The sequence below is a fragment of the Bacteroides sp. MSK.20.12 genome, from assembly GCF_019052435.1.
Taxonomy (GTDB): Bacteria; Bacteroidota; Bacteroidia; order Bacteroidales; family Bacteroidaceae; genus Bacteroides; species Bacteroides xylanisolvens.
In genome coordinates this window covers 1-115,343 of sequence record NZ_JAHQVH010000005.1, presented here as the reverse complement: position 1 = coordinate 115,343, position 115,343 = coordinate 1, and the positions used below count along the sequence as shown (strand labels likewise).

The following is a 115,343-nucleotide window of genomic DNA, read 5'->3' as shown; positions in this document are numbered from 1 at the left end:
AGGACTTCATGAGCATGTAATTGTTCCATAATCTTTTTTCTGCAAAGATAGGGCAGAGATTGCTTGGAAACTGTAACATATGTGACAAAACTGCATAATATTCATTGAAAATTGAAAATAACCATTTCACTATGCGTTCCTATTCTGAAGGGTGGTCCCCAAAGAGACAATCCGGAAGATACATACACGTGACTGTTTCCCCATTGGCGATAACCGTGGCTTTGCTCGAAGATATAATCGGTCACCCAATTAATAGGCCATATTTGTCCGTGGTGTGTATGCCCACTGAATTGCAGGTCGATGCCGGCAGCTTCCGTTTTTTCCAAATCAAAAGGTTGATGATCCAATAAAATGATAGGTTTGCTTTTATCGATATTCACCATTAACTCTTGCAGGGAATGACGCTTGCGGTTATGACGGTCATCACGTCCTATCAGTTGTATGCCGTTGGGAAGTGTAACTACTGAATCGCGCAATAATTGTATTTGAGTGCTTTTAATATATCGGATACTTTCATCGATACCGCTAATGTATTCGTGATTGCCGAGAACCATATAGATACCCATAGGAGCTTTCAAGTTAGCTAATTCTTCCGCCATATTCTCTGTATAAAGAGGTACGACGCTATTATCAATCAAGTCACCACTAATCAGTATCAGGTCGGGATGCTGCGCATTTATCATTTCCACATATTTTTTTAATGCGGCTTTCCCTGTGCCATTTCCCAAGTGAACATCGTTGATTGCGACGATTTTAATTGCTTGGGGAGTATCTTCATATCGTTTATTGGTTAAAATGCTGACTACATTGGTTTCCGGGTGATGATAGTTATATACCCCACATCCCAGCAATCCCAACGTGAACACTAAAGACAGATAGAACCTATATTTGTAGACAACTTTGAATAATTTCAAGATATCAAACAAAAGCAAGAATAATGCCATGTATAGAGTAAATATCAACCAACTTGTTCCAATGGTGTACATTGAATGGGAGATAAAGACAGGCATCTCAAGGTTACGAGTTAGCATCGTGCCGAAAAAGGATAAAGCACATATCCAGAATAAAACGGTCAGGAATATTTTTACTCCGAGAGATTTAACTTTCAGAGCTTGCTTTGCTCTGATAAATATGTAGGCATTACCTGCCAGATAAAGAGTGATAATGATGAGTAAATATGTAAGCATAGCGTTTACTTAAAAATCAGAGAATTTATTGGGGCAAAGATAGGTTTTATTGTTGAGTAAAAAGAGTTAATAGTGCTGATATGACTCTAAAATAGCCAAATAAAGGAAAGAGAATGTGTCTGTATCGGATTGATTGAATCTTAATTACGAAAAATTATAGGAAAATCTGTTTTTATTCTTATCTTTGTCCTCTGAAATGAAAAAACTAGCCTACATAACAGCACTTATCCTTTCTCTCCTGATTATCTATTCAGGAGGCGGAGTCTCTATTGTGCGTTATTGCTGTGCCCGTTGTGAGACAGTGCAGAGTTGCTGTGATTCAGGCTGTCCGAAGTGTAAAAAGTCTCATACTTGCGATTCAAAGAAAAACTGCAAAGAAAAAGGTTGTACGGTTACGATTTATAAGCTCGACCTGATGAAACACTCTACGGAACTGACCGTATCAGTTTTGGCAGTCGATCTTTTATGTGAGCATTTCTGCTATCTGCTGACTCCGACCTATGCGGATAAACCGGTAGAATTTGATAGTCTGACCTCTCCGCCACCTCTCTGCTCGAGGCAGAAGCTGGCGTTATATTCCACCTACATTATTTAGCCACTATTTCTTTCTTATTTAATCCTTTGCTTTCAATAGAACATGAAAGTAAAGCAGCACTGAATGCAACTAAGTTGCATGAGAAATGAATTAATTTTGTATCTCGAAAGTAACTTTAGAAAGAATGAAATATATGATAATAGGACTGTTCCTGTTATTTGCCGGCAATATATATGCGCAAGTACGGGGAACAGTGAAAGATAGTACCGGGGAGGCTATTCCGGGTGCCAATGTGTTCTGGATGAATACAGGACAAGGAGTGACAACCAAAGAGGATGGTAGTTTTTCTATCACTAAACCTTCCAAAAGCCACATGCTGATTGTCAGTTTTATCGGTTTTCAGAACGACACGATTCATGTGAGCAGTAAAAATCAACAACTGGATATTGTGCTTCGTGATGGAGTGGAACTGAATGAAGTAAATATTGTCACTCGTAAACTGGGAACGATGAAATTGCGCAGTAGCGTGATGAACGAAGACATGATAAGCAGTGCCGAATTGAGTAGAGCCGCTTGTTGTAATCTGGGTGAAAGTTTTGTGACGAACCCTTCAGTAGATGTGAGTTATTCCGATGCGGCAACAGGAGCCAAACAAATTAAATTGTTGGGGCTGTCCGGCACTTATGTGCAGATGTTGACGGAAAACATTCCGAATTATCGGGGAGCCGCCGCTCCTTATGGATTGGGATATGTCCCCGGTCCGTGGATGCAGAGCATACAGGTCTCCAAAGGAACATCTTCGGTGAAGAATGGTTATGAAGCCATCACAGGACAGATAAACGTAGAATTTAAGAAACCACAGTTGCCGGAAGCCGATTGGGTTTCTGCCAATCTTTTTGCAAGCACTACCAACAGGTATGAAGCCAATGCGGACGCTACATTGAAACTTTCCAAACGGTGGAGCACTTCCCTGCTGGCACATTACGAAAATGAGACCAAGGCGCATGATGGCAACGATGACGGATTTGTGGATATTCCGCAGGTAGAACAATATAATGTGTGGAATCGGTGGGCATATATGGGCGACCATTATGTTTTCCAGGCAGGTATCAAAGCCCTTTCTGAAACACGTACCAGCGGACAGGCCAATCACGGAGGGACAATGCACTCCGGTGATCTGTATAAAGTAGGGATTGATACGGAACGCTATGAATTCTTCACCAAGAACGCCTATATCTTTAATAAGGAGAAGAATACGAACCTGGCTTTGATTCTTTCCACCACTTTACACAATCAGGATGCTACGTATGGACGCAAACTGTATAATGTGGATCAAACCAACGTCTATGCTTCGCTGATGTTTGAAACGGAATTTAATCCGCAAAATAGTTTCTCCGCTGGATTGAGCTTCAATTATGACGCTTATGACCAACATTACCGTTTGGAAAATACAACGGACAATCCTCTCAAAGCCTTTGAAAAGGAAGCTGTTCCCGGTGCTTACGTGCAATATACGTTGAACCTGAATGATAAATGGATGGTAATGGCCGGTCTGCGTGGTGATTACAGTAACGAACATGGTTTCTTCGTGACTCCGCGTGCGCATCTTAAGTACAATCCGAATGATTATGTGAATTTCCGTCTTTCTGCCGGAAAAGGGTATCGTACCAATCATGTGTTGGCGGAAAACAACTACCTGCTTTCCAGCAGTCGTAAGGTGGAAATAGCAAAGAACCTGGATATGGAAGAAGCGTGGAATTACGGTGCCAGCGTCTCTACTTATATCCCTATATTCGGCAAAACGCTGAATGTGAATGCAGAATACTATTATACGGATTTCCTGAAACAAGTGATCGTAGATATGGATAGCAACCCCCATGAAGTAGCTTTCTACAATTTGGATGGACGCTCTTATTCGCATGTGTTCCAAGTGGAAGCAAGTTATCCTTTCTTCAAAGGATTCACCCTGACAGGTGCTTACCGGCTCACAGATGCAAAAACGACCTACAAAGGTGAACGAATGGAGAAACCGCTGACTAGCAAATATAAAGGACTACTCACGGCTTCTTACCAAACTCCGCTGGGAATATGGCAGTTTGACGCCACACTGCAACTGAATGGCGGCGGCAGGATGCCTACTCCTTATGAACTGGGAGACGGACAGTTGTCCTGGGAACGTCGTTATGGCAGTTTTGAACAGTTGAGTTTACAGGTGACCCGTTACTTCCGCCGCTGGTCTATCTACGTAGGAGGCGAGAACCTGACAAACTTCAAACAAAAGAATCCGATTATCGATGCGGCAAATCCCTGGGGGAACAACTTTGATTCTACCATGATTTGGGGACCGGTGCACGGAGCAAAAGGATATATCGGAATACGTTTTAACTTAGCTAGAAATAGTGAGTAAAAGCAGGAAATAGCGAATGAAAGAAACGATCGCATAATAAAGAATATTAATTTTAAACTGATAAGAAAAATGAGAACAAAAAGATGGATGGCCACTTGCGTGGTGGCTCTTTTGAGTGTAACAGCTGTATTGGCAAAAGATATTCGTGTTGTTGTATTTAAAGTGTCGCAGATGCACTGTGAGAAATGCGAAAAGAAAGTAAAGGACAATATGCGTTTTGAGAAAGGGTTGAAGGATATTTCGACCGAAGTAAAAACGAAAATGGTAACCATTACGTATGACGCTGAAAAAACGAATGTAAAGAAGTTGCAGGCAGGGTTTAATAAGTTCAGTTATGAAGCCGAATTTGTAAAAGAAACAAAGAAAGACAATCAGAAGGCTGATAAGAAGTAATTGAACAAATACCTGTATTAGCTTGTTTCTATAAACAAACAAGGGTTCTTCCCCAACTTCTTTTTCGAGAGGAGGGGAAGGCCGTAAACAATAATTATATGGGTAACACAACAAAAAAGGCATTTCCTGTGCTTAATATGCATTGTGCAGGATGTGCCAATAATGTAGAAAGAACAGTAAAAAAATTGCCGGGAGTCATTGAGGCTTCCGTTAATTTTGCTACCAATACATTGACCGTTTCTTATGAGAAAGAGCAGCTGACTCCCGGAGAGATTCGTGCGGCTGTGCTTGCGGCAGGTTATGATCTGATTGTGGAAGAAGCCCACAAAGAAGAACGCCGGGAAGAGGAACAGCATAAGCGTTACACTCGTTTGAAATGGAAGGTAATTGGAGCGTGGATTTTGGTAGTACCATTGTTGGTATATTCCATGATACTGATGCATGTGCCATACTCTAATGAGATTCAAATGGTACTTGCTATCCCTGTTATGGTCTTTTTCGGAGGTGGTTTCTTCACCGGAGCCTGGAAACAGGCTAAATTAGGACGGAGCAATATGGATACTTTGGTTGCTCTTAGTACTTCCATTGCTTTTCTGTTCAGTCTGTTCAACACTTTCTTCCCCGAATTCTGGTATGACCGCGGATTGGAACCGCATGTCTATTATGAGGCTTCTGCGGTGATTATCGCTTTCGTCCTTACCGGAAAGTTGATGGAGGAACGTGCCAAAGGAAATACCTCGACAGCTATCCGTAAGTTGATGGGAATGCAGCCTAAAGCGGCTCGTGTTCTGCGCAATGGAGTGGAGGAGGAGATCCTGATTGAAAAACTTCAGGTAGGTGATTTGGTGGTTGTACGCCCGGGAGAGCAAATACCTGTGGACGGTCAGCTTTCCGAAGGCGACTCGTATGTCGATGAAAGTATGATTAGCGGTGAACCGGTTCCGGTAGAAAAGAAGAAAGGTGATAAAGTATTGGCGGGAACGATCAACCAGCGTGGCTCATTTATCATTCGTGCCGCACAGGTAGGCAGTGAAACCGTGCTTGCCCGTATTATCGCTATGGTGCAGGAAGCACAGGGCAGCAAAGCTCCCGTGCAACGCATTGTCGATCGTATTACGGGGATTTTTGTACCTGTCGTATTGGGCATTGCCATTCTGACATTTGTATTGTGGGTCACCATTGGTGGTAGTGAATATATTTCTTATGGTATTTTGTCGGCTGTTTCTGTTCTTGTCATTGCTTGTCCATGTGCTTTGGGGCTTGCTACACCTACTGCGTTGATGGTGGGTATAGGTAAAGCTGCCAGCCAGCATATTCTGATTAAAGATGCAGTGGCTTTGGAACAAATGCGCAAAGTAGATGTCGTTGTTCTGGATAAAACGGGAACACTGACTGAAGGACATCCTACAGCTACCGGATGGTTATGGGCGCAGTCGCAGGAACCACATTTCAAAGATGTACTTTTAGCTGCGGAAATGAAATCGGAGCATCCGCTTGCCGGCGCTATTGTCTCTGCGCTTCAGGACGAAGAAAAAATAAAACCTGCCGCGTTGGATAGCTTTGAAAGCATTACGGGAAAAGGAATCAAAGCCTCGTATGAGGGACATACTTACTGGGTAGGCAGTCATAAACTCCTGAAAGATTTCAGTGCGACAGTAAGCGATGTGATGGCTGAAATGCTGGTTCACTATGAATCGGACGGTAACGGCATCATTTACTTTGGACGTGAAAACGAGTTGTTGGCTATCATTGCTGTTTCCGACCCGATAAAGGCTACTTCTGCCGAAGCAGTGAAGGAACTGAAACGTCAAGGGATTGACATCTGTATGCTGACGGGGGACGGACAACGGACTGCACTAGCCGTTTCTTCCCGTTTAGGAATCGAACGTTTTGTTGCCGACGCTCTACCGGACGATAAGGCCGAATTTGTACGTGAGCTTCAAATGCAGGGAAAGAAGGTTGCGATGGTGGGCGATGGTATCAATGATTCGCAGGCACTGGCATTGGCTGACGTCAGCATTGCTATGGGAAAAGGAACTGATATTGCTATGGACGTGGCTATGGTGACTTTGATGACATCGGACTTGTTGCTGCTTCCTAAAGCCTTCCAGTTGTCAAAGCAGACAGTCAAACTGATTCATCAGAACCTTTTCTGGGCGTTTATTTACAACCTGATCGGTATTCCTATTGCTGCCGGTATCTTGTTCCCGCTGAATGGTTTGTTATTGAATCCGATGCTGGCAAGTGCCGCAATGGCGTTCTCCAGCGTGAGTGTAGTGCTCAATTCGTTGAGCTTGGGAAGAAAATAAGAAACGAACCATAAAAAGACAGGAACCTGTAAGCAGTAAATGCTGAATGGTAAGCTGTAATATTTATGAACAGTGAACAACAAATAATAGACGGTGAATACTTTGCGGATAATGCGCAATTTATTCACCGTTCATTGTTTTACAACTCACCATTTATGTTTTCATCGTTCTTCGTGAAAATTATCTGTTTCTAAATTCCAATGGCGTCATTCCTACATATCGTCTGAAATACTTGCCAAAGAAAGAGGCACTGGGGAAGTTTAGAGAATATGCTATTTCTTGGATAGTCATATTGGTTCCTTTCAGTTTGGCTTTAGCATCCATAATGACAATATATGCAATAGTGTCCAATACACTTTTACCTGTCACTTGTCTTACTGTCGTACTTAAATGTTGAAGAGATATTCCTAGTTTATCTGCGTAGAATTGTGCACGACGTTCGTTTTTATAATTCTCGGTGATAACATGAATCAGTTCCCGGCAGATTTCTTTTTTTCGATTCGAACTACCGTTTTCACCCGGAAATTTATGATATATCAATCGTATGCTTGTCAGGATGGTCTGAAGAGACAATTCAACCAATTCAGAATCCATTTCGAAGTTCTCATTGCAACTGGCCCGTGATAATAGAGCAAAATAGTCTTTCAGATAACTGGCTACCTCTTCATTAAGAGGAACCACCGGCTGTTCTATCAGTTTGGGATATGCGTTACCAATATTCTTCATCAGGTTGATTCGTCCGGCGCAATGTGCGGAAAAGCCGGCAAAGCAAAGGCATACCTTTTCTGTTCTCTCCCGAAACTGAATGATTGTTCCCGGTAACAGAGTTATCAGGTCATTAGGACGAATCTCATAATCAAGCAGATTGATGGAGGCTTTCATCGAACCTTCGGTACAGATGGCAACAATACATGCTTGCAACCGGCAAGATTGCTTGTAAATATTGAGAATGTCTTCTGTTACATTCGTCCATGCTAATACTTCGGTAGGCAAGTCTACCTGTGGAAAGTCCATTTTCATAGTTGTGTTTGTTATATTGGGCCAACAAATGTACGCATTTTCTTTTTATTTCTTACCTTTGTTTTTATGAAAACATTTTTTATTGATTGGAATTTGATACCATACGCCGAAGCATGGCAACGGCAGACAGAATGGTTTGATAACATTGTCCGGGCAAAAGTTCAGGGCGAGAGTTATGAAAACCGTATTGTGATGTGCGAACATCCCCATGTTTATACATTAGGACGTAGCGGGAAAGAAAATAATATGTTGTTGAGTGATGAACAACTGAAAGCAATTGATGCCACCCTTTATCATATTGATCGGGGAGGGGACATTACTTATCATGGTCCGGGACAATTGGTATGTTATCCGATATTAAACCTGGAAGAATTTCAGTTAGGATTGAAAGAGTACGTGCATTTGCTGGAAGAAGCGGTGATTCGGGTATGTGCTTTTTATGGCATTGAGGCCGGACGTTTGGAGAAAGCGACAGGAGTCTGGTTGGAAGGTGATACGCCTCGTGCGCGTAAGATTTGTGCTATCGGAGTGAGAAGCAGTCATTATGTCACGATGCATGGACTGGCTCTGAATGTGAATACCGATTTACGTTATTTCAGTTATATCCACCCTTGCGGATTTATAGATAAAGGCGTCACTTCTCTTCGTCAGGAATTAAAGCACGATGTGCCGATGGACGAAGTGAAGCAACGCCTCGAAGAGGAGCTTAGAAAACTATTCCAACTCCCAGTTGCCAGGTGCGGCGCATAAAGCAATCTTTATCAGCCAAGGCGTATGAGAAGTCTGCACGTATCGGCCAGAAGTTTATTCCGCAGCCTAGGGTGCCGTAGTTGCCCGCTCCTTTGTCTTTGTCTCCGAAATGATATCCCGCACGGACAACACCATATTTCAGGAAATTATATTCAGCTCCTATGCCAGCCTGGAGATGACGGATTTCAGAGGGGAGCAGATAGTTGAAGTCGAGAGCCACTTGCAAACGGTTTTCTATGCTGAATGGCAGGTCGATTGTACCTCCCAATCCTAATCTGGCGGGTAACTTTTGTCCGTCCAGCTTTTTACCTAAGTTGGCAGCTTGGAAACCAATGCTCCAGGAAGCCATTTCGTCCAATAGAGCCATATTGCGATAGTAGGTCGCGCCGAAGTCCAGACAAACGCTATTCTTGCTGTCTGCGTTTTCCGCGGCTTTGGCTTGCAGGTATCTGAACGTTAATGAAAGAGACAGATTTTTGGCTACATTTCTGAAATAAGCAGCTTCTAAATCCCAGATATGAGGACGGTAATCGAATACCTTAGGATCTTTGAAATGCCGGAAACCTACAGCAAATCCATGTATGCCTTCCCTTCCGATCCGGTAGAAAAGAGAGGCGCTATGTAGCGCATAATCTTGGTTGATCTTAGCGTATGAATAACTCGCACCCATCACTTCTTGTGAGAAAGCGATGGTAGAAGCATTATGAAAAATAGCTGTACTACCGTTATCGGTGGTAGCTAATCCTGTACCTGCCATACCTGCCGATTGGGCGTCCGGAGTAAGTTCCAGAAAATAGGCGCTTGCCATTTCTTGTGCTCCCAGCAAAGTGGGGAATAAGCACGAGGCGAGAAGGAAATGTTTTACTCGTTTCATAATCAGTTATTTTTAGAGTGAGACATCCGGACAACACGTATGCCTGTCCACGATTTATTGTTGTTTAGCATGTGATTGAGAGGTTCGTCGCTGACAACTACTTTTCCCAATGTAGAAGAAGCGTGCAGCAGGTGCAGTTTTCCCTCTTTATATTCTGCTATTCCCACATGAGCAATGTCCAGTCCGGGCATCTTCGTTGTAATAGCAATAATGTCTCCATTCATGATCCAGGGCAATCCGGCTTCCGGCAGTTCGCTTTTCGGCAACCAATGTACGACTTTTCCGGAGATTGCTTTTTCATATTCGGCCATTTGTCGTACATTTTCCGGCGAATCAGCCAATTTTTTATATTGCTTGGGATGGGTAGACATATACGAAAGAGAGATTTTCTGGGTATGCGCACTGTTTTTGGCAGTAATGTCGGTGAGGAATCCGTGGCGGATTCCGTTCTCTATCCATTCGGAAGTATAATGCAACCGGGAAGGATAACCGTTGATGATGCCGTCCCGATAACGTATTTTTTGCAGATTGTCGGCAAAGGAAGAGCCGAGTGCCTGTGCCAACGTGTATTCTACGAAAGTGAGGCAATCTACGGCATCAGTCCGGATCACTAATGATTCTTCTCCGTCTTGATCTAATGTGTTAGCCACGTATTTAGTTCCCAGGTAAGATTTCCCGATTCGTAACATGGGTTCGGGGTTTTCCGGGAATACAACGCCGTCGCGCAACCATTTCTCCAATTCCTGTGTCCATTGTTGCTTATATTTAAAATGATCCTGAAATCCCCAGCCATGTCCTCCGGTAGGATAAACATGGAGAGTTGCCGGAACCTTGTTTTTCTGTAAAGCAAGGTAATAGTTTACTCCGTGGTAAGGTGCTACGGAAGGGTCGTCGGAGGTAAGAGCGATAAATGCTTGTGGAGTATCGGGCGTTACTTGCAATTCGGCGGAAAACTTCTGTATTTGTTCCATTGTTGGATTTTTGCCTAGCAATGCAGTTCTTGTATTTCCACGGGTGACTTGCATCATCGTAACCACCGGATAAAGTAATATCTGAAAGTCCGGACGTGTTTCCGAATTGTAGTGAGTGGCGAGTGTAGCAGTTAAATGTCCTCCCGCAGAGGCTCCCATTAATCCTACCTTGTAAGGGTCGACATTCCATTCTTTGGCATGTTGGCGTACCATGCGAATGGCTTGTTCGGCGTCTGATACGGGGACTTCCCAATGTCCGTTCGGCATCCGGTATTTTAATACTATATAGGTAATACCTTGTCCGCAGAACCAGGGAGCCATATCATACCCCTCTCCATCCATACCCAGTCCACGATACCCGCCTCCGGGACACATGATAATAGCCATTCCATTCGGCTTTTCCGGGTGGTAGACCGTCAGGGTGGGATGCGTGACATTCGTGACAAAATGAGGACGCGTTTCCTGCTCCTCTCCGGTTAGTCCACTGGAGTTGGGAGCACCGTCGGGCCACAAAGGTAGCTCGACGGGCTGCTGCGCAAATGATATGGCAGTTACAAGTGATACTATAATGGATAATAGTCTCCTCATAATGATTTATTTAACTTTCATTGAAGCCTTTATAAAGTAAAGAATCAGTAAGGCATACGCTCCTAATGCCAACACTTCTGACCAAGTATTGTTCAACCATGCCTCATTAACCAGATTGATTCCACCAAAGCGCATCGCGGCACTGATTACTCCCATCAATGCACCTCCGGCAATGAAACCGGATGCCAGTAAAGTTCCTTTTTCACCTCTTTCCGTATTCAGAGATGCATCTTTGCTACGTGTTGTAACAAACCAATTCACTGCTCCACCCACTACCAGCGGCACATTCAGTTCCAATGGAATAAACATACCCAATGCGAAAGCTAATGCAGGAATTTTACAAAGAGTCAGAATAATAGCTAAGACAGCACCAATGCCATATAGCAACCAGGGTGCACCTACACCGCTCATCAGCGGTTCGATAACGGCCGCCATCGCATTTGCTTGCGGAGCAGCCAATGCGCCACTTGTAAATCCGTATGTCTTATTCAGGATAATCATTACACCGCCTACTGTTGCAGCCGATACGATTGTTCCCAAGAACTTCCATGTTTCCTGTTTGGCAGGCGTACTTCCGAGCCAGTAACCAATTTTCAAGTCGGTGATAAAACCTCCTGCCATCGACAGTGCGGTGCATACTACACCACCCATAACCAATGCGGCAACCATGCCCGAAGGACCTTTCAGTCCGACAGCTACCATCACTACGGAAGCCAATATCAGTGTCATCAATGTCATTCCCGAAACCGGATTAGTACCAACAATCGCAATGGCATTAGCTGCTACTGTGGTGAACAGGAAAGAGATGCCGGCAACCAGAACAATGGCTACCAATGTATGCAACAGATTCCCTTGCATGACATCAAGATAGAAGAATAATACGATTAAGATCAGTGTGATGATGGAACCGATGGCGATAATCTTCATAGAAAGATCCCGTTGGGTACGGATAATGCTTTTCTCTACATTTCCTTTACCACCCATCTCTTTGGCTGCCAGCCCGACAGCACTCTTGATGATGCTCCAGGAACGGATAATACCGATCACGCCTGCCATGGCGATACCACCGATACCGATGCTCTTGGCATAATATTTGAATATTTCTTCCGGGCTCATCATACCTACGGTAGAGGTGATTTCCGGATTCCATGCATTCAGTACACTGTCACCCCAGATAGCAGACATTCCCGGAATGATAATCCACCACACAGCCAGTGAACCGGCACAAATGATGGAAGCATATTTCAGTCCGACGATATATCCCAAACCAAGCACAGCGGCACCGGTGTTTACCTTGAATACTAATTTTGCCTTTTCTGCCAGCATTTCTCCGGCACTGCAAACACGGGTAGTAAAATTCTCGTTCCACCATCCGAATGTCGCTACGATGAAGTCATATAATCCACCGATCATACCTGCCATCAATAACGGTTTGGCCTGGCTGCCGCCTTTTTCGCCGGAGATCAACACCTGTGTAGTGGCTGTTGCTTCCGGGAAAGGATATTTTCCATGCATGTCACTGACGAAGTATTTACGGAAAGGAATCAGGAATAGAATACCCAATACGCCACCCAATAAAGAGCTGATGAATACCTGCATGAAGGTAACCGTCATCTCGGGATATTTAGCTTGGAGAATATAAAGAGCGGGGAGGGTGAAGATCGCTCCGGCAACGATTACTCCGGAACAAGCTCCGATAGACTGGATAATCACATTTTCGCCCAACGCATTTTTTCTTTTGGCAGCTCCGGAAACTCCTACGGCAATGATCGCAATTGGAATAGCTGCTTCAAATACCTGTCCGACCTTCAACCCCAGATAGGCAGCGGCGGCCGAAAAAAGGATTGCCATGGCAATACCCCATGCTACTGACCAGATATTAACTTCCGGATAATTTTTAGAGGGACCCATCAACGGGTTGTACACTTCCCCGGGTTTCAACTCTCTGAACGCATTCTCGGGTAACCCGGTGAATTTGTCTTCTTCTTGTTTCATAGTTTTTATAATTTGCTAATGTGTTAATTTACATTTCCGTCCTCAAAGTAAACAAAAAAAAAGGAGAACCGAAAGATTCTCCTTTATGTAATAGTCTATTTTTTCCTACTTTGCATCTTTTGCTGTCATATCGCCTTCGATATACAATCTTACCATCTCTGTTTTGGCGTTGGTACGCAAGGTGATTGATTTTTTGAAATGTCCCGGATATTTGCCTGTTCCGTTATAAGTCACCTTGATTGTTCCCTTTTTGCCCGGCATGATGGGTTCCTTTGTATATTCGGGTACTGTACATCCGCAAGAGGCTACAGCCTGATGGATCACCAGCGGGGCATCGCCGATATTAGTAAAGGTAAATGTGCAACTGACAACCGGGCTGTTTTCAGAAAACTTACCGAAATCGTGAGTTGTTTTGTCAAACTTGATATCTGCATTTGTTTGTGCAAATGCAAAGCTTACGCCCATTACTAACAGCGTCATTAAAAAAAGTATCTTTTTCATTTTTCCTTCTCTTTTTGATTACAAACGACAAAGATAATGCTTTTCCCCTAAAATATACTTTATGGAGTGCGAAATAGTATTAAACGATTCTCTTTTGCTATTTTGAGAGCTGGAATCCGAGCATCATTCCATCGTAATTTTCGGCCAGTGAACTAACTGTTTTCAGTGCGGTACTGCTACTTTTGCTACCGATGAAAGCCATTAATTTCAACAGTTTGTCCGAGTTGAACAGTAACTCCAGTGAGCTGGAACTGCAATTTACTTTAGCGTGCAGATTCAGAAGTTTCAAATACTTCAAATCAACTTGTTTGGTTGAAGCATTGTAGGAGTAAGTGCCTTTCAATGTTTTCTTGCCCACCGTGCTGGTGAAAGTACTGTCGGCATTGAAAGTGAAACTCATCTGGCCGTCTTTAATACCTATTTTGCTTAATTGTTCGTTCAGCTTATTTTCAGCCATAGTAGCTGCGGCAGCTCCGCCTGCTTTCATTAGTAAGTTATCCGATTCGAACTCTACCGCCGAACCTTTGTAGCTCCATGTTCCGGTCATGTCGATAGATTCGGTGGTTCCGGTGATGGCATTTACTACTTTTGAAATGTTGTCCTTATTTAATAAGTCGGACCATGATTGCGCCTGGCTGTTAGTTGCCGTTAGCATAAATACTGCCAAAAAGGCAATAGATAAAAAACTCTTTTTCATTTTCATTCTTCTTTCATTTAACATTGAGATCCTTGTTTATGTTTTCTATGTAATTGAGTATATCAACACGTCCTGTGCGGTCTTCCGAGGAAGATACGAAGTGAGGAGGGAGCTCTTCCCATTGTTTGCCCAACTCACGTAAATAGGCATTGATATTCATTTTTAAACGTCCACCTTTTAGCTTGTCGGCTTTGGTAAAGATGATAGAGAAGGGGATACCGTTCTCGCCCAGCCATTCCATAAACTCGAGGTCTATTTTTTGAGGTTCCAGCCGGCTGTCTATCAGGACAAAGAGGTTGGTCATTTGTTCCCGTTCCAAGATATAATCTTCGATTATGGTGCGTATCTGGTCTTTCCCTTTTTGTCCGCGTCGGGCATAGCCATATCCCGGAAGGTCGACGAGATACCAATTCTTATTGATAAGGAAGTGGTTGATTAACATCGTTTTTCCCGGAGTAGAAGAGGTCATGGCCAGACCTTTACGGCTGGTCAACATATTGATAAGACTCGATTTTCCCACATTCGAACGGCCTATAAAGGCATATTCCGGGAAAATACCGGCCGGGCATTTCTTCACGTCCGTATTGCTAATCACAAATTCAGCACTTGTTATTTCCATTTTCTTGTCATTTATTTCTTTGTAACATCGTTTTTCCCTTTTTTAGACATGCAGATTAACCCCGCAAAGGTAAGCGTTCCATTTAACATTAGCAATTCATAACCGAATTTATATCCGGTTTCTTTTCCAATCCACCAGTCGGCAAGATAGCAGAGCAGGGGTGAAAAGATGGCTATGAGAGGAACCCACCGGTCGTTCGTTTGCCTGCGTGTAAAAAGTCCGAAAGCAAACATTCCGAGCAGGGGGCCGTATGTGTAGGAGGCGATGATATATATGGCGTCAATAACGCTCTTATTATTAAGTATTTCTACCAGGCAGATGAAGAATGCCAATAAGACTGATAACGATAAATGCACTTTGCCTCTTTTGCGACGTGCCGTTTCTTCTGTGTCTTTTTCCGTATTCAGCAGGTCTACGCATACACTGGTTGTCATGGCTGTCAGGGCGGAATCCGAGTTGCTGAAAGCTGCTGCGATAATGCCGATTGTAAAAAGTACCAATACGGATTGTCCCAGATAACCTTGGGCTGCAAACATGGGCAGTATATCATCATTCATGGCTGGCAGTTCGAGTTGCATCTGTCCCGCTAGCGCTATCAATAGAATTCCCAAGCATAGAAAAAGGAAATTTAGCGGAATGAATGAGAAACCGTAGCAGTACATGTTTTTTTGTGCTTCCCGGAGGTTCCGGCAAGAAAGATTCTTTTGCATCATATCCTGATCCAGTCCGGTCATTACGATGACGATGAAGATACCACTGAAAAACTGTTTGAAGAAGTTCTGTCGGGATATCCAGTCGTCAAATACAAAAATACGGCTGTGTTCGCTGTTTTGGATTGTTTGCACAATGCCGCTGAAATTAAGGTCTAATCTTTGGATTGTAAAATAGATGATAAAAATCAGAGCGGCAATCAGGCAAAATGTTTGTAAGGTATCTGTCCACACGATGGTCTTTATTCCGCTTTTATGGGTATATATCCATACCAATGCAACCGAACCGACAGCAATCAGCCAAAAGGGGACGTGCATTTCCTGAAATACATACGTATGGAGAATGAGGCATACCAGATAAAGTTTGGCTGCGGTTCCCAACATGCGTGACAGCAGAAAGAAAAAGGAACCGGTGCGATAGGCGTGCACTCCGATGCGGGTGCCGAGGTATCCGTAGATACTTGTCAGATTCAATTTATAATATAAAGGAAGTAAGATATGGGCTACAGCCATGTATCCGAAGAAAAATCCGAGTACCGTTTGCATATACGTCATATCCATTCCGCGCACCATTCCCGGTACAGAGACGAAAGTGACTCCGGAGATAGAGGCGCCAATCATTCCAAAAGAGACTATGTACCAAGGTGATTGGTTCTCTCCCTTGAAGAATGCTGCATTTGATCCTCCCTTACGTCCGGTGATACGGGCTATTAGTAATAATACCGCGAAGTAGCAAAGAATAGTGACTAGTATCATCATAACAGATGCAAAGGTAGCAATTTTTGTAGGTATTAAAAACAATAATCTGTATCTTTGCAAGGTTTTATCGATAGAACAGCAAATATTATCTATGAACCAACAATATCCTTCTATACTGCTTGAAAAGGCAGTCGGCGAATTTTCCAAACTTCCGGGTATCGGGCGTAAGACGGCTATGAGGCTTGTTCTGCATCTGCTCCGTCAGGATACGGCTACGGTGGAAGCTTTCGGAAATTCTATCATAACATTGAAACGTGAAGTGAAATACTGCAAAGTGTGTCATAATATATCCGATACTGAAACTTGCCAGATTTGTGCTAATCCGCAACGGGATGCTTCCACTGTCTGTGTGGTGGAAAATATCCGTGATGTAATGGCGGTAGAGGCAACCCAGCAGTATCGCGGGCTTTATCACGTTTTGGGAGGAGTCATTTCTCCAATGGACGGAGTCGGACCGAGTGACCTTCAAATTGAAAGCCTGGTGCAGCGGGTGGCTGAAGGTGGAATCAAAGAAGTTATTTTGGCGTTGAGCACTACGATGGAGGGCGATACTACCAACTTCTACATCTATCGCAAGCTGGATAAACTAGGGGTTAAACTAAGTGTGATAGCCCGTGGCATATCGGTTGGTGATGAACTTGAATATGCCGATGAAGTGACTTTAGGACGCAGCATTGTGAACCGGACGCTTTTTACCGGAACTGTATAATCATTATTAATCATTTAAGAACGAACATGGAAGAACAGATAAAACGAGCTGTCAGAAATTTGAATATCAGTTATGTTTTCTTTTGGGTGCTCCCGGCATTTTTGCTTGGGGCAGGAGAGTTTGAACTCTTTCCCGTAGGAGGTTTGGTAGATAACGCACCGGCTATCTACTATTTTGAGACGGTCGGCATTTTGCTTACTGCTTTGTGTGTGCCTCTTTCTCTCAAATTATATAGCTTGGTGCTTAAGAAAAAGATAGATCACATGACTATCACACTTGCCTTGAAGCGATATGTGCAATGGAACATTGTTCGCTTGGGAGTGCTTGAAGTAGCTATTGTGGTGAACCTTTTGTGTTACTACCTGACGTTGAGCAGCACGGGTAACCTCTGTATGCTGATTGGCCTCACGGCGTCACTTTTCTGCCTGCCCAGTGAGAAGAGATTGCGTAACGAACTTCACATTGCAAAAGAAGAAAAGCTATGAGACAGTCCTTCTTGATGAACGATCGTATCTATCTTCGTGCGGTAGAACCGGAAGATATGGATATAATGTATGAGATGGAAAATGATCCTTCGATGTGGGACATCAGTAACTTTACAGTTCCATACTCCCGTTACGTATTGCGCCAATATATTGAAGGTTCGCAGTGTGATGTGTTTGCGGATAAGCAATTACGTTTGATGATGGTACGCAAATCCGACCAGTGTATCCTTGGTACGATTGATATTACGGATTTCGTTCCCCTTCATTCGCGGGGAGAAGTAGGAATTGCCGTGCATAAGGATTATCGGCAGCAAGGGTATGCCACCGACGCATTGAAGCTGCTTTGTGAATATGCTTTTGATTTTCTGTCTTTAAGTCAGCTTTATGCACATGTCACGACAGATAATGACGTTTGTGTAAAGCTGTTCACGTCTTGTGGCTTCGTTCAATGCGGATTATTGAAAAACTGGCTGCAAGTGGAGGGCTGCTACAAAGATGCATTGCTCCTCCAATGTTTGAATCCTAAGAAATAAATATTAGTTGAGAGTAGGCACTTGTGGGAAGCGTGACCACGTTTCGTACTTGCTGCCTAGCTTCTCTAAAGCAGTCCGCCACATATCCTTGATATTGTTTTTCATCAGATATGATTTTTCTTCTTCAGACACCAGCCATGTGTTTTCTCTGATTTCGTTATTTAACTGTTCGCTGTCCCATCCGGAATACCCCAGGAAGAAACGGATACATTCGCTGATTTTATTCCCTTGTAATATATATTTCTTTATTTCATCAAAATCTCCATTCAGATAAAGTCCTTTGCTGATAGAGATAGAGTCGGGGATGTCTGATAGTGTATGGAGGTAAAATAAAGTATCAGTGGCAATCGGTCCACCCTTGTATAGAGGAATCTCGTCCAGATATTTAAATTCCATGATGATATCGTTCAGGAATAATGGCAGTTGTTTGTTGATAACCAATCCCATACTTCCTTCGTCCGTATGATCGACCAGTAAAATTACGGACCTGCCAAACGTTGCGTCACGCAGAAAAGGTTCAGATATTAAAATCCTTCCTCTTGATGGTAACACATTATTCGATTGAATCTTAAATATGTCAGAGTCGATATTCATGCCACTAATGTAAGAAAAAAAACGGAATAACAATCGTTATTTCCGTTTTTTTTCATTTAAAGAATGGCTTTTATGAATATCTTATGTCAGATAATCAGGCTATCGGATGATTTTCTGCAAATAGTTTCATTCTTTCGTCCAGTTGCGCATACTGATGGTCTTTAATAAAAGAGGTACACGCGCGTAATCCTTCCTGATGGCTTCCTGTTGTAACCAATGAGATCGCGCTTACTCCGTAGTACATCAGTTCTTTGGCAAGTTCGCCGCTGGTCATTCCCGGATATCCGATGGTGAAATAGAATCCGTCCGCAATCGGGTCGCCCAAGTCGTTGTCATATACCAGGTGGAAACCGTGACGGAGGAAGATTTCTTTCAATTTTTGTGCTCTCTTACCATAGATCTTCACTTCGTTGAGGAAGTTATATTGTCCTTCGTTGGCAGCTTTCAGCATGGCAGCCATGGCGAATTGTGCGGAATGACTCGTTCCTGATGAAAGTGCATAAAGTACGCGATGGATGAAAACTGTTCCAAAGGTACCGCCGCCATATCGTTTGGTCAGTCCCGGATAGCTTCGGTGGTATAATTTATCAGAGATACAGCTTACGCCAATACGCTGTCCGGCGTAGCTGAATGCTTTCGAACCGGAAATCAACAATACATAATTATCTGTATAATGGGCTACTGATGGCTGGAAAGGAGGTTGGTATGGTTTGCTCAAATCCTGCCGGAAGTCCATGGCGAAATAAGCCAAGTCTTCCAAAACAATCACATCATACTGCGTTGCCAATTCACCGATAATCTGCAATTCTTCCTCTTTCAGGCAAATCCAGCTGGGGTTATTGGGATTCGAATAAATGATAGCTGATATATTTCCTTTTTTCAGATAGCTTTCCAGTTTCTCTTTCAGTTTGTCTCCGCGGTAGTCATATACATCAAACGTTTCGAACTTTTGTCCCATTACTACCAACTGCTGCTTCTGTACCGGAAATCCGGGATCGATGAATAAAATCGTATCTTTCTTTTCGTCGCATTGGCTGCAAGTGAGGAATGAAGCGAATGTTCCTTGCATAGAGCCGGTGACAGGTACACATCCCTCCGGATTTAAATCCACGTTGATAAATGCTTTGATAAAGTTGGACGCCTCTTTTTTCAGTTCCGGCAATCCGTTGATATCGGGGTATAGGCTGGCAATGCCATTTTGTAACGCTTCAATCTCTGCTTTCACACCTACTGCGGAAGGAGGGAGCCCCGGAACGCCCATTTCCATTTTAATAAATTCAACTCCCGATGCAGCTTCTGCTTTCGAAGCAATAGCTTTCACTTCCCGAATGGTAGCTTTTGAAAAATCGACAATTTGAAACTCATTTATAGTTTCATCAATCAGATGTCGTTCAATTGGTGTATTTTTCATTCTATTTTCTATTTTATTAGTAGCTGCAAATGTACACGATAATTCTTAATAAATCCACTTTTTCAGAAAAAAGATACTGAAGCTATTGCAGGTTTCAAAAAAATATCTACCTTTGCATCCGCAATCGAGAGAGATGCTTTAGTGAATATTTTGGTGCGTTAGTTCAGTTGGTTAGAATACATGCCTGTCACGCATGGGGTCACGGGTTCGAGTCCCGTACGCACCGCACTTTCCAAACAAAAAATCCTCTGGTTTCTAGTAAATCAGAGGATTTTTTATTTGGAAGATAGCGATTAATCGCTATCTGTTTTTTCCATCATATCCCCATTTTATATAGATAGCTCCCCAGGCAAATCCTGCTCCGAATGCAGTGAGAATTAGGTTATCTCCTTTTTTGAGTTTATCTTCAAAATCCCAAAGGCAGAGTGGGAGAGTGCCTGCACTGGTATTGCCGTATCGTTCAATATTAACCATGACCTTTTCGGCGGGAACTTCCAAACGTTGTGTTACAGCAGTGATAATGCGTTGATTAGCTTGATGGGGAATCACCCAGTTGATATTGTCTTTGCTTAGATGGTTTCTTGCAATAATAGATTCACAAGCATCCGCCATGTTAGATACCGCGTATTTGAATACAGTGCGTCCTTCCTGGTAGATGTAGTGCATTTGATTATCCAATGAATAATAAGAAGGGGTGCATACGGAACCACCGGCTTTAATATGTAAAAAAGGTAATCCTTTACCATCTGTCCTTAACACAGCATCCATAATACCCAAATCTTCAGTAGTAGGTTCAAGCATGACGGCTGCTCCGCCATCGCCGAAAATAGGACAAGTTGCCCGATCGGTATAGTTTATTATTGACGACATCTTTTCAGCACCTACAACCACCACTTTCTTGTAATTTCCGGAACGGATAAAGTTAGCTCCTGTTTCCAATGCATATAAAAAACCACTGCAAACGGCCTGTATGTCGAAAGCAAAAGCTCTTTTCAGTTCCAGTCTCTCACATAAAATAGAAGCAGTGGAAGGAAGGCGGTAATCAGGAGTTGTTGTAGCTACAATTACCAGATCAATATCATCCGGATTTGTATGGGTGCGTTTTATCAGTTGTTTGACAGCTTTACGAGCTATGTAAGAAGTTCCTAGTCCTTCATCTTTCAGAATACGCCTTTCCTTAATACCAATACGCCCCATAATCCATTCATCGGTGGTATCTACCATTTTTGAAATCTCATCATTGGTCAAGATATAATCGGGTACATATCCTCCGACTCCTGTAATTACTGCGTTTATATTTTCCATTTGTTTTATCTAGTTTGGTAAATTGAATAAGGAGGTTGATCCAATAATAAAAATGCGGGCGCAAATATATGGAAAAGAGACTGAAATCCAATATTAGTTTGTGAAACTGTAGCCTTTTTAATTAATAAAAAGGAATATTTGACCAAATTTTGTCTGACTTTTTAATAGACGATTTTTGTTTAAGGTGACAGACTGTCGTAAATACTTGATTGATAGAGCATCATGAGTACTATTCCAATATTGGTAACCAAGAAGTTTGCGAGCAACTTGTTTTGGCATAAAGATGGCATGTCGGTTATTCAATTTGTACCTGTCAGTAATGCATGATAATAGTCAGTTATTCATTGAAAAAGTATTGCATATGTGAAAATATTTTGTTAATTTTGTAGATATAAATCAAAGCTTATTTATCATGAAAGAATTCACAATACGTGCGTATGGCCGTATGGAACTTGCCTCACTTTATTCTCCCGAACTAACCGACATCGCTGCTTATCGAAAAATGAAGAAATGGATCCTGTTATGTCCGGGACTTCTACAACGCCTGTATGACCTGGGTTATCAGCCCAACTGCCGTTCTTTCACACCTTTGGAGGTAAGAGTGATTATAGACGCATTGGGAGAACCATAAGACACGGGATAAGATTGTTGAAACTTTAAAAAAAGAAGAGATCGTAAAGCATTGCTTTTCATAACCTAAAGCATCGCTTTACGACCTCTAAAGCTAAGCTTTAGCTCTTGTAAAACACTGTCTTATTATACCGTTCAGGTAGTTGTATTCTTTTTCATCCAATCTATTCCGGGTACGTAATCCTCCAGTTTCGTCATACTCGGATCATGTCTGAAATAAAGCTCACCAGTCATTCCGTTGCGGTGTTTCACAATACCCATCACACCCAATCCATCTGTAGAGTAGGTGCTTTTGCGGTCTGTCGCACGTCCGGAGAGAGCAGGGCGGGAAAGCATCAGTACTAAATCAGCATCTTGTTCGATAGCCCCACTTTCGCGAAGGTCACTCAAACTGGGACGGTTGTCGGGATGCCCCTCTACATTACGATTTAATTGACTGAGTAGTATCACAGGGATATGCAATTCTTTTGCCATCATCTTGGCTTTGCGGCTAGCTTGGGCTACTTCCTGCTCTCGGTTGCGGTTGTGTTGGTCTGTTTTCATGTCACACAGTTGCAGGTAGTCGATGATGACACCGTCACATTTTCCTTTACTTTGTAGCAGTTTAGCAGAAGAACGAACGTAATCCATACTCACCGACGGATTATCATCGATATGAATAGGTAGATGAGACAACTCTGTTGATGCCTCGTGTATTTGCCGTAATTCGCTGGGAGTTAATTGTCCGCTGAGGAGATGATCGGGGTTAACTCCCGTAGTGGCAGCCAGTAGCCAGCGGTCTCCCAAACGTTCACCTTGCATTTCAAGACTATATACAGCAATGTGATATCCCGCCGAAGCAGCGGTGCGTGCCAAATGTAGGGCGAATGCCGTTTTCCCTACTGCAGGACGGGCAGCTATAACAATCATGTCACCTGCTTGCCAGCCGCATGTCAGGCGGTCAAGATCAGTAAATCCGGTTGGCAACCCTGTGACACCATTCTTGTTGGAGGCTGTACGGACTTCTATTAGTTTAATGGTATCCTCCATAAGTTGCAGCATAGAACGAAGATGCTCGGTAGTACCACATTCCTTTTCCAAACGATCGAGGAGGGAATGGGCGTCTGCCAAGGTATCGTCTATATCAGTCGTTTCGTCGGCAGCCAGTGCCAGCAGTTTGTGAGATCCTAAAATCGTTTCACGACGGATATATTTCTGTTTGAGAATCCGGGCATGATATTCTAGGTGAGCACTCGACACTACGCGTGAACTGATACGCACCAGTGTATAAAGCCCTCCTATAAATTCGAGCTTGCCATGCCGGGCAAGTTCTTCTTTTATGGTCATGATATCAATTACTTGCCCGGCATGGTACATACCCTGCAAGACAGCATAAATCTCACGGTTCGTTTCAGTGTAAAATACTTCCGGCCGTAATATGTCGGCAACCAGTGTAATAGCTTTGCTTTCCAGCAGGCAGGCGCCGAGCACGACTTCTTCGAGTTCGGCGTCCTGTGGGTTTGTTATCTCACTCATTTTCTTTTCTAATAGTCATATTCATTCATAAATGCCTTATTTGACAAATAGGAGGCAGCCTGCATACAGTACTTGATATCCGCCAGATTATCATAATATTCATCGATGTGACTAAGACTGAGACAACGTTCGTTGACAGATAACTTGTTCCATTCCCGACGAGCACGGCCGACATTGGTTTTAGGCTTCCGGGTAATATCATGATATTTTTCCCAAAACGCATCGAAGGTGATACCGTCAGCTTCGGCACGGACACTTTCCCGACGTTTCTGTCCGACCAACAGATCGTAGTCGGGTATGCGGATGTGAGTGATATATGGATTAGACAATCTTTCGATAATACCTTCATCGTACATTTTATTGAAGAAATACCGCGTGCGACTGCGTTTCCAACCGAATAATTCTGCCCAATGAACCATGGACATTACAGATTCACCCCGCCGGCATTGAAATGTGTACTGGTGGATGCGACATTCCACAGTACTATAATTGACATGCGTTAATACCAAAATAAACGCGTCGAAATATCCTGTTGCACCTTTAGTCACTTTTATTTGCTCCTCGAATAAGACTTTAGGGAAGAGGAGATATCCCTTTTTAAGCATTTCTGCTGTAGATTTAATCATACTTTATATTGTTTTAATTTGGTGCGAAGGTAGTCCGGTTGGTTGAGATGTACAATTTTACGGTTATGAACGGCTAAATATTTTAATATTGGCTCATGTGTCCAATACCCCTGATTATTACCTATATTTTTGGACCTCTCTGTCTGCCTTCTTCTACTCTTGCTCAAACGCCCTGTTAAAAGGGGAGGTCGGTATGCCTATATTAGCACTTCGACCACCCCTTCATCCATTAATATATAAATGAAAAAAAGAATGTATTAAAATACATTATATCTTTTTCCCCATTTTCGGGACAGCAAGATATGAATTCTTTTTTATCATTTCGTATACTAATGCAGGCGTTCCCCAGAACCTTACAATAATCGCAATTTGCTGAGGAGTGAGCGTTGTGGTATGCGGGGTGAATCCCGCTTCCGTGAGTTGGTTCAGTAATACTGCATGTTCTTTGATGATCCGCCGGAACGCTTTCACCGCTGAACAATTATACTGATAGTTCGGAAAATAAGCTACTGCCACTTCGGACAGTGCATGGCAGCCATGAAGCAGCCAGTCAAAAGATTGATTATCCATTGTTTAAAATATTTAAATATTCCGCAAAAGTACGATTCGTTTCATTGGAAGGAAAAACCGATTTTATGATGCTGGTAATTTAAATGTGTTATAAGTATGAATATTTTTAAATAAAAATCTAATTATTTAAACAATCTTCTCTATATTTGCATGTGAGATTAGATTTTATATGGCATTTTCCCGGTTAATAATCAGTAAGGTCAAACCGTTTATATATAACTAAATTTTATAATGTCAAAAGGAATAGAGAACATAAAAGAACGTTTACAACGAAAGCGTGAACAGTACATTCGTCAGGAAGAGAAAATAGAACAAATGAAATGTACAATGCAAAACACTAGCGAGGAAATAGAGCAGCTGGAATATGTTCTTAGTGAAATGGAACACATATCGGATACGCATCGTGAGCCACGAGTGATTCCCAATGACAAAGTGGGAGACGTGTTTGCATATCTCTGTCGGGTGTTTGAGTTTTTACAGCACCGCTTAAAGCTGCATTTTAAATATAAACTGGCATGTGAAGTCATCTTTGCCCGTTATCAATTTCAAAGCCGGTCGCATACTCCCGGGCGGGAATATCTAAGCTTTGCCACCATACTGACTTACTTTAAACGTGAGAGAGGAATGACGGACGGGTGATTTCAAAAATATCGAAATATAGAGATAATAACATGAAAAACAAATGTTTTAGGAACAGAAATGACGAATTTGATATTTTTTCCTTATTTTTGTGTGTCCATTTTTGAATGATATGATACAGATAATACGATTAAAAGGAAAAGACAAACATTTATATCGGCTTGTGGCGCCGATGGTGATGGATCCCGAAGTGATACGCGCAAACAATAATTACCCTTTCAAGACGGGCGAAGAGTATGTGTGGTTTATTGCGATTGAAGATAAAGAAGTGGTGGGCTTCGTGCCGGTGGAACAGAAAAGCCGGAAGAAAGCTGTAATCAATAATTATTATGTAAAGGCAGAAGACGCCGGACGGGAGGAAATCCTGTCGCATTTGTTGCCTGCCGTTATTGCGGAATTCGGGCCTGAGAGTTGGTTGCTCAATTCGGTCACACTGGTACAAGATAAAGAAACATTTGAAAAGTTTGAATTTGTATCGATGGACAAGAAATGGACACGGTATGTAAAAATGTATAGATAACTTATGGCGAAAAAGAAAATAGCAGGCACAAAGAATGTATATGAATTAGCACAAGAACGACTAAAAGTTATATTTAATGAATTTGATAATATATATGTGTCATTCTCCGGAGGTAAAGACAGCGGGGTACTGCTGAATATGTGTATCGATTATATCCGGAAGAATAACCTGAAGGTACGTTTGGGAGTTTTTCACATGGATTATGAAATCCAGTATAAAATGACCATCGACTATGTGGACCGGATGTTGGAAGCTAACAAGGATATTCTGGATGTGTACCGGGTATGTATTCCTTTCCGTGTGGCTACCTGTACCTCGATGTATCAATCCTTTTGGCGTCCCTGGGAAGATAATAAAAAGAATATATGGGTTCGTTCCATGCCTAAAAAGGCAATGACCAAAGATGATTTTCCTTTTTATAATACAACCATGTGGGATTATGAATTCCAGATGCGTTTTGCGCAATGGATACACAACAAAAATGACGCAGTGCGCACTTGTTGTCTGATCGGAATCCGTACACAGGAGAGTTTCAACCGGTGGAGATGTATCTATATGAGCCGTAAATTCCAGATGTATCATAAATACAAATGGACTTCAAAAGTAGGGAATGATATTTATAATGCCTATCCTATATTCGACTGGAAGACAACGGATGTATGGACGGCCAATGGAAAATTCCAGTGGGATTATAATACTTTATATGACCTTTACTATCGTGCCGGAGTCAATTTGGAGCGTCAGCGTGTAGCAAGTCCTTTTATTAACGAAGCGCAAGAGAGTCTGCAACTTTATCGGGTGCTAGATCCCAATACCTGGGGCAAAATGGTCGGAAGGGTGAACGGTGTGAACTTTACCGGTATGTATGGCGGTACTCATGCGATGGGATGGCAGTCGGTGAAACTTCCTGAAGGATATACATGGCGAGAGTTTATGTATTTCTTGTTGTCCACTTTGCCGGAACGGGCGAGGAAAAACTATCTTCGTAAACTTTCAGTGAGCGTGAATTTCTGGCGGACAAAAGGTGGATGTCTAAGTGATGCTACCATCCAAAAGTTGATTGATGCGAAAGTACCGATTATCGTTATGGACAACAGTAACTACAAAACGTTGAAAAAACCGGTACGTATGGAATATCAGGATGATATCGACATTCCGGAATTCAAAGAAATACCCACGTATAAGCGAATGTGTGTTTGTATTCTTAAAAATGACCATGCCTGCAAATATATGGGATTCTCACCTACGAAGGAGGAGATGAGTAAGAGGAGTCAAATTATGGAACAATATAGAATCATAGTATCATGAGTGTAGATAAAAGCCCTGTTTACGAGGTAAAAGCGGTACCCGTAGAAAAAGTATATGCGAACGATTATAATCCGAATGTCGTTGCACCGCCTGAAATGAAGTTGCTGGAACTTTCTATTTGGGAAGATGGCTTTACAATGCCATGTGTATGTTACTACAATAAAGATGAAGACCATTATATACTGGTGGACGGCTACCATCGCTATACGGTATTGAAAACTTCCCAACGAATCTATAAGCGTGAAAACGGCTTATTGCCGATTGTGGTGATAGACAAAGACCTGTCTAACCGTATGAGTTCGACCATCCGGCACAACCGTGCGCGTGGAATGCATAACATTGAATTGATGTGCAACATTGTTGCGGAACTTGACAAGGCAGGTATGTCCGATCAATGGATAATGAAAAATATTGGTATGGACCGTGATGAATTGTTGCGTCTGAAACAAATTTCAGGACTTGCCGATCTGTTTGCTAATCGCGAATTCAGTATTCCTGATGAGGTGGCACCTACGGAAACAGAGCGTAAAACCTTATAATTTGATAACTATATATACATATAGAAATTGAACTTTTTGTCATTTAGGCACAAATTATACAAGTTATTGGGCTATTTTGTTGTATAAAATAGCTATGTCTTTTGTCTAATTTGTGCCTAAGTTGTGTCTAAATGACACAGAAAACTATAACTTCCCTCCATTGTCCAAGTTTTTATGAGAGAAACTTGGGATTTTTTTAATATTCGCATATCGAAAGAAATGAGGATATTAAATATTTTTGTTGTGAATTTCGTAACCCTCTTGTTCGCTACCTGCATAATTAGCCTCTTTATTCTAAGTTGATTCTCTGTAACAGAAATGAATACAATTTTGTATCTCCTTTAATATTCCGAAATTTGCAATATGAGATTTGGACAAAAATATTGTCCTGAGAGAAAAGCAAAAAGAGAAATAAGAGAGATATACAAGAAGTAGAAGAAAGTATATTAGAGAATTAATGAGAGAAATAACAAAACTTACAATCAGTATTTTATATTTGATTTTTTTATTATCTGTGATGTGTGTGCAGGGGTCGAATGTGACCGGCACTCTCTTTCAATTAACATCGAAGGTGACAACTTGTGCGGATATATATGCCAGGTTGTTGACTAAGCCGTTGAGCAATCCTTTGCTTGGCTCTCTGTCTTATAGTGACACTCAAGAAACTATCCCCATGAATTTATAACATTAAAAACAGGAAATTTGGAAAAAGAAGTTCATATTAGACAAAGGGAAGCTGTTCCTGCTACGGGAAGTACACTTCAGCTCATGCCTACTGGAAATTTAAATTCGGAGGTGTATGAAATCGATTATTTCTGCCTTACGGGCGAAGTGGATGAAAGTGCTAAAAATTGGATTCGTCTGTATTCTTCCGTAATGCCGGAGGGACATACAGGAGAAGAACGCATTATCGTTGAAGACGGTAAGATCTATATTAAGGTATTGCCCAATGTAGAGGCGGATTCCAGAAACGGAATCGTACATCTCACAACAATGGTGTCTTCCGTTAAAACGGGCATCAGTAATGTGCAACGCATAAAAATAGATATTACTCAATTGGGGCAATAAACAACAGTAAATGTGATATAAATGAAGAAAGTTGCTATACTCATATTATTCATGCTCGGATGTGCCATTTCCGAGGGTCATGCCCAGAAGGTTGCGCTGAAAAGCAATCTGCTGTATGACGCTACTACTACCATGAATCTGGGACTGGAGATCGGACTGGCGCGTAAATGGACGCTGGATATTCCGGTCAATTATAATCCGTGGAAACTTTCCGACGGCAAACGCCTCCGTCATTTGGGGGTACAGCCCGAAATCCGTTACTGGTTTTGTGAGAGTTTTCACCGTATGTTTGTCGGAATGCATGGACATTATGCCGATTTCAATGTAGGGGGATGGCCCGACTGGTCTTTTATCAGTGACAATATGCAGCATACGCGTTATCAGGGATATCTTTATGGTGGTGGCTTTTCCGTAGGATATTCGTGGATTCTGAAAAAACGCTGGAGTATAGAAACATCTGTCGGAGTGGGATATGCGCACATTGTATATGACAAGTATCCTTGCGCTACTTGTGGTACGAGACTAAAGGAAAGCAGCAAAAACTATTTCGGGCCTACTAAAGCAAGTGTGTCACTTATTTATGTAATTAAATAATGAGGAGTATGATAATAAGAAAAATAGGTTTCCTTGTGTGTATGTTGGTGGTTTGCAGCCTGAATATAAACACAGCTATGGCTCAATCCCGCTCTTACGAAGGTGTCATTACTGTGAATCCGGTGCGGTTGGAACAGAAAGGTGATTTTATTCATGTCGATATAGATTTTGTTTTGAATAATGTGAAAGTGAAATCTGCCCGGGGAATGGATTTTATTCCGCGGCTGGTGACTCCCGGACGTACTCAGAATCTTCCGAAAGTTTCTATTAAAGGTCGTGACGAGTATCTGGCGTATGAGCGTGAGCTTGCGTTGATGAGCGCCAAAGAGAAAAGAAACTACGAGAAGCCATATATAGTGGAAAAAGCTGGAAAACTAAGAAATGATACGATTCGGTATCAATATCTGGTTCCGTTCGAATCATGGATGAAGGATGCGCGCTTGGACGTGCAGCGTGATGAATGTGGTTGCGGCGAAACGGCATTGATGAACATAGAGGAGTTTGGCAAAGTGACGTTGGAACGTGTATGGACGCCTTACGTAGCGGTTCCTCAGTTTGCTTATCTGCAACCGAAAGCGGAAGAAATCAAACAACGGGATATTCAAGCAGAATGTTTTCTGGATTTCGAGGTGAATAAAGTCAATATTCGTCCCGAATACATGAATAATCCTCAGGAACTAGCTAAAATCCGCAAGATGATCGATGAGCTGAAGTCCGATCCGAATGTGAAAGTGAACCGTCTGGATATTATCGGTTATGCTTCTCCGGAAGGAACATTGGCAGCGAACAAACGTCTGTCTGAAGGGCGTGCCATGGCGCTTCGGGATTATCTGGCACACAGATACGATTTTCCGAGAAACCAATACTACATTGTCTTTGGAGGTGAAAACTGGGACGGACTGGAGAAGGCGCTTGAAACAATCGAATTGGAATATAAAGACGAAGTGCTGGATATTATCAGGAATATACCTATTGAAAAAGGAAGAGAAACAAAACTGATGCAACTTCACGGAGGAACACCTTACCGATACTTGTTGAAGTATATTTTTCCAAGTTTGCGTGTGGCTATCTGCAAAGTGAATTACGAAGTGAGGAATTTTAGTGTGGAGGAAGCGAAAGAGATTATCAAGACGCGTCCGCAGAATTTGAGCTTGAATGAAATGTTTCTGGTGGCTAATACCTATCCGACAGGCTCGCAAGAGTTTATTGATGTGTTCGAAACGGCTGTACGGATGTATCCGCAGAGTGAGATTGCAAATATAAATGCTGCTACTGCCGCTTTATCACGCAATGACTTGGTTTCGGCCGAACGTTATCTGGGTATGGTGAATTCGAATAAGAATTTGCCGGAATATAATAATGCTATGGGAATATTAATGTTAATGAAGGGAGATTATGAATTATCGAAGAAGTATTTGAAGGTCGCAGAGCAGTTAGGTCTGGATGCAGCTAGGGGCAATCTGGAAGAATTAGTCAGGAAGAAGGCTAATGCTGCCGAGATGAGAAAAAATGGTAAGTAAAACTTACTAATTAAGTGGGAAATTATATATGTATTAATTCTAATAATTTTTTGTATTATGCTAAAGATTAAATCAATTTTAGTTTCGTTGCTGGCCGTTGTGGCATTAGCAAGTTGTTCAAATGAGAATCTGGAGGAAAATCCGGAGGTTGAAGGGGGAGCAGGTTATGATGTAGCTTACGTATCAATTAGTCTGACTAATCCAAAAGTGCCTGGTTCACGTGCTTCTGGTGAACAGCCGGCTTTGCCTGCAGAAAGCGCGATTAATGAGCTTTATGTGATTACGTTCGATGCGGGTAAGGTGGTGACTAAGGATGAAAAGGCAACTAAGTATGCCACGGTATTGGGATCAGGTTCTTTCGGAACAAATAGTGGAGTTACGACTCCGAATACTCCGGTTAAAGTGGATCCGAATACTAAGTATTTGCTTGTTATAGCCAATCCGGGTTACCAATTAAAGGATCGCTTGGATAACCTTTCAGAGGGTGCAACCTATGCTACCATCAATGCAATGGTTACAGTTCCTGAAAACAATACTAAGCCCAACAATGCTTATCTGGTAGAGGAGGTTGTACACTCCAATGGTTGTGCAATGATTAATGTCGGATTCTACGATGATTCCGATTCGGATCCATCCAATCATGCATGGAAAGATGAATGTCTGCTCGATGTATCGGACAAGATTGTTTTGGTCAGTGACTATAAATCGGAAGCGCAAGCTCAGAATGCAGCGAAAAGTAATCCGGCTACTCTTGAGATAGAACGCCTTGCTGCAAAGTTGGAAGTTATGATTGGCAGTCCATTAGCAGTTGGACCTTTTGAAGATGGAACAAATGCAAGTCTTGGACAATTTGATTTTGGAAACTGGACTATAGACTACTATAACTCTCTGTTCTATCCTTTTGCAAAGAAGACTACCACAGCGTCATCTCATACTACCGGATTCTACAAAAGTAACTTCTATACAGTTGACCCGAACTTTACGACTGCAGGTGGAACTGAATATCTTACAGGCATTGTTAAGAATACACTTGATGCTAACCGCGAACCTAAGGTAGAGTGGGTTGCTGAAAGTGCAGATGCGGGTGATAATTATAAATACTGTATCGAGAATACGATGGCTGAAGGATATCAGAAGTTCGGTGCGGCTACGCGTCTGGTACTTAAGGGACAGTATGCACCTTGGAAGTCCGGTGAATTTACTTTGGGAGATGACTGGTATCGTCTTCCTAACGGAACTAACTCTGTAAACTTCAAAAGTTTTGCTGACTTGCTGGCTGCTTATACACCTGCTAAAGCTAAACAAACAAACTCAGACCCTATGACCGCCCAGGAGAAACTCTTGGTTACAGCATGCGAACTGTTCTATACTCAGATACAATCTGAACTTACCACCAATGATCCGGGTAGTTTTGCTCTTCTTACACAGACTATTCTTGATGACAACAACATTAAGAATGGTGGTGAACTGTGTAAAAAAGAAGGTTGCATCTATTGGTATCCAAAGAGTCTCAACTATTACTACTATGAGATTCGTCATGACAATGCAGCCAACTCTTATATGGAGTATGGAAAATACGGTGTAGTACGTAATAACTATTATACGCTTACGCTGACAAAGGTAAATGGTAACGGTACACCGTGGTATCCTGGTGGTGGACCCGAAGATCCGGATGAAGAAGAAGATATCGATAAGAAAGGTGCTTATCTCCACTTTGAGATTAAAGTTGCTCCGTGGATATACTGGACTACAAATTTCGAAATCTAAAGAAACTCTTTACTTTCAAAGAAAACAGGGCAGTGCGGACTGCCTGCCCTGTACTTTTTTTAATAGATATTCTGTGCGGAACAGACCGCCGAAAAAAGTAAAAACAAGCCGGTGACAGGCTTCCCAAAAACAGCACTGAAATATACCGGCGCATCCGAGATGCAATGAAATGCAAAGCGCGCCCCTAAAAGAGGAAATAACCGGAGGTCACAAAATAGAGATCTCTGACAATATAAAATGGCAAACCGATAGGGTTGCCTCCTAAAAGAAAAAGATATGTTCGGAAAAACTAAATCGCTGTTCCTTATCGTTGCTTCGATGCTATGTATGGCTTCGTGCGACAGTATACGCGAAGACCTTCCACGGTGCGAGCTTTGGTTGGAATTTGTATTCGACTACAATATGGAATATGCGGATGCATTTAATCCGCAGGTTAAATCGGTGGATGTACTTGTGTTCGACAGCGATGATAAATTGCTTTTCACCAAAAGTGCCGAGGTTGCTGCGCTGGTGGGTGGAAACCGGATGTCGTTGACCGACGAGCTCGATTTCGGAAGTTATAAAGTACTGACCGTCGGAAGTCTGTCTGACAGATTCCGTCTTTCGGACAATGCAGGTAATAAACTGGCACCGGGAACTAGCACCCTCCAACAGGTCATTGTATCCCTGAAGCGAGAGACGGATGTTGTTAATTTCGAGTTTCAGCATCTTTACTTCGGAGAGGTTGTAGAAGTGGACCACCTGCCATCCAGTACCGACCATAAAATTTATCCGGTGAACCTGATACGTGACACCAATCGGTTTAATCTCGCGTTAATGGGATATGAGGAAAATAAAGTGGATGGCACACAATATACATTTGAAATTCAGGCGCCGGAAAATGCAGTTTATTCCTGGGAAAACGAACCCGCAGGACAAGGGCCGGTTACTTATGTGCCTTACTATACAGGTCCGGGTGAAATATCCGACGTGGTTATGTCCGCACGCCTGAACACGATGCGTTTGCTCAACAGGAGTGGATGGGATTATAAATTTATTATAAGGGATGCGAATACCGAAGCTGAAGTCTGGAGCTATAATCTGATGACACTCTTGAGTATTGCACGGCCGGTTTCCCGTTACGACGGAACGGAGCTTCCCTTTCAGGAATATCTTGACAGGCAGAGTGAATGGAACCTGATATTTACAGTTGTTGAAAAAAACGGAGGAGGATTCCTTCAAATTGGTATTGTCGTGGGGAACTGGATTCATTGGCTCCACGGGATGGAAGTTTAAGAATGAGAAAAAAGCTATTACATATCATTTGTCTGGCATCCACCATCCTTTTGTTCTCATGTAGTAGAGAAGCTGATGTGGCTTATGAGTTGCCTGCCCATACTACCCGGGCGCAACTTAGCATCGACTTGGTGAACAATGGGGATGTGGAACAACAGGAGAAGATAAACTCCATGCGGTTTATCGTATTCGGCAGCACGCCCGGTGGCGTGAGGCTGGATGTGAATGAACACATCCTGTTGAGTACTCCGGAGACAGCTACTGATATAGATGCGCAACTTCTCGAAGTGACGTCCAGTAATGATATCCTGGTCGTAGTTATTGCCAACGAACCGCAGAGCCTCACAAGCAAACTTGACGGTATAGCCAATCTTTTGACGTTGCAGGAGATGATTTACGATATCTCCAGCATACTGAATAGTGACGGGCAGATTATTTCGGCAACCGGAATGCCTATGACAGGAGTGATCCGGGATATATCCATAGCACCTGATGAAACCAAAACAGTACAAATGGTGATCGAACGTGCCGTAGCCCGGGTAGATGTCTTTATCGAAGCTATAGACGGTGGGGCGGTGACCGGATATATTGCCGGAAGCACTAGTGTCACCTTGCACAATTTCTCCTACGATAGCTATTTCGTGATGGGAAACGTGGACAACGGCACGCGTGATAACACCGACTCTTCAAAAAACTACGGAAAAGTGAAGGAAGACGTGTCGGAAAGCAATTTGTTAACGCATAAGTGGACAGCTGCGACTACAGAAACTTGGGCATATTCATCTGCTCCCGGAGCTGAAAACCGGAAGTTGCTTTGCTCGTTCTACACAGCCGAACGTCTATTCAAGTCGGATTATTCCGACCGACTGTCTATCAGTATGGCTAATGTCCCGAAAGGCCCTTCGGACGTCACCGGAATAACCGAGAAAGTAATTGAAAGCGTAACAAAGGTTGACGGTACAGGCAGTCCGACAGCGCAACCTTTTACAGAGATCCGTCGGAACAATGTGTATCAGGTAACGGCACGCGTCGGAAAAATAGGTATTCAGATACTGACGATAAGCGTGGAAGATTGGGGTGAAAGACAAGACATTGACTTGGATCTGGGCTTGTAATATCTTTCGTTGATTGTTTTTAATTTCGGAAAAGAAGTAAGATGATAAAGACTATTAATAATATTAGGATGATTATGGCAATGGCTGTCCTTTCGGCTGTCCTCTTTTCGTGTGTCAGAGAAGAGATGACGTGTGATAAGGAATTAATTGTTGTGCAACGTATCGGAGAAGGCGGCTATGTCTACACTCGTGGTGCGGCAATCTCTTCGAATACCGATCTGAAAGAAGAGACTTTCGGTCTTTACGGCTCACTGACTCCCAATGCTTCCGTTCCCCAACCATACTTCAATGCAAGTGCCACGGTTAACGCCGACCTAACAGCCACCATCTCGCCGTTGCAATATTGGCCCGGATTGCTGAATGCGAGCATGAAATTCTTCTCTTGGTATCCGTACAACGATGCGAATGCGCCTACTGCGAGTTTCACTGATCCCGAAAAAATGGTGCTGAATTATACAGCGAATGAATCCGCTGCTAATCATGTCGATGTACTAGCGGCTATATCAGGTCCTGTATGGATTGAGGGTGTGAATATACACTTCTACCACACATTGACTAAGGTTACCTTTACATTCAAAAAAGTAGCTCCTGTGCCGGATGAGGTGACTATCGAGAAAATAGAATTCCAGAATGTGGGAAAAAGCGGTAAACTTGCCATGACTGAAATTCCGACTACCACGACGAAAAACGGCAAACCGAAGTTTGTCTGGAGCGATGTTGCCACCGGGAAGGTCGTTTCTACTCTCACCGATAACAAAACGGTGACCGAAGATGCCACCTTGATGGGGGATACATTCCTCATGTTGCCGACCGACGCTTTCTCCGCAACCGCCAAAATCGTTGTTACCACCAACTTTGGCGACCGGGAATTCCTCTTCAGTGATATTATTGCCAAGAACCCGCATTCTTGGGAGTCAGGCGAGTACATCAACTATAATCTTACGATATCCAACGAAACCTATCAGCTTTCAGCCACGCCGCTTGAATGGACGGAAAGCCCGGTGAATGTGATTTTCGACAAACAATATTATCTCAAATTATCGCAGACCAAGGTACAGACGGCTGGTGATGGTGTCACTGTCAATATAGAAGCGAAAACGAATTATGATGCCAATCCGAATACGGGCTATCTGCCGGGTGCGTCATTAAACAAAAGTACTATGGATACGTGGGCAACGGTTAATATGACTCAGACATCCCTTTCGGGAGGTGTGTATACCTATAATATCCAAGTTGTGATGCCCGGATTTAACTCCGGAACCGGAATTAAGCGGGAAACAGGCTTTTATATCAATGCCGGTAATCTGCGACATCATGTACTGTTGAGCCAGTGGAAAGAAGACGGAGAGTGGTTGACCTCGAACGTAGAATTGGACGGCAGTGATGGTGGAACCGGAAATATGCAACGTCGCAAGCTTGTCTTTACTTCGGGCAATCCGGGAACGTGGGAGTGGAAGATAACCCAGATACAGGATCCGGATAAAATTCTGCTTAACAGTGAGACAATGCTCGAAACAAGTGGCGTGAGTGGTGATGTGGTTTACTTCTACTTTAGAGCCGATGCTGTGTCCGGTGATACGGCTACACTCACACTAACCAATACGAATGGTGATAATCTGCCAATAGCGGTGACATTGACTGCGCCATAATGGCGAATATGTAATATTAAAGTTTAAGGAAAGGAAATAGAAATATGCAATATGGGATTTCAATCATAAGAAGGTGCTATCTTTTGTCTGTTTTGTTGATGACGGTATGGCTTACCGGATGCGTACAGGAAGAATTAGGATCGACACCTTCTCCGGCAGGAAACGGTATCCGGTTTACATTAACGGTTCCCGATGTAAACCTCCCGTCCGTATCTTCGCGTACGATGACCGGAGCGGGAACTGCAAAGAAAGAAGACGAAATAAAAACGGTGGATATTCTTGTTTTTGATATGTCAAAAACACCGGCGGTATACCTGGAATGCGTCAGCGCTACAGGAGTTACTCAGGACTTGGCTGACAATTCCACTGTGAGTTTCTCTGCTGTGCTTTCTCCCACTACCGCATCTACTTGCATCGTGGTTGTGGCAAATAAGGAACTTGATAATATTGTGCCGGGCTTCATAAAGGGAACGACCACCAAGGTTGAGGCAATGGAAAAGATGCTCCACGCCCAGACCGGCAAATGGCTGGCAGACGGTTCGACGACTGATGGGTATACGCGGATTCCGATGTACGGGGAGAAGGTAATAAGCAAAATCACTCCTTCGATGGATCCGATAACTGGCATAAATATGAAACGTATGCTGGCGCGCATCGATATCCGTAATAACAGTGCCACTTCGAATTTCACGGTCGAAGAGGTTTACCTGGCTAATTACAATACCACCGGATACATTGCTCCGGCATGGAACACGAACGGGCAGGTTACTGACCCGGCTCCGGATACTCCGGTTCTCCCTGTGAACAGTGGTAAAATGACGGAAGAAGGGGATGCAATTCTTTACTCCGTAAATGGCAACACACCCTACGAAGGGGAGATTTATACATTTGAATCTATAGCAGCAGAGGATGTCGGTGGTGTGGGACAAGATGGAGAAGCGAGCCGTAAGAATGCTACTTGCCTGATTGTGAAAGGAAGAATCGGTACGGGCGAATCGACATTTTACCGGGTGGATTTTACCAAAACCGGAAATACAGGAGAGCAGGTGGAATATTTGTCCTTGAAGCGAAACCATAAATACATCATTACCATTACTAAGGCGTTGGGAATCGGTTATAAAAGTTTTAGCGAGGCGTTGGCATCTTATACAGTCATGTCCAACCTGAAATTCCGATTGATACACTATGACCGTGATAAGGTCAAAGATGTAGTCTACAATGGGCAATATATGCTCGGAGTGGGTGAATCGGAGGTCGCTGTAACTCAATACCAGAATAATAGTTATGCCATAGACGTTTTTACTGACAATCCCGGCGGTTGGAAGGCCACCGTTACTGCAGGGAGCGACTGGCTCAAATTTGAAGGTGGAGCCGATGCGGCGTCGGGCGTTGCGAACGATGATACCCAACTCAAATTGAAGATTCCTTATTTTAATAATGATAATATAGGTGTTGAGCGTAAGGCTACTGTTACGTTGACGGCAGGGCGCTTGACTCACAATATTGAAGTGACGCAGTATACGATAGATCCGGGAATTATCAAATTTGTCGATGCATACGGAAATGTGTTGGAGAGAGGTCTTTTTTTCCCGATTAGAAATCCCGATGGTGACGAACTCCCTCTCGAACCGCAGACGGTGTATGTCATGTTTTCCGTGGATAAGATAGAAGGTAAACTTTTTGACGCTAACGATATCGGTATGATCCAATATAATGCCGGCGGTTTAATTCCGCAATTAGACAGGACGAATACGGTACCATTCAGTGAAAGGGTGCAGGCGTTTACCATACAGCCTAATCCGCGAAGAGCAGGTGATGGTACTGTTGAAGATGGTGAAGGTTGGTGGTGGCGTTGGGATTTCATCTTATTCGGCCTGTACGATAAGGAGGGATACCTCACTCATGTACAATTCCCCATCAATCAAGGGGAGTTGGAATTCTCATTCCGATATATTCCCACTACAGTCAATAGCCGTACTTATAAAGTCAATCTGGGTGCGGAGCAATACTTGCAATTGTTTGTCAATAACAATTGGGAAATTATGGATATTGAGGAATTGAATATAACGAACGATGATGGTACCGGACTGATTCGGACCGATTCGGATAATGATGTAATTATAGGCAGAAAGAATGCGGACGACAAGATGTATCTTGAGTCTATCATAGGCTATAATGACGGAAAGGGTAATGATGTGGTTGGCCACGGATACGATTTTAGGCTGAAGCTTCACCCTGGCAAGTGGAAAGAGGGAAAAAGTGGAACGATAAGAATCACGTTCAGAAATGTAATGCATACTGTGTCGGATGAAGAATTCCCGTTTTATCGTACGATTGACCTTCAGATGGTATCCGAAACCAAATCTTACACAACTGCAGGGGAACCTCTTTTCTATCTTTATCCACTTCGGTTTGATAACAGGCTATATTATAAGGAAATAGGCGAGACGAAGCAAAGTGTGGGACGGTTGGAAAATGTAGCCGATGCGGAGGATATCTGTAGGAATATAGGCGATGGTTGGCGTCTGCCTACTGCCAGTGAACTGTTGCTGTCATTCGCTTATGAAAATGCTTTGGGTGGCAATGCAGAGAATTATAATAATCATGATAGCCAGAATATATATGGGTGGTATCAAAACTGGACCGGTAATTACTGGACTTCATCATACTATGAGGCTAAAGGCTCTGCTACCCGTTTTTGGATGGAGATGTCGGCAGGTTTTTTGGATTCCGAATCTATTAGCAAGAATAATTATTTCCGTTGCGTGAGGAATAATACAAATAGTGGAAAGAAGTACCCTTATCTAACGGTAGAATCCTCGGGGGTCACTATTGTCTCTCGTGATGCCAGTGGAGGAACGGATCCTTCGGTATTATTTGCTTCAGGTGAAACTCCGGGTACAAGTGACGCGATGAATAAGATTGCTCCTAAGTTTCAGATTGAAAATACCAGTAGTAATGGTAAAACTTGGTCGGAAGCAAAAGCGGCATGCGAAAACAAAGGGAGTGGCTGGCGTCTGCCTACCCAGCGTGAGATGTATCTGGTGCTCAGTATGGGAGGGGCCGTTACCAGCATTGAAAACCAAGGTTTCGGTGGTTCGACTACTTGGACAGGGAGCGGATTCGAGAAGATTAGCGCTGTACATTGGACATTGACTTCACGCGATGGCGGCTATTGGGTGGTCGGACATAATAATGGAGAATTCGGCGCATGGACTACTGGAGAATCCACAGATTGGGCTTGGTATCGTTGTGTGCGCACAATAGAATAAAAGCTAAAAGAAAAGAGCTGTATCAGAATGAAGATAAACAACATTCTGATACAGCTCGTCTTTTCCCCCTTTCCTTTATATCCTAAAATCTACAATTGTTTACAACGTATTGATAACTTCCAACTGCTTTTGCAAGAAAGCAATACGCTGTGCTTCTCCACTTTCCGAAACCAGAATAGAGTGGCGCTTCAACGATTGAATCCAATTGCGTTGCATCTGGCAGATATATGAGCTTTGCGAATCCATCGAGTTGATAGAATATACCCGCAGCAGACTGACTTGGTAATCATGTTTCTCGATATAACTGTAAGTGGCTTCGAAACTGATATTGGACAGATAGAAAGATACTTTCTTGTTTTCGCTGAACTCTCCTTTTATGGACAGATGTTCTACCACGCCAAGTAACTGAAGAAGCTCTTCCTTTAAATGCATGACATCGTCCTTGCTTATCAGATTCAGACTGGCAAAGTACTTGATCTCTTTCACAAAAGAATAAAAGATATTTGTGTCCCAGATGAAAAACGTTTTTGGACACTGCCTTATACTTTCACTCAGCTTCTTATGTACATTGACGATCCGTTCATCTACAGACATCTCTTCCAAAGAATGTGGCGTCTTTATATCTCCATTCTGATACATCCATCGGCAAAGACGGAATTTAGACAAATTCTCATAGGAAGAATAAAGTGTAAAGGGCAGGGAATTGGATGCAGTATACACCTCCGTCGTATTATCTGTTTTCACATAGTCGAAAATTTGCAGATAACGGTTGATTATTTCGTAATAACTTTCCAGCGCACTGGAAGCATGAAGCAAGTTCAGGTCGAAAGTAACTTTATTAGAGACATGGCTACCGACAATCTGGTCGATAGAAATACCGAGTTTTTGAGAAAGCAGTGCTACTTCGTCTATTGTAAAAGACACCTCACCCCTCAATCTGCGATAGACAGCTTCCTTTCCCATGCATAAAATGTCAGCCAAAGTATTGGCCAGATTCATATCTTGAGGAATTCGCTCCCTCATTGTAGATATTAATTCGTTTAGAATACCATTTTTCATTGTTTGTTCCTTTAATTTTAATGTTAATAATCTCTGTGATACATTCTATGCAAAATTACGTCTTGTGTTTGAAAGATTTGTGTGGTAAAACAGAGATGAGCGTACAGGTCTTTTTCTGATTGGGAATCAAGTGGGTAGGATGGGAACAGGGAATGAAAAAAAGTAGATAAGATTCTTATCTACTTTCATTTATTGGAACTTAATTTTTTTTGAAGTTCTAATCTGCGAAAATAAAATTAAAGAGCGTCAATAATTTCTCGCTGTTGCTTGAAGAATTGAATACGCTGCATTTCGCCGCTTTCGGATATCAAAGTGGAGAACTTTTTCAGAGATTGAATCCATTCTTTCAAGGTACAGAAAATTTCGTTGTCCATCGTGGTAATGGAGTTGATAGAATAAATACGTATGAGGCTCAGTTGCAGGTTATTGGTGTCTACATAACTATATGTTGCCTCGAAGTTGATATTCGACACATAGATGCGTACACGATTGCCGTCGGCTGTTTTACCGTTGATAGCCAGTTCTTCCAGTTCATCCGCCAATAAGAATAATTCTTTTTTGATTTCTTCTTTTGTTTCGTCGGAAATGAGATGGATGCTGGCGAAGTATTGAATATCGTTGATGAGATGCTGGAAAATCATATTATCCCATATATAGTCTATGGAGTGGATATGACGTGTCATTGCTACATAGTCTTTTTGGATATTGACCAGTTTCGGTGGAATATCCAACTCTTCGAAACTCTTGCAATCAATATATTTATTCTGGTACATCCATTTGAATAAACGGAATTTTGCCAGAAGCTCATGTTTCAGATAGAGAGTCTGTGGAATAATGTTGGCGGAAGTTCCCATTACAGAATTCGGGTCATCCGGCATCGTATTAATCAGCGAGACATATTTTTCAAGGATATTGTAGTAACTCTCGAACGGGTCGTCATAATCTACAATGTTTATATTGAACATGGCGTTCGATTTGAAACTTAGTCCTATAATTTTGTCTAACGATATACCCAGTTTTCTTGAAATAAGAGCCGACTCTTGCAAGGTGAAAGGTACTTCACCGCGCAATCTTCTATATACTGCCTCTTTTCCTATGTATAGCGTGTCCATTAACATATCTGCCAGTTGCCCTTTGAGCGGAAGCTTTTCCTTCATCGCTTCTATGAGGTTTGCATTTGGATTATTTGTCATCATAATAGTTCTAATAAATAATACTTTTTTATTATAAACATTTGTCAGTGGCAAGTTGTTTCGGAAATTGAAACTATTTAAATCTTCTTTTTTTTAAAATATCCTCTCCGAAAATTGTTTATTTTAAGCAAATCGGTTACATTTGTGACCATAAACAAAACGAAGAGACAGCGTCTCTTTAGTAAACAATAGAAATATTTAGAATGAAAAGAATATTGGTAAGTGGCGGAGCCGGTTTTATAGGCTCTCATCTCTGTACACGGCTTATAAACGAAGGTCATGACGTGATATGCCTGGATAATTTTTTTACGGGTTCGAAAGATAATATCATTCACTTGATGGATAATCATCATTTTGAGGTGGTGAGGCATGATGTCACTTATCCTTATTCGGCTGAAGTAGATGAAATCTATAATTTGGCCTGTCCGGCATCTCCCATTCATTATCAACATGACCCGATTCAAACTGCCAAAACATCTGTGATGGGAGCTATTAATATGCTGGGATTGGCAATGAGACTGGATGCCAAGATTCTGCAAGCTTCTACGAGCGAGGTATATGGAGATCCAATCGTTCATCCGCAACCGGAAAGCTATTGGGGAAATGTGAATCCGGTGGGATACCGGTCTTGCTATGATGAGGGAAAGCGTTGTGCAGAAACGTTATTTATGGATTATCACCGTCAGAACAATGTGCGTGTGAAGATTATCCGTATTTTTAATACGTATGGTCCGCGAATGTTGCCGAATGACGGACGGGTTGTTTCTAATTTTATTCTTCAAGCGTTGAATAATGAAGATATAACGATATATGGTGATGGGAAGCAGACGCGCAGCTTCCAGTATATTGATGATTTGATTGAAGGAATGATAAGAATGATGAATACGGAGGACGAGTTTACAGGTCCTATAAACCTGGGGAATCCGAATGAATTTCCGGTATTGGAATTGGCGGAAAGGATCATTAGTATGACCGGTTCATCTTCGAAGATTGTATTTAAGTCTTTACCGGATGATGATCCGAAGCAACGCCAACCGGATATTACATTGGCTAAAGAGAAATTGGGCTGGCAGCCTACTGTTGAACTTGAAGAGGGGTTGAAGCGTATGATTGAATATTTTAAAAATGTCTGAAGCATAAAAAAAGAAAATTATGAATATGGAAATTAATCCTTCTGAATATAAAGTCCTTATTGTGGACGATGTGATTTCAAACGTCCTTTTATTAAAGGTACTTTTGACTAACGAGAAATTCAAAATTGTGACTGCCGGTAATGGAACGCAGGCGTTGGAACAAGTGAAGAAGGAAAATCCGGATCTTGTATTACTGGATGTAATGATGCCGGATATCAGTGGCTTTGAGGTAGCTCAACAAATGAAAGCGGACCCCGAAATGGCTGAAATTCCCATTATCTTCCTGACTGCTCTAAATAGTACGGCGGATATCGTAAAAGGATTTCAGGTGGGTGGTAATGACTTTATTTCAAAGCCATTCAATAAAGAAGAATTGATTATTCGTGTGACGCACCAGATTTCGTTGGTTGCAGCGAAAAGAATCATTGTTGCACAAACGGAAGAGTTGCGTAAGACGATCATGGGACGCGACAAACTCTATTCTGTGATTGCACATGACTTGCGTTCACCAATGGGATCTATCAAGATGGTATTGAACATGCTGATTCTGAATTTGCCGAGTGATACAATCGGTGATGAGATGTATGAATTGCTAACGATGGCTAATCAGACAACAGAAGATGTATTCTCATTGCTTGATAATCTGCTGAAATGGACGAAGAGCCAGATTGGTAAGCTGAAAGTGGTTTATCAGGATATTAATATGGTGGAAGTCGTAGAGGGCGTAAGTGAAATCTTTACGATGGTGGCCAGCCTGAAAAATATTAAGATAGTACAAGATGTGCCTGTAGAGAATGTGGCTGTTCGTGCTGATATTGACATGATTAAGACAGTGATTCGTAATTTGATCAGCAATGCGATTAAGTTTAGCAATGAAGGTTCGGAAGTAGTGGTGTCACTGACAGAGGAAGATGGTATGGCAATCGTAAGTGTGAAAGATAGTGGTTGCGGTATTGATGACGAAAATCAGAAGAAGTTGTTGCACACTGATACTCATTTCAGTACCTTCGGTACAAACAATGAGGAAGGTTCGGGACTCGGATTATTATTGTGTCAGGACTTTGTTGTCAAGAATGGTGGTAAACTGTGGTTTACTTCAAAGAAGGGAGACGGATCTACATTTAGTTTCTCAATTCCATTGCTCGAAAAATAATTGATTCAATGCGTTTTTGTCTCTGTTAAAGGATGCGTTGAAACTTCTTTATATTTTATTCAGGCACGGATTACACGGAATTATACGGTTTAAGATAATTGGGAAAACCGTGATCCGTCTAATTCGTGCCTGAATTTTTAATTTAATCTATCGCTTGCAGATAGCTTTAAAATCGCAATACGAACACTTTTTAGTGTCCTCTGTCTGCATGAAAGGCTCTTTTTCATTAAAGATCTCTTCTAATAATGCCTGTAAGCGTTCACGGAATTCATCTTCAAAAAAGGCGAAGTTGTTTACCGGTATTTTCGGTTTGCGGGGTTCTCCCATTTCAATAACAGGCGAATAGCTTTCCGATGCTGCCCGATGAATGTAGAGCAGGGCAGGAGCTACCATTAATGATTGCTTCCGGCTCATGATAGCGGCATACAGGAAAGTCTGGAAGATATAGTTCGGGCGTGTTTCTGATGGCGTAAACAGTTGCTCGATGTTGGCTGGAATCTTAGGGCTTCCTCCTGTTTTGTAGTCAACAATCCGCAGGGTACTTTCTTTAGCATCCATACGGTCGATTGTCCCACCCAGGCGGAGAGTGAACGGTCCTTGTCCCGTTTGTATGGTTATCTCTTCTGAAACCTTCTTTTCCATGGCGACCATTTCAAAAGGAGTATATTGAAGGTCGTTGCGGAGCAATTGTTTCAGATAGGAAACAATTACTTTGGAGTTGATAAGCTGTATGCCGTTATATTCGGGCTTTTCTTCGGGAGCGACCTTGAATAATTCTTCCTTGAAGGCTTGATCGACATAGCTTTGCAACTTTACTTCATTACGTAATAAGCGTTCAATATCTTCTTTCTGTATCATTTTTCCATTGGCAGTCAGATCGGTGTATGCCAATTGGGCAGAGAGATGGAAAATGGTTCCAAACAAAGCTGAATCAATTTCTGCACTGACTTCATCCGGTGTTTTTAATCCCGCTACGTAACGGTAATAGAATCTCAACCGGCAATCAAGATAAGCATTGAGGGCGGAAGGGGAGAGAATTACCGATGAAGGATTAGTGCTATCGTAAGTACGATAAATTCGTCTTAGTACTTCAGGTGTTTTTTCTATCTGTATCTCTTGGATGCTTTGCGGAGATTGTCCGGCTTCCAGATACTCACGAGTGATATCATGCGGACCTTCCACGAGTAATTGTAGCATGAAGCGGGACTCTTCTCCACGGTTGAGACCGTCCGAGGAAGTATTGTAGAGCAGAGTGATATTTTCTGCCCGCTGTATCAGGCGATAGAAGTAGTAGGCATACACTGCATTCTTATGTTCGATAGTGGTCATGCCAAAAGCTTTCCGGAGGTTATAGGGAATAAAAGAAGATTCTCCTCCGGATTTGGGGAGTTGTCCTTCGTTGAGAGATAATATGATGAGATTCCGGAAGTCCAGATTACGTGTTTCCAGTACTCCCATAACTTGCATTCCGATAGCGGGTTCTCCGTGGAAAGGAATATTGGAAGCTGTCAATACTTTGGTAATCAGTCGTTTCAGGGTGTCGGTGCGTATACTTAGTTCTCCGCTTTCAATCAAACTGTAGAGACGGTTGATTTTGGTATGGCTTTGGAAGAGGGATTCTCTATAAAGTTGATTAAAAATATCATTGTATTCCCCTTCTTTGCGATAAATGGTTGAAATATCTTTGATTAATTCAATCAGATAATCGCATAGCTCTTTAATGCCATTACGGGGAGTGAAGAGGGTAGCCAGGAAATCATCTTGCTTCAGTTCCGATGGAAGTGGATAGAAGCGGTTTGTTTTGGTTAGTTCGCGTTCCAGTGGACCGGCATGGGATGAGATTTGCCGGGTATAGGGATGTTTCAATATGGCTGATACCGCCTCGTAAGTGAATCGGCCGGTATCGGAGCGATAACCGTTGGTTTGTAGCTCCATAGCGGCATTGATAAAGCTATAAACAGGAGTTTGAGCCAGTGGGAATCCCATGGTGATATTGACATTCTTCACTTCCTGCGGAATGGAATGAAGTACGGGAAGCAGCAGGGCTTCATTACAAAGTACTACGGCATTTTCTTTTTCCTTTTCTTCAGCGATTTGTGAATGATTGTCCGTAATCATTTTGATCCATTCGGGGAGGAAGCGGGCTTGTGCATTCTCGGTGGAAGCGGAAATATAACGTATTTTTTTCGGTTCTTTGAAGATGTCGAAAAAGCTTTCCGGGAGTTCGTTCGGAAATTCCCCCAGATTACGTTTCAGAAATTCTCCGGCTTCATGTTTTCTGATTTGTTGGGTGTAGAAAATATCGTAGTCCCAATAAAAGAGTGCTTTGCCTGCATCTTTCAGCTTTCTGAAAAATTCGTTTTCTACTTTGTTCAGTACATTGAAACCGACAAATATGTATTTGTCGTATTTGAGTTGATCGGTATCGAGTTGCTCAATCACATTCCGGTAGAGCATGCCTTCGTATGCGATGCCTAGCTCTGTCAGGTTTTCCCGGTAATGATGGTAGATAGTGCCTAGTTTGTCCCAAAGGGAAATAAATTTCTCTTTGAGTTCGGTTCGTCTTTCAATGGAGAAATTCTGAAAAAACTGTTGAATGGCTTCTTCCTGTTCTTTGTCGAGGAATTCATAGTCGTCCATCAGGTTCTTCAGATCTTGCAGATTACTGAATAGTTTGTCGGCATCAACCATATTCTTATCCACATCATCAAAATCACTAATCAACAACTCTCCCCAGAAGTAGAAATCATCCAATGTTTCCTGACTCTGTGTTTCCTCTTTGAATACTTTATAAAGCTCACAAACCAATCGAATAGGGTCACCGCTTTTTTGTACTGATAGTTTCTGAAACAGGTCGCTGATACTCATGGCGGCTGGTGACCAGATCGGTTGATCGGATTCTCCTGCCAAATATTCATTGAAAAACAAGTTAGCACGTTTATTGGGGAAAATGAGTGCTGTACGTGACAGGTCATTTCCTATTTTGGCATATAAATCGTGAGCGACTAGTTGGAGAAATGATTGCATATTGATTAAGTTTTTTCTAATTCATATATTTATTGTGCCCGGAACATAACTGGAACGGTGAAATAAACGGCTACTTTAGTACCATCTTCCAGTTCTCCCGGCTTCCATTTGGGCATTTGGTTGATGATGCGCAATGCTTCTTTATCCAAGTAAGGATCTACGCTGCGTACAACTTTGGGGTTGACTACATTTCCTTCCTTATCAACAACAAACCGGATAATAACACGTCCCTGTGGTCCCATCTCTCCTTGAGCGACTGTCGGATACTTTATTTTTTTTCCAAGGAATTGTATTAATGCTTGTTGACCTCCCGGGAATTCCGGCATAACCGGAGCTACTTCCAGTGTATCACTAGCCGACAGTGAAGTATTTGATATATGGGGGGCAACAAATCCAACTACTACAGGTGGTTCTTCACAAATATCTCCTTCTAGCACATCATCGGGTGTTGGCGCTGGTGGCGGGGGAGGTGGTGCATCTTTTATGGAGGCAATGATGGTGTCTTCTGCCGGAGTGGGGACAGGCTCTCCCATAATGAGATTTTCATAGGAAGTTGTATCACTAGACACTTCTTTATTCATTCCTTTATTAGCCGAATTAGTGCATGAAGTCATTGGAGTCATGGCTATCAGCCCTGCAGATATGCCTAATACTGTGATTGCTTTTCCCGCTATCTGTTTTCGTTCAAGCTGCTGCTCCAAATAACGAACTTCCGCTTCGCATTTGGGACAAGTGCCCAAACAGTCTCCCTGATACTGACATTCAGAGGTGATGAATTCAATATCATTCGCTTCAGCTATCTGCCGACGAATCTCTTTTAAAATTTTGCAAGTTTGTTTTCCTCGTACCATGTCATTAATCATTAGGGGTTTTATAAGTGAACCGGTCGAACTGGGTAATTCCCATTTCTTTCAGAAGTTCTATGCTTTGGTCAATATCCTTCTCCGTATTATAGGAGGGGATGAGTGGTGTCCGAATAACGATTTGCTTGGTTTTGTCTTGCCCGATTAAATACCGTAAATTACCTAAGACGTTTTCATTATTCTTTCCGGTATATCGCTGATAGATGTCATTATTCATATCTTTGATGTCGATTATGTAATTATCTATAATAGAAATCAGTTCTTCTACATTCTGTTGCGGAACATTGAGAGAGGTTTCGACAGTGATTCTCCATTCCGGGCCACAGAGTTGGCGGAATTGCCTGATAAATTCGCTTTGTAATAAAGGTTCTCCACCTCCAAATGTGACTCCGCCGCAACTCGCCAAAAAGTAAAGTTCATCTTTGCGTACTTCCTCGTAGAGCTGGTTACAATTATAGCTCTCCCAAACACCGTTAGGCTGCAAAGATGTCGGGTTGAGACAGTATTTGCAACGCAATGGGCAGCCGTGAAATGCAACTAGTGTTGTAACTCCTTCACCGTCAATTGTTAGTCGATGGCGGGCGATGCCGATGAGGGGAACTGCTTTCATACTTTTTCTATTTTTTCTTCATCCACATACCACAAGTAACCGGTGATATTCTTATATCCCATCTTGGTAAGTAGCTGCATGTAGCCTTTTACCTGTTTATTATATTTAGGGTTTTCCTTACCAAATTTGAAATCAACTACAACAACCTGGTTGTCTTTCATCATTACGCGGTCCGGGCGACGGGTTTGCAGCACTCCTTTTTCTTTATAGATAATGGCACACTCATTAAATAATGTCCACTTCCCGGAATACCAATCTTGAATTTCAGGAGAAGAAAAAGCTTTCGTTGCAACTTCGCGGGCTACTTTTTCTTTCTCATCATTTCTGATCACTCCTTCAAAAATAAGTCGTTCGATGGCCGGATCTATATCTTCTGCTGTTTCGATAACAGAAAACAGGGTGTGTAACATACGCCCGCGGTTGATAAAGCGGTCGTCCGAGTCTTCTTCCTCAATTCCCTGGATGAAGTCCGCTGAACGGTTGGACTGACGAAACTCAATATCATGGCGCATGGATTCCATCCGGATAGGGAGCTTTTCCGGTTTCTGGGTTAGCTTGTTGGTCGATGTCTTTGTTCTTTCTTTTTCTGACGGACATAGTTGTCCTTGTTCGTAACAGTCTTCTTCCCAATCAATACCTTCTTCCTTAGCTACGATTGGGAGAGTGTTTGCCAACAGTTCGGACATGGTACCTTTTTGATTTTTTCTGCTCCAGATAATAAGGTTTTTTCCTGCACGGGTAAAAGCAACGTATAACAGATTGAGGTTATCTACCCAAAGTTGGAGACGCTCTTGCAGGTAGTCGTTTCCATAAATAGATTCTGCCATTTGGGTGGAGTAGTTGATAGGGAGAATATCCAACGCGTCGAATGGTGCTGCTTGCGGGGTACACCATACAAGTTGGTTATTGGTCTCATTCTCCAGTTTCCAGTCGCAGAAAGGGAGGAGCACGGTATGGAATTCCAATCCTTTGGATTTGTGTATGGAGAAAATCCGGATTCCTTCTACTTCTCCGCTTGGAATTGTTTTACTGCATAACGTTTCATTCCAATACCGGATGAATCCGTCGAGTTCGGAAGAGTTACTTTGTAGATAGTCAGTGACAGCATCGAAGAATGCGAATAAGTAGGCATCCTGGTCTTTGATAAGATTCATCTCGAATATACTGAAAAGCTCTTCCAATAGCTCATAGAGAGGCATTAGCCTTAATTCTTTTATCTTTTCAAGAAAAGCGGCGGGAAGATAATTCTCGGCAGGGAGGAGTAGGAGGGTATTCCAATCCAATCCTTTTTGTAAAACTTCGTTTTGATAGGCTATGGCCAGCTGGGCACGTGCTATTTTATTGTTTTCGTCGGAAAGAAATCGCAAGGCGTCCAGCATCATACAAATGGCAAGAGAGGCGTCAAGGCGAAAGGCTTCGTCTGATACCACTTTGTAGTGTAGCTCCTTATCAAAGTAATCGGCAATACGGGGAATACTTTTATTTTTTCGTACTAAGATGGCGATGTCATTAAGCTGTACTCCGGAGGCGAGGAGGTTTTCCACTTCTGCTCCCAGGCTAATAAGTGTCTGCTCGGTATAGTCATGTTCTTCGTCGGGTTCGAGAAAAGAGACTTTAACGTATCCTTTTTCTGTACTTCGGGGAGATTCCTGCACAACGTCGGCATAGGCTTTCTGCAAATCCTCACAATCTTTGCCTAATTGCTGTTTATACACTCCGTTTAGATAGTTGGCAGCAGCTGTGAAGATTCGATTGTTAAACCGGATGACATTCGTTTCACTTCTCCGATTGGTGGCTAACGTCTTGACGCGGATCGGGAAATGCTCGATGTGGTCATTCAGGCTGTTGAGAATTCCCCAATCACCATTCCGCCAACGATAAATGGACTGTTTGACGTCTCCTACAATCAAACTGTCTGCTCCTTGAGACAGCCCTTCGAGCAAAAGCAGTTTGAAGTTGCCCCATTGCATTCGGCTGGTATCCTGAAACTCGTCTATCATGACATTATGGATATTTGTCCCTATCTTTTCGAATACAAAAGAGGAGTCACCGTCTTTCACCAGTTGGTGAAGCAGGGCGTTCGTGTCTGACAACAGAAAACGGTTGTTGTCGTGGTTCAACTGACGTACTTCTTCGTCGATATTGGCGAGAAGTTGCACTTTATTGAGATGTTGCAAGGATAACCGGCAACTATTCAGTAACAAATTATTCTTGGAACGCAACTTTTCAGCATCTTCCAGAATTTGTATAAGGCTGGAATTAGCTAGGTTGATGATGTCCGCATAACGGGGAGAAGTCTTGGTTGCCCAGTGCTTGGCATCTTCCAAGCATTTCTCTACTGTGGCATTACGGATATCATTGCTTAAAACGCCATTATTCAGTTTACGGAAATAACTTCCGATTCCGCGTGAACCGTTTTTCAGATCATCAGCAGTTAATGCGTGACCATCTAGTTCTCCTTCGAATTGGTCGTAGAATCCTTTCATTTGCTCCAGTATTTCCGTTTCCAGAGCTTTCAGTTGTTTGCGGTATTCTTTGATGGTGTTCGGATTACGCAGTCGTTGCCGAAGTCCTTCTCCTTTTTCAATATAGCCTTCATCGAAAATATTGCGTCCAAAACTTTTAACTTCGTCTGATACATTCCAACGTTTATCATCGGCAATTCGCTCATTGATATAGTCTAATAACCATGCGAGGACAGGGGAAGTGGGACCTAGTTTCTCGATCATGCTATTTACGGCGTCACTAAGAACTTCGGTGTTGTTTAACTCGATATTCAGGTTCGGACTAAGTTCCAGCTCCCGTGCGAGGTTACGCATGACAGATTGGAAAAATGAGTCGATAGTCTCTACCCTGAACCGGCTGTAATCATGCAGCATATAGCTAAGGGCAATGCCTGCCGCTTCCCGTATCTCCTGCTCTGTTTTTCCTGTCTCTTCTTTGATACGGTTGAGATAGGCTTCCGAATCTTTATCACCTATCTGTATGCCGTAAAGCTGACTAAGAATACGTTCCTTCATTTCTGCTGTTGCCTTATTGGTAAAGGTTACAGCGAGAATTTGCCGGTAGGCACGGGGATTGAAAATTAATAGTTTGATGTATTCCACGGCCAGGGTAAATGTTTTACCCGAACCTGCAGAGGCTTTATAGACTAAAAGTTCACTCATGTTTTTGTTTAAGGGATATATTCGATTTTAGCAACGATTACTCGTATCTCTTCCGGTTCTTTCCCGGCTTTTACTAATGCCTGATGGAAGTTTTTAGGGAAGAACATGAAGAATGTGTCCGGAGTGGAATCTACATATTTTATTTTTTTGGCTTTGTAGAAAGTAACATCCGGTTTATATTCGGTGATAGGCTCCGCATATTCGGCTGAAGTAATTCCGAAACGTTCGGTACCTTTTACTACATATTGCAGATCGATGCCGTGGCGGTGTGCTTCAATTTTACGTTTACTGACATCTTGTGTTGTTGCATCCTGTACATTGATGTAGCAGTGTTCACCATCTACTTCGTATCGTCCGGCAGGCATATTTACGAGGTCGTGGGTAGCTAGCCATTGGAAAGTCTTGTCCCACACTTTCTTGTTCTTGTGATATTGTGAGGCAAACTCCTGATAATCGGTTGTCTTATGAGGCATTGCTTTCAGCCCGTTCGCCCATTCTTGCTTCTGTGGCCATTGGCGGGCTTGTTTAAGAGTCCAGTTGTCAGCAGATTCTTGTGAATATACATTTTCTGTGAAGAAGAAAAGAAAAAGTCCGATAAACAGGCTTGAACTACTAAATACGAAGTTTGATTTCATGATTGTTCGAAAAAATTAGGTCCGAAAATAAGTATGAATAAAGGTAGATAGTCTTTTAAAGCTACTCGTAATAGCTTTAAAGCTTGTCCAATTCTGTAATTAATTGTTTGTGGAGATACATTCAGTTTCTCGGCAATTTCTTTATGCGTCAGATGTTGATTACGGTTCATCTCGTAGGCTTCGAGATATTCTTTCGGAAGTCTTTTTAATGCTTCTTCATATAGACGGAAAAGCTCATCACTCAAATAGAAGTCCGGGTTATTGAGCTCACTATCATATTTATCTACGATTTCCTGATGTACTTTTCGTTTAATCTCAAAATGGGAAAGACGGTTGAGGGCTTTGTTCTTGACAATCGTAAAAAGAAGAGTTTTGAGTGTCAGATCTTCCATCAGAGTACAACGGTTTTCCCACAGCCACATCATTGTTTCCTGCACAATCTCCTCTATTTCTTCCTGCTCACTTACGTATTGAGAACAAAAAGCACATAGCCTACGGAAATAATGTCTGTAGACGACGTCAAAAACTTTTTCTTCTCCTGCTTTTAGGGCAGTAATAACGGACTTATTATTATTAATATCCAAATATATCGGAGATTGTGACATTCTCTTTTAATTTATGTAAGACAAAAATAATGAAAGAAGTAGATAAATGAAATAAAAATGCGAGAAAAAATATTTTTTTCTTTTTTCGTTTAGTATATTTGTACTCACAACTGTATTACTACAAAGGTTTTATAGTTTTTTTATTGTAAAAAGGTTAAATGAGCATGGATGAAACTATCTTGTTGAATTATCTGCAGGGTGAATGTAATGATGAAGAAGCTGCCCGGGTGGAAACTTGGTGCGAGGAAGAACCGGGGAATCGGAAAACTTTAGAGCAACTTTATTATACTCTTTTTGTAGGTGAACGTATAGCGGTGATGAATGCTATAGATACAGAGGCGTCATTAGATAAATTTAAGTCGGCTATCAGAGAAAAGGAGAAAAAGACTAAACGGAAAAATATCTCAATCCGTTGGGGGCGTTATGCTACTGTGGCTGCTGCTTTTCTTACCGGGCTTGTTTTTGCCGGTGGAATTGCCTGGGGATTACTTTCCAATAAACTTTCAGATTATGAGGTGATAACTGCTGCCGGACAGAGAGCACAGACTGTACTGCCGGATGGTAGTAGGGTATGGCTGAATGCATCTTCTAAATTAGTTTATCATAATTCTTTCTGGAGTTCGGATCGCCAAATCGATTTATCAGGTGAAGCTTATTTCGAGGTTTCCCATGATAAACATGCTCCATTTATCGTGAACAGTAAACAAATCAAGACTTGTGTGCTTGGTACGAAATTTAATGTGCGTGCGCGTGAAGAAGAGAATAGGGTAGTGACTACCTTGCTTCAAGGTTTGGTGCGGGTGGATTCTCCACGAACGGAAGAGAATGGCTATTTGCTGAAACCGGGACAGACATTGAATGTGAATACGGATACTTATCAGGCAGAGTTGATTGAATATAACCAACCTACGGATGTGCTCCTGTGGATGAAAGGTAAGTTGGAATTCAAGCAACATTCTTTATTGGAAATAACCAATATTATGGAGAAGTTGTATGATATTAAATTTATCTATAAGGATGATGCTTTGAAATCAGAACGGTTTACCGGTGAATTCTCTACTGATAGCACTGCTGATGAAATACTGAATGTTTTGATGCATACAAATCATTTTTCTTATAAGAAAGACGGACGGATTATTCGGGTGATGAAGAAATAAGATATAAATAAGTCTTTTTACAGGGGGATTCTTAACTCATTAAGAATCCCCCTTTCCTTTATGGCTTTCTTAGATCATTAGAGAAACAAGTGTTTGATCGAAAATTTTGTTTTGGTGCAGTTTTGAACAAACTTCACCGTGGTGAGCCCATCTAAATAGAATTAGTTAAAAACCGCATTCAGCTTTCAGTCTACTTAAAAAGTTCCTTTTCATCGGTGCTTTTGGCTGAACGCGAACCTGAAAACAAAAAGGAGATGTAAATAGTCTCTTTTTTAGAGTCTCTATTTACCTTCAATAGAGCCGCTGTTTGAGTGAAACATAGCCTTCGTTTTATGCGAATAGAGACTCTGATTTACTAACCCGGCATGTCAACGACTTTAATCCGACATATCAATGTCGCTCCTAAGAGGCTGAAAGCATTCTCCCTATCCAGAATCCCTTCCTGCGGGGGATACAAAAATCCGGTTTCAGCCGTTATCGCTCTTTATCAAGGCGTTTACGAACAAAACTGAAACGGCTGAAACCGGATAATAGCGTAAAGATTCAGTAGGAGAAATTTAATTCAAAACCATAAGTCATAAGAAAGATGTACAAAGATGAACTAACAAGTAGAGATCTGGAGTATTCTTTTGGGAGATAGATTGATAGTCTGGAAGTATGTTTGTGAAGTATGTTTCTAAAATAGAGGGTAATCCATTGGATTACCCTCTATTTTATCATTTCTATGTTACCTATTCATTATGTTTATTCACTTTTGGGTTCGTAAACATTAAATTCTGTAACATCCATACGACCGTTTGTAGAGATAGTGATAATCTGATATTTTAGATATCGCGTAGTAATAGGAGAGATGAACGTGATGTTTTGTGTACTATTACCGGGTATTGCTAATGAACTCAATGATTTCCATGTCGTACCATTTTCAGACTGTAATATTTCCACTTCTCTAGGAGCATATGCATTTCCCCAATGATTCGTTTTGATGCCTGTTAAAACCTTAGTTTCTCCTAAATCAACGGTGAACCAGAAGCCTTTATTATTCAGAGCAACGTCAGTTCCAGTCTTGCCATCAATTAAATTATTAGGTGCGCCGTCTACTCCTTCTTCCACATTAACAATCCAACCTGCACGATTACTGATAAGTTGGCTATTGCTAGGAGTACCACTTTTTAGATTACAGTAGGCAGCTTTATTAATGATGACAGGTAAGATACTTAAATTACTGCTAATGACAGTGTTCTTATCATTGGTAGTTACATTACTGATTGATACACTGAAAGAGAAACTTGTTTTTTCCATGATACTGGCGAATATCGTTGGATCGACCGTTGCAGTGATTTCTTCAGAAGTCATCTGTCCTTCTTTGAGAGTAACCTGTGAGGAACTTAAAACGATCTGGCTTGCATCAAGCCCTTCTGTTTCACTTTTTACACTTAATGCGATAACCATATCTGTAGAGACTGCTTTCTGTGTTTTTACAGTAAAAGCCATCTTAATTTCATCTCCTCCGATTCCATTCGCATCATGAGTCAGATTAAACTTTTTGACGTTACCTGACAAGTAGTCATTTCTCTGTAGAGACACATACGTAGCATTCCACTCGTTAAAAGCTTCTTCATCATCACTACAGGACGAAATGAAAGGAACAAACAAGCCGAGTAGGGCTGCTATTGATAGTGATTGAAATATATTTTTCATATGTACATACGATTAAATTATTACTATTTCCATTCGGTAGATTTGTCTGTAGATAAAATACCGTCAATCCAGGTAGGAGTAGCAGAAGTTGTCAAAGTATGACCTTTACCGGTTGCATCTTCGAACACATTACCTTGTCCTTCATTGAATCGCCAATAAGCTTCCAAACCTACAGATTTAGGGCTAACTTGCGTCATGTTATTCTGAATTTGAGAAGCGGAACGAACTACGGACCAAATACGTGCTTCACTCATCAAAATTTTACAGTTTCCCCATCTACTATAAGAATCATCACCTAAGCAGAACCAATTTACATCAGAGAAAGTTGTAGCTCCTGTTGGTATACTCAACACACCCGAATCAACTCCGTTTATGTAAAGTCGATAGTTGGAACCATCACAGACCAATGCTAAATGTTGCCATTCGTTTGGCTTGAAAGAATTACTTGGATTCAAATAAAGCCGGTTACGTCCTACAATCTGTACTAATGAATGTGCCTTATAATTTTCATTGTCACTTTGAGGATCCTCAAAACGTAAAAGGATGAAGTTTGCATCATCTCCTCCGTTCTTAAAGACTGCACGGTCACGGTCAGCTGTGTTGGCTACCTGAAAACGAACCTCTATCGTATATTGTGAATACGTTTCGGGAGATTCTGTGAATTTATTAGCTTTTAAACTAGGAGCGCCAACAAACATTGGAGCTGAAAATTCGATAATACTTTCTGCCAAAATAACAAAGGTTCCGGTATTTTCCATCGGTGAAATACTTCCATCCTGCAATACAAGTTTTACAGGCAGTGCATATGATTCTCCTGACTTCATCATTTCCTGGCTAAAGGCTTTCAAAGCAATAGAAAGGGCATCAGTAGCATATTGTCCGGCTTTCACTGTAATGGTTTCCGGTAATGTATAATATCCTTCGGGCAACATTATATATCCGGTTCCATTTATATGGTTATAAGCATCCAATACTGATTGATCTGTGACCAGCTTATAGTGATTATCAGTAGAAGAAAGATTACTTAGATGCACATTTAAGGTAGTAAAGCTTTCTCCAGAAGCTTGTACTGTTACTTTCTGACTTGTACTGGAAAGTGCTTCTTCAATATAAGCATGTGTATCTAAAGTATCGTATTTTGCATCTCCACAACTTACTATACTTCCTAAGCCTGTAATGACTGCGGAGAAGCATAAAATTTTTATATAATTCATACGTTTCATAGTTTACATTAATTTTTAAGTAATGAATGTGATGACGGGTTCATAATTTGAATAGCACGGCGTATATTCTTATATTCCGGTGAGGTACCAAATTCAGCTTCCATGTGATAAGTTCCTACCCCGCCTTTACGGAAACCATTTCTAGGCTGCCAACGTGCCATGCCTTCTAAAGATTTCATGCTATTTCCATAACGGTCGGTATAAGGATAACCACCATCCATGGCAGCATCGGTTGCCTCAAAATTTTCGGTCATTATGGTTCTTTTTGTAATTAGCTCTTCGGACATTACTCCACCGAAAGTTTCTACCAATCCCGGTCCCCAAACCTTACCGTCAATCAGTCGTTTGTCTAGATTTGAATCACTACCAGGTTTATAGGCCTGAATAATGAAATAATCAAAGTAAGTTCCAATTTCAGGCTTGGTAGTAATTCTTTGAGGTTCACCATCAATAACCAGTAGTCTTCCTGTTCCAGACTTTGGACCCAGATACTTGCCTAGTTCATCAATAAAGAAAAACAAATGTTCATCTTTATCAACTATATTTCCTGTGTATGGTCCAGCCACAGGCTCATAATCTATATCAAATCCGTCGTAGCCATATAGATTTAAAGTATCTATAATAGCTTTTGCGTATTTGCGTATTGAAACTTCTACTGCCTGTATGTTACTTTCGTCTGAAGGATATTCCCAAAATGCGTTAATCGCTTCTTGCTCACTATTATATCCCATTTCTTCCCAATTATCCAGTATGTTTTGAGGAGTTAATTTGTCTCCTACAGAACCGATAATTGAACAGTATACAATTTTTGTACCTTTCATGTTTTGGCAAAAAGCCATATCCTTACGTTGAGCTTCTGAAAGATTTGTTCCATTATCCCAGATAGAAACGATATCTACGCTATCCGGGATACCAGCCAGAGAACTTTTCATAAAAGCGCCTTCACCACTCCAGCCACCAAACCAACCAAATGCTACCTGATGATCTGTCTGCTTATAGGCACGCAAGGCCGCATAATATTCATCCGATACGATCGATTCGGGAAAAGTTTTTGTTTCCGATTCCGTCCAGTCACTGCAACCGATCAATGAGGTCGTTGCCAGTGATATGAGTACAATGTATAATAAATAAATTTTCTTCATAAAAGTTCTTTTTATGCATTATATAAATTAGTTCTTCTTAGCCCACTTTAAGTCAGTAGCTTCGTTATCAGCACTGCCTAGTTCTGCTACTCCCAGATCATAATTGGCTTTATTGTTTTGTGCCTCTGTATAAGGGAAGCTTAAACGACGCATACCGCGTTGGCTGCTCACACCACAATCTGATAGATTGTCGATACAAGGATAAAGTTCCGGATAACCTGTACGGCGATATTCAGCCCATGCTTCCAATCCTAATGGATAATTGGCGATCCATTTTTGAGTAATGACACGTTGGAAATTCTTTCCATTTACGTTGTCAGCCTCACTGTCATCCCACATCACACTCACTGTATTGGTAATTGTAGCAGTAGCATTTTGCACAGCATCACTTTCATGTGATACGACAGGAGCTTCGTCAATCTTCATGTATTCAGTGGCTGAAACCTGATATTGTTCCATTGACAAATTAATACCATCTTCATAATAGGCTTTTGCTGTTTTAGAACCGACATTCCAACCACGCAATTTTCCTTCTGCACGTAAAAACGCTGTCTCTGCAGCACAGAAAACCATTAATTTAGAAGTTGCCGTATATGCAGGAATAGAGAATCCTGCTGCATCTGCCTTTTTAAAATCGGCATCTCCAGTACGCATACCTACATATTTATCTGTTTTCCCGGCAAGGGTAGACTTATTAAAGAACTTCGGCATACGTGGATCGCCATATGCATTCATATAATCTACAATATTTGCATTCACACGCAGATCACCCCAACTTACAGCTGCCAGTTGATATGGATTACTCTGTGTGCCACAAGAAAGCATAGCATTATCCGAATTACTTTCAATCAATCCTGCTTTATGTGTTACTGCTGCTTCAGCTGCCTCTTGAGCAATGCCAGGCCATGTTCCGCTGATTCGCATAGCAACACGTAAACGCATTGAATTGGCTAGCTTAGCCCAACCTGAATAATTTCCATCGAAAACCGGGTCATTGGCACCTAATGGTGCGTTACCATTAGTCTCTACATAATAATTATAAAGAACGTCAGCAGCATTAGCTAAATCACTTAATATATTTGCATAAACTTGTTCCTGAGTATCATAAGAAACATAAAAATTACCTTTCTTTACTTGACTATAAGGCATCGGTCCATAACAGTCTGCTACACGAAGCATCGTTATTGCACGTATCATACACGCAAAAGCATAATAATGTCCCGTAGAATTAGTTGCTTCCTGTATTTGGAAAAAGTTTCCATATATTTTTTCAAACGGAGTGTTCCAGGGGGTAGCATTCCAGGCATCACTCTGATTGAATGTGCTGAAGTTTGTACCACTCCATGTGTTAGAACAGCATAGATAGCCGCCCAGCTGTCCCACCATCTGATCTTGCATTTGAGAGTCATTCTGTTGAATATTCACAATTGTTTCAATCATAGACTTCATCAAAGTCGCAGGGTCTGCATCATGAATTTGATATTGATTCGTATTATACTCCTCAAATTTATCGGTACAACTTCCTGCCAGTAACAACAGAGCGGCACCGACTGTGATATTTCTTAAATATTTTCTCATAACATTAGCTTTTTCTTTTAGAATTGAACTTTCACATTAAAACCGAAGTTACGCAAGCTAGGTTGCATAAAGTAGTCTACATTCATATAATAGTTACTGGAGGTAGAGGCAGACAATTCCGGGTCGAATGGGGCTTTACAATAAATCATCCATAAATTACGTCCTACAATACCAAAAGTAACATTCGCCACATTTTTAAACCATCTTTTAGGAAGTGTATAGTTTAGACTTAATTCCTGCAAACGTACATTGGTTGCACTATATAGATAATAACGACCGTAGCCACCTTCACCCGTACCAATAGTCTGGTAATACTTTTGGGCGTTAACTTTGCCGTTATTAATAGGTATACCACCATTATCACGAACCGTTGCAGATGTTTCGGATACTCCATAATAATCTAAAATACCTTGAGTAGCCGAATAAGCTAATCCGCCTACACGGGCTGATAATACAACTCCTAAATCAATTCCTTTATAAGTGAAATGATTGGTCCATCCGAGATTGAAATCAGCATCCAGATTACCTACTTTTACCGGAGTGTTTGATGAAGTGATACCCAGATTACCATTCTGATCGACTTTTATATTACCGTTATTGTCTTTTGTCAGTTGGTTGTATACATAGATATCAGTCATGGAACCTCCTTCTGTCAGGATGACGCGAGGAGCTACATTCTCTTTACCTAACCAACCCACATTCATTTCATCCATTTGGATAGCTTCTCCTGTCACGGGATTCACGCTACCGCTTGCCAGTCGTTTCACCTTGTTACGGTTTAGAGTGAAGGTTGCATTAGAAGACCATCCGAATCCTGCCCATTTATCACTGAATCCTAAAGCTAATTCAATACCCTGATTTTGCACGTTACCAGCTTGTACAATCGCTTGTTTATATCCGGAAGAAGAGGGGATATCTACCTTAAATGTTTGGTTCAGTGTGTTAGAACGATAGTAAGTAGCGTCTAAATTAAAACGATTTCCCCAGAATTTCAAGTTCAAACCGATTTCCCAGGATTTAGTCTTTTCAGGTTTCATATTGTCCATCGGATATACGGTCGGATTCGCCCAGTTATGTGTCTGGCTGTTGTATTCGTACCCCGGATTAGTAAGGAAACGATCGAAAGAAGAGGCTACCACTGTATACGAACCGCGTATTTTAGCATAAGAAATCACCTCTGGTAGTTTAACCATTTCTGATAATAAAGCCGATAAACCGACTGACGGATAAAAGAACGATTTTTGTTTGGAGAATGCGAGTTTTGAATCCCAGTCATTACGTCCGGTTACGGTTAGATACAGTTGATTTTTCCAACTTAATTCAGCACTGGCAAAAATACTTTGAATTTCATCTTCATATCCGGTAGGATCCGGTTTATAGTTGGCAGAGAAATTAATATTGTTGATCTGGAAGAAGTTGGGGATAACCAGGTCACCTGCAATATATAACTGATCCATTGAAGTATGATATATGGAAGCACCAACATTGGCTGTTAAATGAAAATCACCAAATGTTTTATCTATATTAGCCAGGAAATCGGCATATAAAGAACGTTCCTGACGCATGGCATCTTCAAAACCACCACTTACACCACAGAATGTTGTTAATGTAGAAGCTGATTTTTCGTTTTTATTCCGGTAGTCGGAATTGTCCAGATTGACGCGACCGACAACATTGAGCCAATCTGTAGCCTGCCATTTCAAAGAAGCGTTCATCATATAACGTTTTTTGTTGGAAGTACGGTTGATGCGATTTTGTATCCAATATGGATTTTGTAATGACAAACTTGCATCACCATAAGGCCAATATTGTTCCATATAGCCGTAGTTAGTATTATAACGTTCATACAAACGAATTTCGTCAAAGTTGTCTCCACGAGGGAATAGATACAGTGATGGGAGAGGGTTATAATACTGTCCTTGAGAAACCATGTTTTTGTTGTTCTGAACGATATATTGTGCACCGATATCCAGAGTAAGTTTATCATTCAGGAAATGGGTGGTATTACGTGCCGTAAAATTATAACGGTTATAGGAGTTATTCGGAAGAATTCCACCGGAGTTAGTTGTAGAAGCAGAAAGATAGGTCTGGTTTTTGGTATTTCCTGTAGATAATGCTACCGAATTGATAACATTGGATCCTGTTTCAAAGAAGTCAGATGGGTTATATCGACGGTTTGTCAATTCTCCCCAGCTGAATAATCCGGAACTTGTACCATAACGGTTCTGCATATCCGACATAATATATGCTTTAGAGAAAGTAGTACTGTTGGATACTGTTATGGTAGTTTTCTCAGTTTGGCCTTTTTTAGTAGTAATTAAAACAACACCGTTTGCCGCAGCAGAACCATATAGTGCTGCCGCAGAAGGACCGGTCATCATACTAATACTAGCAATATCATCCGGATTTAAGTCAGCAACAGCATCTGATCCTCCCATCTCTCCAAATAATCCTTCGCCACCGCTTTTTCCTGTATTAAAAATAGGTACACCATCAATTACATACAATGCATTGTTATCTTTAGTCAGAGATTTCATACCACGCATAACAACACGTGTGGCACCACCAGCACCGGTTGCACCACTATTAATTTGAACACCGGCAACCTTTCCTGATAGTGAATTCATAAAATTGGCGTCCTTTACAGCTGTCAATTCGTCACCTTTTACCTCTTGTACATTATAACTTAACGCCTTAGTTGCACGCTTGATACCCAATGCAGTAACAACTACTTCGTCCAATACTTGCGTATCTTCTCCTAAGGTTACTTTTATAGGTTGTGCGTTGGCAAGCGTGATTGTTTGGGAGGCATAACCGATATAGGATACTTCAAGTACATCACCTTTAGCTGCTTGTATTTTGAAATTTCCATCCATATCAGTGATAGTACCATTTGAAGTTCCTTTTACCAAAATACTAACTCCAATCAATGGTTCTCCTTTTGAATCAGTAACAGTACCACTTGCAGTAATTGGTGTTTTTTTCTGCTGCTCTTCTTTATTACTCTTCGCAGAAAGTACAATATGATTATCTACTATTGAAAAACTGACATTAACTCCTCTGAATAACTGATTCATTACATTATTCAAAGATTCTTTTGTTACCTTGATAGATATGACACGATTTATATCGACATCATTTGTGTTATAGACTACTGACATTGAAGTTTGTTTCTCAATTTCTTTCAAAGCAGTGTTCAAGGGTACTTTCGATAGATTAAGAGTGATCGTTCGTTCTTGCCCATAAGCTGAAGCAAAACACGAAACCAACAAAAGGAAGAATAACAAGTGTGAGAACTTGTGTTTTATAATTTCTTTCATCTTATTCTTTTTAATTAGAAATAGTTTTTAGAGAGTTTGTAATTAGAAGCGGTAAATGTGATTACCGTTTTCACACAAAGGTTTCATGTATCTCTGTTTCTCATAATTAATAAATTTAAAGGTTACACTTAAAATAAATTCCATAAGCGCTTATTCAATAGTAATACATTTTATGTTGTAACCTTACTAAACGAAGATAAGATTTTTTTTATCAAAAAAATAGAATAGGTAGATTCTTATTTGAAAAATAAATACTCAAATATTTGATAAATAGAATCTTATGTACTTATTAAAATCAGACTGATTTATTACATTTGCATACATTTTGCATACAATATATGTATGCTTTACCTATTGTATAGATATAAATATTCATTTTATGTTCAAATATTCAAAAGATGGAATTTCGGTTTTAACCATATTAGATACCAGAAGAGCAAAAAAGAGTGGACAATTTCCTGTTAAAGTTCAAGTGGTATATAGAAGAAAGCAAAAATATTACTCAACTGGGAAGGAATTGTCAAAAGAAGATTGGGCAAGGTTATTAAAAGTAAAAAGCCGGTTATTGGCAGAAATTCGATCAGATATAGAGAGTAGTTTTTCAACTATTAAGCAACAAGTTAACGAACTGATACAAAAAGGAGAATTTAGTATTGAAACATTAAGCGCCAGGTTAGGAAGGCAGATGAATGATATGACTTTGCGCAGTGCTTTTCGCTTAAAAATGAAAGAACTGGAAGCCAATGAACAAGCAAACACTTACTTAAATTATCAAAGTGCTTTAAAAAGTTTAGAAGATTTCGGAGGTTCCACTATACCTTTGGAAAACATTACAATTGATTGGCTTAAACGTTGTGAAAAATTTTGGATATCAGAAGGTAAAAGCTATTCAAGCATAAGTATTTATTTCCGAGCTTTAAAGTGTGTCTTAAATCGTGCTGTACATGATGGTATCATAAAAGAATCATCTTTTCCTTTTGGAAAGAATAAATATGAAATTCCTGAAGGGTGTGGACGTAAATTAGCACTTACTCTTTCTGAAATAAAAAAAGTAATGTCTTATCAATGTGAAACAAAAGATATAGAAGAATTTAGGGATCTCTGGGTGTTTTCTTATTTATGTAATGGCATTAATTTTATGGATTTATTATTTCTTCAGTATTCAAATATTATGGATGGAGAAATATGCTTTGTACGCTCTAAGACATCTCGAACTACCAAACATAACAAAGAGATACATGCAATCATTACTCCTGAAATGTGGAATATTATTCAAAAATGGGGTAATCCAAGATTAAGCCCGCAAACGTATATTTTTAAATATGCTAGAGGATCTGAAGATGCCTTTGAAAAGATTAGATTGGTACGGCGTATTATAACCAAATGTAACAGAAGACTTAAAAAAATAGCCCAAGACATTGGAGTTTTTCAGTTGACGACTTACACGGCAAGGCATTCTTTTGCTACAGTATTAAAACGTGGAGGTGCGAAAACCTCATATATTTCTGAAAGCTTGGGACACTCTAACTTATCTGTAACCGAGCACTATTTAGCATACTTTGAAAAAGAGGAAAGAATAAGGAATGCTCAATTATTGACTAACTTTAATCTCTAGATTAATACATTTGCATGCAAATTGTATGTACAATGAAAAATGGACCAATAATTGATATAGGATAAAAGTGAGTATAATATTAAAAAACGCATATTCAGATTACCTATAATTTAGAATATGCATCTTGTTATCAGGAGTGTTTTGAAAACCGCAGGGATTTCCACTTTAGCCAAACGTAATTCAAATAAAAAAGGATAATATTGTTGCAAATTATTCTTTTTATCGCCCGCGTAGTGATAGAATAATATCTAATATTGATAATATTAATCAAATGAAAAGATTCCGTTCTTTGTATTATCGGCACTAACTAGAAGAAAACAACTACTATAAAACAAGTTATTATTATTCTTTAAATGATTTGTTAGGTTCCATTTAAAGAATCAAAATGTTCCACACCGAGAAACGAAGTGATTCTCGGTGTGGAACATTCCTGAGAAAACGTCTTTTATCGAATATTCATACCGCATATATGAATAAAAACAATTTAATTACTGCATATTCATGTGCAATCTTACTAACTTTTTCTTTCATTCATTGATTTTGCTCAATTGTATTTAGCCTGATATCTTAAAAATAGAACATCTAATCTATTTATCTAACAAGAATTGGATCTAGAGAAAGTATATGAAACTGATTTTCTCCCAAGCAATCACACTTACCAACGCACAACCCTTGAAAGTTACCCTAGGAGAAGATACGCAAGTATTGGATGAAGTAGTTGTTACTGCATTGGGTATCAAGCGGTCAGAGAAAGCATTGACGTATAATGTACAACAGGTGAAAGGGGATGAACTTACAACTGTAAAGAGTACTAACTTTATGGGAGCACTGGCTGGTAAAGCAGCAGGGGTACAGATTAATTCTAGTGCTTCAGGTCCAGGCGGTGGTGTAAAGGTTGTAATGCGAGGTGCTAAATCTATTACGCAGAATAATAACGCTCTCTATGTGATTGATGGTATTCCAATGTATAATCGTGCTTCTTCCGGGGGTGATGGAGCTATGGCTACACAACCGAGCAGTGAATCAATAGCTGACATTAATCCGGATGATATTGAGAGCATGTCGTTGTTGACAGGACCTTCTGCAGCTGCATTGTATGGATATGAAGGAGCTAATGGAGTAGTATTAATTACTACCAAGAAGGGACGTGCTGATAAGACAACCGTGACTTATAGTAATAATACCACATTCAGTGATCCTATGATGATGCCTAAGTTTCAAAACACTTATGGTAATATGACAGGTGAAATGATGAGCTGGGGATTAGAAACTGATAAGAGATACGATCCTGCAAATTTTTTTAATACAGGAAGCAATGTATCCAATGCACTTTCTCTCTCTACAGGTAATGATAAGAGTCAAAGCTATATCTCTGTAGCCACAACTAATGCAACAGGCATTATGCCCAATAATGACTATGATAGATATAATTTCTCATTCCGTAATACTACCAACTTCTTGAATAATAAGTTTATTTTGGATACAAGTGCTAACTATATTATTCAAAACGATAAGAATATGGTATCGCAAGGGCAGTATTTTAACCCGCTTACTTCTTTGTACTTGTTCCCACGTGGCGAAGATTTTTCTGATGTAGCTGTATACGAACGTTATGATGATTTGTCGGGTGTAAATACTCAGTATTGGCCATATGGTGATTTAGGCGGTGTTTCGTCTCAAAATCCTTATTGGATTATGAATCGTATGAATCGTGAGAACGATAGAAGACGTTATAAATTGGCTGCTAGTCTACAATATAACATCATTGAAGGGCTAAATGTACAAGGACGTGTGAGCATCGATAACACCGAAAGTAAATACACCGAAAAATTCCACGCAGGTACGGTCGGTAATTTTGCTGGTCCAAAAGGGCGATATAAAGAAGAAAACCGTCTAGACAGACAAGTGTATGCTGATGTATTGGCGAACTTCAATAAAACGTTCAATGAATTTAATGTAACGGCCAATTTGGGTGCTTCTATTAAGGATCTTCGTATGGAGTTGACTTCTTTACATGGAGACTTGAACAATGTAACTAATCATTTTACCATCGAAAACCTTACACGCAGTGGTTATTATAAAGTAAATGCTGATGGTTTAAAGCGTCAGACACAATCAGTTTTTGCCAATGCGGAAATAGGCTGGAGAAGTTTTCTCTACTTAAGTCTCACCGGACGTGCTGACTGGGATTCTTCTCTGGCTCTTTCAGAAAGAGGAAATAAACCGTTTTTCTATCCTTCTATTGGTCTTTCAAGCATTTTGAGTGAAGTTATTGATTTGCCTGAATGGTTCTCATTCTTAAAAGCACGTTTTTCTTTCACTTCGGTGGGTAATGCCTATGATCCATATTTGACAAAGGTACGTTATGTTTATGATGATCAGCTTGACCAATATAAAGCAGAATCCTTGTATCCAAACTCTGATTTGAAACCAGAAATTACTAAATCTTATGAGGCGGGATTGAATATGCGTTTCTTCAAGAATACATTGAATTTTGATATTACTTATTACAACTCTGATACACGTAACCAAACATTCGCTGCGCCTCTTCCGGCAAGTTCTGGGTATACGGCTGTTAACATCCAAGCAGGTAGTGTACAGAACCAAGGTATAGAGATGGCCTTAGGATATAAAAATGAGTGGCGTGATTTCGGTTGGTCCAGTAATTTTACTTTTACTTATAATAAGAATAAAATTAAAAGATTGGCTGATGGTGTTACAAACAGAATTACGGGGGAACCGATTGAAATGCCTTATGTAGACAAAGCAAGATTAGGAGGCTCTACTTCACCGGTAGTACGCCTGACAGAAGGTGGTTCTATGGGAGACCTGTATATCAACCGTGACTTTAAACGCGATAATAATGGTTATATCTATTTGGATGCCAAGACAGGTTTGCCAAGTATGGTGGAAACCGAATATAAGAAAATCGGTTCATTGCTTCCAAAGGTTAATTTAGGATGGAGAAACTCATTTACTTATAAAGGTTTACGTCTGAATATATTGTTAAGCGGACGTTTTGGTGGTTTGGTTGTATCTAATACACAAGCTTTCCTTGATCGTTGTGGTGTTTCCGAATATAGCGCACAACTTCGTCAGGCTGGAGGAGTAACCATCAATAACAGAAATGTATCCGCTAAGGATTATCTCGGCATAGTAGCGGCTGGTACTGGTGAAGGTGACCACTATGTATATGAAGCAACCAATATTCGTTTGCAGGAGGTTAGTCTTGAATATACACTCCCTAAAAAGTGGTTGTATAACATTGCTGATGTAATATTAGGTTTAATCGGAAATAATCTGGGCATGATATATTGCAAGGCACCGTTCGATCCTGAATTGGTTGCGTCATCTACCAGTACATTCTATACTGGTGTGGATTATTTCATGCAACCTAGCTTGAGAAACATGGGATTTAGTATAAAAGTACAATTCTAATAAAGCAACGAATGATGAAAAGATTCAATATAATTAAGACTGTAAGCGTGGCAGCTTTCACTACTACTCTGCTATTCGCTTCATGTACGGGAAACTTTGACGAATTAAACACACATCCAACAGACGTGTATCCCGAAGATATGACTCCGACGGAACGGGTCGGTACGTTGTTTGTGGCTATGACTCGCTTATTGAATGCCTGTCAGGAAAATAACAGTCAACACACTGAACAAATGGTAGGGCAGTATGGCGGGTATTTTGCAACAACTGCTCCTTGGAATGGTACTAATTTTGGAACATTCAATCCTAGTGCTGACTGGGTAGATGTTCCTTATAAAGATATGTTTACAGAGTTTTATCCGAATTTCCAGACAATAAAAGAATCTACAGGAGGTACCGGATATATTTATGCGTGGGCATCTATTCTGCGGGTCGGTGTTATGCTTCGTGTAGCTGATATTTATGGTCCTATCCCTTACTCTGAAATGGGAAAAGGAGAATTCCAAGTGGCATATGACGATGTGAAAACACTCTATCATAATATGTTTGATGATTTGACACGTAGTATCAATGTACTTTCGGCATTTGTTCAGGAAAATGAAGGAAAAGAAGTACCTGTTGCCGAATATGATATCATATATAATGGTGATTTTAGCAAATGGATCAAATACGCTAACTCATTAAAACTTCGTATGGCCGTACGTATCGCTTCTAATACTGAAGATACAGAATATGCCAAACAAATGATGGCGGAAGCGATTGATGGCGGAGTAATAGAATCTAATGATGATAATGCCTTTTTTCCATCTATGCCATATAACCCATTTTGGATTGCTTCAGATTGGGGTGATTTAGCTATCAATGCAACACTTTCTGCATACATGAATGGATATAATGATCCACGTATCAGCAAATATATGAATACCTCGACTTCGTATAGAGAGTATCGTGGTGTACGTATGGGTATTAAAGATACAAGTAAAAGCGTTGAAGGTAGTGCTGCAAGGTACTCTAAACCAGCTGTAACAGATGCTTCTCCTATGCCAGTTTTTTATGCGGCAGAGACTTATTTCTTAAAAGCTGAAGCGGCTTTACAAGGATGGATTGCAGGTGGAACAGCGGCAGCTAAGAGTTACTATGAACAAGGTATTCAAATTTCAATGAATCAATATGGCGTAGAGATTGGTGATTATCTTTCAAGTACAGTTGTTCCTCAAGGGTATACAGATCGATGGAACTCTCAAAATAATATTTCATTTACTGATGTTCCTACTGTTGCATGGGAAAACGGAAGTAATAAACTTCAGAAGATTATTACTCAAAAATGGATTGCCAACTATCCATTGGGAATCGAAGCGTGGTGTGATTATCGCCGAACTGGTTATCCTGAATTGTTTACGGTGCGAGATAATCTAAGCTCTGTTGGTTATATCGGTGATATTGATAGTAAACGTATGGTACGTCGTTTACCATATCCTACAACGGAAAAATCTAGTAACTCAGCCAATGTAGAAGCAGCTATTGCAACTATGTTAGGTGGTCCGGACACCGGAGCTACAGATTTGTGGTGGGCGAAAAAGAATTAATTTTTAACCTGATAAAATATAGAATATGAATATAAAGCATATAAAAAATGCATTCGGATTTGCATTTGCCGCTATATTCTTCGTTGGATGTACGGATGTGGAATCTATTAATGATGTTGATTTGAATCAAACAATTAAAACTGATGAGTATTATGCTGCTTTGCGCAAGTGGAAAGAAACACCGGGACTTCCACAAGTGTTCGTTTGGTTCGACAATTGGACAGGAACTTCCCCTACCGGTGAAAATAGCTTGAGAGGTCTGCCTGATTCTGTAACCATTGCTTCCAACTGGGGTGGGCATCCGAAATTTGAATTAACTTCGGAGCGAAAGGCTGATATGGAATATGTACAAAAAGTGAAAGGCACAAAGGTTGTTGTTACCTTATTTTCTCAAAATGTAGGCGACGACCTTCCGGATAAAGAAATTTATCACGAAGCTGGAACCAGTAGTGATCCGGAAAAGGTGAGGCCTGCAATTAAAGCCTATGCAGAGGATATTTATAAAGCTTGTCTTGAATGTGGATATGATGGTTATGACTGGGATTATGAGCCTGGTGGTGGAATGGGAGTTGGTCCGCTTTGGTCAAATAAAGTACAGAGAACTATTTTTGTCGAGGAACTTTCCTACTGGTTTGGACATGGTGCTATGGATCCTAACCGCGATCGTGGAGATCGCCCTATGCCAGAGAAACGCCTTCTTTTCTTGATTGATGGTGAGGTTGGAATCCGAACAGGTATGGATAAAGAATGGCTTTCATACTATGTAGACTATTTTGTATTGCAAGCTTATGGTGGAATGGCAGATTATAGAATGACAGGCGTGTTGCGTGATATGGATGATTGGATACAACAGGGGATTATTACTCCAGATGAAATTGTCCGTAGAACCATAGCTACCGAGAATTTTGAATCGTATGCTAATACTGGAGGAGGATTCCTGGGTATGTCAAACTACGTATATAAAAATACTTATACTGTTAATGGAAAACCTTATGAAATAGACCAGTTAATTGGTGGATGTGGTCTTTATCGTGTAGGCTTTGACTATGCACAAGGTAAGGGCGATTATGATGGTTCACCGGAATATTATTTCTTGCGTCAGGGAATTACAAACATATATAGGAATTTCTATGATCGCATGAATGCTGCCAACGAAGAATAATGATTAAACGAATTTTATAAGAATGAAAATTATGAAATATATCTATTTATCAAGTCTTATGATTGCATTGTCAGCATTCTTTCTTATAGGATGTGAGAATGCAGAATACAAGGCACAGTCAAACAGCCTTTACATAACAGATGCGGCTGGTACAAACAATGCTACTACTGTTACCATGGATGATGGTGCAGACATTAACGTTGTTGTGCGTTTAGCTCAAAAAGTTATGGAAGATGTGGAAGTGGAAATCCAGTTCTCTCCTGAATTACTGGCTGAATACAATGCAACTAGCGGTACGGAATATGAAGTCTTGCCAGCCGATATGCTTCCAAAGAATGCGACAGTGATAATTCCGGCAGGTGAAATTAGTGCTAATTATCGACTTCATGTGGATGATTTTGTGACTAATGGTATTACTTATGCCATTCCTCTTACATTAGGAAATGTTATAAAAGGTAATATTGTAAAATCAAAAGCTCAAAGTAAATTTATTTATGTATTAGCTAAGCCTTTGAATGTTTCTGTTCCTGTATTACGTGGTAATGCCGGAAATGTAACAACACTTCCTGAAACGGATTGGGGAATTACAGTAGATGCATGGACATTGGAAGCATGGGTACGTATGGATGGTTATAGTATAAATAATCAGGCTATTTTCACTTCCGGAAGTAATGATCATGAAATCTATATCCGTTTTGGAGATGCCAATAGGCCTTACAATTATCTACAGATAAAGTCTTTGGGAGGTCAAAAACAAACAGCCAGTGATTTGGAAGCAAACACTTGGTATCATTGGGCTTTCGTTTATAATGGAACAACACTTACCATTTATAGGAATGGAAAACAAGATACCTTCTTTGATCCTCCTGCACCGAAAGGTGGAAGCGTACGCTTTGATTTTATGAAAATAGTGGATAGTGGTAGCTATTTCCGTAATAATTGTGCTATGAGTCAGGTTCGCCTATGGAAAGTAGCTCGTACAGAATCGGAGATCGCAAACAATATGTATTTTGAAGTTAATCCTAAGAATCCTAATTTGATTGCCCTTTGGCCAATGGATGAAGGAGATGGCACTTCCTTTAGAGATGCTACAGGAAACGGACACAATGCAACATCTAATGGTGCACTTCAAAGGTGGGAACATAATATCCGATTTGATAAATAAAATGTTTTAGGCTAATAATTCATTGAAAGAGGAGGATATGTCGCAGAGGCATATCCTCTTTTTTATATGTTAAAGTATCCATAATTTATTAGAACTTTATTCTCCTGAATTGTACTTCTAGTAAATGCTCATATAAACTTAAATTCTAACAAACATGAAACATTGGTTATTATCTGTTTTGCTGGTGGTATGTGGTACTGTTTCAGCACAAATAACACTCGTAAAAGATGGCAAAAGTAGTGCTCGCATCATTGTGCAGGACAAGATGCCAAATAGTAAGACGTCAGCGCAATTCTTACAACGTTTTCTTACTGAAATTTCGGGAGTTGCACTTCCTATTGAAAATGATAAAACTCCTCGGAAAGGAGATATTCTCATTGGTGGTCAATCTCCGGCGGAAGTAACAGAGGATGGATTCTCTATTTCTACTCAAGATGGTATTCTAAAAATATCTGGTAAAGAAAACGGTGTTGTATATGGGGTTGTTACTTTATTGGAGCAATATTGGGGTATCGATTATTGGGGAGAGAATGAATATTCTCTTACCCCTTCAAAAACGGTGAACTTACCCTTCATTAATAAAGTCGAGAATCCGGGCTTTCGTTACCGTCAGACACAATGTTATGCTATCCATACAGACTCTATTTATAAGTGGTGGAATCGTTTAGAGGAACCGAATGAAGTGTTTGCTGCCGGTTATTGGGTGCATACTTTTGATAAGCTTCTGCCTTCATCCATTTATGGGAAAGAACATCCGGAATATTATTCTTACTTCAAAGGAAAACGCCACCCGGGAAAGGCCAGTCAGTGGTGTTTGAGTAATCCGGAGGTTTTTGAGATTGTAGCTCAACGTGTTGATTCTATTTTCAAAGCAAATCCAGATAAGCATATCATGTCTGTAAGTCAGAATGATGGTAATTATACAAATTGTACGTGTGATGCTTGTAAGGCAATTGATGATTATGAAGGAGCATTATCAGGAAGCATAATCACTTTTCTGAATAAGTTGGCTGCCCGTTTCCCGGATAAAGAATTTTCCACATTGGCTTATCTATATACTATGAATCCTCCGAAACATGTGAAACCTTTGCCGAATGTGAATATTATGCTATGTGATATTGACTGTGACCGTGAAGTAACTTTGACGGAGAATGCTTCGGGAAAAGAGTTTGTGAAAGCCATGGAAGGATGGTCTAAGATTACCAATAATATTTTCGTGTGGGATTACGGTATTAACTTTGATAATTATCTGGCTCCATTTCCTAATTTCCATATTTTACAGGACAATATCCGTCTTTTCAAAAAGAATCATGCCACCATGCATTTCTCTCAAATAGCAGGGAGCAGGGGAGGAGATTTTGCAGAACTTCGCGCTTATTTAGTGTCAAAGTTAATGTGGAATCCCGAAGTTAATGTAGACTCATTGATGCAACATTTTCTGCATGGATATTATGGGGAAGCAGCGCCATATCTTTATCAGTACATAAAGATAATGGAAGGCGCATTAATCGGTAGTGGACAGAGGTTGTGGATATATGATTCACCCGTATCACATAAGTATGGCATGCTAAAGCCCGCTTTGATGCGTCGTTATAATCATTTATTTGATTTGGCTGAAAAGGCTGTTGCAGCAGAACCCGATTTCTTAAAACGAGTTCAACGGGCACGTCTGCCAATTCAGTATTCAGAACTGGAAATAGCACGAACGGAGACAGAAAAAGACTTGGTAGATATCAATAAAAAGTTAGACCTTTTTGAGGAACGCGTGAAAGAGTTTCAAGTTCCGACATTGAATGAGCGTTCCAATTCACCGGTAGACTATTGTAAATTGTATAGGGAACGTTACATGCCGCAAAAAGAAAAAAGTTTGGCTTTGGGCGCAAAAGTTACTTATCTAATTCCTCCTACGGGAAAATATGCGGCATTAGGAAAAAACGCATTGGTTGACGGTTTGTTTGGTGGAGCAACCTTTGTTGATAGCTGGATTGGTTGGGAAGGAACCGATGGTGCATTCGTTATAGATTTGGGCGAAGCGAAAGAGATACATAGTGTGGAAACAGATTTTCTTCATCAAATAGGGGCCTGGATTCTTTTTCCTCTAAAGGTGGTTTATTCATACGCTGAAGACGGTGAACATTATACACATTGGAAAACGATTGATTTACCGGAAGAACGTACCGGTGAGGTAAAATTCCGTGGAGTCAAGGCTGAATCAGCCGAACCGATAAAAACTCGTTATGTGAAAGTAGAAGTCACCGGAACGAAAGAATGTCCGACTTGGCATTATGGTGTAGGTCATCCTTCGTGGTTCTTTATAGACGAAGTGATAATAAAATAAAAAAAGTAGGGGGAGACGTTAGTAGTTTCCCCCTTTTAGTTGTATTATATATAGATGGGTCAGAAAAATGTTTTTTTTCATCTATATACTATGATTTATGCAACAGAATAAAACTGCTTCTCAACGAAAAACTATTAACCCGGCTTGCTGGGTACCTACTGCTTATTTTGCAATGGGACTTCCCTTTATTGCTATTAATCTGGTTTCTGTTTTCATGTTTAAGGATCTTGGAATTTCGGATACGCAAATTGCATTCTGGACTTCTCTGATTATGATGCCTTGGACACTGAAATTTTTGTGGAGTCCTTTTCTTGAAATGTATCGGACGAAAAAATTCTTCGTATTGATTACAGAATTATTGAGTGGTGTATTGTTTGGAGTAGTAGCCTTTTCTTTGTTTTTCGATTACTTTTTCGCTATAAGTATCTCTACGATGGCAGTGATTGCCTTTAGTGGAGCAACGCACGATATTGCTTGTGATGGTGTATATATGGCTGAATTGAACAAGGAAGATCAGGCAAAATATATCGGAGTTCAAGGTGCTTTTTATAACGTAGCCAAATTGGTTGCTAATGGAGGATTAGTTGCTATGGCAGGAGCATTGGCAGAGCACTTCGGAGCAATAGAAGGTGCTTCGATAGATGCTAACAAAGGAGCGTATTCATCTGCATGGATGATTATTTTCGGCGTAATTGCGGCAATAATGGTACTGATCGGTATTTATCATATAAAAATGTTACCTTCTACACAGGTTCCGTCAACAACAAAGAAAACTGCATCGGAGGTTGGGCACGAATTGGTAGCAGTCATTGCTAACTTCTTTACTAAAAAGCATATTCTTTATTACATCTGTTTTATTATTTTATATCGTTTGGCAGAAGGCTTTATCATGAAAATAGCTCCGCTGTTTTTACGTGCGTCAAGAGATGTAGGCGGCTTAGGACTGTCGTTAACAGAGATCGGTACGCTAAATGGTATCTTTGGTTCCGCTGCTTTCGTTTTAGGCTCATTGTTGGCAGGTATTTATGTCTCTAAGTTCGGATTGAAAAAGACACTATTTACTCTCTGCTGTATTTTTAATCTTCCGTTTGTAGCCTATACCTTTTTGGCAGTTGCACAGCCTACTAATGTATATCTGATCGGAACTTGTATAACAATGGAATATTTTGGTTATGGCTTTGGTTTTGTCGGACTGACGTTGTTTATGATGCAACAGATTGCTCCAGGCAAACATCAAATGTCACATTACGCATTTGCTTCAGGAATCATGAATCTGGGAGTGATGCTTCCGGGAATGGTTAGTGGTTATCTTAGTGACTTATTAGGATATCGTAATTTCTTTATCTATGTGTTAATTGCAACTATTCCAGCTTTTCTGATTACTTATTTCATACCTTTCACGTATGATGACTCAAAAAATAAATAATATAAAATCAACGATTATGAATAAAATTCAAATTCCTTGGGAAGATCGTCCTGTCGGATGTACGGACGTTATGTGGCGTTACTCACAAAATCCAGTTATCGGACGTTATCATATTCCTTCATCTAATAGTATTTTCAATAGTGCTGTTGTTCCTTTTGAGGATGGTTTTGCAGGCGTATTCCGTTGTGATAACAAAGCTGTACAGATGAATATCTTTGCAGGTTTTAGTAAGGACGGAATTCATTGGGATATCAATCATGAACCTATTCAGTTTAAAGCAGGTAACACGGAAATGATTGAGTCGGAATATAAATACGACCCTCGTGTTACATGGATTGAAGACCGTTATTGGGTGACTTGGTGTAATGGCTATCATGGCCCTACGATTGGTATTGCCTATACTTTTGACTTTAAGGAGTTTTTCCAGTGCGAAAATGCTTTCTTGCCTTTCAATCGTAATGGTGTACTTTTCCCGCAGAAGATCGATGGCAAGTATGCGATGTTGAGTCGTCCCAGTGATAATGGACATACTCCGTTTGGCGATATATACATCAGCTATAGTCCGGATATGAAATATTGGGGTGAACACCGTTGTGTAATGAAAGTGACTCCTTTCCCGGAAAGCGCTTGGCAGTGTACGAAGATTGGTGCAGGTTCAGTTCCTTTCCTTACAGATGAAGGCTGGTTGCTGTTCTATCATGGTGTAATCACTACTTGTAATGGTTTCCGTTACGCTATGGGAGCTGCCATATTGGATAAAGATCATCCGGAAAAAGTTCTTTACCGTACACGTGAATATCTGCTTGGTCCGGCTGCTCCTTACGAACTTCAAGGTGACGTTCCTAATGTCGTATTCCCCTGTGCTGCTTTGCAAGATGGTGAACGTGTTGCTGTTTATTATGGTGCGGCAGATACTGTGGTAGGTATGGCCTTCGGATATATAAAAGAGATTATTGATTTTACGAAACGAACGAGTATCATTTAATAAAGATATGAAACGTATTATATTAACTTACACACTTGCTTTTTCCCTTCTTTCCGCCTATGCGGGGGAAGGGGGGAGCCCTCCCCTTAAAAATACGGATAAAAGTCTTTTGATAGATTATGTGGATCCTTTTATCGGAACTACAAATTTCGGAACGACCAATCCGGGAGCGATTTGCCCCAATGGTATGATGTCTGTGGTTCCTTTCAATGTGATGGGATCTTCCGAAAACACATACGATAAAGATGCCCGATGGTGGTCTACGCCTTATGAATATACAAATTGTTTCTTTACCGGATATGCTCATGTGAATTTGAGTGGAGTCGGTTGTCCGGAATTAGGTTCTTTATTATTGATGCCTACTACCGGAGAACTGAATGTGGATTATAAAGAATATGGTAGTAAGTATAAGGATGAACAGGCCTCACCGGGCTATTATTCTAATTATCTGACTAAATATAATGTAAAAACAGAAGTTTCGGCTACTCCGCGTAGCGGTATTGCCCGGTTTACTTTCCCAAAAGGGAAAAGCCACATCCTGCTGAATCTGGGTGAGGGGTTAACGAATGAGAGTGGCGCTATGCTTCGTCGTGTAAGCGATAGCGAAGTGGAAGGAGTCAAACTACTTGGTACATTTTGTTATAATCCTCAAGCTGTATTCCCCATTTACTTTGTATTGCGGGTTAAGAAGAATCCTTCTGCAACAGGGTATTGGAAGAAACAACGTCCGATGATGGGGGTTGAGGCTGAATGGGATAAGGATCAGGGAAAGTATAAACTTTATACTCGCTACGGAAAAGAAATAGCAGGAGATGACATTGGTACTTATTTCTCCTTCGATACAGAAGAAGGTGAACAAGTAGAAGTACAAATGGGAGTTTCTTTTGTAAGCATAGAAAATGCCCGTTTGAATCTGGATCGTGAACAGGCTGGAAAGGATTTTGAGAAGATTCATGCGGAAGCACGTTCCAAATGGAATGATGACTTGTCACGCATAACAGTGGAAGGTGGTACAGATGCCCAAAAGACTGTGTTTTATACAGCGCTTTATCATTTGCTGATTCATCCTAATATTTTGCAGGATGTAAACGGAGAATATCCGGCAATGGAAAGTGATAAAATCCTGACAACCAAAGGTGATCGCTATACCGTATTTTCTCTTTGGGATACCTACCGCAATGTTCATCAATTGCTGACCTTGGTTTATCCGGAACGTCAGATGGAAATGGTGCGCACAATGCTTGATATGTATCGTGAACATGGATGGTTGCCTAAGTGGGAATTATATGGCAGAGAAACATTGACAATGGAAGGTGATCCGAGTATTCCGGTAATTGTAGATACCTGGATGAAAGGTTTGCGTGACTTTGATGTTGATTTGGCTTATGAGGCAATGTACAAATCTGCTACATTACCGGGGGCGGAAAACTTGATGCGTCCTGATAATGATGATTATATGTCTAAAGGATATGTACCCCTTCGTGAACAGTATGACAATTCCGTCTCTCATGCATTGGAATATTATATTGCCGATTTTGCATTGTCTCGTTTTGCAGCTGCTTTAGGTAAAAAGAAAGATGCAGAGATGTTCTATAAACGTTCTTTAGGATACAAACATTATTATAGTAAAGAATTTGGTACTTTCCGTCCGATTCTCCCCGATGGAACGTTTTATAGCCCGTTTAATCCGAGACAAGGAGAGAACTTTGAACCGAATCCCGGTTTCCATGAAGGTAGTTCCTGGAATTATACGTTCTATGTACCACATGATGTATATGGCTTGGCGAAATTAATGGGGGGAAAGAAACCTTTTATCGATAAACTACAAATGGTTTTTGACAAAGGACTTTACGACCCGGCAAATGAACCGGATATTGCTTATGCTCATTTATTCTCATACTTTAAAGGTGAAGAATGGCGTACGCAGAAAGAGACGCAGCGTTTATTAGATAAGTACTTTACAACAAAACCTGATGGTATTCCAGGAAATGATGATACGGGAACGATGTCTTCCTGGGCTATTTTCAATATGATCGGTTTTTATCCGGATTGTCCCGGACTGCCCGAATATACATTGACGACTCCGGTCTTTAATAAGGTAACGATCCGGTTAGATCCGAAATGGTATAAAGAAAACGAATTGGTGATTGAAACCAATCGTACTCAACCAGGAGTTTTATATATTGATAAGGTACTATTGAATGGCAAGAAGTTCAATAAATATCATATCACACATGATGAACTTGTTCACGGCAAATATTTAAAGTTTGATTTGAAATAACACACAGTGTTTCATAGGTATCGTTTTTGGGTTGACAGGGCTGTCGGACTTTTTATAGTCCGGCAGCCCATTTTTTTACATTTACTTCTGTTATTACTTCTTCGAAAATAGTGACGGTATATGCCCGGGATAGTGACGGTATCGGACCAAGATAGCGTCACTATTTGTCTTGGATACCGTCACTATCTTACTTTTATTAAATTATACTCCGTAGTATTTTTAGTTATTCTCTGTTTTATAGGTGATTACAAAAATCTATTCCATACGTCTACTATGTAAATCGTATGCAATAAAATAAAAAATGAGAAGAAATTTATTTAAACATATCCTTTGGATATTGATACTTGCAGAGTGTTTTCCTCTATTGGCAATTGCCGGATCGCAGCAAAAGGAACAACGTTATAAAATAGCCGTATGTGACTGGATGATTCTGAAACGTCAGAAAATCGGTTCATTCCAATTGGTACATGAATTGAATGGTGACGGTGTAGAATTGGATATGGGTGGCCTTGGCAAGAGGGAAATGTTTGATAATAAATTGCGCAAGCCCCATTTCCAGCAATTATTTCGTGAAACTGCTCAAAAATATCAATTAGAAGTTTCTTCTATTGCTATGTCCGGTTTCTATGGACAGTCTTTTCTGGAGCGGGCTAACTATAAAGATTTAGTTCAGGATTGCCTTTGTGCCATGAAAGTGATGAATGCCAAAGTAGCCTTTCTTCCTTTGGGAGGAATCAAAGCCGGATGGGAAAAGATTCCGGCACTACGGACAGAAGTTGTAAAACGCTTGAAGGAGATAGGAGATATGGCTGCTTCTGAAGGAGTGGTGATTGGTATTGAAACTCAATTGGATGCAAAAGGAGATGTGAAACTACTGAAAGAAATTAATTCTCCCGGAATCAAGATCTATTTTAAATTTCAAAATGCATTGGAGAATGGAAGGGATTTGTGCAAGGAGTTGAAGATTCTGGGGAAAAAGAGGATTTGCCAGATTCACTGTACGGACACAGATGGAGTGACTTTACCTTATAATGAACGATTGGACATGAATAAGGTGAAAAAGACACTGGATAAGATGGGATGGAGTGGATGGCTGGTGGTAGAACGTTCGCGTGACAAGGATGACGTGCGGAACGTGAAAAAGAATTATGGTACAAATATTAAGTATTTGAAAGAAGTGTTTCAATAGTAATTTTCGAGAGTCATAATCAAGTGGTGGTTTGTATCAAAATCCATGATTAATTACTCCTCAACCTATGATTGACTATGGTGGAATATATGATCGAATATTTTTTCTAAGATAAACCAAACGAAAAAATTAAGAACGTTTTTTTATTTAAGTGATTACATATTTTGTAGTCATACGTCTTTCCTAATGAAGTACATTTTAGGATTTAGATATATAATATATTATTTTTGTTTATTAAAAATTTAATCTATGAAGGGTAAATTAAAGTTTGAGAAACCAATTGTCGTAAGTGCGGTTTGCTTATCGATGATTCTTTCAGTTGGCTCTTGTGCAGGAGATGGTTTTGATGAAGAAACCTTTTCTGGAGGTGTGACGAATACCCAGTTGGAGTCACCGGACGCTTCCAAAGTGTCTTTTGAAAAACTTGCAGGAAAGCCTAGTGTGAAAGTTGAATGGCCGGTGATAATGGGCGCTGGTGGTTATTTGTTTTCTATGTATATTGTAGATGACCCTACAAATCCTGTAGCGGTAGTGAAAGACTCTATTATAGATGGTTGTTCGGTTGCTTGTACATATTTGGATGATACTAACTATAAGGTAGAAATTAAGACATTAGGCAATGATAAATATAATAATAAGGATGCCGCTTCTGTGTCTGAGGTAACTTGGTCAACATTAGTTCCAGCTACGCCTATTCCGGCTGGAACAGATTTAAATACTTATTTTGAGAATAATCCCATTACTTCCGGAAAAGATGTAGAAGTTGCGTACGAGCTAGAAGCTGGTGGTTCATATACTATTTCCGGTGATCTAAACTTGGGAGTTAACAACGTTCAATTGCGTGGAAATAAAGTGAATCATGCGAAAGTGACATTCACAGGCTCTGGTGCTATCGTTTCGAGTGGAGGTGGTATGGCATTGAAATTTATAGATTTCGATTGTGATGTGGTGTCAAAAGGTTCTTTTGTGAAGTTTGGAGATGTGCCGGAAGAAATAAAAGGTATGAATAGTTATGGGATAGTTACGAATCCGATGATTATTCAGTCGTGTGAGATTCGAAATGTACGTCATTATCTTGTTAATATTAATGGTAAGAAATATGCTATTCAAAATTTTATAGTTAGAGATTGTCTCATTAAATTTTATCAAGATGCTGAAATTTTTAATTTTAATAGCAATAGTTCTTTTGTAAAAGACTTTGAACTTAGTAGTTCTACTCTATATAATCTTTCAGAAGCTAGTAATGGACGTTTTATGCGTGTTGCTGGAGGAAAAGGTGCTGATGTCGGTTGGGCTGATTGCTCAATGAATTTTACGAGTAATACTTTTTATAATATATCTTGCGACCAGGAGGCGTTTAACTCTAATGTCTGGAATAGACAGAAGAATACTGTCAATTTGAGTAAGAATATATTCTACGATTCTTGTAAAGGTGAATTTAACCGTAGAATTGTCGGAGGACGTACTGATAATGCCAAAACATGTGACAATAATTGCTATTGGTATAAAGGTGGAAGTGGTCTTGAAAAAGAAGCTAATGGTAATTATGGTGATAAAAGTACCACAGCTTATGGTGTAGATCCTGGTTTCAAAGATCCTGTTAACGGAGATTTTACTGTTAGTAGCTCAGAAGTAATCAGTCATGGTAGCGGTGACCCGCGTTGGTTAAAATAAATAAGTAAAGAAACATTAATACAATAGAGATGATACATAAGAATACATTTAAACTATGTTTAGGTATACTTCTTTCGTTTATGATGTTATTGCCGACATTGGCGCAAAATAGCAAATCTTTTAAAGGAGTTGTGGTAGACGAAATTGGAGAACCTATTATCGGTGCTGCCGTAAAAGTTGTAGATACAACTATTGGAACTATTACTGACTTAAATGGAAATTTTACAATAAATGTTCCTGCTGGTAAATTGGTGGAAATATCATATATCGGATATGTTTCGCAAAGGATCTCAGATTTTAAATTGACTAAGGTCATATTAAAAGAGGATACACAACAGTTGGATGAGGTGGTAGTTGTAGGTTACGGAACACAAAAGAAGGCACATCTGACAGGTGCTATTGCTACTGTTCCGATGGACGATATACAAGATATTTCAAGTGGTAGTTTAGCTAATACGTTAAGCGGTCTTGTAAATGGAGTTTCCGTTAGTGGAGGTAACTCTCGTCCAGGGGAAAATGCTCGAATTACGATTCGTCAGAATGATGTATTGGCAAGTATGGGTAATAATAATTTAGAGCCTTTGTATGTGATTGATGGATATATATATCCAACGGAAGTTAAGGTTGGCTCTTCTATTGAAAACTTGGGAGCTACAGCTTTTAATAACTTAGATCCTTCTATGATTGAAAGCATTTCTGTTCTGAAAGATGCTGCTGCTGCTGTATATGGAGCACGTGCTGCAAATGGTGTTATTTTGGTTACAACCAAAAAAGGTAAGCTTGGTGCACCACAAATTTCGTATAGCGGAACTTTCGGTATTGCAGACGAAGTATCTCGTCCTAAAATGTTGAACGCCTATGAATATGGTAGATTGTGGAATGCAGTGCGGGCAGCAGACCCAACGGATACTTCTATTAATTTGCTGGAAGATTTGTTTCAAGCAGACGAATTGAATGCAATGAAGGGACTTAATTATGATTTGTTGGACAAATATTGGAAATCTGCATTGACACAGCAGCATAGTGTGAATTTAAGTGGTGCTACGGAAAAAGCTAATTATTTTGCTGGTATCTCATATTTTAATCAGGATGGAAATTTAGGTAACTTGGATTATGACAGATGGACTTACCGTGCAGGTGTAAATGTAAAAGTGAGTAAATGGTTGAGTGCAGGTTTGCAAGTCTCCGGTGATTATGGAAAGAAAAATACTCCTTTGAATAAAGTTGGAGGTTCTAAAACAGAAGATTACAATACATTGTTAACACACCCATATTATATTCCGGAAGAAATTAATGGTTTGCCGGTCGCAGCTTTTGGTATTAGTAATTCACAGGTTAGCAATGTACAGAAATATAACTTTTCGGCTATTCAAAATAATGGAGATTATAGTAGGAATATGACTTCTAATATGAACATTAATGCTCATTTGGAATATGATTTTGGATGGAGCAAATGGTTGAAGGGATTGAAAATGAGATTTACTTATTCAAAAAGTATCAATTCGGCTAAAACAAACCAATATGGTTCTTCATATGACCTTTATTATATGGCTGACCGTGCTGGTAGTGGAAAACATTTGTATACACCTATACCGGGACAGGAAGATGCTTATGATCTTTTGCTTGCTGCCAATAATTTCCTGTATGCCAATAATGGTAAACCGGTTGTGAATGGTGATACCTCTTTCTTAAGCAGAAACATGAATCGTACAGATAACTATCAGATGAATTTTACGGTATCTTACAATAGATCTTTTGGAGATCATATTTTGGGAGGGTTGTTCTCGATCGAACGTTCAGAGGCAGAAAGTGAGTATGTTGAGGGTAGTATAACTTATCCTTATGAATTTACTAATGGTCAATCTAATACAATGAGTGCGGATGGTAAAGGTAACACTTCATTCTCTCGTGCCGAATCTGGTACATTATCTTATATCGGTCGTATTAATTATGCATATGCAGATAAGTATTTGTTAGAGTTTTTGCTTCGGTCGGATGCTTCTACCAAATTTGCACCGGAAAATTACTGGGGTGTTTTTCCATCCGTGTCCGCAGGTTGGGTGATTTCTCAAGAAGAGTGGTTTAAGAAAAATGTAAAAAGGGTAGATTATCTAAAATTAAGAGCCTCCTTCGGTCTAACCGGTCGTGACAATACGCTTCCATGGCAGTGGGCACAAAATTATGCTATGGATAAAGATAAAGGATTTATTTTTGGTACAGGTACAGATGTGAATGCAGGTAGTCATATTACGATTAACAAAAATATATCTGCTGTTAATCGCGATGCACATTGGGATAAATCTTACAAAGCTAATTTTGGGTTAGATTTTAACATTTTAAATAATCGACTTGCTTTTACTATTGACGGTTACTATGATTGGAATCGTGAAATGTTACTTCCATACAAATCTTCTATACCTGGTACAGTTGGAACGCAGTCTGCGCATGTGAATTATGGAGAGATGGATGCTTATGGAGTAGAACTTTCAGTCACATGGAGAGATAAGATTGGAAAAGATTTTAAATATAAAATACAAGTAAATACCGGATATACGGATAATAAAATATTAGTAGCGGATTGGGATAATCCATTAACCTATAATAGCTTACGTAAGGGAGATCGGTCGGATATCGGCACATGGGGATTACAGTGTATAGGCATGTTCCGTAGTTATCAAGATATTGATGAATATTTTGAAAAATATAACATTACAAAATATATGGATATGACCAAAGAACAGGTCAGACCGGGTATGTTGATTTATAAAGATGTACGAGGAGAATTGCAACCTGATGGAACGTATGCAGGGCCTGACGGTGTGGTAGACAAAGAAAATGATCAAGTACGAATGGCTAACCGTAATAATCCATACGGATTTACCACTAATTTGAGTGCTGAATATAAAGGATTTTCTATTAGCGCACAATTGAATGCAAGTTGGGGAGGATATAGCTTTGTACCAACAAGCGCGATTAAGTTAGGCAACAAAGGCGATGGAGCCAACAGTTACCAAGATTTAGAATATGCCAATATGCCTTCATTCTGGAATGTAGACAATATGTATGTTTATCATGATGTGTTGGATGCTGGAGGAAATGTTGTAGTAAAAGCTAATCATGATGCTAGGTATCCTAGTTTGAGATATGCTTCCGTAAACAGTGTTGAATCAACATTTTGGAGAGTTAGTGGTACACGTATTCAATTGAATCGTTTGACGTTGGCATATAAAATTCCATCTAAGTATACTAAAATGATAGGCATTGAGAGTTGTCGTTTTAATGTGACAGGACAAAATTTATTGAGTTTCTACAATCCATATCCAGACAATTTCATGGATCCGATGATTTCTTACGGTACATATCCTACATTGCGTAAGTTTACGATTGGTGTGAATGTAACATTCTAAAAGAAAAAACAATGAAAAGAAAATATATACTTATTCTAAGTGTTGCTCTTATGGCAACATCCTTACTAGAATCGTGTAGCGATGAGTTCCTACAAGATAAGAAGAATTATGACTATGCCAGCCCGCAAGATGCCTATAATAACTATAGTGGAGCTTTGGCCCGTGTGAATGATATTTATAAGTTTGTAATGCCCGATGTAAAGGGAGCACCTAGTTTCCAGTATAACAGTACCGGAGATTCAGATGCTCAGTCTCAGTCGACGGAAGAGTATAGCGGTTTTGGAACGTTTGTTGATCCGCGTGCGCCATTGACTTATCAAGCGGGTAATAATCCTGTACCAGACTATTTTCATGGTTCAAGTGGAAATATCCAGACAATGACATATGGTATTATCCGGAACTGTAATGATGCGATAGAAGGAATTGAAGGAGGTACACTATCACAAGAACAGAAAAATGAATTGTTAGGGCAGCTATATTTTTTGCGTGCATGGCGTTATTATAATCTACTTAAATGGTATGGTGGTGTACCTATTGTGGATAAAGTGCAGGAAGTGGTAGCAGAATCAGTAACTCCTCGTTCTACAACTAAAGCGTGTATTGATTTTATTTGCAATGATTTAAAAAACTCATCTGAATTGTTAGCTCCTTTCACGCAAAACGGAGGATGGACCGGTAAGGATTTGGGACGTGTAACTTCCGGTACAGCTGAAGCGTTACTTGGACGTGTTCGTCTGCTTTATGCTAGTCCGCTTTTCAATCGTTCTAATGATGTGAGTCGCTGGCAGCAAGCTTATGATGATATTAAAGCGTCTTTAGCAGTGTTGGCAGCTTGTGGAAACGGATTACAAAATTTCGAAACACCAGGGAAGAATGCTGCTGGATGGGCAAAGCTTTTTTCAGAAGTTGATAACAACCGGGAAGCTGTCATGATAACTCTTTATAATACAACCGCTTCAACTAGTGCAGCGGATTACAGTAAGAACAATCCTTGGGAACGCGGTATTCGTCCGAAAAACACTTTGGGAAATGGAGGGAAAACGCCGTCAGGAATGATGGTAGATTTGTTTCCGATGGCAGATGGTAAACGCCCTGCAACATACGGAAGCTATACAAAATTGGAAACCTCTGAATATACATATGATACTAATCCGGAGTCTCCGGCATGTACTCCTGTTTTTATGAATCGTGATCCCCGTTTTTATCGCACATTCGCTTTCCCTGGTGTACGTTGGCATTTTAAGGGAGATCCGAGAAATGATAAAAATAACAATCCGTATGAAGGTTCGTCTTATGAATTGTGGAATTATGTATGGTATACTTCTGAGAAAGACAGAGATGATATCGAAAGTGGAAACACCTATGGAGCGGATAATTTGTTGGATAATGTGAAAGGGCTTTATATACGTAAACGCTCAGATGATCTTCAGATTAATTCAAATCCAAGGTATCAATATTCACAGGAGAATGGATTTACATATAATGCAAACCCGTATATTGAAATCCGCTATGCGGAAGTTTTGCTCAACTATGCTGAAGCAGCTTGTGGATTGGCATATGCTAAAGGTGGAGACAATGCTTTATTGAAAGAAGCGGTAGACCAGTTAAAGCAGATTCGCCAACGTGTAGGATATACAGGGGATTGCGGTTTGCAAGCTAGTCTTGAGAGTGATCCTGCTGCATGTATGTCAGCCATATTATATGAACGCCAGATTGAACTGGCTTATGAAGGTAAACGTTTTGACGATTGTCGTCGTTGGCTGTTATATGATGGCGATGGAATGGGAGGCGGACTTTACACTGATGATTTACCTGCTTCATGGAAGCTGACAGGTTGGAATGGAAATACATGCAATTGGTTGGGGGTTGTTCCACTTAACGGACAACGACGTGACAATATCGAATATCGTGTAAGAAACGATTATAATAATGGCTTGGGAGGTAATTCATGGCCGGTGGGAGATGCAAGTAAGAATCCAGATCCATTGAAGGACGTAAAACGTCCGAAAGCTTTAGACCTGAACGAAGATATTTCTACATCGCAGGAAACATTGAAAGAGTTTTATGATACATATTTGATTCGTAAGAAAAAGAAAGGTGATTCTTATGATTCCAATAAAGGTGAATATAAAATAACTTTCTACCCTAGATATTATTTTCTTGGTTTGAACCAAGGTGCTCAAGGCGCAAATTCGGCAGTACAGCAAACAATTGGTTGGGGAGATTACAACAATGGTGGTGCAAATGGAACATTTGATCCATTGGCAGAATAACGAAAATATTTGAAACAGTAAGTTAAGTGGGTGTGTCGGAAGTTTATTATACTTTCCGGTACACTCACAATTTTTTGTATAGTATATATTTCTATTCCTCTATAGGTGTAGAAGCTAGCATATGATGCGGATATTAAAAAATGTATGTTTACTGATTACAAATCTTTTCTTCTTTCGTCTTATTATTGTATTTTTGAATTAACAACTTCACAAAACCAAATAAAAATGAAGAAGAAACAGGTACTTTTAGCAGTTTTTGCTGCAACAATGTTGACTCCGACCGTTGCATGGGCGCAATACCCACAAATATCTGGCGAAGCCAAAGAAAATTATACAAAAATGATGACTGAAGAGCGGAAACGCTCTGATGAAGCATGGGCAAAAGCGTTGCCGATAGTACAAAAAGAAGCTAGAGAAGGACGTCCATATATTCCTTGGGCTGGTCGTCCGTACGATTTGCCGCAGGCTGATATCCCTTCATTCCCAGGTGCTGAAGGTGGTGGTATGTACAGTTTCGGTGGTCGTGGAGGTAAAGTGATAACTGTCACAAATCTGAATGATCGTGGACCGGGTTCTTTCCGTGAAGCATGTGAAACTGGTGGTGCACGTATTATTGTTTTTAATGTTGCTGGTATCATCCGTCTGGAATCTCCGATTATCGTCCGTGCTCCTTACGTAACTATTGCCGGACAAACAGCTCCGGGAGACGGTGTTTGTATTGCTGGAGAATCATTTTGGGTAGATACACATGATGTGGTGGTACGTCACATGCGTTTCCGTCGTGGAGAAACGAAAGTATGGCATCGTGATGATTCTTTCGGAGGTAACCCTGTTGGTAATATAATGATCGACCACTGCTCCTGTACGTGGGGATTGGATGAAAACATTTCTTTCTATCGCCACATGTACGACCCGAGTGAAGGACAATATGAAAGCAAAGACTTGAAACTTCCTACTGTAAACGTAACTATTCAAAATACTATCTCGGCAAAAGCGTTGGATACATACAATCATGCGTTTGGTAGCACGTTAGGTGGTGAGAACTGTGCATTTGCCCGTAACCTCTGGGCTAGTAACTCCGGACGTAATCCTTCTATCGGTTGGAATGGCATATTCAATTTCGTTAATAATGTAGTATTCAATTGGGTGCACCGTTCTTCTGATGGTGGTGATTATACCGCTATGTTCAATATGATTAACAACTACTACAAACCGGGACCTGCTACTCCTAAGGATTCCAATGTAGGACATCGTATCTTGAAACCGGAAGCAGGACGTAGTAAGCTGGATCATAAAGAATATGGGCGAGTATATGCCGACGGAAATATAATGGAAGGCTATCCTGAAATAACTAAAGACAACTGGAATGGCGGTATTCAGATTGAAACTCAACCGAACACTGACGGATATACTGAATACATGCGTAGCTATAAGCCGTTCGAGATGCCGTATATCAATATCATGGGGGCTAAAGATGCTTATGACTATGTATTGAAACATGTAGGTGCGAATATTCCTTGTCGTGATATTGTTGACAAACGTGTGATTGAAGAAGTAAGAACAGGTATTCCTTATTATGAAAAGAAACTTCCTAAAGACGCTTATGGTGACTTGACAGGTTTGTCTCCTAAGTCAATGGGGGAAGACGGACAGTTCAAGTATCGTCGTTTGCCGAAAGATTCTTATAAGCAGGGTATTATTACTGATGTTCGCCAGATGGGTGGTTATCCTGAATACAAAGGTACTCCTTATGTTGATACAGACAAAGATGGTATGCCGGACGAATGGGAAATTGCTAACGGATTAAATCCGAACGATCCGAGTGATGCCAATAAAGACTGTACTGGTGACGGATATACGAATATTGAAAAATATATCAACGGTATCAGCACAAAGCATAAAGTAGATTGGAGAGATATGAAGAACAACTACGATACATTGGCTGAAAAAGGAAAATTAATGTAATTATGAAAAAGATACTGATACTATCATTGCTTTTTATTTCCGGTTGGATGTCTGCGCAAGCAGTCGACTTAAATAAAGAGAACCGTGATCCTGAATATGTAAAGTCTATTGTCGGCCGATCACAAAAGATCGTTGATAAACTCGGACTTACAGATGCGAAAATAGCCGAAGATGTTCGCAATGTCATAGCCAATCGTTACTTCGAATTAAATGATATTTATGAGGTGCGGGATGCGAAAGTCAAGAAAGTAAAAGAATCCGGGTTGACTGGTGAGGCTAAAAATGAAGCTTTGAAAGCTGCGGAAAATGAAAAAGATGCGGCGCTATATCGTTCACATTTCGCTTTTCCTGCCAATTTATCTCTCTTTCTTGATGAAAAGCAAATAGAAGCTGTTAAAGATGGCATGACTTATGGAGTAGTAAAAGTGACTTATGACTCACATCTAGACATGATTCCTACTTTGAAAGAAGAAGAAAAAGCTCAAATCTATGCTTGGTTGATAGAGGCCCGTGAATTTGCGTTGGATGCAGAAAATTCGAATAAGAAACACGCTGCTTTCGGAAAATACAAAGGACGTATCAACAACTATCTGGCTAAACGTGGATATGACCTGAAGAAAGAACGAGAGGAATGGTATAAACGTATAAAAGCCCGTGGAGGTTCTATATAATTAAAAAATAAGATACTATAAAAAGAAGTGAAATTCTTTCCCATTGTAAATGGTTAGTTTGTTTGATGGTGGAAAGGGTGGCTCGGAGAGTCGCCCTTTTATCGTATATAAATTTTGAATCTATTGATTCTTCTAGTATATTTGAGTACAAATGACACTTTCTATCGTCTCCTCTGTATAAAAGATACAAATATAGAATATAGAAATGAAAAAGTTAAGAAATACATTAGTCGCAATAAGTCTTTTGTTTCTGGCTTCTTGTGGGGGGAACAAAGACTACTACATGTTCACTTCATTTCATGAACCGGCTGATGAGGGGTTGAGATACTTATATAGTGAGGACGGAATTCACTGGGACAGTATTCCGGGAGTTTGGCTAAAGCCGGAACTGGGACAGCACCAGCTCATGCGGGATCCCTCGATGGTACGTACTCCGGATGGAACCTACCATTTGGTCTGGACTACAAGTTGGAAAGGTGATTTAGGATTTGGCTACGCACATTCCAAAGATCTGATCCATTGGTCGGAACAACAGATGATTCCTGTAATGGCAGACGAACCGACTACTATTAATGTATGGGCTCCGGAAATTTTCTATGACGACGAGAACGATCAGTTTATGGTCGTATGGGCTTCCTGTGTTCCCGGGCGTTTCGAAAAGGGGATAGAAGAAGAGAATAATAATCATCGTTTATACTATATCACTACAAAAGATTTTAAAACCGTCTCGAAAGCAAAACTTTTGTATGATCCGGGATTCAGTACCATTGATGCCGTTATCGTGAAACGGGCAAAGAATGACTATGTAATGGTACTCAAGGATAACACCCGACCGGAACGTAATCTGAAAATCGCTTTTTCCGATTCTATGACCGGTCCTTATTCGCCCGCATCCCAACCTTTCACTGAATCCTTTGTAGAAGGACCGTCTGTAGAGAAAGTGGGAGACGATTATCTAATCTATTTTGATGTATATAAGAAAAAAATATATGGCGCTATGCGTACGAAGGATTTCCGGAACTTTACAGATGTAACAGAAGAGGTAAGCATCCCTGTAGGGCATAAGCATGGAACCATATTTACGGCTCCGGAATCAGTCGTAAAAGCATTGCTGGAAGAAAAGAAATAAACCCGGAAACAATTTTAAATCAGAATAAATCATGAACAACTCTGCTAAAATTCTTTTTGTACTGGCTGCCGGTTGGTTGACTACTACAGCCTTTGCACAAGATAGAATTCATTATACAGGAAAAGAATTATCGAACCCTGCTTGTCACGACGGACAACTGTCTCCGGTAGTCGGAGTACATAACATTCAGTTGGTGCGTGCCAATCGTGAACATCCCGATGCTTCGAACGGCAATGGATGGACGTATAATCATCAGCCGATGCTGGCTTATTGGAATGGACAGTTTTTCTATCAATACCTGGCAGATCCTTCTGACGAACACGTACCGCCTTCACAGACTTTTCTGATGACATCGAAGGATGGATATCGCTGGACAAATCCGGAAATTGTGTTTCCTCCTTATCAAGTTCCCGATGGATACACCAAAGAGTCTCGTCCGGGTGTGCAGGCCAAAGATCTGATTGCCATTATGCACCAGCGTGTCGGATTCTATGTTTCTAAATCCGGCAAGCTGATTACAATGGGAAATTACGGAGTTGCTTTGGATAAAAAAGATGATCCCAATGATGGAAACGGTATTGGCCGGGTGGTTCGTGAAATAAAGAAAGACGGTTCTTACGGACCGATCTATTTCATTTATTATAATCATGGATTTAATGAAAAGAATACTGATTATCCGTATTTTAAGAAAAGCAAGGATCGTGAGTTTGTGAAGGCTTGCCAGGAAATTCTCGACAATCCGCTGTATATGATGCAGTGGGTGGAAGAAGCCGACCGTGAAGATCCTATTCTCCCGCTGAAGAAAGGATACAAAGCATTCAATTGTTATACATTGCCGGATGGACGTATTGCCAGTCTTTGGAAACATGCGCTTACCTCTATCAGTGAGGATGGCGGACATACTTGGGCAGAGCCTGTGCTTCGTGCAAAAGGTTTCGTCAATAGCAACGCGAAAATTTGGGGGCAGCGTTTAAGTGATGGTACATATGCTACTGTATATAATCCGTCGGAATTTCGTTGGCCGCTGGCTATATCTTTGAGTAAAGATGGATTGGAATATACAACATTGAATCTGGTGCATGGTGAAATCACTCCCATGCGTTATGGAGGAAATTATAAATCATACGGTCCTCAATATCCGCGTGGTATTCAGGAAGGTAATGGAGTACCTGCCGATGGTGATTTGTGGGTTTCTTACAGTGTGAACAAGGAAGATATGTGGATTTCCCGTATTCCTGTCCCGGTGGAAATAAATGCTTCAGCACATGCGGATGATGATTTCTCTAAAAATAAATCAATTGCGGAACTGACTGACTGGAATATTTATTCTCCGGTTTGGGCCCCTGTTTCTTTGGAGGATCAATGGTTGAAGTTGCAGGATAAAGATCCGTTTGATTATGCCAAAGTGGAACGTAAAATTCCGGCCTCTAAAGAACTGAAAGTATCATTTGATTTGAAAGCCGGCCAGAATAATAAAGGTACACTCCAGATTGAATTTCTGGATGAGAATGGCATAGCCTGTTCCCGTATGGAACTTACTGATGATGGCATTTTCCGATTGAAAGGCGGCTCCCGGTTTGCAAATATGATGAAATATGAAGCAGGAAAGGTTTATCATGTAGAAGCAGTCCTTTCTACTGTTGATCGTAATATTCAAGTATATGTAGATGGCAAGAGAGTAGGGTTGCGTATGTTCTATGCGCCCGTGGCTGCTGTGGAGCGAATCGTATTCCGTACTGGCGTACCTCGTACATTCCCGACTGTAGATACTCCTGCCGACCAGACTTATGATTTGCCGAATGCAGGTGCACAAGATCCATTGGCTGAATATGGCATTGCCAATGTAAAAACATCTTCTACAGATAAGGATGCGTCTTCTGCTTTTTTAAAGTATGCTGACTTCAGTCATTATGCAGACTATTTCAACGGTATGGAAGACGAAAATATTGTTCAGGCAATTCCCAATGAAAAGGCTTCAGAATGGATGGAGGAAAATATTCCTTTGTTCGAGTGTCCGCAACATAACTTTGAAGAAATGTATTATTATCGTTGGTGGTCATTGCGTAAGCATATCAAAGAGACTCCTGTTGGCTATAGCATGACCGAGTTTCTCGTTCAGCGTTCTTATTCAGATAAATATAATTTGATTGCTTGTGCAATTGGACATCATATTTATGAAAGCCGTTGGTTGCGTGATCCGAAATATTTGGATCAGATTATTCATACATGGTATCGTGGCAATGATGGCGGTCCGATGAAGAAAATGGATAAGTTTAGCTCATGGAATGCAGATGCTGTTTTGGCTCGTTACATGGTAGATGGTGATAAGGACTATCTGCTGGATATGAAGAAAGATCTGGAAACCGAATACCAGCGTTGGGAACGTACGAACCGTTTGAAGAACGGATTGTATTGGCAGGGTGACGTACAGGATGGTATGGAAGAATCAATCAGTGGCGGACGGAGGAAGAAATATGCCCGGCCGACAATCAATAGCTATATGTATGGCAATGCCAAAGCACTTTCATGTATAGGAATTCTTTCCGGTGATGAGGGGATGGCTATGAAATATGGCATGAGAGCGGATACTTTGAAAAATCTGGTAGAAAATGAATTGTGGAATACACGTCATCAGTTTTTTGAAACGATGCGTACGGACTCTTCTGCAAATGTGCGTGAAGCAATCGGATATATTCCCTGGTATTTCAACCTGCCGGATACCACCCAAAAGTATGAAATTGCCTGGAAAGAAATTATGGATGAAAAAGGCTTTTCTGCTCCTTATGGACTGACAACCGCAGAACGTCGTCATCCGGAATTTCGTACACGTGGAGTAGGCAAGTGTGAGTGGGACGGTGCTATCTGGCCGTTTGCTTCCGCACAGACATTGACAGCAATGGCTAACTTTATGAATAATTATCCGCAGACTGTATTGTCTGACAGTGTATATTTCCGTCAGATGGAATTGTATGTGGAATCACAGTATCATCGTGGTCGTCCCTATATTGGTGAATATTTGGATGAGGTGACCGGTTATTGGCTGAAAGGAGATCAGGAACGTAGCCGTTATTATAATCATTCCACTTTCAACGACCTGATAATTACAGGGCTGATCGGGCTTCGTCCACGTTTGGATAATACGATTGAAGTGAACCCCTTAATTCCTGCCGACAAGTGGGATTGGTTCTGCTTGGATAATGTATTATATCATGGTCATAATCTGACGATTCTTTGGGATAAGAATGGTGATCGCTATCATTGCGGAAAAGGATTGCGCATTTTTGTAGATGGTAAGGAAGTAGGGCAGGCGAATACATTGACAAAAATCGTTTGTGAAAATGCACTTAAATGATAATTTTGCGGAGTGCCCTGAAAGGGCTTAATTATATAGCGTAGGGCAACGCCCTACGTAAAAACGGCAATCTGAATTTGCGCCCTGAAAGGGCATAATTGTATACAGTTCCGCCCTTTCAGGGCTTGTGGCTGGTGTGTTTTTTTCGTAGGGCGTTGCCCTACGCTATATAATTAAGCCCTTTCAGGGCACCCCAATAAATATATAATTGTAAGGCTTTCAGCCTAACCGATAAATTCTCATTTATCGAACAAATAAAAGATACTTGAAAAATGAAATTCAAAAAGATTCTTCTTTCATTGCTAATTTGTTTGTCTTGTTTTGTACAGGCAAAGAATATAACCATCAGTCGTCTTACCTGTGAGATGCAGGAGGGACTGGTAGTGGTCGAAGGTTCACCCCGTTTGGGCTGGGTGATGGAATCGCCGGAAAATGGGACACGACAATCTGCCTATGAGATTGATATTCGGGAAGCTTTTACAGGGCGTTCTGTTTGGAATAGTGGGAAGGTTTATTCTTCGCAGAGCCAGTTAGTTTCTACAAAGGGGGCAGATATACGTCCTGATAACTCATTTAATTATAGTTGGCGCGTTCGTGTTTGGGATGAAACAGATACACCTTCCGAGTGGAGCAGTGAAGCGAAATTCCGGGCAGTACCCGAAAGATTATCTTCGGGGCAGTGGATTGGAGCTATTACCCGACAAAATGCTCATTTACCGGAAGGGCGTAAGTTCCACGGTGGAGAGTTGAAGAAACCGGAAGTGAAAGCTGCTTGGGAAGCAGTGGACACTTTGGCAAAGAAAAGTATTTGTTTGAGAAGAACATTCCAGGTAGGAGATGCGAAAGAAGGGGGGGCAAACCGTAAACCGGGTAAGAAAATAGTGGAGGCAACGGCATACGTTTGTGGTCTGGGATTCTATGAGTTTTCTTTGAATGGCAAAAAGGTAGGTAACAGTGAGTTTGCTCCATTGTGGAGTGATTATGATAAAACTGTTTACTATAACACATACAATGTGACGGAACAATTGCGGCGTGGTGAAAATGTCGTAGGAATCTTATTGGGGAATGGATTCTATAATGTGCAGGGGGGGCGTTATCGCAAATTACAGATCAGCTTTGGTCCTCCCACACTTTTATTTGAGCTGGTTATTAACTACGAAGATGGAACATGTACGACGGTTCATTCCGATAATAATTGGAAATATGATTTTAGTCCGGTAACCTTCAATTGCATATATGGAGGAGAAGATTATGATGCGCGTCGTGAACAGAAAGGATGGAATCAGATTGGCTTTGATGACAGTCATTGGCGTCCGGTAGTCATACAGGAAGCTCCTAAAGGAATACTTCGTCCACAGATGGCGGCTCCAGTGAAAATCATGGAACGGTATGATATTCAAAAGGTAACCAAACTAAATGCGGACCAAGTTGCATCAGCTTCTGTATCAACTAAGAGAACAGTCGATCTTTCTGCTTTTGTGTTGGATATGGGACAGAATCTGGCTGGCTTTCCGGAAATAACAGTACGTGGCAAACGTGGTCAGAAAGTGACTTTGATTGTAGCCGAAGCATTGACAGAGGAAGGTGCTTGCAATCAGCGTCAGACAGGGCGTCAACACTATTACGAATACACTCTGAAAGGGGAAGGCGATGAAACCTGGCACCCTCGTTTCTCTTATTATGGTTTTAGATATGTTCAGGTAGAGGGGGCTGTCTTAAAAGGACAGAAGAATCCGCAGAAATTGCCTGTATTAAAGAATATTCAATCCTGTTTCGTCTATAATTCAGCTAGAAAAGTTTCCACTTTCGAATCATCCAACCGGATATTTAATGCTGCCCATCGATTGATCGAGAAAGCGGTTCGCAGCAATATGCAGTCTGTGTTTACGGATTGTCCGCATCGTGAGAAACTTGGGTGGCTGGAACAGGTACATCTGAATGGTCCGGGTTTGTTGTATAACTATGATTTGACAGCATACGCTCCGCAGATTATGCAGAATATGGCAGATGCACAACATTCCAACGGGGCCATGCCGACAACTGCTCCGGAATACGTGATTTTTGAAGGTCCGGGTATGGATGTTTTTGCCGAATCTCCGGAGTGGGGTGGCTCTTTGGTTATTTTCCCTTTTATGTACTATGAGACTTATGGAGACGATTCATTGATTAAGAAATATTATCCGAATATGCGTCGTTACGTGGATTATCTCAAGACTCGTGCAGATAAAGGTATTCTTTCTTTCGGATTGGGAGACTGGTATGATTACGGAGATTTCCGTGCGGGATTCTCACGGAATACACCCGTTCCTTTGGTGGCTACTGCGCATTATTACATGACAGTCATGTATTTGGTACAAGCCGCGAGAATGGTAGGTAATGACTTTGACATTCGTTATTATACTTCGTTGGCACAGGATATAATGGTTGCATTTAATAAATGTTTTCTTCATAAAGATACGGCACAATATGGTACAGGAAGCCAATGCAGTAATGCGCTTCCGTTGTTCCTCCAAATGATGCAGGATGCAGATTTGAATGAGAAAGTATTCGCGAATCTGATAAAAGATGTGGAAGCACATGGCAACCGTTTGACTACCGGTGATGTGGGAAACCGTTATCTGATTCAGACATTGGCGCGTAATGGGGAACATGAACTTATTTATAAGATGTTCAATCATGAAGAAGCTCCCGGATATGGTTTCCAGTTAAAATTCGGCGCTACAACTTTGACCGAGCAGTGGGACCCCCGTCAAGGTTCTTCCTGGAATCACTTTATGATGGGACAGATTGATGAATGGTTCTTTAATTCGCTGGTTGGTATTCGTCCTTCTACCACTCCAAAACAAGGTTATCAAAAGTTCATCATCGCTCCCCAACCTGTGGGAGATTTGAAATATGTCAAAGCGTCGTATGAAACTTTATACGGTACCATTAATGTGAACTGGACTTGTGAGAATGGGACTTTCACTTTAAACGTGTCTGTTCCGGTGAATACTACCGCTGTCGTTTACCTCCCGGGCGAAAAAGAACCGAAAGAGATACAGAGTGGAACATATAAATTGGTTTGTGCAAAATGAAAGAGACATTTTATATATATTTGTAGAATGAAAAACAATGTATTCATATAAAAAATCATGCAGCATCTTTATTTTAATCATATAGCATGTTTGAAAAAAACATCTCAATGATTGTCTTCAAACATTGGGAAGAAAAAAAGATTCTATTAGCATGATTTTTTAGAAGGAAACGATGAAATATACTTTAATAATATCGATTATGAATTTACGAACAACTCTTATTGTCTTTCTTTGCTTCTGTGCAACCACAGTTCTTCGTGCCGAGCGTGTAGATATGCTGAAGGTCGGTGCAAAAGCAAATGGCAAGACTCTTAATACAAAGCTAATCAATTCAACGATTGACCGTCTGAACCGTGGCGGCGGAGGTACTCTTTTCTTTCCTGCCGGGACTTATCTGACGGGGAGTATCCATCTGAAAAGTAATATTACACTGGAGTTGGAAGCCGGAGCTACCTTACTCTTTTCCGATAACTTTGATGACTATCTTCCTTTTGTCGAGGTTCGTCATGAAGGAGTGATGATGAAAAGTTTCCAGCCTTTGATTTATGCGGTAGATGCCGAGAATATTACGATCAAAGGAGAAGGAACTTTGGACGGACAAGGGAAGAAATGGTGGATGGAGTTCTTTCGTGTCATGATTGATTTGAAAGACAATGGCATGCGTGATGTGAATAAATATCAGCCAATGTGGGATGCAGCAAACGATACGACAGCAATTTATGCTGAAACGAACAAGGATTATGTAAATACATTGCAACGTCGCTTTTTCCGTCCTCCGTTCATTCAGCCCGTTCGTTGTAAGAAAGTAAAGATTGAAGGAGTGAAAATCATAAATTCTCCCTTTTGGACGGTCAATCCGGAGTTTTGTGACAATGTAACCATAAAGGGGATCACCATAGATAATGCGCCCTCACCAAATACGGACGGAGTGAATCCGGAATCCTGCCGCAACGTACATATCAGCGACTGCCATATATCAGTAGGAGACGATTGCATCACAATCAAGTCGGGAAGAGATGCGCAGGCCCGTCGTTTGGGAGTACCTTGCGAGAATATCACTATCACCAACTGCACCATGCTTTCCGGTCACGGAGGCGTTGTTATCGGCAGCGAGATGAGTGGGAGTGTGCGTAAAGTTACTATTTCCAATTGCGTGTTTGACGGAACAGATCGTGGAATCCGTATTAAGTCGACCCGTGGAAGGGGAGGAGTCGTTGAAGATATTCGTGTCAGCAACGTCGTAATGAGCAACATTAAACAGGAAGCTGTCGTATTGAATTTGAAATACAGTAAAATGCCTGCCGAACCTAAGAGTGAACGCACTCCGATATTCCGTAACGTACATATCAGCGGAATGACTGTGACAAACGTAAAGACTCCGATCAAAATAGTGGGCTTGGAAGAAGCGCCGATATCTGACATCGTTTTGCGTGATATTCACATTCAAGAAGGGAAACAGAAATGTATCTTCGAAAATTGTGAACGTATCACGATGGATGACGTAATCGTCAATGGTGAAGTAATTAAAAGCACCACAGATACTACAGATTAACACAGATTTTTAATTCGACTAAATTATAAGAATAATAAATCTGTGAAAATCTGTGTAATCTGTGGTGAAAAAACAACTTGCATAAATTAAAAATAAATGAAACGAATCCTTTTTACTATGCTTCTTGCCGCATCTCTTTCGGCCGAAGCCCAGACGCAAACATACGAGACGGAATTTGCCCGTCCCTTGAATGAAGTACTGACGGATATACAGAACCGTTTCGGAGTCCGTTTGAAATATGACATTGATACGGTGGGAAAAGTGCTGTCTTATGCCGATTTCCGTATCCGTCCTTATTCCGTGGAAGAATCCTTGACGAATGTATTGGCACCTTTCGATTATAAATTTGTTAAGCAGAAAGGAAATATGTATAAGCTGAAAGCATACGAGTATCCACGTCGTACAGATGCAGACGGAGAGAAGATGCTGGCTTATCTGAATACACTCTATACAGACCAACAGTCCTTTCAACTTCGTGCCGATTCTCTGAAAAAAGAGGTACGTCAGCGTTTAGGTATTGATACTTTGTTGGCTCAATGTGTCAAAACCAAACCTATTCTTTCAAAGATACGTAAGTTTGATGGCTATACCGTGCAGAATTTCGCACTTGAAACACTTCCCGGATTATACATTTGCGGTTCTATCTATACGCCCCAATCGAAAGGAAAACATGCGTTGATAATCTGCCCTAACGGACATTTTGGTGGCGGACGTTATCGGGAAGACCAACAACAACGTATGGGAACTTTAGCACGTATGGGAGCTGTTTGTGTAGACTATGATTTGTTCGGATGGGGAGAGTCGGCTTTGCAAGTGGGCAGTGCGGCACACCGTAGTAGTGCGGCGCACACTATTCAGGCAATGAACGGCTTACTGATTCTTGACTACATGCTTGCTTCCCGTAAAGATATTGATACCAGCCGTATCGGTGCGAATGGCGGTTCGGGTGGAGGTACCCATACTGTATTGTTGAGCGTATTGGATGATCGTTTCACCGCTTCAGCTCCGGTGGTGAGCCTGGCTTCTCACTTCGACGGTGGCTGTCCCTGCGAAAGCGGAATGCCTATTCAACTATCTGCAGGAGGAACCTGTAATGCGGAATTAGCCGCTACTTTTGCTCCTCGTCCACAACTGATCGTATCGGATGGCGGCGACTGGACGGCCAGTGTTCCTACTCTTGAATTTCCTTATCTGCAACGAATCTACGGATTCTACCAGGCAAAAGATAAAGTAACGAATGTACATCTTCCCAAAGAGAAACATGACTTTGGTCCGAATAAGCGGAATGCTGTTTATGACTTCTTCGCAGAAGTATTCAAATTGGATAAAAAGATGTTGGATGAAAGCAAGGTCACCATTGAACCGGAATCCGCTATGTATAGTTTTGGTGAAAAAGGAGCTTTGCTTCCTGAAGGCGCCATTCGTTCTTTTGACAAGGTAGCTGCTTATTTTGACAAGAAGGCTTTTGCTAATTTAAAATCAGATGCTTCTCTCGAAAAGAAAGCCATCGACTGGGTAGCTTCTTTAGAGTTGAACGATGATAAAAAAGCAGGTTTTGCAGTAACTGCCATTTATAATCATCTTCGTAAAGTGCGTGACTGGCACAATGAGCACCCTTATACAACAATCCCCGAGGGTATCAATCCTTTGACAGGCAAACCGCTTTCCAAGCTCGACCGTGAAATGATAGCAGATTCCGCTATGCCGAAAGAAGTACATGAAAGGCTAATGAAAGATCTGCGCAGAGTATTGACGGAAGAACAGATTGAACAAATCCTGGATAAATACACGGTAGGTAAAGTTGCTTTTACCTTGAAAGGTTATCAGGCCATTGTACCCAATATGACGGAAGAGGAAACGGCTTTCGTTCTGGAACAGTTGAAATTGGCTCGTGAACAGGCTATTGACTACAAGAATATGAAGCAGATTTCTGCTATCTTCGAAATTTATAAAACCAAATGCGAACAGTATTTCAATGAGCATGGTCGCAACTGGCGGCAGATGTTCAAAGATTACGTGAATAAGCGAAACGCAGAAAAGAAGGCTCAAGGAAAGAAATAAATGAGGGTAAACCCTTAACCTCCTACATAACCGGAAAATCTCCGGGATAATAGAAGAATATAATAGAGCTATGCTTTGCAACTGACAAAGCATAGCTTTATCATATCTAAAACTATGCTTTAGCTCTCAAAAAACACTGCTATCACTTTCACGAAGCTTTGATTGTGAAGACAGGAGTGGAAGTTACTCGAAACGTGTTGAAAGATTCTCTTGGTGATGACTTTACTTCAAACTATTCAATATAAATCATCTTTTTCGTCATTCCCCCGTCAATAGTGATGTTTTCTCCATTGATGAAATCATTGTTTTCCTCACAGAGAAACAGACACATGCGGGCAATATCTTCCGGTTTACCTACCCGGCGTGAAGGATGTTGTGAATGGTCTTCCGGTTGGAGTTGATCATAATCATGAGTCTGTATCCATCCCGGAGCAATCGAGTTAACTGTGATATTCCATTCGGATAAAGACAAAGCCAATGCATGAGTCAAAGAATAGATACCACCTTTCGAAGCTGCATAACCTTCACTTCCCGGTTCACTCATCAGATAACGTGTAGAGCAGATATTTATAATTCGGCCGTATGGGTTGGGAGAGGGCTGCTTTTTACGATGGACGGCAAGCAGTCGGGAAGTGATGAATACAGGACGCAGGTTAATAGAAAGAATTTTGTCGAAATCCTCTACACTTGTTTCTGTGATAGAAGAAAATTTGCTGATACCGACGTTGTTGACAATAATATCAATATCGTTCCATTCGGCAAGAATGGTTTGCATACAACTTTCAAGTGCGTTTTTATCACTTACGTCGACCTTATGGAACATAGCCCCGGTTGCCTTCGCAGTCTCCTGTCCCGATGTTTCGTTTATATCACAAAAGGCAACTTGATTTCCAGCTAGGCAAAAAGCTTCTACTATTGCTTTGCCTATTCCTTCCGCTCCGCCTGTTATAAATACTCTTCTTTTTGAATCCTCCGGTTTTGAAACCGTTGAAGTGTGAGACTTCGATTCAGCCGGACGTACTGCTGTTAGTTTCTTCTTACCATATTTTTGTGCTTGTTTCCAAGCAGCTTTTCGGGCTTCGTATTGTTCCTGTTGTCTTTCTATGTAATTATCTGCCATCGTTATTTTTTATTTATTGGCAAATGTAAAGTATAAAATGGATAAATACAAGAATCGACCGCTCTTTTGCGGGCAAAGGAGCGGTCGATTTCATTCAGATGATCGTTCAATATTTAAAACTTCGTCGGATCTATCTCTGCATATTTAATTCGTTGACGGCGCCATGTATAAATGGCATGCAGCTTCCCGTCTTTCCCCTGAATAATGCTAGGGTAAGAGTATTGGCTGATCGGACTATCTTCTAATGTAAGAACAGGCTGCCAATTGATACCATCTTCTGAAACGGCCACACAGAGCGGAGTACGCGGACCTTTCGGAGTTCCGGGCAATGTAGAGAAATTATTGTAGATAAGGATATGTCTACCGTCTTTCATTGTCACGGCATCCGTACCGGAATTATTATTCGGGACATCCAGCAACGTAACTTTACTCCATGTGTCACCATTATCACTGCTCCACGCAGTTGCTACCTGTGCGTTACGTGTACGGCAGAGTATCTGTAATCTTCCATCCTTATGCTTCAAAATACTGGGTTGTATTGCATAAACAGGTTTGGCTCCTTCTCCTTCGATCGCTTCTCCGCCTTCCTGGTCATCCACATTCACACCTCCCTTTTTACGATTTTGGGTGGGGACAGATAACTCGGCATCCAGTGGTCCGACCATCTTCCAGGTCTTGCCTTTATCATCGGAAATCTCGAAATGGACACGCCATCCGTTACTTCCTTCCGTACTGGAAGGGCAGATGATACGCCCATTGATATATTCCGGTTTATTCTTAATAGGTCCAAGAAAACCTTTCGGAAGCGCTTCGCGTTTGCTCCAGGTTTTTCCTCCGTCGCGTGAACGGACAAGCCATCCTGTCCAGTCGCTCACTTTCAAACCTATTTTATAAAACAGAATCAGGTCACCTCCGGGAATCTGGAAAAGAACCGGGTTCCAGCAAGCTTTTCTGCGGGCAATAAGTGTTCCTTTTGCATCTTTCACCGGGGTACAGGTTGAATCGATTCCGGCCAATACTGCTTGTGGGTCTTTGAGTGAAAACACACCGTCGGCAGCAAGTTTGGGGGCGGTCCATTCTTTAGAGCCTTTAGGTTTACGACATACCCAGATGCAACAATCCGGATTGCGCTCTTTGGTTCCTCCGAAGAAAGAGGCTACGAGATCACCATTTTTCAGCTCTACTATCGTAGCTCCGTGACATTCGGGGAAAGAAGCGTTTTCGTACAGAAATTCATCAGTCAGAATAGCCGTATTCCGGGTGGGAATGTCTACACTGAAATGATATTTTCCTGATCCGATTTTTTCTTTCCGTCCATCCGGAAGATGTACTTCCCCCGTCGTATTGGCGGGAAGTTCGATATCCCATTCCAAATGTGTGGGAGTCTTTGTCCATCGGCTGGTTATTTTTCCGTAGATACTTATGTACGATGCATCCACGTTACTCAACTCCTGAATTTCAAAAGCCGGCTGGAAGACGATATGCTTGTAACCGGACTTCCAGCGGTCCGCACGGATACCTGCCAAGTTATTGAAGCACCACGGTAATAAATCACCTAAAAGCATCACGTGATTACCGCTATTCATTTCAGGATTTGCCGTATCACCGTTCCATAACTCCCAAATAGTGGTAGCACCTTTTTCAACCATATATCCCCAGGAAGGATATGTTTTATTGGTAGCCAGTAGATAAGCTACATTGGCATGACCGCGACGGCTCAATTCACGCAATAGCCATTGTACACCGATTACTCCGGTACTTATATGTCCCTTGTTGGTTGTAATAATGGAAGTTACGGCATTTTTAGCTACTTCATTGATGTAGTTCTTTGGCACTAGACCAAAAGCAAGTGGCAAGATATTGGCAGTAACTGTGTTGTTACCATAGAAAATACTGTCCGGATATAAGGTATGTCCCGGTACGGGAGAGGTACCTTCCTTTACGTGAAGAAAACGGGCATTGAATGCGTCTTTCATGCGATGTTCCAAATCTTCCCATTCTTCTGCGTCAGCTTTCAACCCTTGCAAGCTTGCAAAGCGGTGCATCAGTTGTAATACTTTCAGATAATAAGCGGTTGCGATCAGAGCTCCGTCAGTCTTGCGGGAAGGGTCCTTGCTATGAATTAACTCCAGTGATTCGGGTGGAACGCACCAGTCACCATATTTATCTTTGGTGATGATAAGATCCTCTGTCATGTAGTATTCACGGATATGAGATACCCACTTCTTGATAGCCGGATAATTCTCTTCGATCGGACGTTTATCTCCAAAGTTTGTGAAAAGCATGTCGCAGGCCATTGGTAAAGCGGCAGGCCAAGTCACATTGTCCGAGTAGTAGTTCCAGTATGCTGGGGCTACATCAGGAATACAGCCGTCTTCCCGTTGTGCTTCACGGATGTCACGCGTCCATTTGGTATACATGGCGTAATTATCGAAAAGCATGCTTTCTCCCCAACAGCCCATGGTACGGTCACCCAACCATGGTTGGCGTTCATTCCGTTGCGGACAGTCAACCGGCATCCCTTTATAGTTGCTCCGGATTCCCCAAAATGCATTACGGATAATCTTATTCAGAGTTTCGTCAGAACAGTTGAAAGTACCGATATGCTCCATTTCATCTTCTACTACTTCGGCAACGAAATCTTCTGCCTTCGCATTCGGATAACCGCTGACTTCTACATAACGGAATCCATGATAAATAAAACGAGGTGCCCAGGTAGCATCTTTTGTTTCGCGTCCGCTGACAACATATACATCTGTAGAACGGGCATCCCTGAAGTTTCTTGTATAAAGTTCGCCATTGTCTTGCAGACTTTCTGCAAAACGGAGACGGATGCTATCGCCAGCCTGTCCTTTTATCCGGAAACGTACCCAGCCCGCCATATTCTGACCGATATCCAGGATATATTTGTTACCAAGCTTTTTAATAGAAACGGGCTTCAGGGTTTCTGTAACTTTCATGCCCGGCATCATTTGTGCGCGCAATGTTCCTGAAGGAATACTGACACGTTGGGCCGGCATCCAGTTTTTGTCATCATATCCGGTTTGAGTCCAGGCTCCTAGCTCTTTACGGGCATCATATTCTTCGCCATCATATTCATTATTGCTACGGATAGGACCTTCAGTAGTCAATTTCCATGAAGTGTTTGTAGCAATCGTTTCTTTGCTGCCGTCTGCATATTCCACAATCAGATTCAACCGGAGTTTAGGATAACCGAAAGTCGGTATCTTATACGGTTTATAGTTCTGACGCATCGTATAGAAGCGACCATTTCCAAGAGTTACTCCAATAGCATTTTCTGTTTGAAGCAGTGAAGTAACATCGTATGTGTTGTACAGAATTGTTTTCCGGTAGTCGGTAGGAGCAGGTGCCAGTACTTGATTGCCGATGCGTTGTCCGTTGATAAACAACTCGTACAATCCCATTCCGGCGATATGTACTGTGGCACGTTTCACATCTTTCTTTACTGCAAATTCTTTACGGAGATAACGGGCTGCCAAACGGCTCCATTGTGTTTCGCTATCTCCGGGAGCGGCCCTGTCCAAGCCGATCCATTGCCCTTGCCAGTCCGCTTCATTAAATAGTCCGGTGGTCCAGAAAGCCGGAGCACTCCAATTCGTTGCGCCTTTGTTGGTGTTTATTTTTACTTTCCAATAGTAGGAGGCATTACATTTTAATGTTTTTCCCTGATAAGTGATCCATTGAGAAGCGTCAGATTCAATCTTTCCTGAATCCCAAATATCTCCTTTTCCTTGTTCCAATAGCTCCGGGGAAGATGCGACAAGAATGTGATACGCAGTTTGTATCACATTCTGTTCATCCGATTCGATGCGCCAACTCAATCGGGGTTGGCGCACATCGATACCTGCCGGATTTTTCAACTGCTCCGTTCGCAGGTCAGTGATACCTATGGCTGCGTATAGTGAACCTGCAAAGAGCAGAAGAAAGAAAAATGATACTATTCTTTTATTCATAAGTATGTTCTCATAATTCGTTTATATAATAAATTTAGGCACGGATTGCACGGATTAATGCTGTTGTTTTACTTATCTGTCATTCTGAAAACCGTAAAATCCGTGTAATCTGTGCCTAATAATACAAAATTATTTAGCCCATTTTTGTTGTGCATTTGGTAATTCTGTCCAGGCCTTCTCCACATAGTTCTTACTACTATCCACTACAATCAGAATATGATCGTTTCCACTGCAATAACCACTGTCGTGCTGGAATTTGTGCACTCCGTTATCAAATTCTCCGATGTATTCCAGTTTACCATCTTTCGTGGTGTACCACCAAGCATTCTTTTTCGCGCCGCTAATCTTGCTGAAATCAACTTCTATCGGACGTCCGGTATAGTTGTATACCATCAGATAATCATTTCCACGTGTAGCGATAGCGCGGTCATAACGTTCTCCATTCTGTCCTGTGATGATAGACTGATCGGGTATGCGTTCAAAGAACGGGAAAGTCAACATCAGGTTTTTCAGATACTTCATCTGATTGTAGCCCGGATCATTCAACGCATCATACCAAGGTTTCTTTGCACCGTAAGCACCACCTACACCCGGTTTGATAAATTGCATGATGGAATTATGACCGTAAGTATGTCCGAAAGAACCTGCAAATACAGACCAATAAGCATAACGACGTACGTCATAATCCTTCCACAACAGTTCGTTTTCATCGTGCAGACCATGAGGTATTTCTTCATAGATCGGTTCACCGTCAATCACAGGCTTCATGGGTTTCATGGCCAGGCTGCGTTCTACAAAACGCCAGTTATCCTCTTCCGTATTTTCTTCGATAGGGTAGTCACCATCTCCGAAACGTTGTCCGTAGCGACGATGTCCGCTTTGAAACATGTTGAAATCCAACCAGGGAGCGTTATTGAACCAAGTTGCGGAAGTTGTTCTTCCACGTGGATGGAATGTCATCAGGTGATTTTTGTCGATAGCTTTGATAGAGGTTGCCAAAGCTTCCCATTCAGCGGTTTTCACGTCGCCACGGATATCTCCACCGATAAACCAGATAATATTCGGCTCGTCCTTATAACGCTCTGCCAAAAACTTGCCGTATGCTTTTGCCTGTTCTACAGTCATCTCGCCCCGGTTCACCGGGCTTCCCCAAATGCAGACCATGCCGATATATTGTCCCTTCTTGGCTGCTGTACGGATAATGTAATCCATGTGATCCCAATAACCATATACGCCTTTTTGATTGATGTTTTTGAAGTTGTATCCGTCAATCATCGAATATTGTCCGTAGATATTCATAGACGGAACATTATTCAACGTTTGAACCTGAATCACGTTGTATCCGCGACGTTTGCATTGTTCCAGGTAATATTCGGCTTCATCCCGGTTCAAGCGTTCGGGCAATAGCCAACCGGTTTCTCCTAACCAAAAGAAAGGAGCACCGTTTTCGTGTTTCAGGTAACGTCCCTCTTCGGAAACTACGAGTTTGCCGTTGTCCCAAGGGATATACGTCTTTTGTGTTTTCTTCTGTGCTGCAGCCGAAGTTGTCATTGTCAATAGCAGCAACAAAAGAGGAAGAATCTTGAATTTTCTCATTGTATTTTATCGTTTTTAGTTTATTTCTTTGTCATTTTCTCATACTCAATAGCAGCCAAGATGAATGAACCTACCGATTTCGGATCATTTTCTATGATCGGTTCACTGATATAATATTCAAATGAGCCGTCACGATATCTTTTTGAATCTCCGCCCAATCCTGCAACAGCACAGCAATTGGTAATTGTATAGCTGCCATCTTCTTCCAAACGGGTAAATGTCTTTACCATTCCGTCAAAGGCTTTTTGTGTCGGTTCGATATACTCGTTGCCAATATATCCTTTATTGATAGCTTTGGCAAGCGTATAGATAAACAGGGCAGTGGCAGATGATTCCAAATAATTACCTTCACGTACTCCCTGATCGGTTACCTGATACCAGGTTCCGGATGAAGGATCTTGGTATTTCACAATCGCTTTTGCCAATCCCTGCAGAATTTGTATAATGCTGTCGCGTCCGGCTGTTTCCTGTGGCAGGAAGTCCAGTACATCTACAATAGCAGCTCCATACCATCCGATACTGCGACTCCAAAAATTAGGAGAACAACCCGTTTCAGGATTTGACCATTTCTGTTCGCGACTTTCATCCCATCCGTGATAAAAAAGCCCTGTTGCAGGATCATAAGTCTTGCTATTTATCAAAAGAATCTGTTTTGTTGCTTCGTCAAATAAAGCGGGCTCATTAAAAGTAGCACCATATTGAACCAGATAAGGAGAAGCCATAAAAATTCCGTCCAGCCACATTTGATGAGGATATCTCAATTTATGCCAGAATCCTCCCTCACTGGTACGGGGTTGCTCTGCCATTTGCTTGCGCAAAGTATCCATGGCTATTTTGTAACGTTCGTCTCCGGTCTGTGCGTAAAGATCGAAAAGAATCTTTCCACCGTTGACATTATCAATATTGAATGAAAGATATTTCATGGTTTTGATATGTCCGTCAGCATCGATCAGACTATCTGCATATATCTTGGCATACTCATAATATACGCTGTCCCCGGTATGTTTCCATTCTTCCAACATGGATTTCACTACTAGTCCGTGGGTATATCCCCAGCGTGGTTTTTTAGCTTTTTCAATCATCCAGAGTTCGGGGAAACGTTTCATTTCGGAGCGTGCCATGCGTTCACTCCATTTTTCCGTTTCTGTTTTTTGAGGTGCTGCGCAAGCTAGGAAACAAGCAGTTCCACAGGCGACAATCAGTTTCAATAAGTTTTTGTTCATATCGGTCGAGTTATTATTTTCCAATCAATACATATTCTTTTCCTGCTTTGGTAGGTAGGTCATAGAGGTAAGTCTCTGCAATTTCCACTTTGTTCAAGTTGGCCTTTTCGTTAATCAATGGCTCCGGAATGGTGGGGACTGCATAAAGAGGGTTCGGATTTTCACCTTTGGCACGCTTCAAGCCATTCCCGGTTAATGGGTTGAGCGAACGTAAACGACAATTTCCTCCCTTATGAGATTTGACAACCAGCCGGCTGACTTTCCCGTTTTTCCAACTCAAATCAAGTTCGAAACCTCCACGGGCAATGATTCCTTTGATAGAACCTTCTGTCCAAACGGTAGGCAGTGCGGGAAGCAAATATATAAAACCGTCGTAGCTTTGCATCAACATCTCTGCAATGCCTGCGGCACAACCAAAGTTTCCATCAATCTGAAATGGCGGATGCGCATCGAACAGGTTAGGGTAGGTGCCTCCTTTTTTCTTTTCATTGCGTACGAGAGTCAGCTGGTCAGTTATCAGCTTGTAGGCGTGGTCACCATCAAGCAGGCGTGCCCATAGGCAAACTTTCCATCCCATGCTCCACCCGGTCGACGGGTCGCCACGATGAATCAGAGAAGTACGTGCTGCATCAAATAATTCAGGAGTACGGTAAGGGGAAATCTGATTGCTGGGGAAGAGTCCGTACAAATGAGAAATGTGGCGGTGCACGTCCTTCGGATCATCCCAGTCGAACATCCACTCTTGTAATTGCCCCCAATGTCCCACCTGCATGGGAGCCATTTCTTTGAGACGTTGTGTCAGATGAGAGGCAAACTTCTGATCTGTATCCAGTATTTGAGAAGCAGATATAATTGCTGTCCAAAGATCGAAAATCAATTGGTTGTCCATGGTGCATCCGGCAGCTGTAGTAGCTTTCCCGTTACTTCCCGAATGTACATTCTCCGGTGAATTACTGGGGCAGACTACCAGCCAGTTGTGTACGGGTTCTTTCACCATAATTTCATCAAAGAAACGTCCGGACTCTTTCAGTATCGGATAGACAGAACGCAGGAATTCCACATCTCCGGTGTATAGATAACGCTCCCAAAGATGTCGGCAAAGCCATGCGCCACCACTGGGCCACATACCCGAAGGAGCTTTGTCAACTGCTCCTGTAATGCGCCATATATCCGTGTTATGATGCAACACCCATCCGTTGGCTCCATACATAATCTTAGCCGTCTCTTTACCTGTGTCACTCACTTCTTTTATCAGACGGAATAACGGTTCATTCAGTTCACTTAGATTCGTTACTTCCGAAGGCCAGTAATTCATTTCCAAATTGATGTTACAAGTATATTTGCTATCCCAGGAAGGGAATAATTTGTCATTCCAAATTCCTTGTAAATTGGCGGGTTGTCCTCCCGGTTGGGAAGAACAGATCAACAAATAACGTCCGAATTGAAAATAGGTGGCAACTAGATGTGTGTCATTGGTGTTTTTGAAATTCTCCACACGCTTATCGGTGGTTACATTCGCATATTGGTCTCGTCCCAAATCAAGAGAAACCCGTGTCAGATATTGTCGGTAAAAATCAACATGATTCTTCTTCGATTCAATGAACGGATGAACCATTGCTTTCGCCAAATAATTCTTTGCTCGCTCTGTCTGATTACCGGTGATGTCTTGATAGTTGTTGAAATTAGTTGCAATGGATACATAGATAACCGCTTCGTCGGCTTTCTCAACAGAAAGTATTCCATCGGCACAAGCTATTTTCCCACCTTTATTTTTAGCAGTCAATCTGCCTTGAAATTCTACTTTTCCTTTCAATCCTTCATGCAAGGAAGAGACTCCCGAGAGTGTCACACAGTTTCCCTCTTCAGAAGCAATCATAACATCCTGGTGAGGAGAAGTGAGTTGTGCATTGAAAGTAATTTGTCCGGGACGATTGGCGGTCAGTCGTACCATTACTACCTGATCGGTGAATGAGGTGATCGTTTCGCGTTGATACTGCACTCCGTCTACTTCATAACGTACGATTGCACGTGCGGAATCCAGACTTAATTCCCTGTAATAATTGGAATAACGTGTATGACCGGGAAAAGCGATTCGCAGGTCACCAAAACTTTGGTATGGCATTCCTGAATTAGTCTTTGCCATCACCTTCTCTGTGGCCAGTGTCTGTGCTTCAAGATATTTTCCGGCAAAGACCAGCTCACGCACTTTCGGAATATATTCCAGTGCATCCGGATTGGCGTTATTATTGGGACGTCCCGCCCAAATGCTTTCTTCGTTTAGTTGTATTTGTTCTGTGCCTGGTGTTCCATATACCATGGCCCCCAAACGACCATTCCCAAGGGGTAATGCCTCGGTCCATACCTGTGCGGGACAGTCGTACCATAGCTTGTATTCGGGTACAGAAGACTTCTGTTCCTGCGCCTGAATACAACCAACAGACATCGTGACGAACAGATATCCGATTAATTTCTTTTTATTCATTTCCTTCCAATTGCTTTTATACTTTTATAAAAGGACGATTGAAAGGGATTTTTGTACCCACTATGCAGGCAGTAAGAAAGGGAGAAGAATAAAAATAAGTTAGCAAACTTAAATGCAGTTATAAAGCCATTAAAATAGATGAATTTCGACAAACAAACAGATATACTGATTGTTGTCACATTGAATCATTCGTTTTTTTATTCACCTAAAAAATACAGATTATGGCAAAGAATTCTCCCGATGAAGGAAAAAACATCAAAATGGTAGAAAAGCAGGCGGTTGAAGCCTCTATGATTAACCTCAAAGAGTACCGGGCAAAAAGGCAATTCGGTAAAACACCGGAACCGATGGCGGATACGGTGGAAACTCCCAATCGAATGCCTGTTTTTGTTGTTCAGAAGCATGATGCCAGTCATTTTCATTTCGATTTTCGTTTGGAAGTGGATGGAGTATTAAAAAGTTGGGTGGTGCCTAAAGGACCTTCCATGAATCCAAAAGATAAGAGGTTGGCCATAGAAGTAGAAGACCACCCCTTGAGTTATGCGCACTTTGAAGGAGTTATACCGGAAGGTAACTATGGAGCAGGTACGGTGGAAATATGGGATAGTGGAACCTATGCTTACGTTGGTAATAATCGTAACATTTCCGCTGCCATTAAAAATGGGATACTTGAATTCAAGTTACACGGGCATAAACTCAAAGGGCTATTTGTCCTTATACATACCAATATGGATGATCAGGATAAAGACTGGCTGTTGATAAAGAAAGATGATGTATTTGCGGCCACTCACGTTTACGATGCAAAGATTATTCCGTCTTATGATGAGGTATTCCTGTAAACTATGATCTGATAGTACTTATCAGAAGTCTATTATTTTCAAATTATATACGCGGCTTTATAATTCTACTTATTTCATTATTCTAATGATTAAGTGGAACTATATGCTCGTGTGGTTGTATTGTTTTGTGGTAAAATATTTTACAATTACTATGTTTTACCAAATAAAATGATGATTTTAGAATCTATCCCTTGATATTTCGGTAACAAACGATATTGTTACCACTTTTGATAGAAAACACCCATTGTTTTTGTTAGAATCCACCTCATATGTGGACGTTGAAAACTTTATACTTGTGCCGGATTTAGACACGTTAAAAGATCATCAAACGTGTTTTGCTGAAAATGTAAGTATTAATCAAATCCTATATAAGTATGAATGATTGTTACCTGAGTTTATTATTAAACTTTCGCGCTTTACTTTCTATAGATAGTGGAGTCAATTTAGTAAACAGTAAACAAGCTATTGGCGTAATTTTGCCTGATTTGTCATTGCTTGGTTATGCAGTTCCTGTAGAGAGTTTCGGCATTGGGCTATTTATTGTTTTGTTTGCGTATCTTGCGGTAGAGTATAATGTTCAGTTGTTGTCACATGAAAAACTTAAGATAGCTATGAACATGCTCCATACTACGCATACCCCGTTGATACTATTACGAAATCAATTGGAAGAACTTAAAACCGGTAATCTTCCCGAATCGCTTTCCCAACAGGTAGAAGAGGCATTGGGGTATACCGAATGCATCATATATTGCAATCAGAATATTGTAACCCTTAATAAGGTAAACAAAAAAATACTTCCTAAGACATCAACAGTAAATTTGGAACTCTCTTCTTATATTACTTCTATTGTTAATCAATGTCGTCCCTATGCTGATTCGCGCCGTATACAACTGACTGTCAGCGAATGTTCGGATTGCGTCAGTTGCAGGATCAATGAGAACATAATGACGGCAGCGCTTCAACATCTTATAAGCAAACTAATTTTGGCTTCCGATTTAGGCTGTTGCATATCAATCAATATAACACATACAATAGATTCCTGGCAGTTGCAGATTACTAATTGTGAGATAGCAGACAAAAGAGTAGGGAAAATGTTTCCTTTTATTCCGGTCATATTTCCCATATATGGGTATAGTGATTTGTGGACTGTAAGAAAAATCATTCGCCTGCATGGTGGAAAAATAAACGGATATAGACATGGCAAATCATTTGCTTTCCAAATTGTCATTCCAACAGATTGTCATTGCCGGAATCAGGAATGTTCGGCTATCAAACATTCTTCAACAAACACGAAGAAAAAAACTAAAGAATCTTCAGAAAGTGATAAAGATGATACCCCGAATACTAAAACAAAAGATACATCCCATATCTTATTGGTAATGGCGGACGGGGCATTCAGGAATTATTTAAAAAAAGCCTTATCGCGGTATTTTCAGATTTCAGCTTTGGAGGATCCTGATTTGCTGAAGGATACAGTAGTCCGCCAAAATCCTGATGCTATAATTATTGACGATAATGTAAACGGAACAAATGGAGATACACTTAGTTTCCGGATCAAAACAGATAAAATGATAGGGTATATACCGGTTGTTCTTTTGATAAGGGCCTTTGATAACGAAAGTTATTTGTCTCATTTAGGAAGTGGGGCGGATCGTCTGGAATTACGAACAGAAAGCATTTGCAGGCTAAGGGCAAACATACGTATGCTTGTAGAAAACCGCATGGTCTTGCGTGAACGGGTCAAATTGTTTTTGTCGGATGCTGTTTTCCCAATGGTACCCACCAAAGAAGAAATGGAAACAGAAAATACGGATCAGATATTTATGGATAAAGTCAATAAAATCCTGGAAACGAACCTTTCTACTGATAAATATACAATAGATAAATTAAGCATCGATATAGGAATGAGCCGTACTGCTTTTTATAGCAGGATACGAGAGATAACCGGGAATCCTCCGGAAAATTATATCTATTCGTTCAAAATGGGCAGGGCACTTAAACTGCTGGCCTCCCAACAGTACACTGTTTCGGAAATTGCAGGAATGCTGGGATATTGTGATGCTAAATATTTTGGAAAGAAGTTCAAAGACTTTTATCATGTATGTCCTACGGATTACATTAAAAGTATTATAGGGTAAAAGAATGTATAGTACATATTTTCAGTTTAAATGATATAAACTAAAATAGTAACCATACTATTTTCCGCCACGCCAATTTTATCGGCTGTCTTTCAGCCGATAA

General features: G+C 41.0%; 81 protein-coding genes and 1 tRNA gene (1 of these 82 running past the window's edge). 48 read left to right on the top strand and 34 right to left on the bottom strand.

Features of this window, described 5'->3' with window-relative positions:
* Both KTR06_RS04485 and KTR06_RS04480 read right to left on the bottom strand, forming a co-directional pair.
* Positions 1–29: the 5' portion of a YecH family metal-binding protein gene (locus KTR06_RS04485; RefSeq protein WP_004306297.1), read on the bottom strand. It extends 205 nt beyond the left edge of the window; only the first 29 of its 234 coding nucleotides appear in the window; its start codon is at positions 27–29; its stop codon lies off the left edge, out of view.
* Between the two features lie 72 nt (positions 30–101).
* Positions 102–1,187 (bottom strand): metallophosphoesterase, encoded by a 1,086-nt coding sequence (locus tag KTR06_RS04480; protein WP_009041150.1) that lies wholly within the window; start codon positions 1,185–1,187, stop codon positions 102–104.
* Positions 1,188–1,383: 196 nt separating this feature from the next.
* Between KTR06_RS04480 and KTR06_RS04475 the strand changes: the two genes are divergently transcribed.
* The 4 genes from KTR06_RS04475 to KTR06_RS04460 all read left to right on the top strand — a co-directional run bounded on the left by KTR06_RS04475 (position 1,384) and on the right by KTR06_RS04460 (position 6,831).
* Positions 1,384–1,782, top strand: a complete 399-nt coding sequence (locus KTR06_RS04475) for a hypothetical protein (protein WP_009041149.1) — start codon at positions 1,384–1,386, stop codon at positions 1,780–1,782.
* A gap of 124 nt (positions 1,783–1,906) precedes the next feature.
* Positions 1,907–4,129, top strand: a complete 2,223-nt coding sequence (locus KTR06_RS04470; protein WP_032849486.1) for a TonB-dependent receptor — start codon at positions 1,907–1,909, stop codon at positions 4,127–4,129.
* A 69-nt stretch (positions 4,130–4,198) separates the two neighbouring features.
* Positions 4,199–4,522 carry a heavy-metal-associated domain-containing protein gene (locus tag KTR06_RS04465; protein ID WP_009041147.1) on the top strand — a complete coding sequence of 108 codons (324 nt, stop codon included), beginning with the start codon at positions 4,199–4,201 and terminating at the stop codon, positions 4,520–4,522.
* Between the two features lie 98 nt (positions 4,523–4,620).
* Complete coding sequence (locus tag KTR06_RS04460; RefSeq protein WP_055236213.1) at positions 4,621–6,831, top strand: cation-translocating P-type ATPase; 2,211 nt, start codon at positions 4,621–4,623, stop codon at positions 6,829–6,831.
* A 180-nt stretch (positions 6,832–7,011) separates the two neighbouring features.
* Here KTR06_RS04460 and KTR06_RS04455 read toward each other — a convergent pair whose 3' ends face one another.
* The gene (locus KTR06_RS04455) at positions 7,012–7,851 is read right to left on the bottom strand and encodes a helix-turn-helix domain-containing protein (RefSeq protein WP_004311631.1); all 840 of its coding nucleotides are present in this window, start codon (positions 7,849–7,851) and stop codon (positions 7,012–7,014) included.
* Between the two features lie 66 nt (positions 7,852–7,917).
* On the opposite strand from KTR06_RS04455, the gene lipB reads away from it, so the two are divergent.
* Positions 7,918–8,601, top strand: coding sequence for a lipoyl(octanoyl) transferase LipB (gene lipB / locus KTR06_RS04450; RefSeq protein WP_004311632.1), 684 nt, complete (start codon positions 7,918–7,920; stop codon positions 8,599–8,601).
* Here lipB and KTR06_RS04445 read toward each other — a convergent pair.
* The 7 genes from KTR06_RS04445 to KTR06_RS04415 all read right to left on the bottom strand — a co-directional run bounded on the left by KTR06_RS04445 (position 8,558) and on the right by KTR06_RS04415 (position 16,315).
* On the bottom strand, positions 8,558–9,475 hold the full coding sequence (locus KTR06_RS04445) for a PorV/PorQ family protein (protein ID WP_004311633.1): 918 nt from the start codon (positions 9,473–9,475) through the stop codon (positions 8,558–8,560). The genes lipB and KTR06_RS04445 overlap by 44 nt on opposite strands.
* A gap of 2 nt (positions 9,476–9,477) precedes the next feature.
* Positions 9,478–11,034 carry an N-acetylmuramoyl-L-alanine amidase-like domain-containing protein gene (locus tag KTR06_RS04440; protein ID WP_004311634.1) on the bottom strand — a complete coding sequence of 519 codons (1,557 nt, stop codon included), beginning with the start codon at positions 11,032–11,034 and terminating at the stop codon, positions 9,478–9,480.
* A gap of 6 nt (positions 11,035–11,040) precedes the next feature.
* On the bottom strand, positions 11,041–13,029 hold the full coding sequence (locus KTR06_RS04435) for an OPT family oligopeptide transporter (protein WP_004300419.1): 1,989 nt from the start codon (positions 13,027–13,029) through the stop codon (positions 11,041–11,043).
* Positions 13,030–13,134: 105 nt separating this feature from the next.
* Entirely contained in the window at positions 13,135–13,530 is a 396-nt protein-coding gene (locus KTR06_RS04430) for a DUF1573 domain-containing protein (RefSeq protein ID WP_004300420.1), read from the bottom strand.
* A gap of 97 nt (positions 13,531–13,627) precedes the next feature.
* A complete protein-coding gene (locus tag KTR06_RS04425; RefSeq protein WP_004315891.1) occupies positions 13,628–14,251 on the bottom strand; it encodes a DUF4923 family protein in 624 nt (207 codons plus the stop codon).
* Entirely contained in the window at positions 14,241–14,846 is a 606-nt protein-coding gene (yihA, locus tag KTR06_RS04420; protein ID WP_004315890.1) for a ribosome biogenesis GTP-binding protein YihA/YsxC, read from the bottom strand. Before yihA ends, KTR06_RS04425 begins: the two co-directional genes overlap by 11 nt.
* 11 nt (positions 14,847–14,857) lie before the next feature.
* On the bottom strand, positions 14,858–16,315 hold the full coding sequence (locus KTR06_RS04415) for a sodium:solute symporter (protein ID WP_141409194.1): 1,458 nt from the start codon (positions 16,313–16,315) through the stop codon (positions 14,858–14,860).
* A 91-nt stretch (positions 16,316–16,406) separates the two neighbouring features.
* Here KTR06_RS04415 and recR point away from each other — a divergent pair, with 91 nt between their 5' ends.
* The 3 genes from recR to KTR06_RS04400 are packed head-to-tail and all read left to right on the top strand — an operon-like array spanning position 16,407 to position 18,042.
* Positions 16,407–17,024, top strand: a complete 618-nt coding sequence (recR, locus tag KTR06_RS04410; protein ID WP_004306273.1) for a recombination mediator RecR — start codon at positions 16,407–16,409, stop codon at positions 17,022–17,024.
* A 26-nt stretch (positions 17,025–17,050) separates the two neighbouring features.
* Positions 17,051–17,509, top strand: coding sequence for a hypothetical protein (locus KTR06_RS04405; protein WP_044131866.1), 459 nt, complete (start codon positions 17,051–17,053; stop codon positions 17,507–17,509).
* Positions 17,506–18,042 (top strand): GNAT family N-acetyltransferase, encoded by a 537-nt coding sequence (locus KTR06_RS04400; protein WP_004306269.1) that lies wholly within the window; start codon positions 17,506–17,508, stop codon positions 18,040–18,042. The genes KTR06_RS04405 and KTR06_RS04400 overlap by 4 nt, the downstream gene beginning before the upstream one ends.
* A 3-nt stretch (positions 18,043–18,045) precedes the next feature.
* On the opposite strand, the gene KTR06_RS04395 is transcribed toward KTR06_RS04400, so the two are convergent.
* Together KTR06_RS04395 and KTR06_RS04390 are read right to left on the bottom strand one after the other, a co-directional pair.
* A complete protein-coding gene (locus KTR06_RS04395) occupies positions 18,046–18,636 on the bottom strand; it encodes a YqgE/AlgH family protein (protein ID WP_009041138.1) in 591 nt (196 codons plus the stop codon).
* Positions 18,637–18,730: 94 nt separating this feature from the next.
* Complete coding sequence (locus KTR06_RS04390) at positions 18,731–20,047, bottom strand: pyridoxal phosphate-dependent aminotransferase (RefSeq protein WP_008640584.1); 1,317 nt, start codon at positions 20,045–20,047, stop codon at positions 18,731–18,733.
* A gap of 152 nt (positions 20,048–20,199) precedes the next feature.
* Between KTR06_RS04390 and KTR06_RS04385 the strand changes: the two genes are divergently transcribed.
* Positions 20,200–20,273 (top strand) — tRNA-Asp (locus tag KTR06_RS04385).
* A 74-nt stretch (positions 20,274–20,347) separates the two neighbouring features.
* On the opposite strand, the gene KTR06_RS04380 is transcribed toward KTR06_RS04385, so the two are convergent.
* Positions 20,348–21,352, bottom strand: a complete 1,005-nt coding sequence (locus tag KTR06_RS04380) for a beta-ketoacyl-ACP synthase III (protein WP_217290006.1) — start codon at positions 21,350–21,352, stop codon at positions 20,348–20,350.
* Between the two features lie 412 nt (positions 21,353–21,764).
* Between KTR06_RS04380 and KTR06_RS04375 the strand changes: the two genes are divergently transcribed.
* Positions 21,765–21,983 carry a DUF4248 domain-containing protein gene (locus tag KTR06_RS04375; RefSeq protein WP_008022164.1) on the top strand — a complete coding sequence of 73 codons (219 nt, stop codon included), beginning with the start codon at positions 21,765–21,767 and terminating at the stop codon, positions 21,981–21,983.
* A 134-nt stretch (positions 21,984–22,117) separates the two neighbouring features.
* On the opposite strand, the gene dnaB is transcribed toward KTR06_RS04375, so the two are convergent.
* The 3 genes from dnaB to KTR06_RS04360 form a co-directional block, all read right to left on the bottom strand.
* Complete coding sequence (gene dnaB / locus KTR06_RS04370) at positions 22,118–23,497, bottom strand: replicative DNA helicase (protein ID WP_055236510.1); 1,380 nt, start codon at positions 23,495–23,497, stop codon at positions 22,118–22,120.
* 8 nt (positions 23,498–23,505) lie between these two features.
* On the bottom strand, positions 23,506–24,123 hold the full coding sequence (locus KTR06_RS04365) for a hypothetical protein (RefSeq protein ID WP_074706544.1): 618 nt from the start codon (positions 24,121–24,123) through the stop codon (positions 23,506–23,508).
* A gap of 267 nt (positions 24,124–24,390) precedes the next feature.
* Positions 24,391–24,693, bottom strand: coding sequence for a DUF4248 domain-containing protein (locus KTR06_RS04360; RefSeq protein WP_055236512.1), 303 nt, complete (start codon positions 24,691–24,693; stop codon positions 24,391–24,393).
* Positions 24,694–24,924: 231 nt separating this feature from the next.
* Here KTR06_RS04360 and KTR06_RS04355 point away from each other — a divergent pair, with 231 nt between their 5' ends.
* From KTR06_RS04355 to KTR06_RS04300, 12 genes are all read left to right on the top strand, one after another.
* Complete coding sequence (locus KTR06_RS04355) at positions 24,925–25,332, top strand: hypothetical protein (RefSeq protein WP_055236513.1); 408 nt, start codon at positions 24,925–24,927, stop codon at positions 25,330–25,332.
* Positions 25,333–25,444: 112 nt separating this feature from the next.
* Complete coding sequence (locus tag KTR06_RS04350; RefSeq protein ID WP_008022169.1) at positions 25,445–25,852, top strand: hypothetical protein; 408 nt, start codon at positions 25,445–25,447, stop codon at positions 25,850–25,852.
* Positions 25,853–25,855: 3 nt separating this feature from the next.
* Entirely contained in the window at positions 25,856–27,160 is a 1,305-nt protein-coding gene (locus tag KTR06_RS04345) for a DUF3440 domain-containing protein (protein WP_004313604.1), read from the top strand.
* Positions 27,157–27,699 carry a ParB/RepB/Spo0J family partition protein gene (locus KTR06_RS04340; protein WP_004313605.1) on the top strand — a complete coding sequence of 181 codons (543 nt, stop codon included), beginning with the start codon at positions 27,157–27,159 and terminating at the stop codon, positions 27,697–27,699. The genes KTR06_RS04345 and KTR06_RS04340 overlap by 4 nt, the downstream gene beginning before the upstream one ends.
* Before the next feature lie 702 nt (positions 27,700–28,401).
* Positions 28,402–28,767, top strand: coding sequence for a hypothetical protein (locus tag KTR06_RS04335; protein ID WP_120070456.1), 366 nt, complete (start codon positions 28,402–28,404; stop codon positions 28,765–28,767).
* 21 nt (positions 28,768–28,788) lie between these two features.
* Positions 28,789–29,361 carry a DUF3575 domain-containing protein gene (locus KTR06_RS04330; protein WP_217290005.1) on the top strand — a complete coding sequence of 191 codons (573 nt, stop codon included), beginning with the start codon at positions 28,789–28,791 and terminating at the stop codon, positions 29,359–29,361.
* Between the two features lie 8 nt (positions 29,362–29,369).
* A complete protein-coding gene (locus KTR06_RS04325) occupies positions 29,370–30,881 on the top strand; it encodes a DUF3868 domain-containing protein (RefSeq protein ID WP_087321852.1) in 1,512 nt (503 codons plus the stop codon).
* A gap of 57 nt (positions 30,882–30,938) precedes the next feature.
* On the top strand, positions 30,939–32,648 hold the full coding sequence (locus KTR06_RS04320) for an Mfa1 family fimbria major subunit (protein WP_004308188.1): 1,710 nt from the start codon (positions 30,939–30,941) through the stop codon (positions 32,646–32,648).
* A gap of 276 nt (positions 32,649–32,924) precedes the next feature.
* On the top strand, positions 32,925–33,923 hold the full coding sequence (locus KTR06_RS04315; RefSeq protein WP_004308186.1) for a FimB/Mfa2 family fimbrial subunit: 999 nt from the start codon (positions 32,925–32,927) through the stop codon (positions 33,921–33,923).
* A gap of 2 nt (positions 33,924–33,925) precedes the next feature.
* A complete protein-coding gene (locus KTR06_RS04310; RefSeq protein WP_217290004.1) occupies positions 33,926–35,038 on the top strand; it encodes a fimbrial protein in 1,113 nt (370 codons plus the stop codon).
* A gap of 41 nt (positions 35,039–35,079) precedes the next feature.
* Positions 35,080–36,687 (top strand): fimbrillin family protein, encoded by a 1,608-nt coding sequence (locus tag KTR06_RS04305; protein WP_009039652.1) that lies wholly within the window; start codon positions 35,080–35,082, stop codon positions 36,685–36,687.
* 44 nt (positions 36,688–36,731) lie between these two features.
* Positions 36,732–39,959, top strand: coding sequence for a fimbrial protein (locus KTR06_RS04300; protein WP_217290003.1), 3,228 nt, complete (start codon positions 36,732–36,734; stop codon positions 39,957–39,959).
* 99 nt (positions 39,960–40,058) lie between these two features.
* On the opposite strand, the gene KTR06_RS04295 is transcribed toward KTR06_RS04300, so the two are convergent.
* The gene (locus tag KTR06_RS04295) at positions 40,059–41,018 is read right to left on the bottom strand and encodes a hypothetical protein (RefSeq protein ID WP_008022188.1); all 960 of its coding nucleotides are present in this window, start codon (positions 41,016–41,018) and stop codon (positions 40,059–40,061) included.
* Between the two features lie 236 nt (positions 41,019–41,254).
* Complete coding sequence (locus tag KTR06_RS04290; protein WP_004313613.1) at positions 41,255–42,214, bottom strand: hypothetical protein; 960 nt, start codon at positions 42,212–42,214, stop codon at positions 41,255–41,257.
* A gap of 200 nt (positions 42,215–42,414) precedes the next feature.
* Here KTR06_RS04290 and KTR06_RS04285 point away from each other — a divergent pair, with 200 nt between their 5' ends.
* On the top strand, positions 42,415–43,344 hold the full coding sequence (locus KTR06_RS04285; protein ID WP_004300450.1) for a UDP-glucuronic acid decarboxylase family protein: 930 nt from the start codon (positions 42,415–42,417) through the stop codon (positions 43,342–43,344).
* A gap of 19 nt (positions 43,345–43,363) precedes the next feature.
* Positions 43,364–44,497, top strand: coding sequence for a hybrid sensor histidine kinase/response regulator (locus tag KTR06_RS04280; protein WP_008017655.1), 1,134 nt, complete (start codon positions 43,364–43,366; stop codon positions 44,495–44,497).
* A 147-nt stretch (positions 44,498–44,644) separates the two neighbouring features.
* Here the strand turns inward: KTR06_RS04280 and KTR06_RS04275 are convergent, their stop codons facing one another.
* The 6 genes from KTR06_RS04275 to KTR06_RS04250 are packed head-to-tail and all read right to left on the bottom strand — an operon-like array spanning position 44,645 to position 53,404.
* The gene (locus KTR06_RS04275; protein ID WP_074706519.1) at positions 44,645–47,524 is read right to left on the bottom strand and encodes a PD-(D/E)XK nuclease family protein; all 2,880 of its coding nucleotides are present in this window, start codon (positions 47,522–47,524) and stop codon (positions 44,645–44,647) included.
* A gap of 29 nt (positions 47,525–47,553) precedes the next feature.
* Positions 47,554–48,387, bottom strand: coding sequence for an energy transducer TonB (locus tag KTR06_RS04270; RefSeq protein WP_217290002.1), 834 nt, complete (start codon positions 48,385–48,387; stop codon positions 47,554–47,556).
* Positions 48,380–48,997 carry a radical SAM protein gene (locus KTR06_RS04265; protein WP_008022191.1) on the bottom strand — a complete coding sequence of 206 codons (618 nt, stop codon included), beginning with the start codon at positions 48,995–48,997 and terminating at the stop codon, positions 48,380–48,382. Before KTR06_RS04265 ends, KTR06_RS04270 begins: the two co-directional genes overlap by 8 nt.
* Positions 48,994–52,164 (bottom strand): exodeoxyribonuclease V subunit beta, encoded by a 3,171-nt coding sequence (locus KTR06_RS04260; protein WP_217290001.1) that lies wholly within the window; start codon positions 52,162–52,164, stop codon positions 48,994–48,996. The genes KTR06_RS04265 and KTR06_RS04260 overlap by 4 nt, the downstream gene beginning before the upstream one ends.
* Positions 52,165–52,172: 8 nt before the next feature.
* Positions 52,173–52,799, bottom strand: coding sequence for a YhcH/YjgK/YiaL family protein (locus KTR06_RS04255; protein WP_217290000.1), 627 nt, complete (start codon positions 52,797–52,799; stop codon positions 52,173–52,175).
* Positions 52,796–53,404: an RNA polymerase sigma-70 factor gene (locus KTR06_RS04250; RefSeq protein ID WP_004313621.1), complete on the bottom strand. Its 609-nt coding sequence runs from the start codon at positions 53,402–53,404 to the stop codon at positions 52,796–52,798. Before KTR06_RS04250 ends, KTR06_RS04255 begins: the two co-directional genes overlap by 4 nt.
* 164 nt (positions 53,405–53,568) lie before the next feature.
* On the opposite strand from KTR06_RS04250, the gene KTR06_RS04245 reads away from it, so the two are divergent.
* On the top strand, positions 53,569–54,561 hold the full coding sequence (locus KTR06_RS04245; protein ID WP_217289999.1) for a FecR family protein: 993 nt from the start codon (positions 53,569–53,571) through the stop codon (positions 54,559–54,561).
* Between the two features lie 365 nt (positions 54,562–54,926).
* Positions 54,927–55,073, top strand: coding sequence for a hypothetical protein (locus KTR06_RS04240; RefSeq protein ID WP_217289998.1), 147 nt, complete (start codon positions 54,927–54,929; stop codon positions 55,071–55,073).
* 232 nt (positions 55,074–55,305) lie between these two features.
* Here the strand turns inward: KTR06_RS04240 and KTR06_RS04235 are convergent, their stop codons facing one another.
* From KTR06_RS04235 to KTR06_RS04215, 5 genes are read right to left on the bottom strand one after another with little or no spacing between them, the layout of a single operon-like run.
* Entirely contained in the window at positions 55,306–56,259 is a 954-nt protein-coding gene (locus KTR06_RS04235) for a DUF4999 domain-containing protein (RefSeq protein ID WP_217289997.1), read from the bottom strand.
* A 23-nt stretch (positions 56,260–56,282) separates the two neighbouring features.
* Positions 56,283–57,482 carry a DUF1735 and LamG domain-containing protein gene (locus KTR06_RS04230; protein ID WP_008647359.1) on the bottom strand — a complete coding sequence of 400 codons (1,200 nt, stop codon included), beginning with the start codon at positions 57,480–57,482 and terminating at the stop codon, positions 56,283–56,285.
* Between the two features lie 8 nt (positions 57,483–57,490).
* A complete protein-coding gene (locus KTR06_RS04225; RefSeq protein ID WP_120143618.1) occupies positions 57,491–58,624 on the bottom strand; it encodes a glycoside hydrolase family 18 in 1,134 nt (377 codons plus the stop codon).
* Positions 58,625–58,651: 27 nt separating this feature from the next.
* A complete protein-coding gene (locus tag KTR06_RS04220) occupies positions 58,652–60,202 on the bottom strand; it encodes a SusD/RagB family nutrient-binding outer membrane lipoprotein (protein WP_217289996.1) in 1,551 nt (516 codons plus the stop codon).
* A 17-nt stretch (positions 60,203–60,219) separates the two neighbouring features.
* Positions 60,220–63,522, bottom strand: coding sequence for a TonB-dependent receptor (locus KTR06_RS04215; protein ID WP_217289995.1), 3,303 nt, complete (start codon positions 63,520–63,522; stop codon positions 60,220–60,222).
* A 379-nt stretch (positions 63,523–63,901) separates the two neighbouring features.
* On the opposite strand from KTR06_RS04215, the gene KTR06_RS04210 reads away from it, so the two are divergent.
* The 20 genes from KTR06_RS04210 (at position 63,902) to KTR06_RS04115 (ending at position 101,868) form a co-directional block, all read left to right on the top strand.
* Positions 63,902–65,137 (top strand): site-specific integrase, encoded by a 1,236-nt coding sequence (locus KTR06_RS04210; RefSeq protein WP_008022203.1) that lies wholly within the window; start codon positions 63,902–63,904, stop codon positions 65,135–65,137.
* Between the two features lie 624 nt (positions 65,138–65,761).
* Positions 65,762–68,575, top strand: coding sequence for a SusC/RagA family TonB-linked outer membrane protein (locus tag KTR06_RS04205; RefSeq protein WP_217289994.1), 2,814 nt, complete (start codon positions 65,762–65,764; stop codon positions 68,573–68,575).
* Between the two features lie 11 nt (positions 68,576–68,586).
* Positions 68,587–70,161 carry a SusD/RagB family nutrient-binding outer membrane lipoprotein gene (locus KTR06_RS04200; protein WP_254306393.1) on the top strand — a complete coding sequence of 525 codons (1,575 nt, stop codon included), beginning with the start codon at positions 68,587–68,589 and terminating at the stop codon, positions 70,159–70,161.
* 25 nt (positions 70,162–70,186) lie between these two features.
* The gene (locus tag KTR06_RS04195; protein WP_008022208.1) at positions 70,187–71,323 is read left to right on the top strand and encodes a glycoside hydrolase family 18; all 1,137 of its coding nucleotides are present in this window, start codon (positions 70,187–70,189) and stop codon (positions 71,321–71,323) included.
* Positions 71,324–71,381: 58 nt separating this feature from the next.
* Positions 71,382–72,488 carry a DUF1735 and LamG domain-containing protein gene (locus KTR06_RS04190; RefSeq protein ID WP_230297096.1) on the top strand — a complete coding sequence of 369 codons (1,107 nt, stop codon included), beginning with the start codon at positions 71,382–71,384 and terminating at the stop codon, positions 72,486–72,488.
* Between the two features lie 154 nt (positions 72,489–72,642).
* Positions 72,643–74,826 (top strand): DUF4838 domain-containing protein, encoded by a 2,184-nt coding sequence (locus KTR06_RS04185; protein ID WP_217289993.1) that lies wholly within the window; start codon positions 72,643–72,645, stop codon positions 74,824–74,826.
* A gap of 97 nt (positions 74,827–74,923) precedes the next feature.
* Positions 74,924–76,252 (top strand): MFS transporter, encoded by a 1,329-nt coding sequence (locus tag KTR06_RS04180; protein WP_004306233.1) that lies wholly within the window; start codon positions 74,924–74,926, stop codon positions 76,250–76,252.
* A gap of 16 nt (positions 76,253–76,268) precedes the next feature.
* Positions 76,269–77,237, top strand: coding sequence for a 1,4-beta-mannosyl-N-acetylglucosamine phosphorylase (locus tag KTR06_RS04175; protein ID WP_004306232.1), 969 nt, complete (start codon positions 76,269–76,271; stop codon positions 77,235–77,237).
* A 7-nt stretch (positions 77,238–77,244) separates the two neighbouring features.
* Positions 77,245–79,518 carry a GH92 family glycosyl hydrolase gene (locus tag KTR06_RS04170; RefSeq protein WP_149951699.1) on the top strand — a complete coding sequence of 758 codons (2,274 nt, stop codon included), beginning with the start codon at positions 77,245–77,247 and terminating at the stop codon, positions 79,516–79,518.
* 301 nt (positions 79,519–79,819) lie between these two features.
* Positions 79,820–80,707, top strand: a complete 888-nt coding sequence (locus KTR06_RS04165; protein ID WP_217289992.1) for a sugar phosphate isomerase/epimerase family protein — start codon at positions 79,820–79,822, stop codon at positions 80,705–80,707.
* Positions 80,708–80,956: 249 nt separating this feature from the next.
* Positions 80,957–82,381 (top strand): DUF4992 family lipoprotein, encoded by a 1,425-nt coding sequence (locus KTR06_RS04160; RefSeq protein ID WP_217289991.1) that lies wholly within the window; start codon positions 80,957–80,959, stop codon positions 82,379–82,381.
* Positions 82,382–82,410: 29 nt separating this feature from the next.
* On the top strand, positions 82,411–85,788 hold the full coding sequence (locus KTR06_RS04155; protein WP_215710172.1) for a TonB-dependent receptor: 3,378 nt from the start codon (positions 82,411–82,413) through the stop codon (positions 85,786–85,788).
* 11 nt (positions 85,789–85,799) lie between these two features.
* Complete coding sequence (locus KTR06_RS04150) at positions 85,800–88,061, top strand: RagB/SusD family nutrient uptake outer membrane protein (protein ID WP_217289990.1); 2,262 nt, start codon at positions 85,800–85,802, stop codon at positions 88,059–88,061.
* A 225-nt stretch (positions 88,062–88,286) separates the two neighbouring features.
* Positions 88,287–90,026: a thrombospondin type 3 repeat-containing protein gene (locus tag KTR06_RS04145; protein ID WP_032856169.1), complete on the top strand. Its 1,740-nt coding sequence runs from the start codon at positions 88,287–88,289 to the stop codon at positions 90,024–90,026.
* A gap of 2 nt (positions 90,027–90,028) precedes the next feature.
* Positions 90,029–90,697, top strand: a complete 669-nt coding sequence (locus KTR06_RS04140; protein WP_004300481.1) for a DUF3826 domain-containing protein — start codon at positions 90,029–90,031, stop codon at positions 90,695–90,697.
* Between the two features lie 205 nt (positions 90,698–90,902).
* Positions 90,903–91,826 (top strand): glycoside hydrolase family 43 protein, encoded by a 924-nt coding sequence (locus KTR06_RS04135; protein ID WP_215708235.1) that lies wholly within the window; start codon positions 90,903–90,905, stop codon positions 91,824–91,826.
* Between the two features lie 31 nt (positions 91,827–91,857).
* Positions 91,858–95,178, top strand: coding sequence for a glycosyl hydrolase family 65 protein (locus tag KTR06_RS04130; RefSeq protein WP_217289989.1), 3,321 nt, complete (start codon positions 91,858–91,860; stop codon positions 95,176–95,178).
* A 272-nt stretch (positions 95,179–95,450) separates the two neighbouring features.
* The gene (locus KTR06_RS04125) at positions 95,451–98,255 is read left to right on the top strand and encodes a glycoside hydrolase family 78 protein (RefSeq protein WP_217289988.1); all 2,805 of its coding nucleotides are present in this window, start codon (positions 95,451–95,453) and stop codon (positions 98,253–98,255) included.
* A gap of 199 nt (positions 98,256–98,454) precedes the next feature.
* Entirely contained in the window at positions 98,455–99,807 is a 1,353-nt protein-coding gene (locus tag KTR06_RS04120; protein WP_120069787.1) for a glycoside hydrolase family 28 protein, read from the top strand.
* Positions 99,808–99,903: 96 nt separating this feature from the next.
* Entirely contained in the window at positions 99,904–101,868 is a 1,965-nt protein-coding gene (locus KTR06_RS04115) for a DUF3826 domain-containing protein (protein WP_120069790.1), read from the top strand.
* A gap of 232 nt (positions 101,869–102,100) precedes the next feature.
* Here the strand turns inward: KTR06_RS04115 and KTR06_RS04110 are convergent, their stop codons facing one another.
* The 5 genes from KTR06_RS04110 to KTR06_RS04090 all read right to left on the bottom strand — a co-directional run bounded on the left by KTR06_RS04110 (position 102,101) and on the right by KTR06_RS04090 (position 112,263).
* Positions 102,101–102,988 carry an SDR family NAD(P)-dependent oxidoreductase gene (locus KTR06_RS04110; RefSeq protein ID WP_120069793.1) on the bottom strand — a complete coding sequence of 296 codons (888 nt, stop codon included), beginning with the start codon at positions 102,986–102,988 and terminating at the stop codon, positions 102,101–102,103.
* Between the two features lie 113 nt (positions 102,989–103,101).
* The gene (locus tag KTR06_RS04105) at positions 103,102–106,962 is read right to left on the bottom strand and encodes a family 78 glycoside hydrolase catalytic domain (RefSeq protein ID WP_217289987.1); all 3,861 of its coding nucleotides are present in this window, start codon (positions 106,960–106,962) and stop codon (positions 103,102–103,104) included.
* A 129-nt stretch (positions 106,963–107,091) separates the two neighbouring features.
* On the bottom strand, positions 107,092–108,558 hold the full coding sequence (locus tag KTR06_RS04100; RefSeq protein ID WP_215667188.1) for a glycoside hydrolase family 140 protein: 1,467 nt from the start codon (positions 108,556–108,558) through the stop codon (positions 107,092–107,094).
* Between the two features lie 20 nt (positions 108,559–108,578).
* A complete protein-coding gene (locus KTR06_RS04095; RefSeq protein WP_215667187.1) occupies positions 108,579–109,781 on the bottom strand; it encodes a glycoside hydrolase family 105 protein in 1,203 nt (400 codons plus the stop codon).
* Positions 109,782–109,794: 13 nt separating this feature from the next.
* Positions 109,795–112,263 carry a glycoside hydrolase N-terminal domain-containing protein gene (locus KTR06_RS04090; protein WP_215667186.1) on the bottom strand — a complete coding sequence of 823 codons (2,469 nt, stop codon included), beginning with the start codon at positions 112,261–112,263 and terminating at the stop codon, positions 109,795–109,797.
* A gap of 221 nt (positions 112,264–112,484) precedes the next feature.
* Between KTR06_RS04090 and KTR06_RS04085 the strand changes: the two genes are divergently transcribed.
* Complete coding sequence (locus KTR06_RS04085; RefSeq protein ID WP_004308227.1) at positions 112,485–113,102, top strand: DNA polymerase ligase N-terminal domain-containing protein; 618 nt, start codon at positions 112,485–112,487, stop codon at positions 113,100–113,102.
* A 374-nt stretch (positions 113,103–113,476) separates the two neighbouring features.
* Entirely contained in the window at positions 113,477–115,240 is a 1,764-nt protein-coding gene (locus KTR06_RS04080) for a helix-turn-helix domain-containing protein (RefSeq protein WP_061448318.1), read from the top strand.
* Positions 115,241–115,343 lie beyond the last annotated feature (103 nt).

What these genes read in the sequence shown, in the direction of transcription:
- KTR06_RS04480 (WP_009041150.1), bottom strand. Translation starts at nt 1,187, where the DNA reads ATGCTTACATATTTACTCATCATTATCACTCTTTATCTGGCAGGTAAT.
- KTR06_RS04475 (WP_009041149.1), top strand. Translation starts at nt 1,384, where the DNA reads ATGAAAAAACTAGCCTACATAACAGCACTTATCCTTTCTCTCCTGATT.
- KTR06_RS04470 (WP_032849486.1), top strand. Translation starts at nt 1,907, where the DNA reads ATGAAATATATGATAATAGGACTGTTCCTGTTATTTGCCGGCAATATA.
- KTR06_RS04465 (WP_009041147.1), top strand. Translation starts at nt 4,199, where the DNA reads ATGAGAACAAAAAGATGGATGGCCACTTGCGTGGTGGCTCTTTTGAGT.
- KTR06_RS04460 (WP_055236213.1), top strand. Translation starts at nt 4,621, where the DNA reads ATGGGTAACACAACAAAAAAGGCATTTCCTGTGCTTAATATGCATTGT.
- KTR06_RS04455 (WP_004311631.1), bottom strand. Translation starts at nt 7,851, where the DNA reads ATGAAAATGGACTTTCCACAGGTAGACTTGCCTACCGAAGTATTAGCA.
- lipB (WP_004311632.1), top strand. Translation starts at nt 7,918, where the DNA reads ATGAAAACATTTTTTATTGATTGGAATTTGATACCATACGCCGAAGCA.
- KTR06_RS04445 (WP_004311633.1), bottom strand. Translation starts at nt 9,475, where the DNA reads ATGAAACGAGTAAAACATTTCCTTCTCGCCTCGTGCTTATTCCCCACT.
- KTR06_RS04440 (WP_004311634.1), bottom strand. Translation starts at nt 11,034, where the DNA reads ATGAGGAGACTATTATCCATTATAGTATCACTTGTAACTGCCATATCA.
- KTR06_RS04435 (WP_004300419.1), bottom strand. Translation starts at nt 13,029, where the DNA reads ATGAAACAAGAAGAAGACAAATTCACCGGGTTACCCGAGAATGCGTTC.
- KTR06_RS04430 (WP_004300420.1), bottom strand. Translation starts at nt 13,530, where the DNA reads ATGAAAAAGATACTTTTTTTAATGACGCTGTTAGTAATGGGCGTAAGC.
- KTR06_RS04425 (WP_004315891.1), bottom strand. Translation starts at nt 14,251, where the DNA reads ATGTTAAATGAAAGAAGAATGAAAATGAAAAAGAGTTTTTTATCTATT.
- yihA (WP_004315890.1), bottom strand. Translation starts at nt 14,846, where the DNA reads ATGGAAATAACAAGTGCTGAATTTGTGATTAGCAATACGGACGTGAAG.
- KTR06_RS04415 (WP_141409194.1), bottom strand. Translation starts at nt 16,315, where the DNA reads ATGATGATACTAGTCACTATTCTTTGCTACTTCGCGGTATTATTACTA.
- recR (WP_004306273.1), top strand. Translation starts at nt 16,407, where the DNA reads ATGAACCAACAATATCCTTCTATACTGCTTGAAAAGGCAGTCGGCGAA.
- KTR06_RS04405 (WP_044131866.1), top strand. Translation starts at nt 17,051, where the DNA reads ATGGAAGAACAGATAAAACGAGCTGTCAGAAATTTGAATATCAGTTAT.
- KTR06_RS04400 (WP_004306269.1), top strand. Translation starts at nt 17,506, where the DNA reads ATGAGACAGTCCTTCTTGATGAACGATCGTATCTATCTTCGTGCGGTA.
- KTR06_RS04395 (WP_009041138.1), bottom strand. Translation starts at nt 18,636, where the DNA reads ATGAATATCGACTCTGACATATTTAAGATTCAATCGAATAATGTGTTA.
- KTR06_RS04390 (WP_008640584.1), bottom strand. Translation starts at nt 20,047, where the DNA reads ATGAAAAATACACCAATTGAACGACATCTGATTGATGAAACTATAAAT.
- KTR06_RS04380 (WP_217290006.1), bottom strand. Translation starts at nt 21,352, where the DNA reads ATGGAAAATATAAACGCAGTAATTACAGGAGTCGGAGGATATGTACCC.
- KTR06_RS04375 (WP_008022164.1), top strand. Translation starts at nt 21,765, where the DNA reads ATGAAAGAATTCACAATACGTGCGTATGGCCGTATGGAACTTGCCTCA.
- dnaB (WP_055236510.1), bottom strand. Translation starts at nt 23,497, where the DNA reads ATGAGTGAGATAACAAACCCACAGGACGCCGAACTCGAAGAAGTCGTG.
- KTR06_RS04365 (WP_074706544.1), bottom strand. Translation starts at nt 24,123, where the DNA reads ATGATTAAATCTACAGCAGAAATGCTTAAAAAGGGATATCTCCTCTTC.
- KTR06_RS04360 (WP_055236512.1), bottom strand. Translation starts at nt 24,693, where the DNA reads ATGGATAATCAATCTTTTGACTGGCTGCTTCATGGCTGCCATGCACTG.
- KTR06_RS04355 (WP_055236513.1), top strand. Translation starts at nt 24,925, where the DNA reads ATGTCAAAAGGAATAGAGAACATAAAAGAACGTTTACAACGAAAGCGT.
- KTR06_RS04350 (WP_008022169.1), top strand. Translation starts at nt 25,445, where the DNA reads ATGATACAGATAATACGATTAAAAGGAAAAGACAAACATTTATATCGG.
- KTR06_RS04345 (WP_004313604.1), top strand. Translation starts at nt 25,856, where the DNA reads ATGGCGAAAAAGAAAATAGCAGGCACAAAGAATGTATATGAATTAGCA.
- KTR06_RS04340 (WP_004313605.1), top strand. Translation starts at nt 27,157, where the DNA reads ATGAGTGTAGATAAAAGCCCTGTTTACGAGGTAAAAGCGGTACCCGTA.
- KTR06_RS04330 (WP_217290005.1), top strand. Translation starts at nt 28,789, where the DNA reads ATGAAGAAAGTTGCTATACTCATATTATTCATGCTCGGATGTGCCATT.
- KTR06_RS04325 (WP_087321852.1), top strand. Translation starts at nt 29,370, where the DNA reads ATGATAATAAGAAAAATAGGTTTCCTTGTGTGTATGTTGGTGGTTTGC.
- KTR06_RS04320 (WP_004308188.1), top strand. Translation starts at nt 30,939, where the DNA reads ATGCTAAAGATTAAATCAATTTTAGTTTCGTTGCTGGCCGTTGTGGCA.
- KTR06_RS04315 (WP_004308186.1), top strand. Translation starts at nt 32,925, where the DNA reads ATGTTCGGAAAAACTAAATCGCTGTTCCTTATCGTTGCTTCGATGCTA.
- KTR06_RS04310 (WP_217290004.1), top strand. Translation starts at nt 33,926, where the DNA reads ATGAGAAAAAAGCTATTACATATCATTTGTCTGGCATCCACCATCCTT.
- KTR06_RS04305 (WP_009039652.1), top strand. Translation starts at nt 35,080, where the DNA reads ATGATAAAGACTATTAATAATATTAGGATGATTATGGCAATGGCTGTC.
- KTR06_RS04300 (WP_217290003.1), top strand. Translation starts at nt 36,732, where the DNA reads ATGCAATATGGGATTTCAATCATAAGAAGGTGCTATCTTTTGTCTGTT.
- KTR06_RS04295 (WP_008022188.1), bottom strand. Translation starts at nt 41,018, where the DNA reads ATGAAAAATGGTATTCTAAACGAATTAATATCTACAATGAGGGAGCGA.
- KTR06_RS04290 (WP_004313613.1), bottom strand. Translation starts at nt 42,214, where the DNA reads ATGATGACAAATAATCCAAATGCAAACCTCATAGAAGCGATGAAGGAA.
- KTR06_RS04285 (WP_004300450.1), top strand. Translation starts at nt 42,415, where the DNA reads ATGAAAAGAATATTGGTAAGTGGCGGAGCCGGTTTTATAGGCTCTCAT.
- KTR06_RS04280 (WP_008017655.1), top strand. Translation starts at nt 43,364, where the DNA reads ATGAATATGGAAATTAATCCTTCTGAATATAAAGTCCTTATTGTGGAC.
- KTR06_RS04275 (WP_074706519.1), bottom strand. Translation starts at nt 47,524, where the DNA reads ATGCAATCATTTCTCCAACTAGTCGCTCACGATTTATATGCCAAAATA.
- KTR06_RS04270 (WP_217290002.1), bottom strand. Translation starts at nt 48,387, where the DNA reads ATGATTAATGACATGGTACGAGGAAAACAAACTTGCAAAATTTTAAAA.
- KTR06_RS04265 (WP_008022191.1), bottom strand. Translation starts at nt 48,997, where the DNA reads ATGAAAGCAGTTCCCCTCATCGGCATCGCCCGCCATCGACTAACAATT.
- KTR06_RS04260 (WP_217290001.1), bottom strand. Translation starts at nt 52,164, where the DNA reads ATGAGTGAACTTTTAGTCTATAAAGCCTCTGCAGGTTCGGGTAAAACA.
- KTR06_RS04255 (WP_217290000.1), bottom strand. Translation starts at nt 52,799, where the DNA reads ATGAAATCAAACTTCGTATTTAGTAGTTCAAGCCTGTTTATCGGACTT.
- KTR06_RS04250 (WP_004313621.1), bottom strand. Translation starts at nt 53,404, where the DNA reads ATGTCACAATCTCCGATATATTTGGATATTAATAATAATAAGTCCGTT.
- KTR06_RS04245 (WP_217289999.1), top strand. Translation starts at nt 53,569, where the DNA reads ATGGATGAAACTATCTTGTTGAATTATCTGCAGGGTGAATGTAATGAT.
- KTR06_RS04240 (WP_217289998.1), top strand. Translation starts at nt 54,927, where the DNA reads ATGTCAACGACTTTAATCCGACATATCAATGTCGCTCCTAAGAGGCTG.
- KTR06_RS04235 (WP_217289997.1), bottom strand. Translation starts at nt 56,259, where the DNA reads ATGAAAAATATATTTCAATCACTATCAATAGCAGCCCTACTCGGCTTG.
- KTR06_RS04230 (WP_008647359.1), bottom strand. Translation starts at nt 57,482, where the DNA reads ATGAAACGTATGAATTATATAAAAATTTTATGCTTCTCCGCAGTCATT.
- KTR06_RS04225 (WP_120143618.1), bottom strand. Translation starts at nt 58,624, where the DNA reads ATGAAGAAAATTTATTTATTATACATTGTACTCATATCACTGGCAACG.
- KTR06_RS04220 (WP_217289996.1), bottom strand. Translation starts at nt 60,202, where the DNA reads ATGAGAAAATATTTAAGAAATATCACAGTCGGTGCCGCTCTGTTGTTA.
- KTR06_RS04215 (WP_217289995.1), bottom strand. Translation starts at nt 63,522, where the DNA reads ATGAAAGAAATTATAAAACACAAGTTCTCACACTTGTTATTCTTCCTT.
- KTR06_RS04210 (WP_008022203.1), top strand. Translation starts at nt 63,902, where the DNA reads ATGTTCAAATATTCAAAAGATGGAATTTCGGTTTTAACCATATTAGAT.
- KTR06_RS04205 (WP_217289994.1), top strand. Translation starts at nt 65,762, where the DNA reads ATGAAACTGATTTTCTCCCAAGCAATCACACTTACCAACGCACAACCC.
- KTR06_RS04200 (WP_254306393.1), top strand. Translation starts at nt 68,587, where the DNA reads ATGATGAAAAGATTCAATATAATTAAGACTGTAAGCGTGGCAGCTTTC.
- KTR06_RS04195 (WP_008022208.1), top strand. Translation starts at nt 70,187, where the DNA reads ATGAATATAAAGCATATAAAAAATGCATTCGGATTTGCATTTGCCGCT.
- KTR06_RS04190 (WP_230297096.1), top strand. Translation starts at nt 71,382, where the DNA reads ATGATTGCATTGTCAGCATTCTTTCTTATAGGATGTGAGAATGCAGAA.
- KTR06_RS04185 (WP_217289993.1), top strand. Translation starts at nt 72,643, where the DNA reads ATGAAACATTGGTTATTATCTGTTTTGCTGGTGGTATGTGGTACTGTT.
- KTR06_RS04180 (WP_004306233.1), top strand. Translation starts at nt 74,924, where the DNA reads ATGCAACAGAATAAAACTGCTTCTCAACGAAAAACTATTAACCCGGCT.
- KTR06_RS04175 (WP_004306232.1), top strand. Translation starts at nt 76,269, where the DNA reads ATGAATAAAATTCAAATTCCTTGGGAAGATCGTCCTGTCGGATGTACG.
- KTR06_RS04170 (WP_149951699.1), top strand. Translation starts at nt 77,245, where the DNA reads ATGAAACGTATTATATTAACTTACACACTTGCTTTTTCCCTTCTTTCC.
- KTR06_RS04165 (WP_217289992.1), top strand. Translation starts at nt 79,820, where the DNA reads ATGAGAAGAAATTTATTTAAACATATCCTTTGGATATTGATACTTGCA.
- KTR06_RS04160 (WP_217289991.1), top strand. Translation starts at nt 80,957, where the DNA reads ATGAAGGGTAAATTAAAGTTTGAGAAACCAATTGTCGTAAGTGCGGTT.
- KTR06_RS04155 (WP_215710172.1), top strand. Translation starts at nt 82,411, where the DNA reads ATGATACATAAGAATACATTTAAACTATGTTTAGGTATACTTCTTTCG.
- KTR06_RS04150 (WP_217289990.1), top strand. Translation starts at nt 85,800, where the DNA reads ATGAAAAGAAAATATATACTTATTCTAAGTGTTGCTCTTATGGCAACA.
- KTR06_RS04145 (WP_032856169.1), top strand. Translation starts at nt 88,287, where the DNA reads ATGAAGAAGAAACAGGTACTTTTAGCAGTTTTTGCTGCAACAATGTTG.
- KTR06_RS04140 (WP_004300481.1), top strand. Translation starts at nt 90,029, where the DNA reads ATGAAAAAGATACTGATACTATCATTGCTTTTTATTTCCGGTTGGATG.
- KTR06_RS04135 (WP_215708235.1), top strand. Translation starts at nt 90,903, where the DNA reads ATGAAAAAGTTAAGAAATACATTAGTCGCAATAAGTCTTTTGTTTCTG.
- KTR06_RS04130 (WP_217289989.1), top strand. Translation starts at nt 91,858, where the DNA reads ATGAACAACTCTGCTAAAATTCTTTTTGTACTGGCTGCCGGTTGGTTG.
- KTR06_RS04125 (WP_217289988.1), top strand. Translation starts at nt 95,451, where the DNA reads ATGAAATTCAAAAAGATTCTTCTTTCATTGCTAATTTGTTTGTCTTGT.
- KTR06_RS04120 (WP_120069787.1), top strand. Translation starts at nt 98,455, where the DNA reads ATGAATTTACGAACAACTCTTATTGTCTTTCTTTGCTTCTGTGCAACC.
- KTR06_RS04115 (WP_120069790.1), top strand. Translation starts at nt 99,904, where the DNA reads ATGAAACGAATCCTTTTTACTATGCTTCTTGCCGCATCTCTTTCGGCC.
- KTR06_RS04110 (WP_120069793.1), bottom strand. Translation starts at nt 102,988, where the DNA reads ATGGCAGATAATTACATAGAAAGACAACAGGAACAATACGAAGCCCGA.
- KTR06_RS04105 (WP_217289987.1), bottom strand. Translation starts at nt 106,962, where the DNA reads ATGAATAAAAGAATAGTATCATTTTTCTTTCTTCTGCTCTTTGCAGGT.
- KTR06_RS04100 (WP_215667188.1), bottom strand. Translation starts at nt 108,558, where the DNA reads ATGAGAAAATTCAAGATTCTTCCTCTTTTGTTGCTGCTATTGACAATG.
- KTR06_RS04095 (WP_215667187.1), bottom strand. Translation starts at nt 109,781, where the DNA reads ATGAACAAAAACTTATTGAAACTGATTGTCGCCTGTGGAACTGCTTGT.
- KTR06_RS04090 (WP_215667186.1), bottom strand. Translation starts at nt 112,263, where the DNA reads ATGAATAAAAAGAAATTAATCGGATATCTGTTCGTCACGATGTCTGTT.
- KTR06_RS04085 (WP_004308227.1), top strand. Translation starts at nt 112,485, where the DNA reads ATGGCAAAGAATTCTCCCGATGAAGGAAAAAACATCAAAATGGTAGAA.
- KTR06_RS04080 (WP_061448318.1), top strand. Translation starts at nt 113,477, where the DNA reads ATGAATGATTGTTACCTGAGTTTATTATTAAACTTTCGCGCTTTACTT.